Raw genomic sequence first — 115,343 nt, 5'->3', positions numbered from 1 at the left:
GCTGTAATTGTTCAGCAAATGGTTATGGGTAATCAATCGGTTAATTCTGGTACAGGTGTAGTTTTTACCAGCAGTCCCTTTTCCGATGAACCTGGTGTAAATTTATATGGTGATTTTTCGCTATGCTCTCAAGGAGAGGATGTTGTTTCAGGGCTGGTAAGTACATTACCAATTAGTGAAGCACAAAGAAACCATTATAAAGAAGGGACTTTTTCTCTTGAAAGTCGATTCCCCGAAATTTTCAAACAACTAGCAGAGTATGCAAACCGTTTAATTAATCAGTACGGTTATGTTCACCAGGAAATTGAATTTACTTTTGAATCTGAAAATCCCAAAGATTTATATATTCTACAAACAAGAAACCAGAAAATCAGAAAAAAAGAGTCCGTAAGCTACTTTATTCCATCACCGCAAGAAATGGAACTCGTAGGGCATGGGATTGGAATGAGTCACGAAGTACTTTCCGGATATCTGGCTTTTGATCTTGATGATATAAATAGAATCAGATCATTTAAAAGTAACAGGCCAGTAATATTGATCAGACCAGACACCGTTCCAGACGATATTCCGCTTATCTTTTCCTGTGATGGGTTAATTACAGCTAAAGGAGGGGTAACATCTCATGCAGCTGTAACAGCCGTTAGTATCGGCAAAGTATGTATTGTTCAATGTCGTGGACTTATCGTAGATGACCAAAATAATGTGTGTCGAATTAACGACTTTGTTTTCCGTTCCTGTGAACCTATTTCAATTGATGGAAATCTAGGTAATATTTATCGGGGTATCTATTCAATTGGAATTCGCGAAGAATAAAGTTTATCTATGAAAAAATCTATTCGTAAATATTAAATATATACAAATTTAAATTGACCATCGTTTTCATTCGTGTTAGACTATAAATGAAATAAATGCGCGCATATTCTAATTTCCAATACATGGAGGCTAAGATGTTATCAATTAGGCAGAACTTACTGGAAACAATTAATGGTGGTAATCCGGATAGATTTGTAAAACAGTACGAATTTCTGGATTTAATTATGGAAGCGCCGATTCTCGATTTTGGAATTGCAGGCCCCGGTTCAATAGGTAAAAATGGTTGGGGGGTTACTATACAATGGCTTGAGGGACAACCGGGTCCATTCCCAGTTCATGATGAAGAACACATTGTATTGAAAGATATTACAAAGTGGAAAGAACAGGTTAAGATGCCTTCACTAGAGAGACCGCAAGAGGCTTGGGAAGCAGCTATTCAACATGCTAACGCCATTGATCGCAGTGAAAAATTTGTCACTTCTTGCTATTTTACCGGGATATTTGAACAACTGCATTATCTGATGGGGATGGAAAATGCTTTAATGGCTTTCTACGAAGAACCTGAAGCGCTACATGAATTAATTGATTATTTAGTTGAATACGAAATTAATTTTGCTAAAGAGTCAATTAAATATTTACATCCAGATGCATTGTTTCACCATGATGATTGGGGAACACAAAAATCAACGTTTATTTCGCCTGAGATGTTTGCTGAATTTATTGAGCCCGCATATAAAAAAATTTATGGCTATTACAAAGAAAATGGAGTTGAAGTCATTGTTCATCATTGTGATAGTTATGCAGCAACTTTTGTACCTTCAATGATAGAGATGGGACTGGATATCTGGCAGGGCTGTATGTCTACTAATAATGTGCCAGATTTAGTAAAAGAATTTGGTGGAAAAATTTCATTTATGGGCGATATCGATAATGGCAAACTTGATAAACCCAACTGGACCCAAGAAGAAATAAAACTGAATGTAGATCGGGCTTGTAAAGAATGTGGAAAACTTTATTACATTCCCTGCCTGGTCATGGGGGGACCAGAATCCTTATTCCCAGGAGTATATGATGCAGTAAATAAAGAAATTGATCAAATGAGCAAGGAATTGTTTTAAAAGGACTGGTAAAAATAAGGCAAACATTTTAAACATAGGAAAACCTATTTTGAAATGTTTGCCTTTTCATTTAAATTCGTAGATTCTTTTAAATAATATATCTAGTTAATTCTTTGTGACAGACTCTTTCATCCGATTGAGTAGATTGAAACCAACAAAAGCCACAAGTGAAAGCACCAATAATCCGACTGAAGCAATCATATATTTTGCATTTAAACTGTTAGTTCCAAACTGGCTAGCGATTGGGTTTATAATAAGAGGGGAAAGAAACATACCAAGATTAACTGAAGCAGTGACAATTGCGATTGCTGTTGCACAAAGTTTTGGTGTAACTGCATTTGCCGCTATGAATGTCCCAGAAGGCATAATTGAAGCAATTGCAAAGCCGCCACATGCAGCTGCAACAAATAAAATTGGAAGGTTTCCACCGAAAGCAACTAATCCCATCCCAATTCCTATAACTAGTAGTGCAAAGGGAAGTGTTTGTTTTTTGAAAATTCTTTGTATTAAGCCAAAAAGAATACCTGTCAGCATCCCCGCGCCTGAGAAGACAGTATTAATCAATCCCACTGTAGACGCATTACCAAAGCTATTCTCAACGACGACAGAAGCTATATTAGCCTGAAACACAAACTGAAATACTCCGAAAAAAAAGAAAACAAATGCCGTAAAAAACACCGTCCCATTAAGTTTACCTGCACTCCCCATTTCATCGATATGGTGCGGATGAACAGGATCCTCCTTTGGAAGCGTTTTTATGATAATAATCATAACCGGAATAAAAAATAAATACACCAGATAAGAATAATTCCATTGAATACCGGCTAGCATTCCAGCAAGAAAAGCTAAGACCATACCACCACCATTAACAAATGCAGATTGTAGTCCCATCATGGCACCACTTTCATCACCCTTAAAATAATCAGCTATCAATGCCATAGACATAGTCGAATTAATTCCTTGAGCGATACCAATCAATAAACTGGAAAATAATAAAATATAAATGCTGAATCCGCCAAAAAGAAAAGCGAAAGCTCCACCAGTAAAGCCCGAAATAAGACCAAAAATGATTATCTTACGCTTTGGAATTTTCATCGATAGGGGGCCAGAAGCAAAGGCAAAAACGACCCCAAGTAATGGTGGAATAGTTAGAATCATCTGCACCAATGAAGGGGCAGTACCAGAAAAATGTGCTTGAATATCAGCTAAAACTGCAGAAGCTGTCATCGATATCATACAAAGTGCGGATATTGATAAGATTGCTAATTTAATACTATTTGTTTTCAAAATCTCCTCCTCGGTTTATAATGACTAAATTATACCATAAAGAGCAAATTTAATCTCATTTAATATTAGTATTTTATTAAAATTTCTGCTAATTTTATTACTATTACCTACTTTCATATTATATAACCTTTTATTTTTATATTGCTCGGGATAATTATAATAGATATAATATACTAAGATTATATCTCAACACAGGGGGTAGTGATGAAAGAAAAAAAGACGATTCAAAATAGATTAAATTACTTCATTCTTAGTATTATCCTTTGTGTTATTGTTTTTGGTTGTGCAATGGCAATTTATATATTCTTTTCAATCTATGAAAATGAGGTTGAAAAACAAATTCAAACAGGTGTTCATTATTTTGAAAAAATCGTGGTTTCTGAAAATAATGAAAAAATAAAAAATGCATCCGAGAACATTGGACAAATTTTAAACAGTAATTCTCCTGATGATGCATATAACGAAATATCAAGTTATACAAGCTATGAATATAATGATGACTTTGCTTTTTTTGAAATAAAGAAAGATAACTTGCTGTTTTATGAGAATGTGATGTGCCCACCTGATGTTCTGTTAATGACTTCTAATGATTTGACCAAACAGAATTATCAAATTGTCAGCTGGATAGACGGCAATTCAAAAGATGGACTATATCTTTTTAGTCAGCAACGCTTTGAAGGAATTGATGCTAGTTCGCAATATCTGGTTACAATTGGAATGCCAATAGACCAGGAAAAAATTGTGGATTATATTAAAAATACTTCGTCTTTAGATGCAACTATCTTTGCAGATAATATTAGAATGGTGACAACCATTACTCAGAATAACGTCAGTCTTAGCGGCACTGAGTTAGATCCAGATATTTATAATATTCTTTATCACAATGGAGAGGAATATTTTGGCAAAACAGAAATTTTAGATGACCCTTATCTGGTAGGTTATATTCCAATTAAAAACTATAATGCTCAAACAGTAGGAGCCTTATTTGTCGGAAAATCAATGGCTTCTATTTTTCACATTAGAAATCAGATTATGTTAGCGATTATTATTTTTGGACTTATTTTAATTTCGATTTTTTATTTGGTCTCACAAAAATGGTTAAAAAGGAATATTACAACCCCCATTAATGGAATTTCTGAAATGATGAAAACTGTCTCAGAGGGTAATTATAATTCTTTGGATTCTTTAACAAAGCCATCAAGTCGTGAAATTGAAGTTCTTCAAAATTCGATGAAATCCATGGTTCATCAAATAATCGATAACCAGGAAAATTTAAGAACTGCAGCTTATTATGACCCAATTACTAAACTCGCTAATAGATCTTATTTTTATCAGAAGTATCATGCATTGACAGAAGCTGATAGTACAAATTATCTTTCGGTTTTATATTATATTGATGTTGATAATCTGAAATATATCAATAATTTATTTGGTCATCGTATGGGAGATGCCCTGTTATTTCAAATTGCAAAAACCTTGGAATCCTTAATTGAAAATAAATTGGATTACTCCGTTTATCGTATTGGAGGGGATGAATTCGTAATCTGCAAAGAGAACAAATTTTTGAAAGAAGATGTTGATATATTTTCAAAATTTTTAATTGAAGCATTTAAAAAGCCATTTCAAATAAGTAATCAAAGTGTCATTGCCAGTGTTAGTATTGGAATTTCTTACACTGATTCTAACACTGATGAGCTTAGTGAGTTTAGTAACTCAGTAGTTGAAAATAACTTTGAAACGATGCTTGTTAAAGCAGAAGTAGCTATGAATCAAGTGAAGGCCAATGGAAAAAATAATTATATGGTCTTTGATCCATCGATGAATAAAGAAATGCAAAGAAAAGCAATTCTTGAGCAAGACTTAAAAGCTGCTCTTGCAAATAATGAATTAAGTCTCTATTTTCAACCTAAGTTCTCCATAACAGCCAAACGCTTTGAGGGCTTTGAAGCCTTGGCAAGATGGAAACACAAAGTTTGGGGATTCATATCTCCGATGGAATTTATTAAGATTGCAGAAGAGTCCAATTTAATTCTAGAACTGGGCAAATGGATTCTAATTGAATCCTGTCGATTCATCACCCGTTTTAATGACTTGAACAATACCGACTATTGTATTGCAGTAAACATCTCTGCAATACAATTACTGGATGAAAGTTTTGAAGCATTAATCATAGAAATGTTGGAAAATACCAAAGTTAAGCCTAATAACCTTGAACTGGAAATCACCGAATCAGTTTTGATGAATTCTCTTGAGATCGCTAATCAGAAACTATTATTTTTGCGTGAAAAACAAATCAGTATTGCTTTAGATGACTTTGGAACTGGTTTTTCTTCTCTTACTTATTTAAAAATATTACCAATAACTACCGTAAAACTGGACAAATCTTTTATTGACGACATTGCTTTTAATCCTGTATCATACCAGATTGTTGATAACGTAACGCAAATTGCCAAAAGCATTGGTTTGAAAATTGTTGTTGAAGGAGTGGAAACCAAAGAGCAACTTGAGATCTTAGAAAAACTTGAATGTGATTTTATTCAAGGTTATTATTTTTCCAAGCCAGTACCTGAAAATGAGCTTTTAGCTGTTCTGGAAAAAAAACGTTCTTAAAAATCTAATATTAATAAAATGGGGATTGAATGATCACACAACTATTATTTACGACTGGTGCTGAATTGGTCTGCTATTTTGGCCCAATTATATTCTTTGGATTATTACTGGGCATTCTAGAACATCAGACAAATAAAAATATTTTACACTCATTTGGCAAGAATGCGCTATTAGTAACTGGCATAATTGGTATACCTATACATGAATTAAGCCATGCTTTGACAGCAAAAATATTTTGCCATCAAATCAAGGAAGTTAAGTTCTTTCAAAAGCCTGATGCGCAAGGAATAATGGGCTATGTCAATCATTCTTACAATTCGAAAAATATCTATCAGCAATGTGGAAATTTCTTTATTGGTATTGCTCCAATATTCGGCGGTTCGTTGGCAATTAGTCTTTTAGTGTATTGCTTTATTCCAGATGGCTTTATAATATACATAAACGGTTTACAACAGCTTATAACAACATCAACGCCCTTTCAAATAATCATTTCCGAAATCATTAAACTCCAATTTGAGTTCTTAACGACAATTTTTACACTTGAACATTTCAAAATGCTTCCTTTTTATCTGTTTTTATTTATAGCTATCAGCATATCAAGACATATGTCATTGAGTTTTGCCGACATTAAAGGAGCCTTTCAAGGACTAGTAATTATTTTGGCAATTTTTTTTCTTTTAAATATTTTCGGACTGGGAGATTATATGCTTGATTTTAAAATAATCAAATACAACCTTTTAATAAGTCTTATATTGATGCTTTCTGTTTTATTTTCTTTGTTTTCATATCTCTTAAGCTTATTTTTTAAGATTATTAGCCGATAATATATATAAGCATAATTTACAGCAGGAAGATGAAAGGAGGTCTATCATGGATATTGCCGCATTATCAATGGGAATGAGTCAAATCGCAGTTTCTCAGCAAGCAAATCTTTCGGTAATGAAAATGGCTATGAGTAGCGGTGAAGCACAAATGACTGAAATGATCGATATGGTTGAAGAGAGTATGTCTTCGGCTGCATCAGTACCACCTGACCCAAATATTGGTCAGCTGCTGGATATTTCAGTATAATGTAAAATTAAAAAACGCAATCATCCTGTAAATGGGTGATTGCGTTTTTATTTATTGTACAGAACTATCTGGAGAAACTAGCTGATAGTCACTTGATGATTTTGCAACTAGCACAGGCAAATTCATCTCCTCATTAATTTCATCGACTATTTTGCGAATCGAAGCATCATCACTGTTATAAATGATACAATTTAAAGTTGTTTCATCTACCAGTAACGCACCAACATAATAACTGCCATTAGAAACAGTCATAGTCAAGCCGTCAGCGTGATTGAGTATATTTTTTTTAACAGCATCAATAGCATCTTCTGTTTCAATAATTTGCGTTCCAGTTGTCGAATCATTTAGTCCAATCATTAATTCATAGCGAATAGTCGATTCTAAATCAAAATAATCTGAATCACTTTCAGTACTACAACCGACTAGATTTACAACTAAAATCATTAGAAAAATGGATATCAAAATCTTTTGTTTCATGAATTCACCTCTTTCAAATCATTTTTTATACAGCAGATTCTTTTGGCAGGTCCCATTTATCTTCTAAAACAGGTGGGACATAATTAATCATCTCCTGTAATAGGATTTCCGGATCGTCAGAAATAGTTAAAAGTTTTTTACTAGAAGCCTTCATAAAACCTTCTTCAGTTATTGAATTAATCAAATCAATAAAAGGACCAAAAAAATTAGCTATATTCAAAATACCGATGGGTTTATGATGGATACCTAATTGTGCCCAGCTAAAAACCTCGAATAATTCTTCAAAAGTTCCAATTCCTCCAGGTATGGCTATAAATCCATCTGAAAGATCTGACATTGTTTTCTTCCGTTCATGCATATCTTTTACTTCTATTAATCGCGTCAGTTTTGTACTGATTACTTTATCCGGAAAAAGACTGACAGGAACGACGCCAGTGACCTTGCCGTTGTTCTCAAGTATTGTGTCTGCAATTTCCCCCATTAACCCAATACTTGATCCACCATAAACAAGTTCAAGATTATGTTGAATAAAAATGTCACCGAGTTGGTTGGTGACTTTTTTGTATTCAGGCCGAAGTCCCAGATTTGAACCTGAATAAACACATATTCTTTTCATCTAACACCTCCTAAACTAAAATTTTGCAAATAAAAGAAAGTATACCAAATGAATCGGCATTTGTCGAGAGATCCAGTGATATAGAGACTATAAATGTGTAATTATTGAAAATTTGGGTATATAGTCAATAACAATAAGTAAAGGAGGATAGCTGTTTTAAACAGTTATGCGGAAGAATGAAGAAAATAGTCATTTTTACTTTTAATGGTAATCCGATGTGTATGCAGCATGTCTTGCTAAATACACTAGATATGAACACAAAAGGAATTCATACAGAAATTGTAGTTGAAGGTGAAGCAGTTAAACTTATTGAAACACTAGAAAATTCCAACAATAAGCTTTATTTGGAAGTAAAAGAAAAAAATTATATTGCTGGTATCTGTAAAGCCTGTTCGACAAACTTCAAAGTATTATCAGTTAATGAGAAAACGGGAATCCCAATTCTAGGAGATATGAAAGGGCACCCTTCATTTACATCATTTTTAAAAAATGGATATGAAATTATGACGCTTTAAGGGCAAGATAATCATGACCAGTCCTTAGCAACGTCAATCCACTCAATATAATTCGAAGTATTTTCAAGCTCCAAAATACTTAATTCAATCGCGGAATTAGAGCTTCCGCAGGCGGGGAAGACACTTTCAAAACGTTTAAGAGATTTATCAAGAAAAATCCTAATATTTTCATTTACTGCAAAAGGACATACACCACCAACTTTATGCCCAACAAAACTTTCAGTCTGTTCATGACTCAACATCTTTGGTTTACTGGAAAAACATAACTTGAATTTCTTATTGTCAATCCGAGCATCTCCAGCGACAACAACTAAAATAGGATCTCCATCAACCATGAAAGCTAACGTTTTTGCAATCCGTTCAGGTTCACACTTTAATGCTTGTGCTGCCAGTAAAACAGTTGCACTCGAGCTTTCAAATTCTCGAACACGATGATCCAGATTCCATTCTTTTAAATAATTTCTGACTTTCTCAGTAGACATTTTTAACTCCTAATATTTTGATCATATTTTATCACATACATAAAATTTTATGCAATCTAATCTTTACAAGATAACTTAAAGACCGGTAATAAACTTGTATCAATAAGTATTTCAGTGTATAATTTCTATTGTGATATTGGCGTGTAAATAAAGGAGTAACTAATGATTAAAAATTATATGGAAGATGTTGTTGATGAACTGCTGCCTGAAATGTTAACCGCTTATGAGAATATTTGCAAATGTAATCGTTGTACCGAAGACATGAAAGCGTATGCTTTAAATCACCTCAAGCCCGCTTATTTTGTAATGCATAAAGGTTTTTTATATGGGAAGGTAGATGAAGCAAAAATGAAAGCAAAGGCGGATGTAATATCCGCCATTGAAACAGCCATAAAAATTGTCTCAAAGAATCCCGGCCACTAAAAATATCAGTTTCTTTAATAAATACAAATTTTTTATAAACACCTTTCAGGTGTTTATTTTTTTATATCAATTAACATATTTCGGTGTTGAAAATCTGGAATAATCGTATTGCTTTCTCCAATTTTTTCTTTAAATTGTTTTATAATCGAAAAATCATCTCTGAAATGCATCGGAATTAAAACCTTTGGCTTAAAATGATCATTAAAGTATTTACCGGCTTTATAAAATGAATCTTCAAGTCGAGGATCAACTGGTATAAAAGCTATTTCCATTGGTAAATCTTTTAAGCGATTAATTTCCCTTTTAAAGTCTGCTTCCTCCTGAACAAGATCCAAGTGATGTTTTTTCTGCGGATTCCAGTCCCACCAGTTCAAATCTCCTGCGTGGAAAATGTGATGACTATTTGTTGATACATAAAATGAGACGCCACGATCTGTTGAACCAAATGTTCTAATATCCATACCACCTAAAGAGAGGTGTTGATATGGGCTGATCATATGACTGCCCGGCACGGGCGAAATATCATCACTTAGGATAAAAACTGGTTTATAAACACGATCTGTCATATGTATTTCTTGAGTATAATGATCGCTGTGTTGATGGGAAACAAAAAAATAATGAGGAATTCCCTTTCTCAACAACTGTTGCGGAATATGTGTGAATGCATCAAAAATGAGTGTTTTATCTTCAAATTGAATCAAAAAGCCGCTGTGGTGTAGATGATATATTTTCATTGTTTCAACCCTCGTTTTTATTCTTATCATAACTAATTTTACTTTAAAATGCAAAGAAAAGGAAAATTTAAACAAACAAAACTTATTCATTAAATACTTTTATTGATGATTTAATAAAATAATCCGAACGTTTTAAAAACTATTGAAATAAACGTTCGGAAATAGTAAAATAGATTTATCAAATTTAAAGGTGGAAAAGTTTTGATCAAACGAATTTTTGTAGAAAAAAAAGATAATTTTGACGTTGAAGCAGGTGCACTGACAAATACTGTTCAGAATCTGCTTAATATTAAATCATTACAGTCTTCAAGAATCCTATATCGTTATGATGTGGAAGGTTTAACTGAAGATCAGATGAATGAAGTTGTCAATAAGATCCTCTCAGAGGCGAATGTTGATTCAGTATTTGAAGATCAGATTAAAACCGAAGAATCATCTCAAATCTTCGGTATTTCTTATCTTCCTGGTCAATACGACCAGCATGCAGATTCAGCGATTCAATGTATTCAAATTGTAGCTGGAGTACAGGTTCTGGTAAAAGTTGCAAAAATCGTTATACTAATAGGTGATCTCTCTCAAGAAGAATTTAATAGCATTAAAGCGTATTTCATCAATCCGGTTGATTCTCAAGAAGCCGCCCTGGAACCATACATAACTTTAAATGAGAACGTTCGTTTACCAGAAAGAATTGGTGTAATTTCCGGATTTGTTGATTTTAATGAAGCTGACCTTGAAAAATACAGACTTGAAGAAGGTTATGCAATGACAAAAGATGATATTGCTTTTGTCCAGAATTATTTTCGTGATGAGGAAAAACGCAATCCGACAATTACTGAATTAAAAGTAATTGATACTTACTGGTCTGACCATTGTCGCCACACAACTTTCAATACTCAAATTGAGAGTGTTGTTTTTCAGGGAGAAGACAAAATCTCGCAGGAAATGAAAAGAGCATATACCGCTTATCTCAATGATCGAGAAGACCTTTATGGGACTGAAAAACAAAAACCTATGTGTTTAATGGATCTCGCTGTAATGGGTACAAAAGTGCTTAAAAAACGTGGAGTACTCCAGGATCTTGACGAATCAGAAGAGATTAATGCCTGTAGTATCAATATAGAAGTTGATCATGATGGCGTCAACGAAGATTGGCTTCTGATGTTTAAAAATGAAACGCATAATCATCCAACAGAAATCGAACCTTTCGGCGGTGCAGCAACCTGTTTAGGTGGCGCCATTCGAGATCCATTATCAGGGAGAAGCTATGTTTATCAGGCGATGCGAGTTACAGGAGCCTGGGACCCCCGTGTTTCAGTAAAAGACACCATGCCCGGCAAACTTCCACAATTGAAAATCTGCAAAGAAGCGGCAGCCGGTTACAGTTCTTATGGTAACCAGATAGGTCTGGCAACTGGACAGGTTACTGAAATTTATGATCCAGGATTTTTAGCTAAACGAATGGAAGTTGGTGCTGTAATTGCCGCTGCACCAAAAGAAAATGTAATTCGTGAAAAACCTTTACCTGGTGATGTAATTTTGCTTGTTGGCGGACGAACCGGACGAGACGGCTGTGGTGGAGCTACTGGATCCTCAAAAGCTCACACGGAAGAATCTATCTTAGATAGTGGCGCTGAGGTACAAAAAGGTAATCCAGTTGAAGAACGAAAGATCCAACGATTGTTCAGGAATAAAAATCTTGCTGCAATGATCAAGCGCTGTAATGATTTTGGTGCCGGTGGGGTATCTGTAGCTATTGGTGAACTCGCTGATAGTTTGCTCATTGACTTAGACAAAGTACCCAAAAAATACGATGGTCTGGATGGAACGGAGCTGGCAATTTCAGAATCTCAAGAACGAATGGCAGTAGTAGTCGATAAAATCAACGTCGAAAAATTTATTGAACTTGGAAATCTGGAAAATCTTGAAGTGACTCCTGTAGCTAACGTTACAGATACCGGTCGTTTAATCATGAACTGGCAAGGACAGGAGATTCTAAATATTTCAAGAAATTTTCTGGAAACAAACGGTGCTGATCAATTTATAGATATATCTGTTGAAGCAATTGGTCCGATGGGCACTACCCCGTCTAACGAGAAAAATTTTACAATTCAATTTGAAGGACTACTAAGCGACTTAAATATTACAAGTCAGAAGGGTATGGTTGAGATGTTTGATTCAACTATAGGAGCTGGTACAGTTGTCATGCCTTTTGGTGGAAAAAATCAACTCTCCCCAATGGATGGAATGGTTGCTAAAATTCCTGTCGAACATGGAGACACCACAACCTGCAGTATCATGAGTTTCGGCTATAATCCGGAAATTGCCAAGAAAAGCCCTTATCTTGGTGGAATGATGGCAGTGATCGAATCACTTTCAAAAATAGTCGCCATGGGTGGAGAATATAAGAAAGCTCGCTTGAGTTTTCAGGAGTATTTTGAACGATTGGGAAACGAACCTGTGAAATGGGGACGACCTTTCGCCGCTCTACTTGGCGCTCATGAAGCTCAAAAAGCATTCGAAACACCAGCAATTGGCGGTAAAGATAGTATGTCTGGAAGCTTTGGCGAACTATCTGTTCCACCAACACTGATTTCTTTTGCAGTAGTCCCATCAAATGTAAGTCAAATCATCAGCAGCGAATTTAAAAAACCCAACACAATTGTACAGCTCTTTAAATGCCCAACTGACACTGATTTAATTCCAGATCTCAATAAGCTTAAATTAATGTATGAAATCATTGAGGATGAAATCAAGTCTGCTTCTATTATTAGTGCAAAGGTCATTGGCGGGGGAGGGCTGGCTGAAGCCATCTTTAAAATGAGTGCAGGAAATAGCATTGGTGTCGAAATTTCACCAGAATTATCTTTAAACGAAATATTCGAAAAGTCTTACGGAAGTATTCTGATTGAATCAGAAAAACAGATAAAAGGCGCTCAATTAATTGGAAAAACAACTGAATCTGCTGAAATTCGCTTTAATAAAGAAACAATTAAAATTGCTGACCTGATTAAAACATGGGAAGCTCCATTAAGTGAAGTATACCCTGAAAAAATTGATCTTGACCAGAAAGTTGAAACCCTTTCTTATAAAAAGGGAGTCACAATTTCTTCAAAAATTAAAACTGGTCAGCCGCAGGTCTTTATACCTGTTTTTCCGGGAACAAATTGCGAGTATGACACAGTAAAGGCATTTGAAAGAGCTGGGGCCAAACCAGTAACTGCGATCTTTAAAAATCAGACCATTGAACAAATAAAAAGCTCCATCGATGAAATGTCAGAACTTATTAAAACATCACAGATAATTATGATCCCTGGGGGCTTTAGTGCTGGTGATCAGCCAAATGGTTCGGGTAAATTTATTGCGTCGGTATTCCGAAATCCGCAGATGATGGACGAAGTCATGAATCTTATTAAAAATCGTGATGGTCTAATGCTGGGTATCTGTAACGGCTTCCAGGCTTTAATTAAACTCGGCTTGGTTCCGTACGGCGAAATTTGTGAACTTAAGGAAAATATGCCTACTCTAACTTATAATACAATTAATCGTCATGTATCTACTATTCCTATGACGCGGATTGCTTCTAATCTCTCACCATGGCTGGCAAATACCCAGGTAGGCGATATTTACCGAATACCTATGTCTCATGGAGAAGGCCGTTTCGTGGCCAGTGATGAAGTTCTAAAAGAATTAATTCAAAATGGACAAATTGCGACACAATATGTTGATCAAGACGGCAATGCAACCATGCAAGGAGCTTTCAATCCAAATGGTTCTGCTTTTGCTGTGGAAGGAATTACCAGTATTGATGGTCGAATTTTAGGTAAGATGGGCCATTCTGAGCGAGTTGGGATTGGACTTTATAAAAATATCCCTGGCTTAACTGATCAGAAAATATTTGAAGCAGGCGTTTCATATTTTAAATAATTAGTTTATAAGAGTAATTTGTATTCAATTGGCAAGACACTATACTATCATCAAGTATAGGTAGAAATTAGAATTAAGAGGAGTAAAAATGAAAACACCAAAAGTAGCTGTTATTATGGGTAGCGACTCAGATTTTGATGTCGTAAAAAAATGTCTAATTGCTTTAGAACGATTTGGAGTAGAGTTTGATGTCCAGGTAATTTCAGCACATCGAAATCCTAAAAAGATTTTTAATTACGCTGAGACTGCAGAGGAAAATGGAATTGAACTGTTTATTGCCGCTGCCGGAAAAGCCGCACACCTGCCCGGCGTCATTGCAGGTATCACACCACTCCCAGTCATCGGAATACCAATTCAGACATCATTTCAGGGTGGATTAGATTCCTTGCTGTCCATTGTTCAAATGCCTTCTGGCGTACCAGTTGCAACGGTTGCTGTCAATGGAGCTGAAAATGCTGGAATACTGGCAGCTCAAATGCTATCTATTAAATATCCAGAAATTCGCGAAAAAATGAAAGCATATAAAATTCTTCTAAATGATGAAGTAATCGCTAAAAACGAGAAAATCCAGGGAATCCTGTAAAAGAAAGAGAGAACAGAATGGAAAAATTAGAACAACTTTATGAAGGAAAAGCTAAAAAAGTATTTAAAACCGATCATCCTGACGAATTCATTATAGAATATAAAGATGACGCAACAGCATTTAATGGTGAAAAAAAGGGAAGTATCGGCGGTAAAGGAATTATTAATAATAAAATGACTGCTGTAATTTTCACAATGCTCGAAGAAGAAGGCATCAAAACACATTTTATTAAACTTTTATCAGATAAAGAGCAAGTAGTTAAAGCTGTAACCATTTTCCCCCTGGAAGTAATTATCCGAAACACTGCAGCGGGGTCGATCTGCAAAAGACTTGGACTGACAGAAGGTCAAAAACTTGAATCTCCAATTTTTGAATTCTGTTATAAAAATGATGATTATGGTGATCCTGTTATCAACGATTATCATGCTATTGCAATGAAGTTAGCAACTAAAGAGGAAATAGAAGTAATTCGTGAAATGACTTTTAAGATTAATGATATTTTAATTGCATATTTCCTCGAAAAAGGCATTAACCTCATTGATTTTAAAATTGAATTTGGAAAAACAAACGATGGCGAAATTGTTTTAGCTGATGAAATTTCTCCAGACACTTGTCGATTTTGGGACGTTAAGACTGGTGAAAAACTGGATAAGGATAGATTCCGACGAGACCTTGGTAACATTGAAGAAGCTTATGAAGAAATGCTCAAACGTATAGAGCGCTAAAGGAAAAAAAACTAATGATAAATGATAAATTTCATGATGAATGCGGAATCATGGGGGCTTACCTGAGTTCAAACAAACATAATTGTTCATCTTACCTGTATTATGGCTTGTATGCACTTCAGCACCGTGGTCAGGAAAGTGCTGGAATTTCTGTTAATAAAGAAGGAAAAATCCAGTCTCATAAAGATGTGGGACTGGTTTCTGATGTGTTTAAAGGAGATGTCCTTAAACAATTAAAAGGAAATATCGGTATTGGTCATGTACGTTACTCTACATCTGGTGAAGACGGCGTCACTAATGCTCAACCATTGACCGTAAATCATAGCAGCGGACAGATTGCTCTTGCACATAATGGTAATCTGATAAATGATGGTGCTTTAAGAAATATGCTGGAAGATTCCGGCGTTGTTTTTCAAACGACAATTGACACTGAAGTAATGGTCAATATCCTGGCTAGAGGTCTTAGACATGGTATGATTGAAGCTATTCAGCGAATGGTGGAAATCCTTAAAGGGGCCTATGCAGTTGTTATTACTGTTGGCGATAAGCTCGTTGGAATTAGAGATCCATTTGGTTTAAGACCTTTATGTCTTGGTAAAAAAGACGATGACTATTTTCTGGCATCTGAAAGTTGTGCCTTAGATGCTATCGGTGCTGAGCTGGTTCGTGATATTGAACCAGGAGAAATCATTGTGATTGACGATAATGGCTTAACAAGTTATGGACAAAACAATTGGGTTAAGAAAAAAGCATGTATTTTTGAACAGATTTATTTTGCCCGACCGGACTCAATCATGGATGAAACCAGCGTTTATGCTGCTCGACATAAAGCTGGGGAAATACTTGCCAAAGAAAGTCCTGTCGAAGCTGATATTGTGATTGGTGTCCCAGATTCAGGAGTTCCTGCTGCGATTGGTTACGCGGAAGCGTCTGGAATACCCTATGGTGTCGGCCTGATAAAAAACAAATACATAGGTCGAACCTTCATCCAACCTAATCAACAACTTCGTGAAGAAGGTGTGCGTATTAAACTCAATCCATTGCGAGATACAATTGAAGGTAAACGAGTTGTTATCATTGACGATTCTATTGTTCGTGGAACAACTTCAAAAAGGCTTGTCGCCATTCTTAGACAAGCTGGTGCCAAAGAAGTTCATTTTAGAGTGACTAGTCCTCCAGTTTCTCATACATGTCATTTTGGAATTGATACCCCAAGACGAAAGTACCTGATCGGCGCTAAAAAATCAGTTGAAGAAATTAGACAAATTCTGGAAGCCGATACATTAGCTTATATCTCACTTGAAGGACTTACAGAATCCGTAGGTGGACGAACTACTTTCTGTCGGGCATGCTTTGATGGCGAGTATCCAATGGAAGTTCCAGTGCTAAAGTCAAATGAATAGGAATGGAGAGATTATGGATAAAACTCAAGCTTACCGCTCAGCTGGTGTAGATGTTGAAGCTGGTTATGAATCAGTAAAATTGATGAAAGATGATGTACAGAGAACCTTTAATAAACAGGTTCTCTCCCATTTAGGTGGTTTTGGTGGTTTATTTGAACTGCCTGAAGGCTATCAGAAGCCAGTACTGGTATCTGGAACAGATGGAGTTGGAACAAAACTTAAACTAGCTTTCATGATGGATAAACACGACACAATAGGAATTGATTGTGTTGCCATGTGTGTAAATGATATATTGTGCCAGGGAGCAGCCCCACTTTTTTTTCTTGATTACATTGCATGTGGAAAAAATTATCCTGAAAAAATAGCTGCTATTGTTAAAGGTATCAGTGAAGGTTGTATTCAGGGAGATATGGCATTAATTGGTGGAGAAACTGCAGAAATGCCAGGTATGTACGATGAAGATGAATATGATCTCGCTGGCTTTGCTGTTGGCGTTGTTGAAAAAGAAAAAATAATAACTGGTCAAAAGATAAAAGAGACAGATATTCTTATTGGCCTTCCTTCTTCTGGAGTTCATAGTAATGGGTTTTCACTGGTTCGAAAAGTTCTCCTTAATGATTTAAAACTCGATGTTCACTCATATGTAGATGAGCTGGGAATGAAATTGGGCGAAGCCTTATTAACACCAACTCGGATTTATGTTAAGTCAGTCAAAAATCTATTGGACACTGGAGCAATAAGTGGGATGTGTCATGTTACAGGTGGTGGTTTTTATGAAAACATTCCACGAATGATCCCAGACGGTTTATGTGCAAAAATTAATGTCCAGGCAATTAAGCCATTGCCAATTTTTGATTATATCCAAAAATCTGGTGAAATTACAGATGAGTCCATGTATGCTACTTTTAATATGGGAATTGGTCTCGTTCTTGCAGCAGCGTCTGACAAAGCAGATACTATTATTGAAACACTCAAAGCAAACGGCGAAAAACCTGTAGTTTTAGGTGAAATCATATCTGGGGAACAAAAAATATGTCTTTAAAAAAAATTGCCGTTTTAGTTTCCGGAGGTGGAACAAATTTTCAGGCAATAATTGATAAAATTCATCAGAAATCTGGAGAAATTGTTCTTGTAATTTCCAACAAAAAAGATGCCTTTGGGCTTGAGCGCGGAAAAAAAGCTGGAATCGAGGCCATTTTTTTAGATCCCTCAAACTTTTCTGACCAGGAAAGCTATGATAAGGAACTGGTAAAAATACTTCAAAATCATGGTGTAGAACTAGTTGTTCTTGCTGGTTACATGAAAATTATTACACCATACTTTGTAAAAGCCTTTGAGAATGCAATCATTAATGTCCATCCTGCACTTATACCATCTTTTTGCGGAAAAGGATATTATGGCATGAATGTCCATAATGCGGTAATCGAATATGGAGTTAAGCTTACGGGAGCAACAGTACATTTTGTAAATGAAGTGCCTGATGGTGGTCCTATTATTGCTCAAAAATCAGTGGTTATAGATGAAAAAGATAACCCGGAGTCAATTCAAAAAAAAGTATTAATGCTCGAACATGAACTACTACCGGAAGCAGTAAGAAACTTTTGTGAAAATCGTTTGACGATTTCAGGCCGAACCGTTAAACTCAAAGAAAAGATTTAAAGAATCAGCTAACTAAAAATAAGTGGAAGATCAGGAGGAAAAATGAGAGCATTAATAAGTGTATCGGATAAGACGGGTATCGTCGAGTTTGCCAAAAAACTGGAAGCAATGGGTTTTGATATTCTTTCCACGGGTGGAACTTTAAAAGTTTTGTCTGAAGCCGGCTTAAAAGTTATAGCAGTGTCAGATGTTACAGGATTTCCAGAATGTCTGGATGGCCGGGTAAAAACTTTACATCCGAAAATACATGGCGGTATCTTAGGTATTCGTGATAATAAAGAACATCAGAGACAGATGTTGGAACTTGAAATCACCCCCATTGATTTACTTATCATTAACCTTTATCCTTTTAAAAACACCATTTTAAAAGAAAGTGTAGCTTTCGAAGAAGCCATTGAAAATATCGATATTGGTGGTCCTACTATGCTTCGATCTGCAGCGAAAAATTTTAATGATGTCACAGTAATTATTGACCCTAATGATTATCAGCTCGTTCTTGAAGAGCTCAAAAATCAAGGCAAAACGAGTTTAGCTACCCGATATCGTCTTGCGTTAAAAGTATTTGAAACAACTGCGAATTATGATACGATGATTTCAGATTATTTGCGCAAAAGATTGGACGAAGATAAGCTTTCTGATACAATCACAATGACATTTGAGAAGGTTCAGGATCTAAGATATGGAGAAAATCCCCATCAAAAAGCTGCTTTTTATAGAGAAATAGTTCCTGTAAAAGGCGCTCTTACAATGGCTAAACAAATACAGGGGAAAGAATTATCATATAATAACATTAATGATACTAATGGCGCACTTGAAATTTTAAAAGAATATGGAGAAATTCCAACCATTGTTGCAGTAAAACATGCAAATCCTTGCGGAATTGCCAGTGATGAAAGCATTTATACTGCTTATCGTAAAGCTCATGATGCTGATCCAGTCTCTATTTTTGGAGGAATTGTAGTATCAAATCGATCAATAGACGGTGAGACGGCTAAGGAAATGATCAAAACCTTTTTAGAAGTAATAGTTGCACCTTCTTATACCGATGAAGCATTGCAGGTCTTCACACAAAAAAATAATCTTCGTATTTTAGAACTCGCTGATATTACCAGCAACGAACCTGGATATGAAGTTAAAAAGGTATTGGGCGGACTTCTAGTTCAGGAACGAGATACCAAACTTGTTGATGAAATAACAGTTGTGACCTTGCGTGAACCGAGCCAGTCTGAGATGGATGACCTTATGTTTGCCTGGAAAGCTGTAAAAAACACCAAATCAAATGCCATCAGTCTTGCCAAGGACAAGTGCTTAATTGCCAATGGCCCAGGCCAGGTGAACCGGATTGGCGCACTTGAAAATGCTATCCGCCAGGCTGGCGAGCAAGTCAAAGGAGCTGTTATGGCTTCTGATGCTTTTTTTCCCTTTGACGATTGCGTAAAAGCTGCTGCCTCTGCTGGAATCACCGCTATTATTCAACCTGGTGGGGCAGGTCGTGACGAAGATTCCATTAAAGCTTGTAATGAGGCAGGAATTGCTATGGTGTTTACAGGAATGCGCCATTTCAAGCATTCTTAAGAGTTTCCAAAGGAGATAAAATGAAGGTATTAATTATTGGTTCTGGTGGTCGTGAACACGCAATCACCTGGAAATTGTCACAAAGTAAGCATGTAGATAAGATTTTTGCTGCACCTGGGAATGGTGGCATAGCCGAGTTGGCTGAATGTGTTAACCTTTCTGTTACTGATATAGATGGTTGCCTGAACTTTGCCTTAGAAAATAAGATTGATTTAACAGTAGTCGGGCCAGAAGTTCCGCTTGTAATGGGAATGGTCGATACTTTTGAAAAAGCCGGATTACGAGTCTTTGGACCAAATAAAATGTGTTCACAGTTTGAAGGCAGCAAAGCATTTACCAAAGAATTCCTAATGCGACATGAGATCCCGACAGCAGCTTATAAAGAATACACTGATTATGATACAATTATAAATGATTTGGGAATCTTTGGTTATCCTATGGTTATAAAGGCCGATGGTCTGGCAGCTGGAAAAGGCGTTTTAATCGTTGAAAATGAAAGTGCAGCAAGAGAAGGCATCGAGATGATGATGAAAGAACGGGTCTTTGGAGATGCAGCCAATAAAATAGTTATTGAAGAATTTTTAACCGGTCGTGAAGCATCGATGCTATGCTTTGTAGACGGGAAAACTATCATTCCAATGGAAAGCGCTCAGGATTATAAACGGGCATTTGATAATGATGAAGGTTTAAACACTGGAGGGATGGGCACATATTCTCCAAATATTTTATTTGATGATGAAACACTCAATTTACGCATCCAAGACGAAATTCTTAACCCCATTATTGAAGGTTTTATCAAAGATGAAATGGAATTCAAAGGAATTTTATTTATTGGATTAATGATAGAGAATGGTAAACCAAAAGTCCTTGAATTTAATGTCCGCTTTGGTGACCCGGAAACCCAATCCGTTTTAATGCGACTTGAATCCGACTTATATGAGATTATGGAAGCTGTAATTGATGGTAAACTGTCAGATTTCCCAATTTGTTGGAAAAAGGATTCAGCAGTTTGTGTAGTGCTAGCATCCGGAGGTTACCCTGGAGATTATGACACAGGGAAGCTCATCACAGGAATAGAAGCGGTTGAAGACTGTATTGTTTTTCATGCCGGAACAAGTCTAGTGGATGGCAAACTTCTGACTAATGGAGGGCGCGTTCTCTGTATTACAGCACTCGGAGAAACGATTGAAGCAGCCCGACAAACGGTTTATAATAACATTACTAAAATTTCCTTTGATGGCGTGCAATATCGTCATGATATTGCAAAAATATGAGGTGATTTTCTGATCCTCTTATCATTTCTCTTGAAATGTATAAGAGGATTTTTAGTCTACATTTTTAGTTAAGAAAATTGGCGTAAAATAATAATAACTGGAAACGAAAGAAGAGGATAAGATGAATATAGGATTTATTGGTTGTGGTAATATGGCAACAGCAATGGTAGGCGGGATTATTGCTTCGGGACTCTATCAGAAAGAAAACATTTTATGTTATGATCCCAGTGAGTCTGCAAGAGCAGCTATAGAAGATAAATGTGGCATTAAAACGGTTTCTTCAAATCAGGAAGTTGCTAAGTCTTCAGATTATCTTGTACTGGCTGTAAAGCCTTACTTATACGCAAAAGTAATGGAAGAAATTAAAGCTGATATAAAAGATTCTGTTATTATTATTTCTATTGCGGTTGGGGTCAGTTTTTCAGATATAAAAGGAATGCTTGGCGAAAAAATAAAAGTTGTCAGAACTCAACCCAGCACGCCAGCTTTCGTTGGCGAATCAGATTCAACACTTTGCCCAGATGATAAAATTTCTAAAGAAGAACTAGAAGATGTAATTGAAATTTTTAGAAGTTTTGGCAAAGCTGAGGTCATTAGTGAGGCCCTAATGGATGTCGTACCAGCAATAGCCAGTTCCGCACCTGCTTATACAATGTTACTCATCGAAGCTATGGCAGATGGTGGAGTACTTCACGGCTTTCCCCGGGATCAGGCTTATCGACTATCTGCTCAAGCTGTTTTGGGGGCAGCAAAACTTGTTTTGGAATCTGGAGAGCATCCGGCCAAACTCAAAGATCAAATTTGCACACCTGGTGGAACGACCATTGAAGCTGTAATCAAACTTGAAGAAAAAGGGTTTCGTGATGCTGTCATTTCAGCAGTCGATGCTTGCGCCAAAAAATCGCTGTCAATGGGTAAAAAATAACAAGTATACTTCACCAGCGAGAATACCAATTAAATAGTTAATAGTTCTAGTGCGAATATCTATGGATTTTAGACCAGGAAGGATAATTGATATGGAGGATGGTTTAGTCAAAAAGATCAGAAGAGCGATGAATCTGGAAGAGATGGTTGCTTTGTGTTCCGGTAAAACAGAATGGGAAACAGAAAGTTTTCCCAAATACGGAATTGAAGCGGTTCAGATGGCTGATGGACCGCATGGTATGCGAGTTGAGATCATCTCACCAGAACTTGGAATACCTGAAGCCAAACCAGCAACTTGTTTTCCTCCTGCCGTTCTCTCTGCCTGCTCCTGGGATTTGCAATTATTGGAAAAAATAGGAGAGACAATCGGACTGGAAGCAAGGTCAATGGAAGTTGATTTGATTCTAGGTCCTGGAATAAATATTAAAAGATCTCCACTTTGTGGTCGAAACTTTGAGTACTTTTCGGAAGATCCTTTTTTATCTGGCAAACTAGGTTTAAGTTTTGTTAAGGGAGCTCAGTCCGTCGGAGTTGGTTCCACTATAAAACACTACCTTGCTAACAATCAGGAAACCCGGCGTATGACAGTTGATGAAAAAATTGATATCCGGGCTCTTAGAGAAATTTACCTTAAGCCTTTTGAACTGGTTTTAAAAGAATCAAAACCGATGGCAATAATGTGTTCTTACAATAGCATAAACGGTAAATTTGTATCCCAGTCCCATCGTTTTTTAACAAGAATTCTGCGGAATGAATGGGGATTTAAAGGCATTGTCATGTCTGACTGGGGAGCAGTATACGATCGAGTTAGCGGAGTTGTTGCCGGGATGGATCTTGAAATGCCTGGAAATGGCGGGATTAACGATCAGAAGATTTTTAATCGAATAAAAGATGGTAAGCTTCGGATTACTATTCTGAATGAAATGGTAGAGAGATTAATTCGGTTCTCCTTTGAAGCTCGTGAAAATCGTAAAAGTTATCCTTACGTTTCCTCTATTGATTTTAGAAATCATCATGAGTTAGCAAAAGAAGCAGCAGTTGAAAGTATAGTCCTATTAAAAAATCAGGACTCCATTTTACCCATTAAGAAAGATAAGGTAAGGAAAATAGGTGTAATTGGCAGCCAGGCTTTTGATCCTCGTTTTCAGGGAGCCGGCAGTTCAAGAGTAAATGCAACTCATATCGATTCTCCTTACGAACGGATTAAACATATTGCTGGTGAGGATTTCTCTGTTTTTCCAAGTCAAGGCTATATTAACAACAATGTGACTGAACAGATTTTTTTGCAGGAACAAGCTGTAGAACTTGCCAAAAATATGGATCTCGTACTATTGTTTGTTGGACTACCAGACGAGGAGGAATCAGAAGGATTTGATCGAACAGATCTTAAATTGCCTCAAAAGCAGTACAATCTTTTAAAAGCTGTTACGGAAATTCAGAAAAATACTGTAGTAATCCTCTCTAACGGTGGAATTATTGATTGTTCCTGGGAAAACCGAGTAAAAGGAATTGTCGAAACATTTTTAGCCGGCCAGGCTGGTGGTTCTGCATTAGCTGAACTTCTTTTTGGACATACAAATTTTTCCGGAAAACTAGCTGAGACAATACCAATGAAATTACAGGATACCCCTGCCTATATTAATTTCCCTGGGCTTCAGAATGAAGTAATATACGGAGAAAGTATTTTTGTTGGTTACCGATATTATGATTATAAGAAAATAAATGTACGATTTCCGTTTGGATTTGGTTTAAGTTATACAAACTTTTCAATTGAAAAAAATAAAATACCTCAACTATCTATAAAGAAAGATGACACACTTCAAGTAACTTGTACAGTTAAAAATTTCGGTGAATCAGACGGAAAAGAAACCATACAATTGTATGTTGGTAAATCAGATACGACCATTATTCGACCAGTTAGGGAATTAAAAGCATTTAAAAAGGTATTTCTTAAATCTGGTTCAACTATGGAAGTTAACTTTGATCTAAATATAAGTGACTTCTCATATTATAGTGCGACAAATCAGCAGTGGGAATTTGAGTCTGGGAAACACGAAATCTATATTGGCAACTCCAGCCGCAACCTTCCAGTAGTATATGCTATCGAAATTCAAGAGGAAATGATTCCATATATTAATCAATATTCCTATTTAAGTGATTTCGAGAAAACTGAGCGAGGACAAAGGATTCTTGATGTTCTAATGCTTGGTTTCAATGAATACCTGGGAGATAGTTTAAATAAAAATGACCAGTTTTTTATGACTATGTTAAAAGGCACACCACTTCGAAAACTGATCGAATTTTCAAAAGGTTTGTTCACTGAAAAAAGTATCGAAAAGATTATCAATCTGGCAAATTCTGACAGCTCACTCGAAAACCTCAGTTTTGACGCACTAATTGAAAATGAAAATGATAAAAAGGGATTTTTCAGTCAGCTTTTCGGCGGAAAAGATAAGGAACTCACCATCTATTCAAAAGTCAAAGACATTGTTGCTGATGATGACGCAATGGAAATCATCAGACGGCACTTTGATGAGGTTGTTTTAAACAGCGAATATCTCCAAATGGCTATAAATTTGGGTATTACCTTTGATAAAGCACAAAAACTTGTTCCTGACGAATTTTTTTCTGATGAAAAATTATATGAAATTGAAAAAGAATTTAAATCACTGAAGAAAAAATAAATCCTGATTCTAAAATTTATTTTGGCATAGTAAAGGAAGAATAATGAATATATTAGCAATTGATACATCGACCATTGTGGCATCGGTAGCCATTATTAATGAAGAAAAACTTGTCGGAGAAATGATAATCAATCATCAGAAGAAACACTCTGAAAAATTGATGTCGTCCATTGATCATCTTTTATCTGATAGCGGACTTGAACTTGCCGATATTGACGTTTTCGGGATTGTTCACGGTCCAGGTTCTTTTACCGGGCTCCGTATCGGGATGGCTACTGCAAAAGGTTTTGCACAGGCATTAGATAAACCCTTAGTTGGTGTATCAACACTAGAAAGCCTGGCAATGAATATTCCAACAACAGCTGGTTATATCTGTCCAATTTTGGATGCTCAAAGAGATCAGGTTTATACTGGTATATATTATTTTGAAGCTGGTGAGTTAAAGACTTATTTAACGGATTCTGTTTTGGATGTCGAAGAATTAATCGAGAAGATTAATGAACTTGAGCGCTCTGTTTATTTTCTTGGAGATGGATTGCCCCGGTTTTATGAACGCCTGAAAGATTCCTGTAAGCAAATAATTCGCGTCGAGAATCATATCAATATGAACCGCGCTTCTTCAGCCGCTCAGCTCGTTCTAAAAAAAGCAATAAACGAAAAATTTGAAGACTATCGACACCTTGAACCCGTCTACATAAGGCCATCTTATGCCGAGGAAAAGCGATGCTAGTAAGAAAAATGGTAGCCAATGATATAGGCGGAGTTTTTGATGTTGATAAAGACTGTTTTAATCATAACTGGACTCGAGAATCCTATCAAAACGAACTACATAATATTCTTGCAACATATATAGTGGCTGAAAATGAAGGAAAAATTATTGGTTTTGGCGGTTACTGGCGGGTTATCGATGAGGCCCAGATTACCAACATCGGTATTTTAAAACCTTATCGAAGATGTGGAATTGGCGAAATGATCTTAAATAAACTCTGTTCTATGGCAGTTCAGGAAGGGTGCAACAAAATGACATTAGAAGTTAGAGAAGATAATTTATCTGCTATTTCTTTTTATAAGAAAAATCTTTTTCTTCAGGAAGGTATCCGCTATCATTACTATGGGCAAAATCAACACGGCTTGATCATGTGGAGGTATAAACTTGATAACTAAAAAGAAGCTGGCATCAATTATTTTGGGAATAATATTCCCGTTTTTTATTTTTGTTTCAATGATCGAAATGCTGGTATCTGATAAGTACTTCTATATGGATCAAATGGTTAAAAACGATGTGATCGAAAACACTGGAATATATCCACCTGATATTGATTATGTTATAACAGAAATTATTGCCTACTTGAACAATGAACGGGAAGATTTCGATATAATAGCTAGACTTGCTCTCCCAGATGCGAAAAATGTAACTGAAAAAAATCATCTTTTCAATGAAAAAGAAATTACCCACATGGATGATGTTAGACACCTTTATCAGACGGTATTGGCGATTCGTGATTTTTCGATAATTCTGATGTTGCTGTGTTTGTTTTATCTTATGAAAATAGAGCCAAAACAAATTATCTTTAGCATATTTGGCGGTTCCATATTTTATATTGTCTTATTTGGTCTAATTGGTATTTTCTTTATGTTAGATTTTCAAAGCAGTTTTATAAAATTCCATCAGCTGTTCTTTTCTAATGAACTGTGGGTAATGGATCCCTCAAAAGATTTACTCATTAGTATCGTACCAGAGCCATTTTTTATTGCTTTAATAAGACGAATAATAATAAATATCAGTGTTTTTATGATTGGAACACTGTCCCTAACCGGCCTTTTCATATATCAAAATCAAAAAAGAGGTAAAAATGAAAATACTTAGTATTGAAACATCCTGTGATGAAACATCAGCAGCCATTGTAGAAAATGGGCGAACAATACTTTCTAACAGAATCTACTCACAAATCGATATTCATCAAAAATATGGTGGCGTCGTTCCTGAAATAGCTTCACGCAATCACATCAAAAAGTTACCGATAATTATCGAAGAAGCTTTGAAAGAGAGTAATTTAAAATTTAATCAGATTGATGCTGTTGCCGTAACAAACGGTCCTGGACTGATAGGTGCCTTACTTATCGGCCTGTCAACAGCAAAAGCCATAGCTTACAGTTTAAAACTTCCATTAATCGGAGTTCACCATATTGAAGGTCATATTGCAGCCAATTTTCTTGAATTTCCAGAACTGGAACCACCATTTCTTACTTTAGTTGTATCCGGTGGACACTCTCACCTAGTCATGGTGAGAGACTATCAAACCTTTGATGTGCTTGGTAAAACACGTGATGATGCCGCTGGCGAAGCCTTTGACAAGGTAGCTCGAGTACTGGGGCTTGGCTATCCGGGAGGCCCAGCCATCGACCTGGCTGCAAAAGAAGGGGATCAAACTGCTGTTGCATTTCCGCGTGTTATGCTAGAGAAAAATTCTCTTGATTTTAGTTTTAGCGGTTTGAAATCAGCTGTCTTAAATTACTTGAATCAATGTAAAATGAAAAATATTACTTATTCAATTAATGATGTAGCCGCAAGTTTTCAAGCGGCAGTTGTTGAGGTCTTAGTTGAAAAAACAATAATGGCAGCCAAAAATGAAGGTATCAAAAAGATTGCTTTAGCTGGAGGTGTATCATGTAATACACAACTTCGTGAAAAAATGACTGCTGCGGTTTCTAACAATGGTTTTCAGCTATATTATCCCAAACCAATTTTATGTACTGATAATGCTGCCATGATAGGATCTATGGCATATTATAATTACATTAATGGCGCTATCAGTGATATAAATCTAAATGGTATCCCTGGTCTGAAAATTGGAACACGTTAATCATAAAAAGTTTGTACTATTATTTAAAGTGTTTATCATTTATTAAACTTTAAAACAATCTTAAATATTGATAGCTCCCCGAAAAAGCAAAAAAATCTCTTGCAATCATTTTACAAATCATTTAAAATACTATTAGCACTCATAGATAATGAGTGCTAATAAAATATATAAAAGGTACTAGTACCTGAAATATTTTAATGGAGGAAAAAATGAGTTTAAGACCATTAGGTGACAAAGTAGTCGTAAAGGTAAAAGAAGAAGAAGTTAAAACATCAAGTGGAATCGTATTACCGGGTTCTGCTCAGGAAAAACCCCAGCAGGGTACTGTAATTGCAGTTGGATCAGGTGAAATTGTCGATGGAAAAAAAGTTCCACTGGACGTTAAAGTTGATGACGAAATAATTTATTCAAAATATTCAGGTAATGAAGTTAAAATTGGTAATGAAGAATTTTTGATTATTCGTCAATCAGATATCTTAGCAATCGTAGAATAATAAATATCAGGAGGAATTATAATGGCTAAAGAGATTAAATTTAGAGAAGAAGCCAGAACAGCACTGATCACAGGTGTTGACAAATTGGCAGATACAGTAAAAGTGACTCTGGGACCAAAAGGAAGAAACGTTATTTTAAGTCGTTCTTATGGATCTCCAACTATAACAAATGATGGGGTTACTATTGCCAAAGAAATCGAACTAGAAGATGCCTTTGAAAATATGGGTGCTCAACTCGTTAAAGAAGTTGCAACAAAAACTAATGATGTAGCAGGCGATGGTACTACAACTGCCACTTTACTTGCTCAGGCAATTGTTCGTGAAGGTAATCGAAATGTTGTCGCAGGTGCAAATCCAATGGTTCTGAAAAAGGGAATTGAACAAGCAGTTACAGTTGTTGTTGACGAACTGAAAAAGAATAGCAAACCAGTTGAAAATAAAGAATCAATTGCTCAGGTTGCTTCAATCTCTGCTGCAGATGCTACAATTGGACAACTAATTGCTGATGCCATGGATAAGGTTGGCGATGATGGCGTCATTACTGTCGAAGAAGGCAAGGGAATGGGAACAGAACTTGAATTTACCGAAGGTATGCAATTCGATCGTGGTTACTTATCAGCGTATATGGCTACAGATACTGAAAAAATGGTAGCTGACCTGGATAATCCATTTATCCTTATCACTGATAAAAAAATATCAAATATTCAGGAAATTCTCCCTGTTCTTGAGCAAATCGTACAAACTGGCGGAAAATTACTAATCATTGCTGAGGATGTAGAAGGAGAAGCACTTGCAACCTTAGTAGTAAATAAATTAAGAGGAACCTTTAATTGTGTGGCTGTCAAAGCGCCAGGATTTGGTGATCGACGTAAAGCCATGTTAGCGGATATTGCTGCATTAACTGGTGGAGAAGTAATTTCAGACGAACTGGGTCTGGAACTTAAATCTGTAACCATCGAACAGCTTGGCCGAGCACGTCAGGTAAAAATCGACAAGGAAAACACAATAATTGTTGAAGGTCAGGGAAATAAAACGGCTGTTGAAGAGCGAATTAATCAGATTAAAGCTCAGATCCCTGAAACATCTTCGGAATATGACAAAGAAAAACTTCAGGAACGTCTTGCTAAATTAGCTGGTGGTGTTGCGGTGATTCAGGTCGGTGCTGCAACAGAAACTGAGTTAAAAGAACGTAAATATAGAATCGAAGATGCATTAAACGCTACTCGTGCAGCAGTTGAAGAAGGTGTTGTCTCAGGTGGGGGAACAGCATATATTAATACGATTGCCAAAGTTGATGTCCTTATTGATACCCTGGAAGGGGATGAAAAAACTGGCGCTCTTATTATTCGACGTGCGATTGAAGAACCAATGCGTCAAATTGCTGAAAATGCCGGTCTTGAAGGATCAGTTATAGTTTCTCAGATGAAAGATAAAGAAGTCGGTGTTGGATATGATGCTGCTAAAGGTGAATTTGTCAATATGTTTGAAGCTGGAATCATTGATCCGACAAAGGTAACACGATCAGCTATTCAAAATGCTGCCAGTGTATCAGCAATGTTCTTAACAACAGAAGTTGCTGTCGCTGATCTTCCAGAAGAAAATCCTCCAGCAATGCCAGGTGGAATGGGCGGCGGAATGCCAATGATGTAATTAAAAAACCCCTAACGGGGTTTTTTAATTTTTTTCAAGATTGTTAATTTATTTGTAAGCGTCAATTACAGACCACATACCAACCAAATAAAAAAACTGATACAATTCTTTCAAACTATTAAAGGAAGGATTGTATTTTTTATGGAGAAAAGTGAAAATCGGATACTCTGGGAAGAGCGGATCAAAGCACAATTGGCAAGTGGACTGACGCAGCGGCAGTGGTGCGAAAAGAATAATCTTGCTTTGAGTGCATTCCGATACTGGAAACTGAGAATCAGCAAAGCAAACCGGGATCTAAATGATCTGGAACCCCAGGAGTTTGCCGAAGAAACAGTCAACTTTGCCGGAATTGTTATTGCGCCGGAAATATCATTTAAAAAACCTTTATCTGGAACCCCAAAAGTAATAGAAATCCGGATTTCAGATGTGGTTGTTATGATACCGCCTGAATTTTCAGAGAATCATCTTACAAATATAATTAGCGCAATCAGAAAGGCCTGATCCATGTTGACAGGCCTCAACTCCGGAAATGTGCATATAGCTCTGGGAGCCACCGATCTCAGAAAAAGTATCGATGGACTGTCCCTGATTGTCAGGGAAGTTCTGAAAGAAGATCCCTTTTCCATGCACCTGTTTGCATTCTGCAATAAACGCAGGAATCTGATTAAAATCCTGGTATGGGATCAGACCGGCTTCTGGATTCATTATAAACGTCTGGAAAACGGCTGTTTCCAGTGGCCGGAAAAAAGTGGCGCCCCTTCCATTGTTGTGACTGAAAGAAGTTTCCGGTGGTTGCTGGATGGACTGACCCTTGATGAAAAACAGGCGCATCCGCCAGTGAAACAGCGGATTTTAATCTGAAAAATAAGGTTGAAAAAGCTTTTTTTGTCAGCTGATCTATGGTATAATAGCATCATAAAACGGCGATATTATGCCAATCATAAGTAATTGGAGTGGATAATGACAGGAAAGCGGTATAAGCATCAGATGGGTAAAGAAAACAGTTTAACAGAAACAGAAACACAAGATCCGGCACTGGATTTTTTATCTGTCATCACTGAACTTCAGAGTGAAAACACTCGGCTGAATTCAGAACTTGAAGAAGCGCAGGCAAAAATTAAATGGTACGAAGAACAGTTGCGTCTGAATGCCCAGAAGCGCTTCGGCAAATCCGCTGACACTGTCATAATTGAAAACCAGATCTCTTTTTTTAATGAGCCGGAGGTGACGAAACGCCCTGAGCAGGAAGAACCATCCATCGAAGTGGCTACCCACCGCCGTAAAAAGCGGGGACTGAACCGGGATTCTTTTGATGATCTGCCGGTTGAACGCATTGTTTATGATCTTAATGAAGATGAGAAAGTATGCCCTGTGTGTGACCATTCACTGCATCAGATGAAGGAGGAAGTGCGCCAGGAGCTCAAAGTGATTCCCGCCAAAGTGGTGCGGGTGGAACATGTCAGAAAAGTGTATGCCTGCCGACACTGTCAGGATCATGAGATCAAAACGCCGATTATTACAGCTAAAGCGCCCAATCCGGTTATTTCGGGCAGCTTTGTTTCGCCAAGTCTGCTTGCTTATATTCTATACCAGAAATTTGCGGCAGCCCTGCCTCTTTACCGGCAGGAGCAGACCTTTAAACACTTTGGCATTGAACTGTCCCGCGCGACGATGTCCAACTGGATCATCAAAGGCAGTGAGCGTTACCTTGAACCCCTCTACCGGCTGATGAAAAAACATCTGGAAAAAGAAAGCTTTCTGATGGCTGATGAGACATCACTGAAAGTTCTGACTAAAGATGGGGAAGCCTGTACCAGCAAGGCCTATATGTGGCTGTATCGTCCCGGGAAATACGGAAAACCCATGGCGTTGTTTGAATATCAGCCGTCCCGGAGTGGCAAACACCCCAAAAATTTCCTTGAAAATTTCAAAGGAATCCTTCAAACGGACGGTTATGACGGCTATAACAGCGTAACCGATATTACCCGGGTCTGCTGCTTTGCCCATGCCAGACGTCAATACACTGATGCGCTAAAAGCATTGCCAAAAGGGACTATAAAAACCGAAACCGAAGCCTGGCAGGCCGTTCAGATGATAGGTGAAATGTTTGTCTTTGAGAAAGCGCTGTTAAAAGAAGACCTGACCCCGAAAGAGCGTAAGGAGCGACGGGAAAAAGAGCTTAAACCGCTGATGACAGCTTATTTCGCATGGGTAAAATTAATGTCGCAGAATACCCTTCCCAAAAGCGCCTTTGGAAAAGCGCTCAACTACAGTCTCAAACACCAGACTGTACTGGAAAACATTTTGCTTGACGGCCAATGTGAACTTTCCACCAACATTGCCGAACAACAGATCAAGCCTTTTGTTGTGGCCAGAAAAAACTTTCTTTTCTGTAAAACAGCCAATGGTGCCAAAGCTTCCGCCACTGCCTTCAGCCTGATCCAGAGTGCCAAACTTAATGAGCTCAACCCTTATGAATATCTCAAATTTCTCTTTGAACGTCTGCCGGATATAAACTGCGATGACGAGGTCGCACTGGAACCTTTTCTTCCCTGGTCCGATCAGCTGCCCGAGATCTGCCGCCAGTCCTTGGCCCAAACTAATCAGCATCAATAAACCAATAAAGAAGTTCGACTTGCGAGATGATTTTTATCATTATCTCATATGTCGAGCTTCTTTTCTATGTGGTTTGTATTTGACGCTTACATTTATTTTACAATAACTAAGCATTTTTTTAGCTATCAAAAGCAATAACGAAAAATCACCTCTTCCTACTACAATTGAGCGGCTTTCACTCTACTAAAGTAAGAAAAGGTGATTTATTAATTATAAGAATAAAAATCTGAGTTATCAAACATATTTTTTTCTGTTCAAACAAAAGCTAAGTAATTAAATCAATTCCTGAAATGCGTCTAATCATTCAAAAATTACCAGTCTACATTTGTTAGGTGACTAAGCGCTTTATAAAGATGCTTTTTTTATTTTACATCATAAGGAATGCCAGCAAAAAGTTCTTCCATTTCAGGCTGTTCTAATTCCGACATCTTAATAATCAAGCCATTAATCAGATTAATGATAGCCTGTGCATCCACAGAACCATCATCTGCTGGTTTTGCGGCGTAAAGAGCCATCAGCATTGTATTTCTAGTAGTACTTTTAACTCCATCAAATACGCTGTTTAAGACATTTTTTTCATCATTTGTTAATTCCATCATTACCTCCATAATTTATGATTCAAGGGTCTCCAAATGCAATAGAGCATTTTCCCATTCATCCGTTAGATTTTCCAATTCTTTTTTCTTTAATTCGTATAATTGGCTGGTTGCATTAACATTCTGCTGATCATCGTAAAATGATGGATCGCACATTACTAACTCAATTGACTTAATTTCTTCTTCAAGATTTATCAGTTTATCTTCAATTGCCCGAATATTTTTTTTGAGTTGCCGAAGTCTAGTTTCTTCTTCTTTCAGTTTCCTGCGATCATTTTTTAACTGAGTTTTAGTCGGCGTTATTATTTGTTCCTGCTCTTCTAATGCCAACCTTTCAGCAGCTTCCGTCTGATGCTTTACATAATCATCATAATTTCCTAAATAAACCTCAATTCCATTCTCGGTAAATAAAAAAACTTTATTGGCTATCCGATTAATAAAATAGCGATCATGCGAAATAAATAAGAGTGTACCTTCATACTGAATGAGTGCATTTTCGAGTATTTCCTTTGTATCCATATCAATATGGTTGGTAGGTTCATCCATTAATAGAAAATTTGCCTGAGAAATCATCAGACGTGCTAATAAGACTCTTGCTTTTTCTCCTCCGGATAATGTACTAATTGTTTTAAAAACATCTTCTCCCTGAAAAAGAAAAGCAGCTAAAATATTTCTTATTTCGCCTTCTGTCAGTTTGGAATCAACATCCCAGATTGCATCTAATAAGCTATCGTTTTGAAACGCATTTAGCATGTTATGCTCCTGGTCAAAATAGCCGGAGTAAACCTTATGACCAAATTTAATCGTTCCAGAATCCGCTGATGTCTGATTCAGTAACATTTTTAAAAGCGTTGTTTTTCCAATCCCATTAGGACCTATTATGCCAATTTTATCCCCAGCGTGAATTTCAAAATCAATATTTTGAAATAAGAGTTTCTGAGCAAAAGATTTTTTTATATTCTCAACTTTTAAGACATCATTGCCGCTTTTTATTCTAGGCTTAAAGTTAAAATGGCTTACTTTTGCTGTTTCAACTTTATCCAATAATTCAATCTTTTGCAACGCCTTCTCTCTACTAGAAGCTCTTTTCGAGCTTTTAATAGAATTGTATTGTCGAAAACGGTCAATAATCGCTTGTTGCTGTTTGATTTCTTTTAATTGTTGGGTATATTGGTGATCCTGCTCAATTAGCTGTTGTCTTTTTTTTACGGCATAATCAGTGTAATTGCCTTGAAAAACCTGGATTCCATTTTTTGATACTTCAAAAATGCTATGACATACCTTGTCGAGAAAATAGCGATCATGAGAAATAATAATAAAAGTGCCATTATATGCATTTAAATACTGTTCCAGCCATTGAAGTGTATCTATATCTAGATAGTTTGTTGGCTCATCAAGAAGTAATAGCTCCGGCTCCTGCAACAATAGTTTGCCAAGACAGGCACGTGTTTTCTGGCCCCCACTTAGTTGAGCAAATGTCTTCATTAGATCATCTTCAGAGAAGTTCAACCCATTTGCAACACCCCTGATTCGACTTGGGTATTCATATCCCTTTTGCTCTGAAAACTGATCCTGGAGTTCACCAAATTCCTGTATTAATTTTTCCTGCTTTTCACCCGTTGAATTTGCAATTGCTTCTCCTAATTGAGTAATTCTTTGCTCCATTTCCTGAAGGGGCTTAAAAACAGAATAAAAAACCTCATATAAAGTTAACCCTTCAATTATATCAGGTTCTTGAGCAAGATAGCCTATATTCAGAAGCTTTTTCTTGGAGATGCTTCCTGAATCGGGAACTAATGTTCCAGTTAGTAATTTTAAAAAAGTAGATTTTCCAGTTCCATTCTGACCGATTAAACCTATTTGTTCATTTTCGTTAATTGTTAAGTTGAGTGTACTAAAGATTTCTGAGATGCCATAACTAAAATGTAAATTCTCTATATTTATGATCATAAATTCACCTGATTTCAAATTTAAAAGTGTCTTCTTTTCTATTTTATCAAAAATAGTCAAAAAATGAAATCTATATTTGACGTAATTTCAACGGATTGATATAATAGATTAGCTATCTAAATGAAAGGGAAAGTTAACTTATGCATCGTTTCTCGAAAAAAGTATCAATGACTGTTGTAAAACGGCTACCTAAATATTATCAATATTTAACCGATCTACAGTTAAATGAAATAGAAAAAATATCATCACGGGAACTTGCTAGTCTAATGGGGCTCACAGCTTCACAAATTCGGCAGGATTTAAATTCTTTCGGTGGTTACGGTCAACAAGGTTATGGGTATAATGTATGCGAACTCCGAAATGCAATAAAAGACATTTTAGGCTTAGATTTTGAATACAATTGTATTATCATCGGTGCTGGTAACATGGGCCACGCCATTGCAAATTATGAACGCTTTCGACGTGAAGGGATTATTTTAAAAGGTGTCTTTGATGTCGATCCACTGCGAATTGGAACTGTTGTTGGCAGTGTTGTTGTCAAGCATATGGATGAACTTGAGGACTTTGTCACCCAAAACATAATTGATATCTGCATTCTCTGTGTCCCAAGAGAAGTGGGGCAACAAATCGCAAATCAAATTACCAGTTATGGCATTCAGGGGATTTTAAATTTCAGTCCTATGGATTTAGAAGTACCAAAAGGAGTAGAGGTAGAAAATGTAAATATTACTGATAGCCTTTTTACCCTGACATATCGACTAAAAGATTACAAATTTTCAAATGATGATTTAAATTCAGACTAAAAAAGAACCTTCTCGGTTCTTCTTTTTATGCTTTCAAGTCTTATTATTTGTACTTTTAAAACTGATAAAATCGAGCACTTCCTGTTTAAATGTCTCCGGAAATGAAAAATATGAAGTGAATGCATCTTTTTCTTCTTCTGAAAAGATGTAAGTTTCCAAAAACTCTTCACAAGTTGGTGGTTTAGGATTGCTTGGAAGAAGCTTAGGTTGATCAGTTCGGCAAAGCAAATAATCTACGGAAACTTCAAAATAATCAGCAATTTTAACTAAAAGCAAATTCTCAGGTAGATTTTTATCTTTTTCATATTTTGAAATAGAGCTTTTGTTGAGATAAAAGAGATTTGCGAAACTTTCCTGAGTTAAACGCTTTGAAATCCTTAAAGCTTTCAACCGAGTACCAAATGTGTTATTTTCCATGACTGTTTATTCACCTTCTTTAACACTAAAATAATTGTAATTCAGTATAACATTTATCATTGATTTGTCAAGGCTGTGTTGAAATAAAATAATTTAAATTATATTTATGGTGCAATAAAATTAACTCGGATTAACTGAAGCTGGTTTAAACATTCCTCATATTTTTTTTCAGATCCTCCTATATTTTCACCATTAAAAATGCTATTTAGATTCTGATTTTCTAAGGTAATTTCTGTAAATGAACGAAATAGAAGTGAATAATCCATATTCGGATTTATATCATTTGACTGTGACTTTAATTCACCTGTAACTGTACTAATTTCATCATAATATAAACTTGATAAAGTTTCCCCTGAATAAGTTGCTGTCATCACTCCCTGAAAATTCTCAGCATCATTTGAGCTGTAAACAACATAAGTATTTGTGGTGTCAAGATAAGTTGTCTCGGTGTTTCCAGCAATTGATTGATTCAGTGCAAATTGAGCTAATAATATAAAAGTCCTGCTGGTTTGAGTCGCTCCCGATATAGCATTGACCTGGGATGACCGCTGATTTAACAGTAGGTCACTGTATAATTTAAAATACAAAGAATCCAGATTTAAAGGTGTGAGTTCATCCCATGTGGTTTCAGGTCCTTCAATCCATAATCGATTTTCACCATCCAAATTGATTTCATTGAATTTAACAACCGTAATGATTCCGTCTCGGATAGACAATGTAATCACTTGCCCATAACCTCTCTCATCAAAATGTCTGGTTGCTGCCTGATATTCACCATCCTGAAAATCAGAGGATTCATCAGTTGTTATTTCTCCTGTTTCCGGATCATTGATAATCTCATTCTCCTGACATCCCGTCAAACAAATAGAACTGATTACTACGACCACTAATATAAGTCGAAAGATTTTCACATGATCCTCCTTATATAGCGGATGCATTCATTAAAGGGGGAACAATCTGTTTTTTCCTGGAGAACACGCCATTAAAAAACTTACTGTATTCATTTGGAGAAAAATCAAAAGCTAATTGTGCAAGTCTCTTTTCTTGACCGGCAATGATCAGTTCAGTCCCGCCCAAAATAATATCAGTAACCATTAAGAGACAAAGATCCATGTTTTCTCGGTTGCCTAAATCATTCATTTCACCAAGAACAGCATCAAGTTTTTTATAAATCCCCCTAAAATCACCTGTGTTGATCTGTGAAATTGAAATTTTATAAGAACCCATAGTAAATATTTTCTGGTCTGTACTAAGAATTTCACTAGGCGACATTGTATCCAGATTACTTCCCGCAATCAGCATTTTTTTTCCATATTCGTTTAAATCAAGTTTTAGCTGTTTTGCCAGTTGAATAGCTGCTTCTTTATCTTGGTTGGTACAAGTAGGGGAATTAAAGAGCAGCGTATCAGAAATTATTGCGCTAAGCATCAAACCTGCAATTTTATCCGGAATAGAAACTTCATTTTCCTGATAAACCTTATAAACGATCGTACTAGTACATCCAACTGGTTCAATTCGCAAATAGAGTGGGGAAGCAGTTTGAATATCAGCAATACGGTGATGATCAATCACTTCGATGATTTCTGCTTCGTTTATCCCAATTATAGACTGACTTCTTTCATTATGGTCTACAAGTATAACTTTTTTTCGGTTAAAATCAACTAAATGACTTTTGGAAATAATCGCAACGACTTCACCTTCTTCATTAGCGACAGGGAATCGTTCATGAACAGAAGTTAACATATTCTTTTTTACATCATCTATCGTCTCATATGTCATAAAGTATTCCAGCTGTTTCTTCTGGTAATAATTTTTTATGGGAATCCCTTGGGATAATAACCTAATGACTTCAAAAGGTCCCAGGTCAACAAAAAATATAACACCTTTCGGATAGTCCGGCAATGGATCCAAAATCTTTTTATCGGTACTTGAACAAATAATAACGCCAGCTTCAGTTTTAAAGGCCTTATCAAGATATTCTTTTGCTCCTACAGTAACTATAATATCCTGACGATTAAGTTTTTGATTATTTTCTATTTCAGTTATTGTATAAACTGAACCAGAAACTATCTGGTCAGGCAGTTCTCCAATTACATCTGCATTTAATAGTTTAATAAGATTAACATAAGGCGTTTTATTGTCTCGTAAGACAGTTTTTGAAAATGCACTAGTAAACGTGTGGATGATATCGGACAACGAAAGCATACCAATCAGTTTTTTGTGTTCATCAACTACGGGCACCGAGCGCCCAGGTTGTTCTAAAATAACCGAAATGGCTTCAGATATTGAATCATTCTCGGAGACCATTGAAAAATCACTCAAAATCAGATCTGAAACCTGTGGTTTAACATCATTAATCAGCTCCGGTGCGTCTACCTTAAAATAATCAAGAACAAACTGTGTTTCTTTATTAACTGGCCCCAAGCGCGCAGGAAAAACATTATCAAATCCCATCAAATTTTTTAAATTAGCATAGGCAATAGCTGAACAGAGCGAATCAGTATCCGGATTACGGTGTCCAAACACATGAATTTTTTGAGTCATCATAACCTCCTGACTTACAAATTTTAATCATTATATCAAAAAACGATTAAAAAATCTGTATGATCATCAATTTTTCAGTGTATAATAGAAATAGTTTATTTTGAAAAGAGGTCGAATGATGAAATTAACCGTACTCGGAAATACCGGTCCTTTTCCTGGCCCGGGTGGAGCATGTTCCGGATATTTGCTGACAATAAATGATTATCGAATCATTTTAGACTTTGGAAATGGAACACTCGCCAATTTACAAAAGTATATTTCAGTTGATAAAATTGATATGATTATCCTTTCACATCTTCATCCTGATCATTTTTCAGACCTATATGTTTTAAGATACGCACTACAAAACAAGGGTCTTAAATTGCCAATTTATGCTCCTTCTGAACCTCCGCTCGAAGCAGCTTCATTATATTATAAGAATATATTTCAAATTAAACATTTATCTGAAACTCTAATGATTGAAATAGATGACATAACCATCCGGTTCAAAGAGATGAAACATCCGGTTTTGGATTACGCCATTAAAATTCAGACTCCTGAAAAGAGCTTTGTTTATACTGGTGATACTGCATATACGGAATCATTGATTGATTTTTCCAAAGGTGCTGATGCTTTATTGATTGATTCTGCATTTCTGAAAGATACAGAATCACTAATCCACTGCTGTGTTAAACAAGCTTGCGAACTTGGCAACAAAGCTGAGGTTAACAAACTTATTCTAACCCATTTCGATCCCTATAGCGATCCTTGGGATTACCAAAAAAAAGGTGAAACTCTTTTTAACGGACCACTTAAAACAGCAGAAATCGGCAAAACAATTCTTATCTGAAAAGCCAGGTGACTCATGAAAAGACCTTTGTTTTGGGGCTTTTTATTTCTTAGCCTTTCAATAATTTTAACTTACCAGCAATTTTCGATTCTAATAATCGTATTGTTGTTGCTACCATTAATTATTGCTCCTTTTTTTATCCCATCTGTCACGCCCAAGCAAGTAGTTTTTGTTCTGATTATCTATCTGACAGGAATTATGATCTCAACCTCAGCCTTTACTTCTAATAATAAGTTGGATCACATTTTTGATCAGAAAAGCAGTTTTTCAGGTAAAATTATTACTGTACCTGAAATTGAAGAAAATCAAGTAAGCTTCGTGTTCAAAGTTAATAGTATTAACAGTAACTCATCAGACATGATTTTCCTTGTCAATAGTTATGACAACAATCTAGCTGCATTAAAAGACCTGCTACCCGGAGATCTAATTTCCTTTGATGGTGAACTTCAGAAAATAGACGCTGTCAGAAATCCTGGTGGGTTTGATTATTCACTTTACCTTAAATCAAAACGAATTGACGGGCTGGTTTATTATCAGGACAATCTTACTATTTTCGGTAGTGAAATCACTTTCCAAGAAAAAATTGCTATTTTTCGCAAGGCTTTAGAAACGCGAATTAATGCCTATTTTAATCCCTCTGTTGCAGAGTTACTAAAAGGAATTTTGCTTGGAGATAAAAGCATCGACGAAACTATCAAGACCAGTTTCCAAAATATTGGGATATCTCACATTTTAGCGGTATCAGGACTACATATCGGATTTCTGGCACTACTTGTTACTGGTGTACTTAAAATACTTAAAATCAGAGAAAATTTATGGTTTGTTATACTATCTCCATTTTTGCTGGTTTATTGCATCCTGACAGGTTTTTCAGCCTCAGTCATTAGAGCATCTCTAATGCTGATGATTCTTTTGATTGGAAAAGGCTTATTTATTGAAAAAGATCTGTTAAATAATTTGTATCTTTCAGGCATCATTATACTCCTAATCTGGCCAGCGCAGTTATTTCAGGCTGGCTTTCAATTGTCAATGAGTGCTGTTCTTGGAATTATACTTTTTAATGAACCATTAAATTATCAGGCAAAACGCTTTAGCAATAAAATACGTCTTCGGGAAAAACCTATAAACAGTCCAATTTTAGAAAGTTTTATTCTAAGTATTTCGGTATTTATAATAACAGTTCCAATTATAATAGCTCATTTTGGTACTTTTAATGGCATCTCATTTCTTGCTAACCTAATAATCATCCCTCTAGTCGGTCTATTCGTAATCTGCGGTTTCATATTTCTTTTCACTAGCTTTATCTGTCCACCGTTGATTCCTTTTATTGTGATACCAACTTCCTTTTTGGGCGATTCACTGATTATCTCAACAGAAGCAATTAATGCCATGTCTGATAAGTTATCATTCTTAGCTGTTAAAAATGCTAGTTTTGATTTAATTTTAGTTTTATTGCTGATTATCACCGGTTTCTTAGCTGCTGGTTATTTTAACGGATATTTTTTTAGAAAATTTATGCCGCTGTGTTATTGCTTATTTCTTACGATATACGCCGTAAAATTTTTTATTCCCGGCAATTTAGAAGTTATTGTTCTAGATGTAGGGCAGGGGGACAGCATTCTAATAACCACTCCACATCATTATCACTATCTTATTGACGGGGGTGGTTACCTATTCGAACGGGAAAACCGGATTTCTGATCGTGTCCTTTATCCAGCTTTTCGAACTCTCGGTATTTCTTCCTTAAATTTTGCACTGATTTCTCACAATCATGCCGACCATCAGCAAGGAATAGAAGAGTTGATTACAGATGATTTTTCTATTGAACAGTTAATGCTAAGTATAAATGCTAATAATCAGGAACTATTTAATCAAAAAACAGTTTCTGTGTCTCAGTTAAAAAAGGGATCGATCATTGAAAGTGACGATGGTGTACGTATTGAAGTCTTATGGCCTGAAGGGAAAACCCAACCTTTAGACGATGCTGAACAAAATAATGCTTCGCTCGTTTTCATGTTGTCATATAAAAATGTAAACTATCTATTTTGTGGTGATATCGAAAAAGAATCTGAAGTAGCGATCATGAAAGATTTAAAAGAACGTTTTAATGATTTAGATATTCAAGTCCTGAAGGTCCCACATCACGGTAGTGAAACATCCTCAAGCCGAGAATTCATTGAAACAATTGCTCCTGAGCTAGCGGTCATTTCTGTTGGCGAAAACAATATGTACGGTCATCCGGATCAGTCAGTTCTTAGCCTTTACCTGCAAGAAGAAATAACAATTCTACGAACTGATTTAAACGGAGCAATTATAATTAACAGCAATGGTAAATGGATTCGTACAAAAACTTTTCTTAATTAGGAGATACCCATGAACTATAAAAATATATTGCAGAATATAAAAACAAATAAATTAGATCCAGTATACCTTTTTACAGGTACTGAAAAATATCTTTCCGAAATCATCGAACAAAAAATTATTAAGTCCGCTATTTCTGTCGGTATGGAAGGAGTCAATATTACTGTTTACTCAGAAAAGACTATCGATTTTTCTGAGGTTATTGCAAATTGTGAAACTCTGCCGCTTTTAAGTGATAGGCGGGTAATTATCCTTCAAAATTCTTTGGATATTAGTAAAATTTCTTCTAAAAATAGCGAATTATTGTTAAACTATATTGAAAAACCATTAGACTCAACAATATTGATTATTCATTGGGAAAAACCTGATAAACGTAAAAAAATTTTTAAATCCTTTGAAAAATATGCAACAATTGCCGATTTTTCAAAATTAAATCAAACTGAGTTAAATGATTGGATTAGTGATAAACTAAAAAGTAAAAAGAAAAAAATGGAAAAAAATATTATGGAAAGTTTTATTGATCGTTCCATGTATTTAACAAATGAAGCAGCAACACTCGAGAGTATTGATCACTTTATTGATCAATTATGTGATTTCATAGGTGAAAAAGACCTTTTCACTCAAGATGATCTGTTACAGGTTCTACCAGAATCAATTGAAGAAGGTATTTTTCGACTAATTGACTATGCAATGTCAGGAGATAAAGGAAACGCTTTATTAATGCTGGGGCAATTCTATCTTGAAGGAGAATCACCTTTTGGTGTTTTTAGCCTTTTACTTCGACAAATTAGACAGCTTATCCAAGTCAAGGCATACGGTCAAAAATTAAAAAAACCTAATCTCATTGCAAAGGAAATGAAAATCTCGGTTTATGTTGTTAATAAAATTCTAAAAAATGCCCGAAAATATTCTGTTAATCAGCTGCTCGAATTGCTTTCAACTGGCGCAGATTATGATTATCAAATGAAAACAGGGGAGATTGAACAAAATATGGCTTTGGAATTATTTATTTTGAAGATGTGAAGTTGTCGAAAGCTTTGCTAGGTATAGAAATAGCATTAAATTTAAATGTTTAAGCTAGTTTAGTATGTTATGGTAATTTATTGAATTTATAGTGGAGAAAAATGTTGCCGCACACTCGTTTCGCTACGCTACACTCGTCGCGGGCTTCATTTTTCACAAAAAAAATGCACCTGAGTGAGTGCATTTTAATAACCACGAGACACGGGTTTGGGAATATATAAATGAGGACTAAGCATTCATTGTGTTTAATTTTTTTGCCAAAGCACTTTTTTTGCGTGCTGCTGCGTTTTTATGGATTACGCCTTTAGCAACGGCTTTATCCAACTTTTTAGCAGCTAAACGATATGCTTCCTGCGCATCTTCAACAGATCCTTCTGTTACTGCAGTTTCAAAACCTTTGACAGTCGTTTTTAAGTTTGTCTTAACCATTTTGTTTCGCAGACGACTGATTTCGTTAGTTTTAGCTCTCTTCATCGCTGATTTAATATTAGCCATGGGTTCACCCCCCTCATTTATTTATAACATCACAATACTAACATATTTAAATAGATTTATCAAGAAAAAACGTGACAAATTTTTTTTTTATTGATAAAATACAAGTCTAATGATGTGTCTATTCATATCATACTATAAAATTTTTTATAAACAAGGAGTTTAAGTTGTCAGATAAGCAATTACATACACGAAATTTCTCCATTATCGCACATATTGATCACGGAAAATCCACCCTAGCTGATCGCCTGATCGAAGATACAGGATTGCTCAGCAAACGTGATATGTCAGAACAATTTCTTGATAATATGGATATTGAACGAGAACGGGGCATTACTATTAAACTACAGGCCGTCCGTTTAATTTATCATGCCGATGATGGTGAAGAATATATTTTAAATTTAATTGATACGCCTGGACACGTTGATTTTACTTATGAAGTCTCCCGTAGTCTGGCTGCCTGTGAAGGAGCACTACTTGTAGTCGATGGATCACAGGGGATTGAAGCCCAAACCATTGCCAATGTTTATTTAGCACTGGATAACGATCTGGAAATCGTTCCGGTGATCAATAAAATCGACCTACAGAGTGCTGATCCTGAACGTGTTAAAGATGAAATTGAACATGTGATCGGAATTGAAGCTCAGGATGCACCACTTATTTCTGCTAAAGCCGGCTTGAATATTCATGACGTCCTTGAGGCAATTGTCAAGCATATTCCACCACCAACAGGCGATCCAAACGGTGTTCTTCAGGCATTAATCTTTGACTCATATTATGATCAGTATCGAGGCGTTATTGCTTCCATAAGGGTTGTTTCCGGAACCATTAAAAAGGGTATGAAAATCCGTATGATGGCAGTTGGTAAGGACTTTGAAGTTGATGAAGTCGGTGTTTTTGCCAAAGGTCTTTTGCCCACAGATGAGTTAATCGCCGGGGACGTAGGTTATGTCAATGCAAGTATTAAAAATGTCAGAGACACTCGTGTTGGTGATACCATCACAGATGCGCAAAATCCTGCTACTACTGCACTACCTGGCTATAAGAAAGTTACATCTATGGTATTTTGCGGGATTTATCCGGCAGACGGATCTAGATATGAAGATTTAAAAGAAGCACTGGCTAAACTTCAATTAAATGATGCTTCTCTGCTATACGAAGCAGAAACATCAATTGCCCTCGGTTTTGGTTTTCGTTGCGGATTTCTAGGTCTGCTCCACATGGAAATTATCCAGGAAAGACTTGAAAGAGAGTTCTCACTTGATCTTGTAACCACAGCGCCTAGTGTAATTTACAAAGTCATCAAAACAGATGGTACTGAAATGTGGGTTGACAACCCTACAAATTTACCCGACCCTGTGGAAATTAAAGCGATGGAAGAACCAATTGTAAATGCTAGTATCATGGTCCCATCCGACTATCTCGGCGCCGTTATGGAACTCTGCCAGGAACGACGTGGCGTCTATATTACTATGGATTATGTTGAGGAAAGCCGAGTAATGCTTAAATATGAACTGCCACTCAACGAAATAATTTACGATTTTTTTGATGCTTTAAAATCACGAACACGCGGGTATGCTTCCTTTGATTATGAAATCAAGGAATATCGGCCTTCAGATCTGGTTAAACTCGATATTTTATTAAATGGTGAACTGGTAGATGCCCTATCATTTATTGTGCATCGCGAAAAAGCAGCTATTCGTGGTCGGGGTATTGCCAAGAAACTGAAAGAAGAAATTCCGCGGCAAATGTTTGAAATTCCCGTTCAGGCGGCTATTGGAACAAAAGTCATTGCTCGTGAAACTATTCGAGCTATGCGAAAAGATGTATTAGCCAAATGCTATGGTGGGGATATCTCGAGAAAACGAAAACTTTTGGAAAAACAGAAGGAAGGGAAGAAGCGAATGCGCCAGGTAGGGAATGTTGAAGTCCCTCAGGAAGCTTTTATGGCTGTTCTAAAGCTGGATTCTTAATTATTAAAAGGTCAGATTTTTTTCTGACCTTTTTTTAGTTTGAACCTGATAAAAAAACAGGTCTTCATATTTACTTTTCTATGATTAAAACTCTTCTGCGGATTATGATTGTTTGACATCATTCCACATAATCTTACATTTTAAAAAACTGTTCTATTATAAATTCGGGAGTGTTGGCCTTACCAGCTTCCGCCACCGCCACCACCGCCTCCGCCTCCGGAGAAACCACCGCCTCCAGAAAAACCACCGCCTCCGAATCCGCCATCTCCGGATTTAGGGGTAACGATCATGTCTGAAGAAATATGATTCATACTGTGCATTAGTGCTGTAGTAAAATAGATTGACGAAAATGTACTATAAGTAGTATTTCCATAATACCAGCTTGGTTCTTTTATCTCAATAGACTCGAATTTCTTTGCCCATTTATCAGTAACTCCCATAACATAAGCATAGGGAAGAATATTAAAATAATATTCCGGATTTTCATCAACAAGTTTTAAAATACGGTCTTTTTCAGCTTTGTCAAGGAAATTCTTAAATCCTAAAACTTCACCAAACCAGAGACGACCATTTTCAGTTCGTTTATGCATGAAAATATTAAAATAAGCAATCAGATACGTCGTCAAAAGGGCTACTAGCGGTAATACTAGCGAATCAACCTCAAATAAACCATAATTTACAATAATCACAATTAATGAAAAAAAGCCTGCCATAACAGCTCCACCGATAATTTTTGCTGTCGTTTTTGGTGCTGAAGAGCTCTTTCTCTTTCTGACAGCCGAGATCACAATTCGTAAACCAACAATTAAAGGAACCACCGTAAAAGCGGCACAAATACCCCAAAAGAACATCCCTTCCCAAAATGCTATAAAATAACTATTTTTGAGTAGTCCATTGAGAAGCAGTGCCATAATCGGGAAAAACATCAGGACTGAGGTGAGCAACCATCCAGCTTGCGAACCAGTGGTAAAGATCCTCGTTTCATCAGTATTAAAATAATCAGTAATCTGACGTAATGTAGCCTGATAAGTCTCGTAGAAATCTGAAGGAACTTTAGCAGTTGAAAAAGTAGTTTTATGATCAAACATACCATCAAAAAAAGTTCTTTCAAAATCAAGTGCGTCAGCTGGAAGATCTTTTATCTTATGAAATGTAAATCGCTTTTTACTGACTTGCTCGATCTTTAAATAGCCCTTATCCGCCCAATACATAATTAAAGCAAGCACGTCTTTTTTATCAACAGCGTCGTCAATAATATACCCAATCTGAGATGGAGTAAAATTTCTTGGTGGATAAAACGACACTGGCTCAACCGGTTTAAGATCACGGCCGTAAATAAACCAGAAAATAATTGTCGCAAGCAACGATAGTAATGTAACAATATAAAATATCGGCTGATATTCGCTCCCAGTAAACGCCCCGACAAAATAGCCCTCAGGTAATCGGATATTTAAAGTAACACCTTCATTGGGTGCAAGTGGACGATTAAGTTTTGCATAAATCGTATTACCATCAACCGTAAAATCTACTGATGAGGTGTCAATAGATCCATAAGTTCCTGTAATAAATTCTATCTGATTGCTGTCAAAATCTTTTGGCATGGTGATTGTAAAACTGGCATTATCAATATTGGTATCCCATTGCATACCAATAATATTGTAGTAAACATCATCCATAGAATCAATCCCGTCATCTCCCGGATCCCAGGTAAAGTGAATCGGAAATATCTGAGTCCCGTCAATGTACTTATCTCCATCGCCTATCTGAAAAACAAAATTGTCGTTTTCTGTATAAGTTTCGTATTTCCAACCTGGTACATCTGTATCAGAAATTTTAGCGGTATAACGGGTCTCCACATTCTGTCCATTGATATTGCGATAGAAACTTCCGGTATAGGGAATATACCTATAGATACCATGACGTGGTTCAGAATATTCTACAGTTAATGTCTCTACAATTTCGTAGGCATGGTCTTCGGAAACATTCATCACCACATCATAACTGGAAATATCAAAATATTCAGCAGCATTAACGCTTCCAGGAAAAACAATCAGAAGGACGAACCCGATGAAAATTAGAAAGCTCTTCTTTTTCATAAGCTTCTCTCTTTCGTTAATTAAATTTTACTTGAACATTTTCTCTTTCTGTTTCGCTGCCAACTTCAAAGAAAGGCTGTTTTTTGAAATTAAACATCCCGGCAACTATATTACTGGGGAACATCTCAACCTTTGTATTCATTTCCCGAACATTAGCATTGTAATATTTACGAGAATTGGCAATTTCTCCTTCGAGCGTCTGCAATTGATTCTGCAAATCTAAAAAATTAGTATTTGCCTGTAGTTGAGGATAGGCTTCTGCTACTGCAAATAAACTCTTTAGAGTACCACTCAACATATTTTCATTTGCAATCTTTTCATCAATGGTTCCGGCATTCATAGCAGCATTTCGAGCAGCAGTAACTTTCTGAAAAGTTTCTGATTCATGGGTTGCATACCCTTTAACAGTTTCTACCAGATTGGGAATTAGGTCATATCTTTTTTTCAGGTAAACATCCATAGTGGAAAAAGCTTCTTCAACCTGGTTTTTAATTTTGACAAAACTATTTCGTGTTGAAACAAGCCAAATAAGAAAAATTACAATAATTCCCAGGACAATAAACAATCCGATCAACATAGTAAACCTCCATTTTTTATTTCCAAAATTTGGAAAACATTTTTTTCATTATATCATGGAAGGGGAGTAGCAACAATCAAATTGTCTTTATTAAGAGAAGTTACAATTTTTCTACTTGAATCAAGAATAATATATTAGCGAATAAAGTCTGATAAAATATATACACCGGATAATATTTTAACTTGTTGCCTAAACACATCTCGTTTATAATGAATATAAGTCTATAAAAAATCACATTTGGGAGGATTCATGAAGTATAAAACAATACTATTTGATTTAGACGGAACTTTAATCAATTCGAAAACCAGTGTCATCCGTTCTTTTGAATATGCCATCAGAAAAATGGGATTTCCCAAAGATCCAATCTTCAATCCTGATGATCTCATTGGTCCTCCAATTCTAGAAAGCTTCCAGAAAGTTTTCGGCTATAGCCTTGATGAATCTAAACAGGCTTATGCATATTATCGTGAAGAATATAATGAAAATGGTCAGATGTATACATCAATTCTTTATCCCGGAGTAGCTGAAACTATCTTCAAATTAAACGAATTTGGACTTCAAGTTGGTGTTGCTACCACAAAAAATGAGAACTTAGCACGAAAAATTCTCGGACATCTTAAGGTGGATATTCCTATTGAAAAAATCTATGGAACTCGTAATGATGGAAGCCGCAGTGATAAAAAATCACTGATTAATGATTTTCTCGCGGATTATCAAATCACTGATGAATCGGAAGTATTAATGGTTGGTGATACGCTTTTTGATATTAGCGGCGCTTTAGCTGCAAAAGTTGATTCGGTTTGGGTATCATACGGTTTTGGCGCTGCTGATGAAACAACAGAAAGAGCAACTTACACGATTGACCAAATTTCTGAATTAATTGATATTGTTAATTTATAAAACAAAAATAATTTTGAGAGAGGTGGCATATGAAATCCTATAATACGAATTTGGAAAGAACCGCTCTGATTAAAGGGGATTTGCATTTTACCCGATTTGGACAAATTATTAAATCGACACTTTTCAGAAATCTTATGAAAACATTTATCGACGAACTAGAAGTAAAGAAATCTTCTCTTGTTCTCGCCATTGAACCTTTTTATACTGATGAAGGTGAGTTTCTTGAAGATGCTTTTTTTGACTTTATTTATCTCCTGAACATTAATGGCCTGGAAGAAATTATGAAATCCGGATATTTTGACATAAAAGTATCCTATGATGAATATTCTGCTCTCTTTGTAGGCTTTCTGGAAAGCTTTTATAATTATTGGCGATCTGTCCAGAGATTTATGGTCAAAACTGATTCTTACAGTTCAGACGAAAAAGTCAAACGCTCCAAAGCACATTCGCTAGCCTCAAATAATGATACATTTAAAAAAATGATTCTCGACTTGTACAGAAATATTCATTTTAACGTCACCGGTAAAAGTTTTAATATTTACCGTCAACTTCCTAGTGGAGCTCAAGTCGCATTTTTAGCTGATAAATTTGAATTTAGCCGCGAAATTAAAACCAAAAACGAATCTTTATATCGGGTCAATTTTGTATGGGAAGCTATTTTTGAACCTCCGGTTATTTTTTATACTCAGGCAAGTAAACGAGTTGGAATATTTCCTGTTAAAGAAAAAAAAATTCTCAAAAACTTTTATCTTGATCCTGATGAATGGTTTGCAATTCCTGTTAAAGTTGGACGCCTTTTGTCCTTAGTATATGTTCAAAAGGAATTCCTTGCATTGGGAACAGGTCTTTTTAATCTCTTTGAACTGGCCACCCCTGAAGAATTTACACGGCAAAAACCTGATTCTGTAGTTTTTTTCGGTCTTCCTAAAACACTCTTTGAGAAAGACGAAATGAAGGGTTTTGTTGTTAAAGAGGATGATATATACTATGGTTTATTGCCGCATGATGCTGATGTGGATTATTTTGGGTATATGAAAAAAATGATGCTAACACTTCATAATCTAATCCAGATTGAAAAAGGTAATCTCCCAGTTCATGGAGCATTTGCCAAGATTCGAGTGGGAGGTAAAAAATCGATTAATATTATGCTAATAGGCGATAGTGGCGCCGGCAAATCTGAAACTTTGGAAGCAATAAACAAATTACCCAAAGAACTTGCCTGTGAAGTTGATATCTTAATTGATGATATGGGCTCTCTCCATTTTGATGAATCAGGACGATTAAACGCCGTCGGAACCGAAATTGGTGCATTTGTTCGACTTGACGATTTACAACCAGGCTATGCTTACAGTACAATGGATCGCAGTATTTTCATGAACCCAAATATTGTTAATGCCAGGGTAATTGTTCCACAAATGACCTATGAAGAAATTTCTAAATCTACACGTGTCGACTATGTTTTCTATATTAATAATTATGAAAAGATCGACGACGATATCCCAGTGATCGAATTATTTGATGATTTAGAAAATGCTTATTCTGTATTCTCTGAGGGTAAAAGAATGGCTAAAGGAACGACCGGCGAAGTAGGACTAACAACGACATATTTTGCCAATCCTTTTGGCGCTGTTCAGAAAAAAACAGAGCATGAAAAAATAGCTAAACAAACCTTTGAAAAAATGGCCCAACAGGGAATTCAAATCGGGATGCTCCGAACTCAATTAGGCATTCAGGGCTATGAGCAGGATGGCCCTTTTGAAGCAGCCAAAGCACTGGTTTCGTTTATTCAACAAATATATGTTAAATAACCATTTAAATTATGCCACAAATCAGGTATAATTAAAGTGTTTATAATCATTATAAAGGAGATAAGGAGTAAAAATGGGTAAATTAGAAGGAACACAAACCTTGAAAAACTTGATGGAATCTTTTGTCGGAGAATGTCAGGCTAGAATGCGTTACACGTATTTTGCCTCAATCGCGAAAAAAGAAGGTTATGTACAGATCAGCAATATTTTTACAGAAACTGCCGATAATGAAAAAGAACATGGGGAGTTATTCTACAAACACATTGCAGCAAATGAATACAAAATGGGTGAAGCGGTAGAAATACCTGTATCATCTACATTCCCGGTAGCATTTGGTGACACCAAAAACAATTTATTGCATTCTGCTTCAGGCGAAAACGAAGAATGGAATGTACTTTATCCGAAATTTGCAGAAGTTGCTAAGGAAGAAGGTTTCCCGGAAATTGCAGAAACATGGTTACAGGTAGTCGTTGCTGAAAAAGCTCATGAAACCCGTTATTTAAAGCTAGCTGCTAACTTTGAACTGAACCGTGTGTTTAAACGTTTTGGTGACGTTAAATGGAAGTGTGGCAACTGTGGATATATTTATGACGGTTCTGAAGCACCTGACGAATGTCCGGCCTGTAAACATGCAAAAGCCTACTTTGAACTGTTTGTTGAAACATACTAAAATCAATATTCCTGATTCCTGCAAAAAAATAATTGCATTTAGCAGTGTCTTACTAAGTTAATCCTATAAAACAACCCGAACCAATTGTAATCTTGTAAGTATTGGTTCGGGCTGTTTTTTTTAACTGTTTAGTTCTTGCTCTATTATTTCTTATAAATGTTTTAAGTCCAGAAAGATATTAATTTTTAAATTATGGTTGAAAATAAATATATGATTCTAAAATAACAATATTAAATATTTAACCTGAATTATTCATCCAGCAATGAGCAATCTTAAAATCGAGAAACAACATCTTTTTCAAGGATTAAATACACAGACGGTTGAATTTCAACCCAAAAAGGGTAGACGAATCCCGTAGATGTTATTTTCAAGATTTTAAGTTGCCAAAGATCATCAGTTACTGTTATTCCAGCTGCGGAAGTTGTCTGATATTTTCTAAAGTTTTATAAAATTCATCTTTGTAGGGACAACTGCTACATAGCTTGAAATAAATATAGCTTGCTGCTTTTACGATTTTCGAAGCAATTTTTAGCAGCTTTAAACGAATGGTATCGATCTGCATCTTTTTCATGCTCTTCGGCAGAACCAATCGTCTGAAACAATTAAACAGATTATAAGCCAACACATGCAGTTGCAGTCGGTTGGCATTGACTACTTTGGATTTACTTCCGGTAGAAGCGAAGCCAAATCCGGACTTGCTTTCTTTGATGAAATTCTCCATAGTGCCTCGGTTACGATAGTATCTTAGGATTTCTTCAGGTTTCAAGTCCATATTGGTTACAATGAAGGAATGCTGAATGGTGAACTGATTGCAAGGTTTCTCCACTTTAACAACTACCCTGCGCGGGTACTCCCACTTGCCTGCTTTGTAATAAAACTCATCATAGCGGACAATATACTGGGACATATCTTCTTTCATCGCTTCAAATATTTCATGATCAAGATGTTTCGCTTTGTCATTTAAAACACTGTTCGCTTTTAAACGGATCGCATAAGACACACCATTGGTTTCGCATTGCTTGTACAAATCAGGCGTTGCAAACCCGCTGTCACCACGTAAATACAGCTCTATGTCGGGATACTCCGTGAAATATTCATCAAGTAGAGGTTGCATAAAATCAACAACCCCAGTGGAACTGTAGTCCGTTCCATCACGGAGATCTGCTTTCAGCAGATCACCGGTTAATCCGTCGTAACAAAGTAATGGATGATAACCATGTACCCTGTAATGATAGTTGAAACCTTCACCTTCCTGTTTTCCATAGGTATTCAATAGGGTGGAGTCCAAATCCAGCAATACCTGTTTTGGACGTTTTATTTTATAAGCAGATGTCCGCATTGCTTTAATGATGGCATCAAATTTTGGCAGCGTTTTATCATCCATCCGGTTCCAGAATCTTGACAGAGTCGGTTGAGAAGCCAGTGCTTTTTTACCCAGAATGTTTGTAAAGACAGGTTCATTTGTCAATTCATCAGCATCGTCATCTTCAAAGTAACCAGCAATGATCTGATATACCATTTGGCACAGGTTTTGATCATCCTTATGCTGACGACTGGTCTTCTCATCAGTTTTGAAGTTGCTGACATGTTTATGGAAACTGAATTTATGAGCAAATTCTTTGATCAGAATCAGTCCGGAATCAGAGGATAAATCACCGCCATCGAAATTTATTTTGATTTTTTTATTGCTTTCTAACTGAAGTGCATCTAAACTAGACATATGAAGAGTTTCTCCTTTGTTTGGTTTTGGTTTGGTCACTTAAATTTTAACAAAGTTGGAGCTCTTTTTCTATTGTCTTAGCTTCACTTATTTAGTGAAAAGCAAAAATAATCAAAAACACTGTATCTATGCGGCACAATGTGCCGTTAATTGTATCTGGATGAATAATTCAGGTTTAATATTGTTATTTTTCAAAAGGGAACTGATAATTACTAAGACCCAATTCTGCTTTAATATCAAGAATATCCTTAATTAGAGCATCATTAACTGGGGCTCCTTTATCTTTTCTTTCACACCAGGCATCATATTCTTTTTCACCGGCAGTATAAATCCGCTCCTGACCCGGCATTTTAGCAGAATTTCTAAGATCTCGAAGAATATTACCAGAAATCTTTTTAAACTCTTCCGGCTTAATAAAGTTTTCAATATTAATAGCAATAAAGAAATGGCCCAAATGATAGGGTTGCGCATTCCCATTAGCATCAAATCCAAGCAAGCCTTTTAAAAATGAACCACCCTGAAGAGCTGCTGATAAAATCTCAACAAAGGTAGCATAACCATAACCCTTATATCCACCAGTTTCTTCACCGATTCCACCAAGGGGGGTAAGCGCTGCATTGCCCTCTACTAAATCAATTAAAATCTGCTTGGTATCAGTACGGCTATTTCCATCCCGATCAATTACCCAACCCTCAGGTAATGGCTTGTTTTCGCGTTCATAAACTTCAATTTTTCCTCGTTGCGAAACAGAAGTAGCGCAATCCAGAACAAAAGGAAAAGCTTCATCAGTGGGAACACCAACGGTTATCGGATTAGTACCAAGCATGTTTTCCACTCCAAAAGTAGGTGCAATTGAAGGTCGAGCATTGGTTCCCGTCATTCCAATCATATTATTTTCAATAGCCATTAAGGGATAGTAGCCGGCAAAACCGTAATGTGTAGAATTTCTAACTACGGTCATCCCCATACCATAAACTTTAGCTTTATCAATAGCCATTTGCATAGCTTTTTTAGCAATAACGTGTCCCATCCCGTCATGTCCATCGATGACAGCGGTCGCACAGACATCTTTAACAATTTCAAACTCAGTCACCGGATTTTGAATACCTTTTTTAATCCGGTCATAATAAATAGGTTTTAATCTCCCAATCCCGTGAGAATCAATCCCCCGCTTGTCAGAGGTAATCAGAATATCTGCACATATTTTGGCATCCTCCTCAGGAACGCCAATTCCTTTTAGAGCATCAGTCATAAACGCCTCAAGTATATCAAATGGGATGTAATATTTTGTTTCCATATTTTTCTCCTTTTTTATTATCTACTAAAATACATCTTTCTAAATCAGAACTTTATTAATATATTCAGTGGTAGCTGCGTGCAAAGCCCCCGAATAATCACAACGAAAGCTTAAAACATCGCCAATATCATAAGCATATTTTGAATCAGTTATATCAAGTACAAGATGATCCGAACTTGATCCTTCTACCAGAATTTTATCATCTAACGGAAAAATATGATCAGTATCCGTGTCCTGACGACCAAGTGCACAAATAGCCCTCCTTCTGATACCTTTGTCAACAAATACTGGCTTCTCTCCAAAAGCATTTACGCCAATTTCACCCAAAGGATAAGTAGGCTTTTCCTGAATTTCAATAATTTCTGCTTCCAAAGTGAAAACATCCTGATTAAGATCTGAAAAAATTTCTCCAAAAGCTGTTTCACGCCCTAAAAGAATGAGTTCTCCTAGCCGAAGATTATTGATGTAACCTGGGAGCGTTTTCTGGTTGACTAGATGCCAAGCACTCGAGTTACCTCCAGAAATAATTTCCACTGGTAACTTGTGAGTTTCTTTTAATTTATCAGCAGCCAGTTTTAATGCACCAAAAGTTTGAGGGTTAGGAATTGTAGCGCCAACACAAGTAGCGTTTGTAGCCAACCCCTTTATTTCTATGTTAGTCATTTTTTTAATGGTTTCTATATCCCGAGAAAGCTTTTCAAAATTTTTGGCAATCAACTTTTTATTTTCTGGTGAGGTTTGGCGGCCATCACCAAGAAATAAACCTTCCCTTAAATCACCGAGATCGACCATATATAGAATACTATGTTTTTTATTCTGACGAACAGCTGCTTCATTAAGAAGGCTAATGGTTTTTATCTCACTGTTTAAAGAGACATCCGAAAAGCTGACAACCTCATTAACTTCGCCTGGTGCCGGCAAACGTATAAGCCATTTTTCGCATGATAAAGAAGACATCTTTTGTAAGTTTAAAATTCTAGAGTCTCCGATAGCTGAAACACCTGCATCAAGATACGTTTGAGCAACTCTTGGCTCACCACCTGTCAATTTAGTTATCGCTGTTACTGATATGCCCTGAGTTTTAGCCTTGGCAACAATCAATTTGGCATTTTCATAAATTTTTTTAAGATTTATCTTTAATTGTGGAACCATAACTCTCCTTTCATAAATTGATTCATTAAAAAAATCCAAGCTTCTTCATTTCTTGAATTTTTTGTTCTGATATAGTATATCACAAGAACGCATAAAAGTGATATGATGATTGTTTTTTCATTCGTGAAACCTCCTTAACATGATATGAAAAAAAAGCTAAATCATTGACATCAATGCGCCCCTTCTTTATAATAATGATGAAGAACATTAGGAGACAGAAAGATTCGTCCCGTGGGGTCGGATTTTTTTGTTGTCAAATATAACCATAATCTTTGGAGGAAATATGTCGCATTATGATCATGATAAGATAGAAAAACACTGGCAAAAACACTGGGAAGAGAACGAAACTTTTCGAATGGAAGAAAATTCGCAGAAAGAAAAATTCTACGGACTAGTAGAGTTTCCATATCCATCGGGTGTAGGACTGCATGTTGGGCATGTTCGGGCTTACACATCCCTTGAAGTGATCGCCAGAAAACGACGCATGGAAGGATTTAATGTGCTGTTTCCAATTGGCTGGGACGCCTTTGGACTTCCTACAGAAAACTATGCTATCCAAACTGGACGTCATCCCCGTGAGGTAACTGATGAGAATATTGCAGTTTTTACCCAACAACTAAAACGAATCGGTTATGCTTTTGACTGGGACAAGGAAATTGACACCACTGATCCCAATTATTATAAATGGACACAATGGATCTTTTTACAACTGTTCAAACACGGACTAGCTTTCAGAGACCGAACCTATGTTAACTTCTGCAATGGCTGTAAAGTCGTTCTGGCAAATGAGGATTTTCGAGATGGCCATTGTGACCGCTGCGGCAGTGAAGTCGTTCAGCTGGAAAAAGATGTCTGGTTTTTAAAAATCCGTAATTATGCTGAAAAACTACTGAGTGGCCTGGATGATGTTGATTATCTTCCGCGAATCCGCCTGGAGCAGGAAAACTGGATTGGTAAATCAGTAGGGGCTGAAGTTGATTTTAATATAGCCGGCCATAATCAGACGTTACGGGTTTTTACTACTCGACCTGATACTTTGTTTGGCGCTACATTTATGGTCATTGCACCTGAACATCCTTTAATCCAGTCACTTTCAGCTGAGATTGCAAATATGTCAGCCATCACCGATTATCAGGAAGCGGCTAAAAGAAAAACTGAATTTGAGCGGGTACAACTTGCTAAGGAGAAAACTGGGGTTTGTATCGAAGGAATCCGTGCCATCAACCCATTAACACTTCACGAAATCCCAATTTTCATTGCCGATTACGTCATGATGGGCTATGGAACCGGAGCAATCATGGCTGTTCCTGGGCATGATACCCGGGACTGGGAATTTGCTTCTAAGTTCAACCTTCCCATCGTCGAAGTCATCAAAGGTGGAGATGTAACAGAAGCAGCTTATACCGATACCGATTCCGGAGAAATGGTTAATTCCGGTTTTTTAAATGGCTTACAGGTAAAAGACGCAATTTCCAAAACCATTGAACACCTGGTGAAAGAGGGTCTTGGTCAAAAAACCATTAATTATAAAATGAAGGATTGGGCGTTTAACCGTCAACGTTATTGGGGTGAACCAATTCCCATTGTCCACTGTCCGGTTTGTGGGATGGTTCCTGTTCCAGAAAATGAATTGCCTTTAGAACTACCAAAAGTTGAGAGTTATGAACCTACTGATACTGGTGAATCGCCACTGGCAAACATTCCTGAATGGTATCAAACCACCTGTCCTCAATGCGGTCATGCCGCTAAACGCGAGACTGATACCATGCCTCAATGGGCGGGTTCAAGCTGGTATTTCCTGAGATATTTTGATAATAAAAATAATGAAGCCTTTGCTTCAGAAGAAAAGCTTAAATACTGGCTGCCGGTTGACTGGTATAATGGAGGAATGGAACATGTTACAAGACATCTTCTTTATTCTCGTTTCTGGCATCAATTTCTATATGATATTGGCTGTGTTCCAACAAAAGAACCTTATGCCAAGCGAACAGCGCAGGGTTTGATTCTTGGTAATGACGGCGAAAAAATGTCTAAATCTAAAGGTAATGTTGTTAACCCTAATGACATTATTGCCGAATATGGTGCTGATACCTTAAGAACTTATATCATGTTTATTGGCGATTATGAGAAATCTGCCCCTTGGTCTGACAATGGAGCAAAAGGATGCCGTCGTTTTATGGATCGAATATGGAAGCTGCAAGATATGCTAATTGATGGTGATGCTTATTCCAAAAATCTGGAAACTGCCATTCATAAAACCATTAAAAAGGTCAGCAGTGACTATGAAGAAATGAAATACAATACTGCAATTGCAGCTCTAATGACCTTAATTAATGATTTTTATAAAGAAAATCAGATCAATCACGCTGATTTAAAAACCTTTTTAAAATTACTTTATCCGGTCGCTCCCCATATCACTTCAGAAATCTGGGTTAATATCGGAGCTGACGGTCATCTGGACAATGCCCCATGGCCAACTTACGATGAAAGTAAAACCATCGATAATGTGATTGAAATGGCCGTCCAAATTAATGGTAAAGTCCGAGGTACCATAGAGATTCCTGTTGATGCCGATAAGGATGCTGCAAAAGCAATTGCTATGGAACAAAATAATATCCGCACTCATATCGATGGAAAAACTGTTGTTAAAGAGATTTATGTTCCTGGTAGAATATTTAATATTGTGGTAAAGTAGGAGTTTCATGAAAGTTATTCATCTTTATACAGATGGTGGTTGTCGTGGTAACGGAAAAGAAGGGGATAATCTGGGCGCCATCGGAGGTGTCCTGATTTATCCTGAAAAGAAAGCCAAGAAAGAATACAAAAAAGCTTATACCAATACAACTAATAATCAGATGGAGTTACTGGCTGTTATTGAAGGCTTGAAAATGCTTAAAGAATCATGCCAGGTTCACATCTATAGTGATTCTGCCTATGTTGTTAATGCCTATTTGCAAAACTGGGTGGGGAGCTGGAAAGCCAAAAACTGGAGCCGAGGAAAGTCCGGCGATTTAAAAAACCGAGAACTGTGGATGACTCTAGATGACTTGGTAAACCAGCATAATGTAGAATTTCACAAAGTAAAAGGACATTCTGACAACCCCTATAATAACCGTGCCGATGAGTTGGTCAATGAAGCAATGGACGAATTTTTAGGCTAGTCTGAGCTTATTTGAAAATTTTATACTTCGTCTACAGAACAAAAAGCGTGAACAGTTAAGAAAATAGCTGTTCACGCTTTTCAAATTCCTATATTTATCATTACATTTAAATTTTTAATAAGCCATAATTAAGCCCTTATCATTGGCGTAATAGGTGGTCAGGCCATGCATCGGAAAAATATAAATCTCATGAAGTCCAAATCGTTCTTCCAACAATTCCTTGAGTGTCTGAGCATGTTCAAGATTATTGCAATGGGTTATCACAACTGGAAATGATGATTCCTTCTGTAATTTTTCTTCAACCATTCCTGCCATTTTAAAAAGAGCCTTTTTAATGCCACGCACTTTTTCAGATAATTGAATTTCACCATGCTCATCTGCCTGGCATATAGGTTTAATTGATAAAGCTGAAGCTACTACGCCTGCAACCTTAGACATCCGTCCAGTTTTAACAAGATTTGATAAATCCTGCAAAAGAAATCGAAGTTCCAGAGTTTTCTGATACTCATCAATCTTTTTTGCGATGGTTTCAAAATCCATAGTACCGCTCTTAATCAAATCTCTTAATTTCATGACAATTAGAATCATAGCAGGAGAAGTGGAAAGCGTATCATATAAGGCAATTTTTATATCTTTATTCTTTTCCAGTACCATATCTTTGGCTATCCGGGCACTATTATAGGTTCCGCTTAAAGCTGATGTCATGGTTATGACATAATTTTCCATGTTTTTTCGAAGCTCATTGGCAAAATTCTCTGGCGAAGGACAAGCTGAAGATGTCGCTGTCTTAGAATGTTTCATCGCTTTAAGAAATTCCAGAGTATCCAGATTTTCATCGTCAATATATTCCTTACCATCTACATTGAAGGTAAGAGGTACTATTGAAAAATCGATTTCATCATTTTTTAGAAAATCTTTAGGTAAATCACATGAGCTGTCACAAATAATTCGAGGTTTCAAAATAAATCCTTTCTGTTCACAAATATTTTTCAGTATAACAGATAAATCTTAATTTTTAAAGCCTTTTATTCGACGACTTCCAAACCTAGTAAACATATATCATCAGAAGATGGCTGTTCTCCACGAAACTTCTGGCATTCATTTATAATATTACCACCAATCTGACTAATAGGGTGGTCAAAAGCGTTTTTAACTATGTTACTGATACGGTCCATTCCAAATTCCTCTCGGTTTGCGTTTTTCGAGTCAACCAGTCCATCTGTAAATAGAAGTAGCTTATCACCTTTAGTAAACTTAACCTGCAGGTCATTGTAATTCATGCTGTTAAGAAACTGATGAAGCCCCAGCATCGGCAAATTTGGACGCAGCAACTGAACATGATGATTCGTTTTAATAAGAATTGCAGCCGGATGTCCGGCATTTGCATAAAAGATTGTCCTGCTTTTGGGGTCTAGTAGAATACTGATAGCAGTAAAAAAAGTATTATCCAGCTGCTGATTAATATCATTTTCAATCTGTTTGAGAACCAGGCTGGGGGAATTGTTTATTTTCGTATCTTTCATTGTATATGAATAACTAAGTTTTATCATGCTTGTGATCATTGCGGCATCAATTCCGTGACCGGCCGCATCAGCCATGATCAGACTAATTTTTCCGTCATCCAGAAAGTGAAAATCGTAAAAATCTCCACCAACCTTTCGAAAAGGTCTTAAATAACTGTAAAAATGATATTCGTCAGAAATAAACGAGCCAGGAACAGGGATAATCTTTTTTTGAAGATTCTGTGCAAACTCCAGCTGTTTATCAAATAATTTGACAAGTTCCTGATATGAATCGTTAGTTTTCAATTAAAAACCTCCTCAGTAGATTAGAAGTATTATAACATAAAAGACCGATAAGATTGAGGTATTTCTTTAAAAATGATTGAAATTATTCAGTGTTCCCTTTATAATAAACTTATCAAAATGAAATGAGGTGTCTAAAATGATTGAATTTGTATACGGTGCTAAAGGTAGCGGCAAAACAAAAAAAATGATTGACATGGCAAATGATGCGTTGGAGACCTGTAATGGGGATATCATTTTTATTAATGACAGAGACAAATACCGAGTAAAAGTAGATACGAAAATCAGATTTATCAACCTTGAAGAATTTGAAGTACATGGAACCGATCAGCTTTTCGGATTTATCAGTGGCCTCATCGCTGAAAATTACGATGTTAAGCTGATTGTATTGGACAATTTGTTACGAATTATTGACGCCAAGACACCTGACGATGTTTGTAACGTGATTGAGCGAATTAATAAGCTGCAGGAAAAACTCAATATTAAATTTATTTTAAGTTTAAGTATGGATGAGAGCGATTTACCGGCTTGTGTTACTAACCTGATAAACTAATGAAAAAAGACGAATCACCACTAGATGGCGATTCGTCTATTTATACGAATAGGATAAGAATGTATTCAAAAAAACCATATCATATTTATTCAAAGTGGTTAAAAGAAAAATATGGCGAAAAAGTATATAAGATACCCATTAATATTCCAGTAACCTGTCCTAACCGAGATGGAACAAAAGGGACCGGCGGTTGTATTTATTGTGGGGCAAAAGGCGGCGGCAACGAGACCTTATCTGATAGTCTTCCCGTGACCCAGCAATTAGAGCAAAATATTGCATACATGGGTAAACGTTATCACGCTAATAAATTTATAGCTTATTTCCAGAGTTTTACAAATACCCACTGCAATTTGACAGACTTTAAGGGATGGATAGAAGAAAGTATTATTGATTCTGTTGTTGAAATTGCGATTTCAACCCGTCCAGATTCTATCATCACAGAACAATTAGAATTTCTATCTGATATCGGGAAAAAATATAACATTGAAATTACTTTAGAACTGGGTCTACAGACAGTTAACGAAAAAACGCTGACTATACTTAATCGGCGCCATACACTCAATGACTATATTGATGCAGTTGAAAGAATCAGTTCGAGGGGACTTAAGACCTGTACTCACCTGATTCTTGATTTACCATGGGATTCTGAATCCGATGTGATTAAAGCGGCAGGCATACTATCAGAGCTTAAAACTGATTTTGTTAAATGTCATAGTTTGTATATAGAACGTAATACGGTACTAAATAATTGGTATCAAGCTGGCAAAGTCAAGTTATTGTCACAAGATGAGTATATTCACAGGGCAATCCTTTTTCTGGAATACTTAGACCAGGAAATTGTCATTCAACGTTTAATCGGGCGAGCACCAGCAGCTGATTCAGTGATAACAAACTGGAACACCAGCTGGTGGAAAATCAAAGAAGAACTGGAAAAAGAAATGATCAGTGAAAACCGATATCAGGGACGCTTGTATAAAAAAACTGATTAGCATAAAGAGGGTGGTCTTTTGGGAACAAAGTATTGGCAGGAATTTTTAATTCCTTATCAGCAGGCAGTCGACGAGATTGTTCTAAAATTCACAAGTTTAAAAGCACAATACGCAAAAATAGGGGAGTATTCACCTATCGAATCCGTTTATGGGCGGGTTAAAAGCGTTTCGAGTATCCTTGAAAAAATTCATCATTATGGTATTGAATTTGATGACCTTGAAGAAAATATTCAGGATATTGCTGGCATTCGTATTATGTGTCAGTTTCAGGAAGATATCCATGAAGTTGTCGACCATATTAAAAGTCGAAAAACTTGCGATATGGAAATTGTCAAGTTCAAGGATTACCTGACAGAAAGTAAACCAAGTGGTTATAAAAGTTTTCACCTAATCATTCGCTATCCTGTCTACTCAGTTTCAGGTTACAAGGATGTATTGGTTGAAATACAGATTAGAACTCTGGCTATGAATTTCTGGTCTATTATTGAGCATTCCTTAAACTACAAATATAAACAAAATATTCCCGATGAAGTTCAAAAAAGACTTCAAAACGCTGCTAAAGCTGTCAATGAGGTAGACCGGGAAATGTCATCGATCCGTGGGGAAATTCAAAATGCCCAACGTCTATTTGGCCTGAAATCGAGTTCTGTTTCTAGTATTCTGGAGAATATCGGTTATCTCTACAAACTTAACCAGGGAGAAAAAGCAGCTCGATATGAAGCAATCTTTGAAGAACTTTTCAAACACGAAGATATCATTCAACTTATCCTTTTACGAAAAGAACTCGAATCACAGGTCAGTATCCTCGAATCAGAAGTTGAAAAATAACTTGTTATTAAGGACCATTGTGGTATAATGGTGCATCGTAGACAAATATTTTAATCAAATAGGAGGTTGTCGATGTCAGGACATTCAAAATGGTCGACTATAAAACATAAAAAAGGAAAAGCTGACGCAAAACGTGGTCAGATATTTACTAAGCTTGCTAAATATATTGCGGTAGCTGCCCGTGAAGGTGGCGGTGATCCCGATATGAATGCAAAACTTAAAGAGGCGGTAGCAAAAGCAAAGGCCGCCAATATGCCAAATGATAATATTGAGCGGGCAATAAAAAAAGGTGCCGGTGAACTGCAGGGTGACACTTATGAAGAAATTATTTACGAAGGTTATGGTCCAGGCGGAGTTGCTGTCATTGTGGAAGCTTTAACTGATAATAAAAATAGAACAGCTGGTGACGTGCGTCATGCCTTTGATAAAAATGGCGGAAATCTTGGAACCAGTGGTTGTGTTTCATTTCTGTTTACAAAAAAAGGTCAGATTTTAATCGAAAAAGCCGATACAGTTGACGAAGAGGCATTAATGATGGAATCTTTGGATGCTGGGGCGGAAGATTTTGAAACTTCTGATGAAGGTTATGAAATCTCAACTGATCCTGCGGATTTCGGTCAGGTTTGCGATGCTTTAAAAGCATCAGGTTATGAATTGATTTCGGCAGAGATTGCTATGATCGCTACTACTGATGTAAGCCTTGAAACTGCAGATGAAATCAAGAAAATGAATCGAATGATTGATATGTTTGATGACAATGAAGATGTCCAGGCTGTATGGCATAACTGGACAGGAGAAGAAGATGAATAAATCCCCATTTCAAAAACTAAAAAACGTGTTATTGTACACCGTTTTTGCGGTTGCTTTTATCTTTTTAACCTCCTCTTTTATCATTGAGGATGTTTATTCAGCAGCAGATCATTTAACCATGGACGTCGCCGGCATTTCTGAAGTATACGCAATCAGCATTGGAATTCCCGATGCCGGACTAAACATCGCGGCAGAAGATGAAGAAAGTGATGATCAAACTGCAGAGGTTGAAACGGATAGTGGAGATACAATTGTCATTAATGAGTATGTGCTTGGCGATACCAGCTCAGAAATCCTTGAATATCAACAGATTCTTTATAATCTTGGGTTTATGACTGTGGAACCCAGCAGTACCTTTACTGAAGAAGTCCAAACCGCTGTTAAAACCTATCAGGCTATGAAAGGCCTTGATCAGTCAGGAGAATTTGATCGTTCAACCATCATTTCGTTATTGGCAGAAGAAATTAAATTTGAACGTGGTGATTCCAGTCAGGTTCTACAAACCTACCAGGAAATTTTAGTTGAACAAAACTATCTTGATGAAGCAGACGCTAATGGGATCTTTGGCGAATCAACAGAAACTGCTGTGATGACATTCCAAAAAGATAATGGTCTGGAAGAAACCGGAAAAATCGATTCAAAGACTATGGAAGCACTCGATGCCCTCCGCTAGATCGTAAAGCACTGGTAACAGTGCTTTTTTTTATTATGTAATGGTTATCTTCAATTTGCCGGTTTACAAAAACTTGATATCTGTTATAATTCAGGTAACTTGTCAAACTTGACAGGAATGGAGAGAGAAATATGAAAGTGGTCACACCTAAAGAAATGGTCATAATGGATCGCCATACCATCCAAAATGGCATATCAAGCATAGACCTGATGGAGAGAGCCGGTGCCGCCTGTACCAGAATTATCAAAAACTCACTGGATCTGGATTCAACGGTCATTATTTTATGCGGGCCAGGCAACAATGGCGGTGATGGATTGGTGATTGGTCGATTGCTTAGCGATGCCGGCTATAAAGTCCATATTTTTATGACTGAAAAAGAAGAGAAAATTTCTGAAAATAGTAAAATCAATTTACTTCGACTCAAAGATAAAAAAATTGATATTAAGTTAATTGATAATGACATTCAATTTGAAGATTTCAATATCATTCTCAATCGAGGCACCCACCTGATCGACGCTATTTTTGGTACTGGACTGGATAAGCGCGCAATCGAAGAAAAATATGACCGTATTTTTAAACAGGTAAATGATTTTTCGGGTATTAAAATATCCATTGATATCCCTTCGGGATTACGCGGAGATGTTGGATTAACAATCGGAAATGCAATTTTTGCTGATCAAACCATCGTCATTCAGAATTATAAAACTGGATGTCTACTCAATGATGGCCCAGATTATGTTGGAGAGATGCATCTGATTGATATCGGCATTGACGAAGGATCAATTCCGAACAATAAATATTATATAGAACTATCTGATCTTAAATTCCCTTATCAACGAAAGAAAAACACTCACAAATTTGATTATGGTTCTGTTGTTGTAATCGCTGGTTCGAAAAATATGAGCGGGGCTGGTATCATGGCTATGGAAGGTGCTTTAAAAAGCGGTAGTGGTCTTGTTACCTGCTATGTACCTCAGGAAATATATTTACCGGTTGTAACACGTGCCCCAATTGAAGCTCTAATAAAAACCTACGATTGTAATATCACTGCCGATGATATAAAACAGGACCAGAAAAAAGTTGTACTAATTGGTCCTGGTATAGGGCGAGCTAAAAATTATAGCGTCGTTATGGAAAACATACTTGAAGGAAGTCTTCCTGTAGTTATTGATGCTGACGGTATTCATCATTTAAAAATGGTATTAGACACCCTAAAAAAATCAACAACGCCGGTTGTTATCACTCCTCATTTTGGTGAATTCTCGAGATTAATTGACGTCCCAAAGGAAGATATTATATGTGATCCTATTGGTCATGCTCAAAAATTTGCCTTAGAATACCAGGTCATCGTAGTCTTAAAAGGTTATCGAACGATGATCTTTGGCACAAACGGTGAAATTTGGTTTAACTCTACTGGTAATCCTGGAATGGCTACTGGTGGCAGTGGTGATGTACTTGCCGGAATGATTGCGGGCATTGCCGGACAAAACGTAGATCTTTTTGAAGCTAGCAAGGCAGGGGTATTTTTCCATGGCGCAGCGGGGGATTATTATGCAAATAAATATGGTCAAAGTACTTTGACAGCAACATCCATTATTGAGTCCCTAAAATATGTTCTAAAATGATAATATATATTTTTACGTGAATCTTTAGAAAAATTGAAACTCTCTTAATCTTTTCTAAGAATAAAGGCAATTTTAAGCCGGATTAAGTATTATTTAGACCACGAGGGAGATTGGACACCTTCCTCACTTTAAATGTAGCAGCGGATCCTCACTATCCGCTGCCCTTTCTTTTTTTGAAATACTTTTTTCTATAAAGAACATTTTACACTAATTCAAATTGCGAACCTCATATTGGTTTTCTTATCCCAAGAATCTGCCTCACGCTTTTTATTTTAAAATAACATTTCCATCCTTCTTTTAACTAATGTTATGGATGAGTTTATTTCTTAATAACCGGTTACTAAATAAAGATTACGGTTTTTTATTTAAACTGTTTAGTGTATAATGAATTAAACAAGACTACTACATACGGAGAATTAATATATATGCGGAAAAACACTGGAAATTTGACATACTGTATTAAAACTTACGGATGTCAGATGAATGAAAATGATTCTGAAAAAATGGCTGGAATCCTTAGAAGCCTAGGTTATCAGGAAGAAACTGACGAAAATAAAGCTGGACTTGTCATTTTAAATACCTGCTCTGTACGGGAAAATGCCGATCAGCGCGTTCTTGGAATTATTGGCTCATATAAAACTGTTAAGAAAAATAATCCCAACCTGATACTTGCCGTTTGCGGCTGTATGATGCAACAACCTGAGATTGTAGATTCAATCACATCGAAATATCCCCAAGTCGATCTGATTTTCGGGACCCACAACATACACAAACTTCCTGAAATCTTGAATAATTTTACTCTAAACGGAAATCGCATGATTGAAATCTGGGAAGATTCCGATACAATTGTTGAAGACTTGCCCGTTCAGCATAAATACCCATTCAAAGCTTTTGTTACAATTATGAACGGCTGTAATAATTTTTGCACTTACTGCATCGTGCCTTATACACGCGGGCGCGAAGTTAGTCGACGTCCTGAAAAAATCATTGAAGAAGTTCAGGCATTAGCTGATTCAGGATGTATAGAGGTAACATTGCTGGGGCAAAATGTTAATTCATACGGTAACGATTTAGACGAAGTAATTACTTTTGCCGGTCTGCTTAAAGCAATCAGCGAAATTGATGGGCTTAAACGAATCCGATTTATGACATCTCATCCTAAAGATTTAACGGATGAAGTCATTGAGACAATTGCCAAATACGATAATATTTGTAACTATATTCATTTGCCTATTCAATCGGGAAGTAGCCGAATTCTTAAAAAAATGAACCGAAAATATACCAGAGAAGATATCATTGATCGGGTCAATAAGGTAAGAGAACTGATCCCCAATGTAGCTATTACTACCGATATTATAGTTGGATTTCCTGGTGAAACTGATGAAGATCATCAGGATACTCTGGATATTATTACGACCTGTCGCTTTGATTCAGCATTCACCTTCATGTATTCAATCAGAACTGGAACCCCGGCTGCGACCATGGATGAACAGATTCCTGATGATATCAAGCACCAGCGCCTAAACGACTGCCTGGAAATCTTGAGAAATATAAGTAATGAGTGTAATGCACCATATCAGGATCAGATTGTAGAAGTCTTGGCTGAAGAGCCCAGTAAAAACAATCCTGACCGCCTAAGTGGTCGAACGGAGACAGGTAAGCTAGTCAACTTTGCTGGCCCAACAGAAAAACTTGGACAAATTGTCAAAGTTAAAATTACCACCGCCAAATCCTTTAGTCTCGATGGTGAAATGATAGAAGGAGAATAAAATGGCCCAATTGACTCCAATGATGCTACAATATCTGGAAATCCATGAAGAAGTGCCCGATGCGCTTCTTTTCTTTCGATTGGGTGATTTTTATGAAATGTTCTTTGATGATGCTATCAAAGCTTCTCGAGAACTGGAAATCGCTTTGACTGGCAGAGACTGCGGATTAGAAGAACGGGCACCTATGTGCGGAGTTCCTTATCATGCTGCCAATAACTATATCACGAGACTAGTTGAAAAAGGCTACAAAGTTGCAATTTGTGAACAGGTAGAAGACCCCAAAGAGGCTAAGGGGATTGTCAGGCGAGAGATTGTCAGGGTACTATCTCCGGGTACCGTCTCTGAAGGAGCACTTTTAGATGCCGGGAAAAATAACTACCTGATGGCACTTACCCTAAAGGATCTCAAACTGGGAATCGCCAGTCTGGATATTTCTACAGGTGATTTCTTTGTTACTGAAATGGTCGAAAAAACTCCGGAAATTCTTTTTGAAAAGCTTGCTGACGAAATAGGACGTTTAAAACCGTCTGAAATTTTATTAAACGGACCTTTATTTAAAAATCCTCATGCAATGTCCATCATTGAAAAACGTTTTGGAATTATGTCAAATCTTTTACCCGAGCAGGCATTTCGAAATTCTCCTAAAAGAATTACCAGTCAATTTCGGGTTTTTTCCCTTGCCGCCTTGGGAATTGAAAACCATGAGCAGGCAATTCAGGCATCAGGAGCTCTGCTGCATTACATTGACAATACCCAAAAACGGGTATTAACCCATATAAAAACTCTTAAATATTACGCCAGTGATGATTTTATGCTACTTGACCTTTCAACCAGACGTAATCTGGAATTGACACAAACTTTAAGAACCCTGGAAAAAAAAGGCAGCCTTTTAGGTGTTCTCGACCATACTGTAACTGCCATGGGGGGAAGGACTTTAAGACGTTGGGTAGAGACCCCACTTTTAAAAAAGGACGCAATTTTAAGCCGTCAGCAATCTGTTTATGCATTTTATAAGCATCCTGAAAAATTAAAGCATTTTAAAAATACGCTGTCTCAAGTTTATGATTTCGAAAGACTCTGCAGTAAAATATCCTTCGGTTCTGCAACACCAAAGGATTTATTATCCCTTAAATCATCACTTAAGAGTCTGCCAGAAATTAATGCCTTTCTTAATGATCTGAATTGTCCTGAATTATTTTCCGTTTTTGAAAGTTCCGATCTGCTGGTCGATGTTTTTTCGCTATTAGAAAAATCTATTTCCGAAGATGCGCCTCTATTGCTAAAAGAGGGACACGTCATAAAAAGTGGGTACAATGCCGAAATTGACAGCTTTCGAGAAGCCACCGAAAAAGGCCAGGATTGGATTCTTGACCTAGAAACCACTGAACGTGAAAAAACTGGGATTAAAAATCTAAAAGTAAAGTACAACCGCATTTTCGGGTATTTTCTGGAAGTAACAAAAAGCAATCTTGACTCAATACCTGACACCTATATCAGAAAACAGACATTGGCTAATTCCGAGCGTTTTTTCACTCCTGAGCTAAAAGAGATGGAGAATAAAATCCTTGGCGCACAAGAGGGACTCCTGCGGTGTGAAACTGAAGTCTTTCAGGAGATCAGAGAAGCCGTCTTACAAGAAATCGGGCGAATTCAGACAAAAGCCTCACAAGTAGCAGACCTTGATGCTCTGTATGCATTGGCAATAGCCGCTTTGGAAAATAACTATGTCTGCCCTGAAATCACCGATGATCAAGAAATATCTATTACAAACGGACGTCATCCAGTTGTTGAAGAGATGATTGGCACCGCACATTTTATTAGTAACGACTGCTTTCTTGATCACAATGAGCAGAAAATGATGATCATCACCGGACCCAATATGGCCGGAAAGTCAACCTTTATCAGACAGGTCGCAATCATCACATTAATGGCACAGATTGGATCCTTTGTCCCTGCAGATAAAGCACAAATCGGGATTGTTGACAGAATTTTTACTCGAGTCGGCGCAAGTGACGATTTGGCAAGCGGACAAAGTACGTTTATGGTCGAAATGACAGAAGTTGCCAATATCTTAAAAAATGCCACTGCTCGCAGTCTTATTATCCTTGATGAAATTGGCAGAGGAACTTCAACCTTTGATGGAATCAGCATCGCGTGGGCAGTAGTTGAGCATCTTTACGATAATAGTGTAATTGGTGCAAAAACTTTGTTCGCAACCCATTACCACGAACTCACAGAACTGGAAAACCTCAAATCAGGCATAAAAAACTTCTCGATTAAATTAAAAGACACCCCGGAAGGAGTTATCTTCCTTCGCAAGATTATGCCCGGAGCAGCTGACCAGAGCTACGGAATAGAAGTCGCCCGACTGGCAGGATTCCCCGAATCTGTTCTGAACAAAGCACAGAGTATTTTATCCCATCTGGAATCCGGCGAAGAAACGGTCAGAAAAGAACTACTAATTCAGGAGCCACCACATTTTGAAGAAAGATCGGCCAGTCAACTAAGCTTTTTTGAATTACCTAAACCACTTTCACCTGCAGAAGAAAAAGCACTGGGAACCCTAAGAGACTTAAAACTTGATGAAATGAGCCCCAGAGAAGTCATGAATGTAATATACGATCTACGAACTAAAATAGGCAATGCCGATGAAATCTAAAATTGCTTGCTTCTAGGCATATACAGTAGACAGGAGATAAATAAATGAAAACCAAAGAGCTTAAACGTATCGTCAGACGACTGATGAATGATGCTAAATTTCGAGAAATGAATTTCGAAGAATTGTCATCATTTATTGGCCTGCGCAAGAAAAAAGATCGTCAAATGCTAACCAATATATTAAAAGAAATGGAATTTAAGCAAAAGGTTAAAAGAAATGACAAAGGGAGTTATCAAAAACATGAACAACACCAAATCATTGGTACTTTACAGGGACATCAGAAGGGTTTTGCCTTTTTAATTCCTGAGGATGCTTTATTTTCCGATGATGTTTTCATTTCTGCATCCCATCTTAATGGTGCTTTGGATAAGGATCGGGTACGGATTCGTCTGATTCGAAATACCAGCAAAAAAAATGAAGGGGAAGTGGTAGAAATCCTCGAACGCGGTCATCAGCAGATCATCGGGCGTTTTGAAAAAAGCCGCGACTTTGGTTTTGTTACGCCTGACAATGATCGAATCTGCAAGGACATCTATATTCCAGCCCAGAAAAAATGCAAGGCGCAATCCGGTGATAAAGTAGTTGTAGAAATTACCCAATGGCCTGACCACCACAAAAGCCCTGAAGGTCGAATTATTGAAATCTTGGGCAATGAAAAAGAAAAAGGAATTGATATTCTCTCTATTATCAGAGGATATGGTATTCCAATGGAATTTAGTCTTGGCGTTACAGATGAAACAAAATGTATTTCTAACAAAATAAATGACACCGAGCTTGATAAACGACATGATCTACGTAAGGAAGAGATTTTTACCATTGACGGACGAGATGCCAAAGATTTTGATGATGCCGTTTCAATTAAACAATTAGATAATGGACACTTCTTGCTAGGAGTACATATTGCTGATGTCAGTCATTATGTTAAACCACATACACAGTTAGATGAATCTGCACAGGAACGAGGCAACAGTGTTTACGTTGTGGATAGGGTGGTTCCAATGCTTCCCTTTAAACTATCAAATGGAATCTGCAGTCTGGTCCCTGATGAAGACCGTCTGACTTTTTCCTGCGAAATGGAAATTGATACCCTAGGACAAGTCGTTCAGTACGATATTTTTAAATCTGTGATCCGATCCAAAGCCCGGATGAATTATGATCAGGTCGGCACTTTACTGGCCGGTGAAGAAAACGAAGAAACAGCTGCAATAAAATCATTTGAACCAACACTCAAGGTCATGGAAGAGCTTTTTTACATACTCAAAGATAAAAGACGCTATGCCCGTGGTGCTATAAATTTTGACTTCCCTGAAGCAAAAGTAATCCTTGATGAGACCGGTTTTCCCGCCGATATCAAGGTGGAAGAACGTTTGGTTTCCCACCGGATTATTGAAGAGTTTATGCTTGTCTGTAATGAAACAGTAGCCGAACACATAGAGAAACTTGATGTACCTTTTATCTTTAGAAACCATCCCAATCCCCATGTTGAAAAACTTCAGGCTTTTCGAGTTTTTATTGGACGTTTTGGCTATAAACTGGGTGATGGCCGCGATGAAATCCCCAGTGGGAAGGACTTTCAAAATCTGTTAAAACAAATTGAAGGAACCGATGAAGAGCGGGTCATTACTCTGTTAATGCTTAGAACCATGCAGCAGGCTGTTTATCAGGGGCATAACCTAGGTCACTATGCGCTGGCTGCACCATTCTATACCCATTTCACCTCACCAATCAGACGATATCCAGATCTTGTAGTCCATCGTTATTTAGCTCTTTTCTTAAAAGATGGAGGAATCAGCAGTAAAACAAAAGACTACCTGATGAACCACCTTGAAGATATTGCCAAACATACTTCGGAAGCAGAGAGACGGGCGGAAACTATTGAACGCGAAATTACAAAACTAAAAATGACCGAATTCATGACCAGACATATAGGTGATATTTTTGAAGGACGCATCAGCGGTGTAACTTCATTCGGCCTCTTTGTTGAGTTACCCAACACCATAGAAGGATTGGTTCGCTTGCAGGATCTGAGTGATGATTATTATGTGCTGGACCAGGATCTCCATCAGTATGTAGGAGAGCGAAACCGAAAAATTTATCGGCTTGGTGAACCTGTAAGTGTCCGGGTAATGAAAGCTGATGTCTTAAATAAGGAAATCGATTTTGAAATTCTTGATTAATTAAGAAAACTGTGGTATTATGATAATCCAGCCTGAAATAAGGAGAATCCCATGGCAGAGAATATTAAAATTGTCGCTCAAAATAAAAAAGCCCGACATGATTTTTTCATTGAAGACACCTATGAAGTTGGCCTGGTGCTGTCCGGTACTGAAGTCAAATCAATCCGCCAGGGAAAAGTCAGTCTTAAGGAAAGCTATGCCGACATCCGAAATGGCGAAGTGTTTATTTTACAGATGCATATCAATCCTTATGAACAGGGCAATATTTACAATAAGGATCCACTTCGGACCAGAAAATTATTGCTTCACAAGCGGGAAATCAGAAAATTGATTGGTCTGACACAAAGGGAAGGGTATGCACTGATACCTTTAAAACTTTATTTCAAGGATGGCAAGGTTAAGATGGAACTAGCCCTGGCAAAGGGCAAGAAAAATTATGACAAACGCCATTCCATCGCTGAACGAGATGCCAATCGACGGATGCAAAAAAGTATTCGTCGTGACATATAATCTGGGGGTGTACTGGTTTCGACGGGGGTTTTGAAGCCTGAGTAGCGAGCCGATGTGCCAATCATCGATAAAAGTGGCACTTAAATATAAACGCAAAAACAAACGATAGCTACGGAATGGCTTTAGCTGCGTAATCGCAGTTATTAGCTTTCTATGCTAACAGCGGCACAAAACTGCCGCACGTCTCCCGATTCAACCTGTGGTTTCGGGTTCAGACGTTCATTGAAGCAGGGAACCGTTTTGGGTAGTGTCTCGCACCCTTAACGACTAAGAGGCTGGTTTCTTTCTCACTTTGTCATTGGAGGGGGAGTGAAATGAGAAAATAAGCAATGAATGCGCTCGGAGAAGCTTTTGTGAATGGACTTTCGGACAGGGGTTCGACTCCCCTCACCTCCACCAAAATCGTACGTAAAAATTAATACAATAGAAGGCCACCTTGTGATGAGGTGGCTTTTTGTATTGTTGTAAAAATGGCTTTGTAATGCGGTTTGTAAACTGATATGATTTTGATGAAAATAAAATGGTTTGTTGTCAGGATTTTGATTAGAAACCAATGTGTAGAAAATATTTTTTACAGAGTAGGGGTGTGCAAAAGGGTGCATTTTTTAATAGGGGGTGTGCATTTTGGGAATTAAAAAAAGATTGATGTTTCTAAAAAAATCATGTTTAGGCTACTCTTTTACAAATAAATTGAAAAGCACAAATAAAAATTATTTTGCTGATTTAATTATTGTTTGTTATCATAAATTTCAAAAGAATGAAATAAACAAAAATATTTGATAATCATTGTTATTGAGAGTATCGCGATAGTATAATATCTTGCTGATCAGAGAGGAGTTATAATTGTGAAAACATTTTCTGCCAAAAATTTAGCTGATACTGTAACCAGGCTTAGAGAAGAAAAAGGACTAACTAAAGAAGAGTTGGGATCATTGACAGGTATAAATAGAATAATGATTGGAAGAATAGAACGTGAAGAATTTATTCCGTCAATTATTCAATTAGAAACGCTGGGAAAAGTTTTAGATTTTGACATCGCCCAGATGTTTATCGAAAAGGATGAGACAAATTCTTTTATTGCACTTAGAAATGAGGCAGTAAACGATACTGAAAAAGACGGCATAGATATCCTCTTCAAAATGATGATAGCACTTAGACAACAAGTGAATTTAAGGAGAAAATTCGAAAATGAGCAGATTCAAAGTGCTTAATGAAATTCCGCTGGTTCTCATCTAGCCGATTAGGAAGTATTTCTTTATAGATTTATCGTACAGTTACTAAAACAGTAATTTTTTTCAATGTAAAAATGAAGTGGAAAAATACCATGGACAACAGAATGGTGCCACAAAGTCTGGCACCATTGGCACTATTGTCACCATTGGCACCAATCAAAAGGCTGAGACTGAGGAACAGCATATTCTAAAATTTCAAAATCAAAGCCCAAAATATCAAGATTCGATGAAAATAACGTTCCATTTAGTAAACCCAAACTGGTAGATATTCTATAGCACTAATAACCTATAAATAAATTATTTTTATAATGGACACCTTATGACGAGGTGTTTTTTTTTGATTTATAAAAACGTAATTATAATAAATTACATATTTATGTTGTAATTTTATTTTATTTCTGATACAATCGGAATCATAGAAAAGTAATTTGCGAAAGGCACGAATATGAAAAAACTAAACAAGCTTGTTGAATTTGTCAGTGGCACCCCTCAATTTAGAATTACTGAGAGCTTCAACAACCAGTCGCCAATCTATACCTTTTATAGTCAAACCGATTTATGGGAGGATTTGGTTGGCGTTCCGGCCGAAGATAATGAGAAAAAGAGTATTCAAACAAAAGATAAGGTTAATACACTTTCTACAGGTGATGTTATTTTCAGTCTGATTTCGGGAAGTGCCACAGTCGTCAGGGAAGAACATCAAGGCTATCTATTTACACAAAACTATGTTAAATTTGTCCCAAAAGAAAAAATCGACCGACAATTTCTGGTTTATTTATTTAATGAAAATCGCGCCATCAAAAAACAATTGATGATTGGTCTGCAAGGCTCAACGGTTTTAAAATACACGCTTAAGCAAATAAAGGATCTTGAAGTCCCAATATTGCCCTCAACTGAAAAGCAAAAGGTAATCGGGGAAATATATTTTAAACAATTGCGGTTACAAGCTTTAAAAACACGGGCCGCCAGGCAAGAAACGATGATACGCTTACACCAACTGGAGGAGGTTATGAAACATGACTGAGAATCAATTCGAAACAGAATTAATCGAGTATATCACTAGCGGAACGATTACCAATTCTGGAAGAAACGACAGTAACACGACTAATCATGTTATCGAAAATCCGGCTCACTATGTCGTGAAAACGAAACTGTGGAAATACGAACCGGATATCAAAACGACCGACACATTGTGGGATAACTTCAAAACAATTCTTGAACAGCATAATCAGAAAACGCTAAACCTGCCCCTTAGTGCGGTGGAATTTGGTCAGGTCAAAAAAATTATCTCAGATCTCCGAACTCCCTACGAAGCCGGTCAATTTTTATACGGATTAAATGGGGTCTCACAAATTGAAATTGATCTGGATGATGGCCGTCATGTTTTCTTAACGGTTTTTGACCAAAAACAGATCGGTGCTGGCGATACGGTCTATCAGGTGGTCAATCAGATCGAACGTCCTGCTGTGATCACCGGGAAGCAAAAGCGGCGGTTTGATACAACCCTGCTGATTAATGGGCTGCCAATTATTCAAATTGAAGAAAAATGTGATACCCATGATGTCAATGAAGCCTTAAACCAGATGCATCAATATGCGGACGAAAACCAGTATCGCGATATCTTTTCCACATTGCAGATCCTGGTGGCGATTACACCCAACAACGTCAAGTATATGGCCAATACAACAGCTGAGAAGTTTAACAAGGATTTTGCCTTCAACTGGCAGCGAAGAGAGGATAATACCATTGTCCGCAACTGGAAAGAATTCGCCGATTCCATGCTTAGTATCCCAATGGCGCATCAGATGGCCACCAACTTTATGATTTTAGATGGCACCAAGAATAAACAGACGCTGAAAGTCATGCGTCCTTATCAGGTCTATGCCACCCAAAAAGTTATCGAAGGCATTAAACAAATTGATTTTGAGGCCGGTAATAAAAAGGTGGGTTACATTTGGCATACCACCGGGTCTGGAAAAACAATCACCAGTTTCAAGACGGCCTGGCTGGCTTCCCGGATGCCAAAGGTTGATAAGGTCGTCTTTGTCGTGGACCGCATAGCCCTGACCAAACAGACTGACGAAAATTATCGGGCCTATGATCCGGATGGGGATGTTGGTGATGCCCTCCGTTCGGGAACGGTACAGGCAACAGAAAACACTAGTGATCTCAGCCGCAAATTAAAGCGCAAAGACAATCATATTATTGTCACCTCTGTTCAAAAACTGGGTACACTGGTTAATCGCAAAAACTTTAAGGCACCGGATAAAAACATTGTCTTTATTGTTGATGAAGCGCACCGCAGCACCGCTGGCGATAATTTTGCGACGATTCAGAAAGCTTTTAATCGATCTGCCTGGGTCGGCTATACCGGCACACCGATGTTTGATGAAACCACAACTGGGCTAAGATCTGAGGATATCTTTGGACCTCTGCTTCATGCCTATACGATTAGGGAAGCGATTGCTGATCGCAACGTGCTGGGTTTTAAAGTCGACTTTGAGACGACCATCGATGAAGAACAAATGAAGACGGAGTATTTACCGGCGTTTTATAAAAATCGCTATCCCCAATGGACTGATGCGCAGATTGAGTTGAAAATTAATAATCTGACCGACCAAGATATAGATGATACCATCGAACCCAGCTTTTATGATGAAAACCCTGACCACATCCGTTTAGTGGTTGAAGATGTTTTTAAAAACTGGCGCAACCGCTCCAATGAAGGTAAATATAACGCCATCTTTACCACCCACGTTGGCGGCGGAAAAGCCAGCACGCCAATGGCTATGAAGTATTTCCATGAGTTCCAGCGGGTTAATGGCATAAATAAGGAAAGCGGCAAACAGACCCTTAAAGTGGCGGTGACTTTTAGTCAAAACACGACCAATAATGACTCCCAACTGGCCACCAATCAAGGATTGTGTGAAGCTATAAGCGTCTATAATCAGGAATTTGACACCAGCTTCGGGATGGATGATGTTTCCGGATATACTCAGGATGTTACCAGCCGTTTAAATCGCACCGCCACCGACAAGAAGTTTCTCGATCTGGTGATTGTTGTTGATCAGCTGCTAACCGGTTTTGATGCCCCGGAATTAAATACCCTTTATGTTGACCGGACCCTCAAAGGGGCCGCCCTGATTCAAGCTTATTCACGCACCAACCGAATCGCTGATATGCAGGAAAAACCCTGGGGTCGAATTGTCAATTACCGCTGGCCGGCTCATAACGAACAACTGATGAACAAGGCATTGGCCATTTATGCCAATAAGGATTCCGCCAATTTGTCTCCAGATGAACATAAAAAAAACATCGAAAAAGACGGCATCATTGCTAAACCCTTTGAAACGGAGTTTGCCGAAGTAAAAGCAGTGGTGGAACAATTAAAAGATCTGACTAATACCTTTCAGGCAGTGCCCCCCAGTGAAAAACAGAAGGAGCAAATGCTTTCGCTGTTGCGGCAATATAATGTGGGAATGTCTAAATTAAAACAATACGATCCACAAACAGTGGACGGGAAAAAGATCGGTTTTAATTATGATGCGCCTGATGATTTAATCGAAGGCCTGGGCATGACCCCGGCTCAAGAAAAGATACTGACGACAGTGCTTAGCAATGAGTTGCGGCAACAAATCGCCAAAGAGAAAAAAGTGCCTTTCTATCAGATCGAACTGCGAATGACCCACGTCAAAGATATCAAAATTGACTATGATTATCTGACTGAATTATTGGAAAAATTACTCAATCAGGTCCATGACAAAGAACACCAGGCGGCCCTTGAAACCAAAGCAAAAATTGATCTCTTTGCCAATGGTCTGGATGACCGAAATTATGCCGGCAAGATTAAAAATGCCGCTAATACAATTTTTAACGGCCATTACACCCATGATACATATCCGGCCAGATTAAGCGAGAGTGACCCTGTGATTCAGGCCGCCAATGCCATCAGTCTTGATCGGCAGTTTCAGAACTTCCGAATAAAATGGGGAATCATTGATGTGATTTCCAGTGCCCAGATGCGGGAACTGTTCAGTCGCCATCGTTATGGCCAGCAGGATCTCGACGATAATGGTCAGATTCGGGATATTATTGCCAAAGCCAGTAGCGATTATCAGACTTTAGCTCATGATGAAAAAGTTCAGGGCTTATCCAAGATTAAGTACCGTAATGGCCTTAGAGAAGCGCTCTATGCATTGGCCGATGAACTGGTAGAGAACTAAGAAAAGGGGATCTTTGGTTCGTGCGAAAAATGCACTGACCGAAAAATCGGATGCCTGGATAAATTCGACCGGTCGAAAGCGGTCGAAAAAAGTCAAAATGCTTGTTTTATTCGAAACTGCCACCGAAAAACCGGAATATTCTGCTGAAAAGCATTATTATTGGCTGATTTTGCAAATAATGATACAATAAACCGATCGAAAAAATGGTATAAAATTAATCGACCGGTCAAAAGCGGTCGAAAGGAGAAAATATGGATGCGCTAATTTTACTGGGTGAGAACAAGTATATTGAATACAAAGCCGTTTATTCAAAAACCCTTTTGAAGACAGTCAGCGCCTTTGCCAATTATCATGATGGCGTGATTATCATTGGTATAGATGACAACAAACAAATCGTGGGGATTGAAGATCCCGACAGGCTGCGACTTAATCTTGAAAATACCATCAACGATGCCATTGAACCTCGTCCTTATTATGAAATTGAAATCGAAACTTATGAAGGCCTGGAAATACTGTTAATACGCGTTTATAAGGGCGATAACACGCCCTACCTCTATGATAAAAAAGCTTATAAACGGTTGGATACCGCTAGTGTGCCGGTTGATCGCAGCGCTCTGGATGAACTGATTCTTTACGGAAAAAATATGACCTTTGATATGATGCGGGCACCTCAACAGAATCTGTCGTTTGTGGTTCTAAACAGTCACTTGAAAAGTCGACTCAACTTGCATCATGTTAGCGATGATCTGCTGATAACCCTGGAGCTGAAGGTCAAAGATCAATACAATATGGCGGCGGCCTTACTGTCAGATGATAATCCTCTTCAGCAGGCAAATCTCCAGCTGATTGCTTATGATGGTAACGGAGTTGCGGCGATAAAAGACCGGCTGACCGTGATGCATCAATCGCTACTGAAGCATTTTGAAGATGGCATGGCATTTTATTATAAACACATCAATCAATCTGAGAAAATAACCACTGCTTATCGGGAAAGCATTGCCGAAGTGCCACTGGTCGCCTACCGTGAGGCTCTGGCAAATCTGATCGTCCACCGAGATTATTCTCGACCGGTCGATGGAAGGATTGAAATTTTTGATGATCGCATCGAAATTTTATCGCCCGGTGGTTTGCCACTGGGTATAAATGAGAGCGAGTATCTGTCAGGGCGGATCTCAGTGCCCCGCAACCGGATCATTGCCGATATTTTTTTCAGATTGCATATCATTGAAAAACTGGCGACCGGAATCCGCCGCATAAAAGAATATTATCAGGATTATCGTGTTGAACCGAGCTTTATTATTGAAGAAAACTCGATTACGATTGTCCTGCCAAAAGTTACTCAGAATAGCCCCAGCCAGCCCTTTGAAACAACTTATCCGATTGATCTGACACCTAATGAAAGACGGATTCTTGAAATACTAAAGACTCATAAAAGTATGACCAGACAGCAGCTGGAAACTGCCCTTGATTTGAAAAAAACCCAGACCAACACGCTGATCCAGCGGTTAAAAGCAAATCGCTTGCTGATTCAGGTGGGTAGTGGCCGGTCAACGGTGTACCAGATTGCACCCGGTGAAACAACACATAATTGATGATCCTTGTTTTTAAGCTTAGACATGAAGCAATTTTATAAAACCGATCGGCAGAAAAAGTGGTAGTTTCCATTTTGGAAAAAACCACGAAAATTTAAAACCAATAGGCGCTGATGATCAGGAAGGCTTGAATATCAACAGTTTTAGATAAAATCAGCATAAATATTAACAAATTTGTATATGAAAGCATAAATAATAGCCCAAAAGGACAGGTAGCATAATGAGTGAAGAAAAGAAGATGGTGCCGCAGTTACGGTTTCCGGGGTTTACTGACCCTTGGGAGTCGCGTAAATTAGAAAACTTGATGGATTTTTCAAATGGGATTAATGCCCCAAAAGAAAATTATGGTAAAGGACGTAAGATGATAAGTGTCATGGATGTATTATCATTTGGTGAATTAAGTTATGAAAATATTCGTAATTCTGTTGAAGTCGATTCTACTGTAGAAGAAAGATATAAAGTTGAAAATGGTGATATTGTATTCGCTCGTTCTTCTGAAATTCCCGAAGAAGTAGGATGGGCTAAGGCTTATACTGACAATAAGTATGCACTATATAGTGGATTCGCTATTCGTGGAAAGAAGAAAAGTGAGTATGATTCAATATTTATTGAACGATCTTTAAATGGTGTTGGAAGAAAACAAATTGAGCGAAAAGCTGGTGGAAGTACTCGATTTAATGTTAGTCAGGGTATTTTGAATTCGATTGATATTATTATGCCAAATTATAAAGAGCAGACCCAAATTGGCTCTTTTCTAAAACAACTGGACAACCTCATTATCCTTCACCAACGTAAGCTTGGACATTTGCAAACCCGCAAAAAAGGGTTGCTGCAAAAAATGTTTCCTAAAGCTGGTAACTCGGTTCCTGAATTGCGATTTCCCGGCTTTACGGACGCTTGGGAACAGCGTAAGCTTAATGAAATCTCTGAAATTATAGGAGGCGGAACACCTAGTACAAACAGTCCTGAATATTGGGATGGAGATATTGATTGGTATTCTCCAGCTGAGATAAATGATCAGATATATGTGGGTGGAAGTGAAAGAAAAATAACAAAATTAGGTCTAGAAAAAAGTTCTGCAAAGATTTTACCAGCAAATAAAACTGTGTTATTTACAAGTAGAGCTGGAATAGGAAAAACCGCAATATTACGCCATCCTGGCACAACCAATCAAGGCTTTCAATCTATGGTTTTGAATGATGTTATTAATACATATTTTGTATATTCGATGAGCGATATGATTAAGATGAAAGCGGCGAAAGTGGCATCAGGTTCAACCTTTGCTGAAATATCTGGAAAGATGTTAGGAAACCTAGATTTTATGTTTCCGTCAAAGAATGAACAAGACAAAATTGGAGATTATTTTTCTAAACTAGATAACCTTATCACCCTTCAGCAGCGTAAGCTTGAACACTTGCAAGCCCGCAAAAAAGCCCTCCTACAACAAATGTTTGTTTAATTTCAAAACGAAAGGATCAACTTATGTCAAGTAATAACTTACAATCTATCACCAGTAAACTCTGGGCCATGGCCAATGAACTCCGGGGCAATATGGACGCCGGTGAATTTAAAAACTATATTCTGGCCTTTATGTTCTACCGGTATTTATCCGAACATCAGGAAGACTATCTGATTACCAATCATGTCATTGATGTCGCTGACGGACAAACGGTTAATCAGGCTTTTCAGGAACAGGCCAGTGGGGATGATCTGGCTGATTATCTCGATGACATCTCGGCAAGCCTGGGTTATGCCATTGCCCCAAAGGACACATGGGTCTCCTTGACTGAAAAAATCGCCAGTAGCCAGGTAATTCCCAGTGATTATCAGACGATTTTTGACAACTTTAATCATAATGTCGAATTAAATAAAGAAGCCGCTCAGGATTTTTCCGGTGTCTTTAATGATATCAACCTGGGTGATTCCCGGTTGGGGGCATCTACAACCGCCCGGGCTAAATCGCTTAATAACATCGTCAAGCTGGTTGATGAGATTGATTATCATGGTGCTGACGGTAAAGATGTGCTGGGCGAAATCTACGAATACTTAATCGGTCAATTTGCTGCCTCAGCCGGAAAAAAAGGGGGCGAATTCTACACCCCTCATCAGGTCAGTCAGGTTCTGGCCAAGCTGGTGACGGCTGATGTGACGCTATCCGATACGGCCTTCACTCTGTATGACCCGACTATGGGGTCGGGGTCACTGCTCTTAACGGTTCGAAGTGAATTGCCAGGAGGCGATCAAACAGGGGCCATTAAATTTTACGGTCAAGAGCTGAACACCACCACCTACAACCTGGCCCGGATGAATCTGATGATGCACGGAGTTTCCTTTAACAACATGACTCTGCACAATGCTGATACCTTAGAAAGCGACTGGCCCGACGGACCGGATGCCAAGGGCATTGATCAGCCGCGCAGTTTTGATGCGGTGGTGGCCAACCCGCCATACTCGGCTAAATGGGATAATCCAGAAAGTAAATTAAAGGATCCGCGTTTTAGTGAATATGGGAAATTAGCACCAGCCTCCAAAGCCGACTACGCCTTTATTCTCCACAGCCTCTATCATCTCAACAATACCGGTACTATGGCTATTGTCCTGCCCCACGGGGTCTTGTTCCGGGGTGCGGCTGAGGGTAAAATCCGCCAGACTCTGATTGAAAAAAATGTACTTGATGCAGTAATCGGTCTGCCGGCTAATCTTTTCTACGGCACCAGCATCCCGACGACAATTCTGGTCTTTAAGAAGAACCGCCAAACTAAGGATATTTTCTTCATTGACGCCAGCAATGATTTTGAAAAAGGCAAAAATCAGAATAATCTGACTGATGACCATATCAAAAAGATCATTGTAGCCTATAAAGCCCGTCAGGATCTTGAAAAATATGCCCATGTAGCGTCAATAGAAGAAATTCAGACCAATGATTATAATTTGAATATTCCCCGGTACGTCGATACTTTTGAAGAAGAAGAGCCGATTGATCTGGATGAGGTGAACCGCCTTCTTCAGCAGGATAATTTAGAAATTGCCCAAATGGAAAAAGAAATCAATGAGCAGCTTAAACTTCTAGGGGTTCAAATATAGGATGAAAAGCAGGAATGGATGAATAACTTGGCCGAAAACCAAATTAAATACGAGCTATATAGAGAATTTATAAGACAAGAGTTAATTACGATCGACTCTATGTTTGAATTATTCATTTATTTGAAAAATCAGCATTCGAAAAGGCTAGAAGTTTTAAACTTATCTCCTGCGTTTTTTTCTCTTACCGAGAATGCTCTATATGAAGGTGCATTAATTAGATTATGCAGACTTTATGATTACGATGATAAAACCATCACTTTTAGAAAATATTTAAACTATATTGAGCAAAATACGAAAATGCTATTTAATACAGAAGATCGTGAAAAAGTAAAAATTGCTTTAAACGCTGATAAAAATCAATTAGATTTGTTTGATTGCAAGTTGATTGAATTCAAAAAGATAAGAGATAAATTGCTTGCTCATAATGATATGGGCAAGCTAAAAGAAGATGACATCTTTAAAGGAACAGGTTTAGTTATCAATGATGTTAGAAATTTAATTCAATTTGGTATGGATTGTGTAAATCATTATTCAAATTACTATGATGGTCAGTTTTTTTCGATAAAAGCGACTAATAACTTTGATGTTGATGTGATCTTGAGTATTTTAAAAAAATCAAAACAAAATCATTAATTGTTTGAAACTAATAAATAAATTAGTCAATAAGGGGGAAGAAATGGAAAAACTGATTCTTTTTTTTAAAAGCGAATTTCCGAAAGATGCATTAGAGATACAGGAATGCATCGAACTACTCAGCCAATGTATTAGTGGCAGTGTTGACAGCATTAAGAACGCCTTCAACCAAGCTGTTGATGATCGTGATTATAATAAATTGTCAACATTACAGGAGTTGCTTCAATCGGTTGATGAAATCCAAATTAAGTTGGAAGATTTTACAAATCAACTCCAGCTGGATGAGGAAATTGAGGAAGAAATCATCAGTACTGAAAATTGCGATGATGACACAAAAGAGCTTCCTGACTATGAATCACTAAGAGTTGATCAAAATATTCCTTATACCTTATATGATGATTACACGCACAAAAGACCGGCTGCTTTTGAAATTTTTGGAAAGCGCCATGATGCTAAAGACTGGAAAGAGGTATTTGTTAGCACCTGCCAAGAATTAGCCCAGAAAGACAAAATTAAGTTTGAATCATTCATTATGGATAAAACGATGCAGGGGAGAAAAGTTGCTTACTTTTGTAAGGATAGTAAGGGGATTCGTGCACCTAGGAAAGTCGAGGGTACAGATATTTACGTAATGACAAATATGAGTGCAAACCAGGTTAGAAATGTGATCGGACGAATGCTTAGAAAATATGGAATTAAAATTAATGAGTATAAGCTGTTTTTAAAGGCTGATTATACGGCAAGGCATGAATGAATGCAAAATTTAAATACAGAGCTATTAAATTAATAAAAATTCTTTGGCTAAACTTAAACTTATTTACACACCCTTGAAAAATATATGAAGGGGTGTGTAATAATTGTAAGTCGTAAGGTTAACACCTTAACCATTAATTGACTCACCGAATAGATTAAGACCTGTTAAACAATGATTAATAAAGTGAAAATGAAAATGGATAGAGCAGGCAGTATAGAAAAAAGGTGAATAAAATGAAAAAAAATCATGAAAATTTTGGACAATTTCTCTCAGAGAAACGCGAAGAAAAAGACTTCACTTTAAGGGAACTAGCGCGCCAATTAGGTGTATCAGCACCTTATCTAAGTGACGTCGAAAAAAACAGAAGTGCCCCGCTAACAGCGGAACGGTTGGAAACTCTCGCCGGTATTTTAAATTTGAGCGAAAAGGAGAAAGCTGATATGTATGACTTAATTGGGAAGCAGCGAGATTCAGTTGCACCTGATTTGCCCGAATACATAAAAGGTCGAGACTATATAAGCGTGGCTCTACGAACTGCACGTGATCTCGATGTCGGTGAGGAAGAGTGGTTAAAGTTCGTAGAAGAGTTAAAAAAGCGGAAGGAGTAATTCTTGCCTATGTTTAAACCCGCGTTTCGAACTACTATAAACAATGTCCCGGTTGTCAATAAGGACCAACTTGACAGTTTTGGGGAACAATTCGTCGCAGATTTTTGCTCAGAAGCAATGCGGGTTCCATCAGAAATTGATATTGATCGATTTTTTGTACGTTATCTCGGTATGGAACAAGATTTTCAACACCTCTCTCATTGTGGGTGTTATCTTGGAATGACCGTTTTTAATGACACCGATGAAGTTCCAATCTATAACCCTGATATGAATCGAGCTGAATTTATCAGCGCAAAAGCCGGAACATTAATTATCGATAATCATCTTTTGGAACCAAATAAAGAGCATCGCTATCGATTCACTGTTGGTCATGAAGGCAGTCATCATATTTTACACACTGCCTATTTTGGCTATGAGCCTGATCAACTTTCTTTTTTCAATAGTCGAGCACCAATGGTTCAGTGCCGCATCGACAATAAAAATTTTAAACAAAAACCCTTTGAACTTTGGACTGAAGAAGAATGGATGGAGTGGCAAGCCAATTATTTATCGGCAGCGATTCTGATGCCTAAGAGTATGGTAAAAAAAGCTATTGAAAATTCTAATCGCCAAACAATTGCTTCAAAGGTTGATTTGGTAAGTGAAACATTTAATGTTTCGAATTCGTCGGCATTAATTCGTCTAAAAGGATTGGCGTTGATTGAAAGGAATCCACCGGCTTCAAAGCTGCTTGAATTTTCGACAATACGAGAAGCTCGTGTTATAAACAATCTGTTTTTCTAACAGCAATAATTCGGCGGGAAAAACCCGCTGATTATTTTTACAACAAGTGTTAGCCATAAGCCTAACACTTAACTAATTTTAAAATACAGGAGGTTCTATGCAAAAGAAACCAGTATCGTGTCCTCAATGTGGCCGTAGAATTTTTGATTCTGAAAAAAATGTGAAAACGCAAACTATGGTGATTAATCCTCATAAGCAGAATCACCGAAAAGATATCTGGAATCCAGATTATTATATAAAATGCTGGAAGTGCCAATCAATCGTTGGTTATCGAAAAATAAATAATTAAGACTCGTAATTTGTACTGAGCACCCACCAATAAACTGAGTGAGGAGCCTGACAAGTAGCTTAAAAGCTATATGTCAGGCTCTTTTTTTTGTTTTCTAGCTACTTGAACGGGCTCTTTTAAAAATTTAAAAGGAGCCAAAAATGAAAAAAACAAAGAATAGTGAATCTCAGAAACGAAGATCTAGGTACAACCCCCAGCGGAATTCTTACATGACAAGAGATGGTCGTTATGCTTATGTCACTTGGGACGATCAAAAAAAACATACAGTTACACATTATTTAGAAATCGGAATAGAAGGAGTGACAGAGGAATTACTTGTAATGTTGGATGAAGATGATCATCAGATAGATTTACAAGAACGCTATGATGCTGAAAATACTGATTTCAGCTTTCTTAATCAACAACGACTTCATAATCAGTCTAGCGAAGATTGCAAGATTGATCCTATTGACGCAATCAGGGATAAGAAATCCGATCCCTTTGATCTAATATTCCCGCAAGATGATAAAACAAGCGAATTAATGCCTCAATTGCTTGAAGCGATGAATAAGTTGACTGATGCTCAGCGCGACCTTATTTATAACCACTTAGGATCTATGAAACAGTTAGAAGAAATCCTCAAGGATGAGATCGCTGTTACAGGCAAAGTAATTTCCCAGCAAGCCATGAGTAACCGTTGGAAGAAGATAATTACCCGTTTGTGTAAGGAATTTGATGTTCAAGTTCCGCGAAAACGAAAGGGAAAAAATGACAAGTAAATAGATTAAGCTCCCGGGGGTTGTTGTTTTCGTCTAGAAGTAGAGGAAGATAACAACCTCAAAAAATGATTGGAGGAAATTAAATGAAGCTGCAACACAAAGTAAAAATTAATGTATCCGACCGAAATGGTAACAAGCAAAACGTTCTGAATGGCACAGTCAAAAAATTGCCTCAAAGGCTGATCACTTTTCTATTTGGAGAATTCAACGAGATTCTAGTACTCGCGCCAGGGCAATCAGTAGAAATCGTTGAGATCCACGAGCTAAAAAGAGGAGTATCGGATGCACAATAATACAGATCTAAAGAATGAAATCACAAGAGGTACCGTTGTATTTGTGAAAAACAGGCAAGCTAACGGCCATGTCATGATGGGCAATCATCCGGCAGTTATTATTCAGAATAATAAAGGCAATATGTTTAGTCCTCTAATCATCGTCTGCTACCTTTCATCACAGATTAAGAGGCTTGAAATGAAGACACACGTGCTTCTTCAACATTATGACAACTTGAAAACAACAGTTGTTCAAGCAGAACAAATAGCAACAATTAACAAAACCGATATTCTGAGCATTGTTACAAAACTCAGACCCGAAGATATGATTCGGGTGGATACCGCTATTAAAGTATCTCTTGGATTGGAGGCTTCGTAATGACTGGTGAGAATTTGCCAATGCCTCTAAGTGCCAAACCATATCGGCATCAACAACAGGCATTTGATTTTGCCTGTGAGAAGTTTGGACTTATTCCATCACAAGAAAGTCAGAGTCAGGGAGTTGCTTTACTCATGGAGATGGGCTGTGGGAAGACGATTGTTTCTATAGCCATCTCCGGAATTCTCTATGAGATGGGACTAATCAAGCGTGTTCTAGTCATCGCTCCTTTGTCAATTCTCGGAGTATGGGACGATGAATATCATAAATTCGCACAGTTTCCATTCTCACTGACCATCTTAAAGGGAAGTAGTGCAAGAAAAAAGGATCAACTTAAAAATCTCAACGACGATGGATTAGAAATTGTGGTGGTTAATTATGAATCCGCCTGGCGGATTGAAAAACAGTTGATGGCCTTTAACGCCGATTTGATTATTGCGGATGAAGCTCACAAATTAAAAGAAGCTAGAACCGCCCAATCGAAAGCCATGCATCATCTGGGTGATCGAGCAGCCTACAAGCTACTTTTGACCGGAACCGTTATCACAAATAAAGAGCTTGATGTGTTTAGTCAATATCGATTTTTGAATCGTCAGATATTTGGTGATAGTTTCTATGCTTTTCGAAACCGTTATTTTGATATGGTGGGCTACGGCAACCACACACCACGATTCAGAAAGCACATGACCGAAGATTTTCTCAGTCGATTGCACTCTGTTGCTTTTCGAGTGACAAAGGCTGAATGTCTGGACCTGCCTGAGATCATTGAAGAGGTCCGTATCGTCGAATTAGAGCCAAAGGCGAGAAGGATTTATGACGAGTTGGAAAAAGAGTCTTTTACCGAATTAAAAGATTCAGAAGTTTCAGCCGTAAATGTGCTCACTAAACTTTTAAGAATGTCCCAGATTTCTGGTGGTCATTTGACCGATGATGAGGGTTCCACCAAAGCACTAAGCACAGCAAAGATCAATGCGCTTTCTGACATTATCGATTCGGTATTGGAAGAAGATAAGAAAATTGTGATCATGGCCCGTTTTGTTCCCGAACTGAATGCGATTCAAGCTTTAATTGAGAAAAAGAAAATCAACTATGCCGTGGTCCGCGGTGGCGTAAAAAACAGGGATGATGAGATTAATAAATTCCAAAACGACCCGGATTGTCGTGTGTTTGTAGGGCAAATAGCGGCTGCAGGTCTTGGTATTACCTTGACTAGCGCATCAACAATGGTATTTTTTTCAATGGATTATTCGATGGCAAATTTTGAACAGGCTAAAGCTCGAATCCATCGCGTATCTCAAAAAAATGCCTGCCAATATATTTATCTGATAGCCAAAGACACTGTCGATATTAAAGTCCTGAATGCTCTACGAAATAAAGTGGACTTGGCAAAAACACTCGTAGATGATTACCGGAAGGGCCGAAACCCGTTTAAAACCTAAGAGGTATTTCAAATCTCTGAGGGTTGTTATTTTCGGCTTAGTAGTATAAGGAGGTAATAGATAATGAAAAATACCCAAATATTTTTACTGGCAGATCAACTGAAAGCGGCAAAGGACAAGAAAAAAGACCTGGATAAACAATCTAAGGAACTCAGTTCTGAAATTGAGAAATTAGACCTGGCTCTTTCCGATGCAATGGCAGAGGAAGAGTGTGCGCGCTTTTCACGTAATGGCAGCACATTTTATTTAAACAGCCGACTATTTGCATCACCTGCAGCCGGGTGTAAAAATGAGATGATCTCTGCACTGAAACAAAATGGTTATGCGGATATCGTAACCGAAACGGTCAACGCCAATACTCTGGCATCATTTCTAAAAGAACAGATGGCTTTGAACAACGACGTAATCCCCAAATGGATTGTGAATGTGGTCAACACATTTGAAAAAACATCGGTCGGGATCCGGAAAGGTTAATGGATGCAATGAGCACTAAACAAATTTTATATTTTGGAGGACACAAAGATGTCAGATAAAAAGACAAATGAATTGAAAGAACTAACTACTATAAGCGGATTTGCCGCCCTTTCCAATATGGAAATGCTGAATGAATTCGATGATGACCTGGCGGGTCTGGAACTTACCTTTGATCGTATCAAAATTCCGGCAGGAGGATCAACCGCCTTTGAAATTCCTGTCGGAGATGGTGAGGATACCCAGATGGTAAAAGATGTGACAGGTGTTATTCTTCTCCATCATCCCGCCTACGCTTTTTATAATGAAAAATATGCAGGTGGCAGCAATCCTCCTGACTGTGGATCCTTTGATGGCATAACAGGGAACGGTTCTCCTGGGGGGCAATGCGCTACTTGTCCAAATAATCAATACGGTAGTGGTGAGGGCCAGGGAAAAGCCTGTAAGAATCGCCGAATGATTTATATTCTCATGGAGTGTGAAATGTTTCCGATGGTACTTTCTTTGCCAACTGGGAGTCTTAAGGAATTCACCAAATATGTCAAACGACAGCTTTCCAAAGGTAGACGACTCAGTCAGATTGTAACAAAGGTTTCACTCAAGAAAGCAACTAGCAGTTCAGGAATCGCATTTTCCCAGGCGGTATTTACCTTTGATCGTGCGCTGGATCCGGATGAGAAAAACGCAATAAGTTCGATTGTAACACAAGTCAAAGAATACGCGGCCAATCTGTCCATGTCAGCACTGATGCCAGATGATGAAATTCCGTTTGCAGATCCGGAAACTGGAGAAATCATTGAGCCATTGCGGTAGTTCTTTGTAAATTGGCAAAATTTAGTCGGGAGGGGAGAGCCCTCCCGTTTTTATACGAGGTAATAATTAATGGAAAAAATTTATAAGTGCGTCACCACTGTAACAGGGATTCTGGAGTACATTGGCGATGCAATTGATGTGGCATTTGACTTTGAAACGGCCCCAGACGATGTCTTTCGTCAAGAAGAAAAGGCGGCCCTTGATCCTGCTAAAAGTCATATTGTTGGCTGTAGTTTTAGTGTAAAAGAGCATACAGGCATTTATGTTCCTCTTGCTCACAAAATTGGTACAAATATTAATCAGTCAGAATTTATGGCATTTCTGAATGAATTTCTCTCAGATACAAATAGACGAAAGATTGCCCATAACCTGGGCTTCGAATCGATGGTCTCTTATCATGCGGGAATTGTTATCCTGACGCCAGTCTATGACACTATTGCCGCATCGCAGATGTCCTTAAAGAGCAATACGGAATTTCGCGGTCTTTCAGATAGCGGCCTGAAGCGGCTGGCCGATGAACTCTGCCATGAATCCCTGCCATCGTTTAACCAAGTAACAGGCGGCAAGCATTTTGATGAACTGGATCCACAGGATGAAGAAACCATCCGCTATGGAGCAGCGGATTCTGATTATTCACTTCGATTGATGAACCTTTTTAATGACTGGTTTGACCGTTTTCTCCCGAATCATAGATGGCTCGTCGAAAATGTGGAATCACCGACATCTGTTTATCTCGGCATCATGAAAAACAATGGGGTACCGGTCGACCTGAAGCTCATGCTTGAGCGCAAGGAAGAAGCCGAACAGGAAATGGCGCGGATTCGTAGCGATATAGGATTTATCATTGGTGATGTAAAAATTGGTGCCAACTGCAGTACTAAAGCTTTCAAGATATACCTATATGAAACGCAAGGGCTACCGGTCTTAAAAACAACAGAGTCAAACAAGGAAGCAGCAGATGATGCGACCATGACACTGCTTAAAGAGTGGTGCGACGAAAACAGACCCGAACTCTCCATATTGTTCACTTTGGTACAGGAATACCGGAAGTGGGGAAAAATTAAATCCACCTATATTGACGGTTATTTAAAACACATTAATTCAGTAACCGGAAATATCCATCCGAATATGTATTCTCTTTCCACCGAAACTGGGCGTTTCAACTGTAGTCGGCCAAATTGCCAAAATATGCCCCGTCAAACCAATGACCCTGTGGGTGTTCGAAATTTCATCAAGGCCCCTGAAAACCATCTAATTTTAAGCTGTGATTACTCTCAGATCGAGCTTAGGGTCGGAGCCCACTATTGCCAGGATCCGGTTATGATGGAAACTTACCTGACGGGCGGAGATATTCATAGTGCCACAACATCTGTTATTTTTGCCTGCTCCTACGAGGAAGCGCAAAACAAACATCGGCCCGATTACAAAGAGCAACGCACGATTGCCAAGAATGTTAACTTCGGTACGTTCTATGGGCTATTTCCACGTGGTTTACAGAAAACCCTGAAGTTCAAAGCTGGAGTTGTTAAATCTGTCACCGAGTGTGAAGCCATCATCAACAATCTAAAAGCCGGCTATCCTGGGCTTACCACTTGGCAAGAAGAAACAAAATATATCGCTTCCAGAAGAATGTACTCAGAGACAAAACTCGGGAGACGACGCTACTTGCCAAATATCAACAGTAGTGATTGGGGTAAGAAGTCATTCGCTGAACGTTGCAGTCTGAATACACCCATTCAGGGAACGGCAGCAGATATCCTGAAAATTGCAATCAGTAGAATTCTTAAAGGCCTTCCCGAAAGGCCCTGGCTGCAGCCAATTCTGCAAATTCACGATGAATTAACCTTTATTATTCCCCAAGAACGTTTGGCCGAAGCAGTCGTCTACATCAAAGCTTGTATGGAGCAAAAACCCTTCGATGAATTTGACCTTCCTCTTATCGCAGAAGCATCGGTAGGGGAGACCTTTGGGACGATGAAGGAATTGGATGAAGGAGGTGTCTGATGGATGTATCAGCCCAGGAAATCTTACAGAGTTTGTTAAACCCGGAGGATAGCGTCTGTTTTCGGATCTTTGATGACCGAAAAGAGGGCACGTTTACTGGACAAAAGCTTTCTGTCGAGTGCGGCAAATATCAGTCCATTGAAGCTATCCTAAAACAGCACAATAAGATGAATCGCGGTATTTTCTTTGTCGTTAATACTGGCGGTCATGATGATGGCAGTATCACCCGGATCAATGCCCAGTTCGTCGAATGTGATGAGTTATCCTTTGAAGAACAGCAAAAACAGATAGAGGAATTTTCGCTTCCACCTTCAATGATTATCAAGACAAAAAAATCATTGCATACCTATTGGTTCATCAAGGATTCAAATGTATCGGTATTTCGAGGAATTCAAAAGCAGCTGGTAAAGCAGTTTAGGGGTGACCCCATGTGCATCAATGAAAGTCGTGTCATGCGCCTTCCGGGTTTTTATCATTGCAAAGGGGATCCGGTAATGGTTACGTGCGTCGCCTTTCACCCTGAGCGCCGATACACTCAAGCACAACTATCGGCTGCTTTGCCAGCCATCAAAGAAGAAAAGATCGAAACAAAAAACGGGTCGGAAAAGGGGCTTAACATTGTCCTTAAAGAATGTAATTTTATCAAGCATTGTCGTGAAAATGCTACAACCCTATCAGAGCATGACTGGTATGCCATGGTGACAAACCTTGCCGTCTTTAAAGATGGAACAAGTCAGATTCATAAAATGTCTAAGCCGCATCCTGATTATTCAGTGCAGAATACGCAGAAGAAAATTAATCATTTTCTCGAATCTGGTACCCGACCAATCACGTGTCAGACAATTGCCGATAAAGGGTTTAAATGTCCCCGGATGTTAAACGGAGATTGTCAGTGTAAAGCCCCAGCAGCCCTCTGTTATCTCCCAATGAGCCTGGATGGACTCAGGTCCAGTATCGCCAATCTTCCTGTAAAAAATGCTGTCGTGGATGATATTCAGACCGCCAGAATCTTTGTGGAAGACTACCTTTATAACCAGGATTCAGTGACCGCTGAGACGATCATCAATTACGAAATAAAGGCCCATTTTGGACTTAAGAATACGGATCTTAAACCGCTGATCATCTTGTATAAAAATTTAAATAAAGAATATACAGGGGGACTGAAGGCAAGGAAAAATCGGGTCGAAATGGAATTCCCAAGCTGGTACGAACCAACGGAACGTGGCTTGAAATTTCTACCAGGCGTACTGGCTGAGCATATGTCAATCACGGAAAAAGTCTTTTATGCGGCTGAGCAATATTATCTTTATCAAAATGGCGTCTATCGTGAGATGCCAGAGCTTGAAGCACAAAAGATGGTCCGGGAAAAAATGATATCCCGGGAAGTCAAAATGAATCAGATTACCGATGCCGAACGTCAATGGCGGCTTTTGGTCCAGAAGGATATTCGTGAACTCAATGCCAATCCTTTTATCATCAATGTCAAAAACGGATTGTATAACGTTATTGATGATACTTTAACCGATCATGCACCGGATTATTATTCAACAGTGCAGCTAAATGTCTCCTATGATCCGAAGGCAACCTGCCCTCGATTTGTAAAGTATCTTCATGAAGTATTGGACAAAAACCAGATTCCGTTAATTCAGGAGATGATTGGTTATTTTCTTGTGCCAATCACTCGTGCTCAGAAATGTTTTGTGATTGTGGGTACCGGTGGATCGGGTAAATCCCAGCTCCTATTAGTTTTAAACGAAATCTTGCTGGGCAGCCACAATGTATCCAACGTGGCATGGCAGGCCTTGAATGAGCGTTTTAAGACCGCCGAATTATTTGGAAAACTGGCAAATATCTTTGCTGACCTGCCAACTAAGAATATTGATGATAACGGAATTTTTAAAGCGCTGGTTGGAGAAGATTATCTGACGGTTGAGAAAAAGAATAAAAATCCATTCTCGTTTCAATCCACTGCGAGGTTGCTATTCTCCTGCAATTCGATTCCCAGAAATTATGGAGACAAGTCTGAAGGTTTCTATCGTCGATTAATTATTGTGCGTTTTGATCATGCTGTACCGGAAAACAGTAAGGATCCGGAACTTTTGGATAAGCTGCAATTGGAAGCAGATGGTATTTTTTTATTTGCTTTAGAAGGATTGAAACGTCTAATCAACAACCATTATCGATTCTCTGAAACAAATGTAAACAAGGAAGAACTGCAGCAATATCGGGAAGAGAGTAACAGTGTTTTATCTTTTGTGAAGGAATGCTGCCTGGTAGAAGTTTCGCGTGAAGTTGGTTCCACTGAACTTTTTAACGCTTATAAGGGTTATTGTGAGGAGTGCGGACTTAAACCATTTTCACAGAAAGCATTTGTGCGCCAACTGTTAGATACTATCCCAGGAACGGAACGTGGTGTCGATTCGCTTGGTAAGCGTAGAATTATCAAGGGTATTATTCTTGGCGAAATATTAGGGTAATTATGCTCAGATAACGTATATTTAACCATTGTTTATGCATTGACACTATGACACGTCTTTACACCAAAATCCTATTACTTTTTATTATTACAAATATATATAGATACTTATATTTTAATAACAATTTTTATAAAAATAGGAATTTACGTGTCATATGTGTCTGAAGGCTGGATTTAACAGGAGGTCATTTGACAGATGAAAGAGGCAGATATTGTAAAAGCGATTTTGAAGTATTTAAAAACTGTAGAGGGTTGTTTTTTCTGGAAAGAACATGGAGGGATGTATGGAACAGCTGGTATACCGGATATTATCTGTTGTTATTGTGGCAGATTTTTAGGTTTTGAAGTAAAGACGGACAAAGGACAGCCAACTAAATTGCAGCTGGCTACAATACGAAAAATTAATGCGGCTGGAGGCATGGCAGTGGTGGTTCGTTCAGTAGACGAAGTCAAGGCCACAATTGATGTTGAAAAGGTAAAAATGTAATTAAATATTGGAGGAAGAATTTCTATGAATAATACTCAGAAGAATGCGGCACGATTTGTCGATCATGGCGAAAACTACCTAGAACTTGGCAATGGCATTATTCTACAAGCGGTTAGAGATTATCGCAGAGCATTGAAAAAACTGGTAAGATTACCAGAAGATGAAGTCTCAAAGTATACCAAGCGAGAGGTGGAGAGATTTTTTAGGAGTAGCTTATATTCAGCTATTACAGATATTCCACCTGAGATGCTGATTAAAAAACTCAATGAGGAGGTCAACGATTATGAATGAGGTAATGACGGCAAAAGAATACTTGGGACAGTCTTATCGCTTAGATGAGCGTATCAATAGTAAAATTGAACAGGTTAATACACTCCACTCACTTGCCTGCAAAGCGACCAGTACGATCAGCGATATGCCTGGCAGTCCTTCGAGAAAAACACATCGGATGGAGGATATTGTTATTAAGATCATTGATCTGGAAAATGAAATCAACGCCGATATTGATTTACTTGTGGCATACAAAAAAGAAGTTTCACAGGTGATTGAGAGCGTCAGCAATATGGACGAACGGATGGTTTTGCATTATCGTTATGTTCACAACTTCACCTGGGCTAAAATTGGGGAAGTCATGAGTGTTAATGAGCGTACCATCCGTCGATGGCATGATTTGGCAATAGATCATATAAAAATCCCAAAAAAATTTACAAAAATTTGAAATGTGCCGTGGATATCAGTGGATGTCCACGGGGGTAGTGTGTTATTATTATGCTAGAGAAAATATATCAAAAGATATGAGTCTTGTTGGAAGAATCCAGCAGGACTTTTTTATTGCAAAAAATGAGGTGATGATCATACCAAGAAAACCAAAGCGCCCTTGCAGCCATCCTGGTTGCGGTGAATTAACGGACGGACGATTTTGTGAGAAGCATCAAAAATTACATGACCAACAATACAATAAGTACGCGCGCGATCCGGAAACACGAAAACACTATGGCTGGGCCTGGAAGAAAATCAGAAACAAATACATTAAGAACAATCCACTTTGTGAACAGTGTTTAAAAGAAGGACGGCTAACCCCGGCTCAGGAGGTTCATCACATCAAACCCTTGTCAAAAGGTGGTACCCATGATGAAAAAAATCTTATGGCTTTGTGTAGCAGCTGTCATTCAACCATAACCGCCAAAGAAGGTGGCCGATGGGACAGACACTGATGCTTATAAAAGGCGAAGCCAATCACGACGGGCGTAGAGAATTCTTTCTACATTGACCACTTTTAATAGTTCATCAATGGTATAGAAAGCAATATAATTCTTAATCAAAAGTTTTCGATATCCCATTGAAGATAGGCTTTCATCTCTTACAAGTGGATATTTCTCCGGCATCTCGGCTAAACTAAGGAGTGCTTCTTCAATTGTGTCCATCATTTTTGTAGCAGTCATTGGTGCTGATAATTGTGACGAAATGTACAGAATAATATCGCGGAGATCATTTTCCGCTGGTTTAGAAATATCAATTCTATAAGTTGCCATCGATTATCTCTTTGCGTAGGTCATTCATTACATTGGCCAGTGGACGTTTTTCTCCGGCTTTGATAGCGGAGCGTCCTTCATCAAGAGCACGATAGAGTTCAAGCTTACCATTTAATAATTCGTAAGCTTCAATGCTCATTACCGCCAAGTCCCCCTGACCATTTTTGGTGATAAAGACTGGCTCTTCATTTTCATGGCAGAATTTAGATATCTCATTGTAATTGTTTCTAAGATCCGTACTGGATTTAATGTTTGGCATTTAATTGTCCTCCTTGATTAATCTAAAGATATTATACAATTATTTCTTTAGATTAGCCATAATTTTGCGGGGTGGGGGTGCAATAATCGCTAAAACGTGTTGCAAATGCAACGGGCAGGGGGGCACGCGCGAAAAAAACGGAAATCAAAGGGGGTATTAACCCCCTGCAGGAAAAAGGCAGGTGAAAAACATGGCAAAGGACGGGACAAACCGCGGCGGAGCTCGAATTGGGGCCGGGCGGAAATCAAAGGCTCTTACAGAAAAAATAAGTGATGGCAGGCTGGATGGTGCAATGGTGCTACCCGAGCCTGCCTCTTTTATTGGAGCCGATGTTCCGCCGGTGAAAGAGTACTTGAAAGCGACTCAGAAAAATGGTAAAAATCTATGCGCCGAAGAAATTTTCAATGAAATCTATCTATGGCTGAAGGAACGGGAATGTGATCAACTGGTCAGCAGGCATCTGATTGAGCAGTACGCCATGAGCGTTTCCCGTTGGATCCAGTGCGAAGAATGTATTTCTGAATATGGTTTTTTAGCTAAGCATCCTACAACCGGTAATGCCATTGCCAGCCCTTACGTTTCCATGTCGCAACAATATTTAAAGCAGTCCAATCAGATCTGGTATCAGATACACCAGGTCGTAAAAGAAAATTGCTCCGTTGCCTACAGCGGTGGAACTCCTCACGATGATATGATGGAGCGTCTGCTGTCAGGACGGAAATAAAGAGGTGGTGATCCAATGAAAAAAACAATAACAGAAATGCAAATGGTCAAAACCAATAAACTGGTCCCTTATATCAATAATGCCCGGACACATTCAAATGAACAAATTAATAAGCTGAGATCTTCTCTGCGGGAGTTCGGATTTATTAATCCAGTTATCATCGACAGCAATCACGGGATAATTGCCGGACACGGCAGGGTCATGGCAGCCCAGGAAGAAGGCATCACCGAAGTCCCATGCGTACTCGTTGATCATCTTACAGAAGCTCAGAAGAAGGCATACATTATTGCCGACAATCGGTTTGCTCAGGACGCTGGCTGGGATGGAGAACTTTTGAGAATTGAAATTGAATCCTTGCAGGGGGCCGATTTCGATGTATCCCTTACCGGTTTTGAGGAAGATGAGATTGCGGATTTGTTCAAAAGTGAAAATGATGAAGAAATCCAGGAGGATGATTTTGATGTCGATGAAGCGCTGGATGGACAAAGTTTTGTAGAACCCGGCGATGTCTGGTTGTTGGGTCGTCACCGCCTTTTATGTGGAGATTCAACAAAGTATGATGATGTTACTACACTGATGGACGGCAAAAAAGCAAATCTTTGTATTACCGATCCACCCTACAACTGCAGTTACCAGGGTGGGACTGGAATGAAGATTATGAATGACAGTTGGACCGATAGTGAAAAGTTTTATCAATTTCTTTTAGACGCGCTTACAAATGCATATCAACATCTTGCTGATGGGTCTCCGATTTATATTTTTCACTCGGATGCTGAAAAAGTGAACTTCTTTAATGCTACGGTGAATGCAGGATTTCATTATTCGACAACCTGTATCTGGGTCAAGAATGCGCTGGTGATTGGGCGGATGGATTTTCAGATGCGGCATGAACCGGTAATATATGCATTCAAGGATACCTCAAAACACAAATTCTATGGTGACCGTAAACAAACGACCGTATGGGAATTTGACAAGCCGACTAAATCAAAACTACACCCAACGACGAAACCGCTTCCTCTGATTGGTTATCCAATGGGACTTTCATCCCAGGAAAACGGAATCGTGTTGGACTTATTTGGTGGAAGCGGATCAACTCTAATAGCTGCCGAGCAAATGAATCGAACGGGCTATCTGATGGAAATGGACCCCAAATATGCATCAGTAATTGTCAAACGATATGTAGCACTAAAAGGGACTACCGATGATATCAAAGTAATCAGAAATGGTACGACCCTGGATTGTTCTGCGCTTTATAATCCTGATTCAGTAGAACTTTCTTTTCAAGAAGGCAACGTTAATGACCTTCAGAAAGGCAGGAAAGAAAAGGATTAATGTGAAAAACAACTTGCTATTATAGGCCTTTTCAGTGATATATAGACACAACAAAAACTACACTAAGGAGAAGGATCATGAAAAAAGGTACATTATTAATGACTGGAGATGGAAAGAAAGCTTATCAGATTGTTGGATTCTGGGGTAAAGATTTAGTTTTAGCCGAAACAAGTGGAGCCAGTGACCAGGTATTAATTTACGGACCTGACGAACTGCAAGACCTCATCGAAGAAAAAAGATTTCAAATTCTTTCAAAAGCCCCTCAAAACGGTGAAGAGTCATGACCGGAAGATTCCAATTAATCGATAATGATCGTAAAGCTCTGATCGCAGCCATTGGTGAAATCCTTGAGACTAAACCTATTTATCAGGGGACACCAAGCTTTTCGTACACCATTGGCGATTTTGAAGTTGACAAACAGGGAGGATTAATTATTTCTGAAAGTATTGAAAAGTCTGCAAGTGAGAGTTTACTAGAAAGCTTACAATCAAAGGGATTTACTTTTGAAACTCCAGAAACTCCGGATGAAGAAGATGACGAACTCATCATTGAAATTCCAAAAGAAGGATTTACGGATGAAGCGATTCATAACCTTGAAAACCTGATTATTAGCAAATGCCATTTGATTAAAAAAGCCCTTGGTGCTGATTCATTACACCTCGAAAAAACGCGGGATTCACTGCGCTTCCCATGGTTCTCAGCAAATGCTGAACCAGATGCTATCAAAGCTTACACACAATTTATTGCAGCCATTTGTGACATGGCTAAGAATCAAAAGCGCATTTCAGCAACCGTCAAGATAGTTGAAAATGAAAAATATACTTTTCGTTGTTTCCTGCTGCGGCTTGGCTTTATTGGGGATGAGTATAAAACAACCCGGAAGATTTTACTTTCAAACTTATCTGGCAGTTCTGCTTTTAAACACGGTACTAAAAAAGACGACATCTGATTCTACGCTATTTTGTGTATATAACTTGCTATTAGTGTGACATAGAGCTAATATGTACACAATAAAAAAAGGGGGCCAACGCCATGCAGGAACAAAAAATTAGCAAGAAAGATTACGAAGCGCTTTTGGAAATTGCCAAGGAAGCATTCTACAGCATTGAACAAAGAGGAGACCTTGAAACGAGGCACAGCGATCATGAAGATTTCCTGGACATTTCAGTTTGGGGCCTTAAAGAAGTTTTGATTCAGGCTTTTGAATACGGTAAGAAAACGCATTAAAAGTTTTTGAAAAGGGCTGATAAAAAGCCTTTTTCTCGTACAGATTTATAAAAAGAATATAAAAATTTTACTGCAGCTCATGATGAGGTGCTTTTTTGTTGCGCATTTTTTGTGGGCAACAAGGAAAGGAAAGAACGATGTTTTTAGAAATTGGAAGTATGGGCAGTGAAGTTGCCCAATTACAAAGGGATTTTAACTTCTGTGCCTATGATGCCGGAGAAGTTGATGGCGACTTTGGGAGTCAAACTCAGAAGGCAGTGCTGGCCCTTCAGTCCTATCATGGTCTGGAACAGGATGGTATCTATGGCGATCAGTCTGATGCTGCTCTGATGAGTGAAATCAAATCGATTCAGGAAGCGCTGAATAAAAATGGTTATCCAGTGTCGGTTGATGGCGCAGTTGGCAATGAAACATTAGCTGCGATGACAGCATTTCAAAAGGCCAAAGGTTTGACGGTTGATTGTATTGTCGGCAATGAAACCCTTAAAGCATTGGGGCTAAACGGCATCGCGTATCAAAACCAAACACCTGCTGCCACTCCTGTATCAAACCCTAATACAACCGTTAATGGGAACGGCAAAATTGTGTGTATCAATCCGGGGTATGGCGGATCTGATCCGGGAGCCTGTGGAGATCTGCAGGAAAAGGATATGAACCTGGTAGTTAGCTTGCGCTTGGGTCAACTCCTTCAAGAGCACGGTTTCAATGTTGTTTATACCCGAACCGATGATCGGCATCTGGCTTTAAGCGATCGACCGGTTATTGCCAATCAAAACAATGCCGATATTTTTGTCAGTGTTCATCACAATGGCGCATCTGATTCCAATGCCAGCGGAACACTGGTCATTTGTTATCCCGGTAGCACTGAAGGTTTGAAACTTTCTCAGCTGGTGTTGAATGGAATGTGTAACCAGATGGGACTATCTAATCGAGGAATTGTTCAAAGGGATGATTCCGATGTCACGTATTCCGATATGCCAGCCGTTATTACTGAAGCTATGTTTGCCACTTCACCGAGTGACTGCCATTTCTTTAATAATGGCGGTTCAGAACTGGAAGCCCAGGGCATACTGGAGGGAATTTTAGCTTATTTTAACTAACCATTTCGTAGAAAGGAGCCGACTATTATGCGCCATCTGGATATCTATCAGGAAAGCCCATTCAAAAAATCAACATCGATCTATGATCAGAGCCGTGCAGATTTAGCGGTTTCATTCATTAACTGTTTGAAGCACACCAAGGGCCAATGGCATGGTCAGCCCTTTGAACTAATTGATTGGCAGGAACAGATTATCCGGGATGTCTTTGGCATCATTAAACCCAACCAGGCCAGACAGTTTAATACTGCTTATATTGAGATAGCTAAGAAGCAGGGGAAACAGCTGGCTCTTGATACAATTATTCCAACACCCAAGGGTTATACCACAATGGGTGAAATTTCTGTTGGGGATAGAGTTTTTGACGAGAAGGGTTCACCTTGCCATGTTGTTGCTAAAAGTAAGATTGATTTTTCTGAACAAGCCTATTGCATTACCTTTAAAGATGGTGAAGTGATTGAAGCCGGAGAAAACCATCAATGGGTAGGAGAGTCTACTTGCGGTAAATACAAGCAGTGTATCATGACAACCGGTGAAATTTTTCGCCTGCCCAACAATCATAAGCGAATTCATTTTAGAATACCGGTTGCTGATTGCATCAAAAACGACACGGCTGACTTGCCGATCGAACCCTATTTAATGGGTTACTGGCTTGGTAATGGCAATTCCGTTAAACCTGAAATCACCATTAAAACGGATGACGTCACAAAGGTGTTGAAAAATATAAGGCCCTTCTATGAAATTGCCAGTTCATGGAAAAATGTCGGGGATAGCCGAGTTTTTAGGATACCTGCACTCCGGTCAATCTTATTAAAGAGTTATCATGACAAAGTTATTCCGATTGATTATTTACGTGCTTCGAGAGAGCAAAGAATCCGACTGCTTTGTGGCCTGATGGATTCCGATGGGTCGATCAGTATCATCAAAGGCCAGGCAATTTATACTTCAACCGAAAAAGCTTTGTCAGAAAGCGTTAGCGAGCTGTTATGGAGTTTGGGTATTAAAAATGCGATTACTCTTGCACCTTCAACCCAAAGAAAAGACTGGAACCAAAAAAGCAAAAAATGTGGCCGGGTTGCTACCGGTGAAACCCTTTATTATGTAAAATTCACAGCTTTTAGCGATATGACAATCAGCGGATTGGATAGGAAACAAATCAATCGTGTCAATAGAAATCCCAGAACACGAAGTCACTTTAGATATATTGACAAAATTGAGCCGATTGCCAATACCGGCATGCAGTGCATACAAGTAGATAGCCCGTCTCATCAATATTTGGTGGGGCGTTCTTTTTTGCCAACACATAATAGTGAGCTGGCTGCTGCTGTTGCGCTTTTATTAACCTGCGGTGATTTCGAACATGGTGGTGAAATTTATGGTTGTGCTTCTGACAGGCAACAGGCATCAATTGTTTTTGATGTAGCCGTTGATATGGTGGAACAATGTCCAGCGCTTAAATCACGGATCAAGCCAGTACTTTCACAAAAGCGACTCATTTATAAACCGCTTGGAAACTTCTATCAGGTATTGTCAGCCGAGGCTTACACTAAGCATGGTTTGAATGTTCACGGGGTAGTCTTTGATGAGTTGCATGCACAACCCAATCGAAACCTTTATGATGTTATGCTTCACGGATCCGGCGATGCCAGGAAACAACCCCTATATTTTTTAATTACTACGGCTGGAACAGATCGCCATTCCATTTGTTGGGAGGTCCATCAGAAGGCTGAAGATATTCTGGCTGGAAGAAAGATTGACCCAACCTTTTATCCGGTTATCTACGGTGCTGGTGAAAACGAGGACTGGACGGATCCAAAAGTCTGGGAAAAAGCCAATCCATCAATGGGGATTACGGTTGATATTGAAAAAATCCAAATTGCCTGTGAAAATGCTAAAGCTAATCCGGCTGAAGAAAATCTTTTCAGGCAGCTTCGTCTTAACCAATGGGTTAAGCAGTCCGTTAGATGGATGCCGATGGAGAAATGGGACTTGTGCGATGAAGAAATTGATCCAGATGAGCTACTGGGCAGAGAATGCTATGGCGGTCTGGACCTGTCCAGCTCCATTGATATCACTGCATTTGTGTTAGTCTTTCCGCCAAAATATGATGGTGAAAAGTATGTGATACTGCCTTTCTTTTGGATCCCAGAAGAAAACATCGAACAACGAGTACGGCGAGATCATGTCCCTTATGATGTATGGGAAAAGCAGGGTTACATGCAAACCACCGAAGGCAATGTGGTTCATTACGGGTATATTGAAAACTTCATTGAAGAGCTGGGAACCAAGTATAACATTAGAGAAATAGCTTTTGACCGATGGGGAGCCGTTCAGATGGTTCAAAACCTTGAGGGACTAGGATTTACCGTTGTTCCTTTCGGACAGGGTTTTAAAGATATGTCGCCATCAACCAAAGAGCTAATGAAACTGACACTGGAGGGGAACCTCTCCCATGGCGGTCAACCCATTCTCAGGTGGATGATGGACAATATTTTTGTAAGAACTGATCCAGCTGGAAATATCAAACCAGATAAAGAAAAATCGACCGAGCGTATTGATGGGGCCGTGGCTACGATTATGGCACTGGATCGGGCGATTCGCTGTGGTGGTAATATTGGTGGCAGTGTTTATGATGAGAGGGGGATTTTCATTCTGTAGTTTGAAAATGTTGTCCTGAGATAAAGCATAAATGACGATCAATATTCTGCCTATAATCATTGACTTCTGCACAATTAGTTGGTAATATTGTGCAGAAAGAGAATTGATTGGGCAGAAAGGACTAGAAAATGAGAAAGTTTGATTACACAAAACTTCCAGATGAATTAATGCATTATGAGTTAATGAATTTAGTCTCAGCCATTCATGAATATAAAGGAAAGCAAGAATTGTTTATTGAAGCCAAACCTGATATTCTTGAGTCCATGCTGGAAATTGCAAAAATTCAAAGTACCGGTGCATCAAATCGAATAGAAGGTATTTATACTTCCGATGAACGTTTGGATGCTCTGGTTAAATTTAAGGCAGAACCACAAAATCGGTCGGAGCGAGAAATCGCTGGTTATCGAGAAGTGCTAAGTTTGATTCACGAAAATTATGATCACATTGTTCCAAATACAAACGTCATCTTACAGTTACACCGAGATTTGTATCATTTCAGTCCATCTTCAAGTGGCGGTAAATTCAAAAATTCAGATAATATTATTGCTGAGACTAATGCAATCGGCGAACGGAGAGTTCGATTTCAACCACTTTCTGCTTTTGAAACGCCGAATGCAATCGATCGTTTAACCGCGACTTTTATTGAAGCAATGAACACAGAAAAATATGATCCATTGCTTCTAATTCCAATGTTCGTGCTGGATTTTCTTTGCATCCACCCATTTAATGATGGAAATGGCCGATTAAGTCGATTACTAACCTTGCTTAATTTATATCGCTCAGGATACATTATCGGGAAATACTTAAGCATCGAAATGATTATTGAGAATACAAAAGAAACCTATTACGAGGCGCTCTATGACAGCTCAATTGGATGGCAGGAAGAAAATAACCGTTATTTTTCTTTTGTTAAGTACTATCTTGAAGTTATCTTGAGGGCTTATAAAGAGTTTTCAACCCGTGTTGAATTGATTCAAGATCGAAGCCTGACTAAACCGGAGCGAATCAGAAAACTATTTGATAATACCCTGCAAAAGCTGTCAAAGCGAATGATTTTAGAAAAATGTCCTGACATTAGCAAATCGACAGTTGAAACTGCGTTGGCATCCTTATTAAAAGAAGGATATATTATTAAAATTGGAGCTGGGAGGAATACGGCTTACATCCGTAATACCAATAAATAAAAATCGATACATCAGAATTATTAAACAAGTGCATCTCACATGAGGTGCTTTTTTAATGCCTATTTTTAAGGAGGAACTAATTGAGCCGATTAAGAGACCTATTCCATTCAAGAGATAAACCAAAGAATTATCTGGATAATAACCCCTTTAGTTTTTTCTTCGGCGGTACCACCGCTGGAAAAACAGTCAATGAACGAACTGCCATGCAGACGACCGCAGTATACTCGTGTGTACGAATCCTGGCTGAAACCATTGCCAGTCTGCCGCTTCACATTTTTGAGTATACGGATGATGGCAAAATAAAAGCCCCGAAACATCCCTTATACCGATTATTATATCAAGAACCAAACAATGAGATGACTTCTTTCGTGTTTCGAGAAACACTGATGAGTCATCTTTTATTATGGGGAAATGCCTATGCCCAGATCATTCGTGATGGCCGTGGACAGGTTGTGGGGCTGTATCCCTTATTACCGAGTAAAATGACGGTCGATCGAGCGGTCAATGGAGAGCTTTTCTACAAATATCAGAGTGACAAGGGAGATGTGGTGCTTAGAAAAGAAATGGTACTTCATATTCCGGGTCTTGGTTTCGATGGTCTCATTGGCTATTCACCGATTGCTATGGCCAAAAATGCTATCGGTATGGCCATTGCCACTGAAGAGTATGGGTCATCCTTCTTTGCCAACGGGGCCAATCCCGGAGGCGTGCTTGAACACCCGGGAGTGGTCAAAGATCCTAAGCGTGTAAGAGAAAGCTGGAACACTGTCTATCAAGGCAGCGGTAATGCCCACCGGATTGCTGTTTTAGAAGAAGGCATGCGCTTTACTTCGATCGGCATCCCACCGGAGCAAGCCCAGTTTCTGGAAACCCGGAAGTTTCAGATTAATGAAATCGCCCGGATTTTTAGAATCCCTCCGCATATGATTGGAGATCTGGAGAAGTCCAGTTTCTCAAATATTGAGCAGCAATCTCTTGAATTCGTGAAGTACACACTAGATCCCTGGGTGATCCGTTGGGAACAGTCCATGCAGAAAGCGCTACTCAGTGAAACGGATAAGCAGAAATACTTTATTCGTTTTTCTGTAGATGGGCTTTTACGTGGTGATTATGAATCCCGAATGGCTGGCTATGCGACAGGCCGACAAAACGGCTGGCTCTCGGCAAATGATATTAGAGAACTGGAAAACCTAAACCGTATCCCTGAAGATCTGGGCGGGGACTTATACCTGATTAACGGTGCCATGACAAAACTTCAAGATGCTGGTGCCTTTGCAAATATTGAAAGTGAGGAAACAAATGAAGAAATTCTGGAATTGGATTAAAAATGAAGATGAACAAAGAACCTTATATTTAAATGGGGCAATTGCGGAAGAAAGCTGGTTTGATGACGACGTGACCCCGCAGCAGTTTAAGAATGATCTGATGGCTGGCCAAAGTGATATTGATATCTGGATCAATAGTCCGGGTGGTGATTGCATAGCCGCCAGTCAGATCTACAACATGCTGATGGATTATAAGGGCAACGTCACGGTCAAAATTGATGGGATTGCAGCCAGCGCAGCATCAGTGATCGCCATGGCTGGGACAACAGTAAAAGTATCTCCAACCAGCCTGATGATGATCCACAATCCCTTAACAGTTGCGATTGGTGATAGCGCAGAAATGAAAAAAGCCATTCAGATGCTTGATGAAGTGAAGGAAAGTATCATCAATGCCTATGAATTAAAAACCGGCCAATCACGAGCGAAGCTCTCAAAGTTGATGGATGGTGAAACCTGGCTCAATGCCAATAAAGCACTGGAGCTTGGATTTGCTGATGAAATGCTCTTTGATGAGCGTGAGGTATACGAAAATGTCGAGAATTACAGCTTTTCAAGACAGGCAGTGACCAATTCCCTGATCGAAAAGCTGATCCCAAAACCACAAAAAGAAGTAGGAATACCGGTTGATATCTTTGAAAAAAGACTAAATTTAATCAAATAAATGGAGGAAACCATGAATAAAATTTTAGAATTACGTGAGAATCGAGCCAAAATCTGGGAAGCTGCAAAAATATTCCTGGATGATAAAAGAAATCAGGACGGCTTATTAGCTGCTGCTGATATTGAGGTCTATGAAAAAATGGAAACGGATGTGGTGAATCTGGGAAAAGAAATTGACCGCCTTGAGCGTCAACAGGCCATGGATCTTGAGTTTGCCAAGCCGATTAATACCCCAATTACCGAAAAACCTGCGGGACTGCCAGAGGCCAAAACTGGACGAGGTAGTGATGAGTATTCACAGTCATTTTGGAATGCCATGCGTAATAAAAGCCTGAGCTTTGAAATCTCTAACGCATTGCAAATTGGGAGCGACAGCGAAGGGGGATACTTGGTCCCTGATGAATTTGAGCGCACTCTGGTGGAAGGCTTGGAAGAAGAAAATATCTTTAGAACCCTAGCCAAGGTGATTACCACTGCCAGTGGTGATCGTAAAATTCCGGTCGTTGCTTCAAAAGGATCCGCATCGTGGATTGAAGAAGAAGGGGCAACTCCAGAGAGTGATGATTCTTTTGGACAGGTTTCCATCAGTGCTTATAAACTGGGAACATTGCTTAAAGTGTCTGAAGAGCTCCTGAATGATTCCATCTTTAACCTGGAATCCTACATCGCCAAGGAGTTTTCACGACGAATTGGGGCAAAGGAAGAAGAAGCTTTCTTTATTGGCGACGGCCTTGGTAAACCAACCGGGATTTTTAATGCGACAGGTGGCGCAGAGGAAGGGGTAACCGCTGCCAGCGCAACAGCCATCACCGTTGATGAGATCATGGATCTCTATTATTCGCTTAAATCCCCGTACCGAAAAAACGCAAACTTCATTTTAAATGATGCTACCATCAAAGCCATTCGAAAACTGAAAGACGGGAATGGCAATTATATCTGGCAACCATCAATCACCGCGGGTACACCGGATACCATTCTTAATAGCCCAGTTAAAACATCGTCTTATGTACCAACCATTGCAGCTGGCGCAAAGACTATCGCTTTCGGGGACTTTAGCTATTACTGGGTAGCCGATCGTCAGGGTCGTTCATTCAAACGACTTAATGAACTTTACGCAACTACTGGACAGGTTGGCTTTATGGCTACCCAGCGAGTGGACGGGAAACTGATTCTTCCTGAAGCCATTAAAGTCCTGAAACAGAAGGCGTAAGAAAATGAGCTATACAACTAAAAACTATACTGAACAGGGCGGCGAAAAGACCGTCATTGGCGGCACCCTTGAAATAAAAGAGGGTGCTCTTTTATTGGGAATGCCCCAGGCTGATTTTCAGGCAGACAGCAGCGCTACAACTGTCACTGAGCTGGTAACTGATTTTAATGCCCTACTTGCAAAACTAAAATCAGCCGGACTACTGAAAACGGAATAAGAATTGAGGTGGATGGATGCTGTTAGAAAAAGTTAAAGCCAATCTGATACTTGAACATGATGAAGATGATGCCCTGCTGGAAGAACTGATTCTGACAGCTGTTTCGTATGCAGAAAGCTATCAGAAAAAAGAAGATGGTTATTATTCACAAAACGATATGCATCCCACCACTGAGCGGGCGGTGATTATGTTGTCATCTCACTTTTATGAGAGTCGAGATGGCAGCACCGCCGGATTTTTTTCGGATAATGTGCAGGCCAGTAATCAAGTATGGATGGTTGTAAATCGGCTTTTGGATCTGAATAAAGACTGGAAGGTATAAGATGAGCTTTGGAAAAATGAATACCCGGATGGATCTGGTTACCCTTGAACCCATTAAAGATGAACAGGGCTTTGCAACAACGGCTGAAACTATCGTTGCTTCGGTTAGAGCTTACAAAGAAGATCGACATGGCAATGAAAGCTGGAAAAATCGGGCAATATTCTCGAAAGCCTCAGCGCTTTTTCGTTTCAGAGCTATTCCGAGTCTTACAGTGACAACCAGTATGATGATTACCTGTGAAAACAATCGATACAATATTATTTCAGTAGAAAATGTGAAAGGACGCGGGATGTATCTGGAAGTTCTTTGTGAAAAGGTGGAAGTAAGTGGCTAAGATTGAACTTAAAATGCCGGAAGATTTTTTATTAAAGGTTTCCAAACTAGCAGAAAGGACAGATGAAATTCTACCTAAAGTTTTAGAAGCAGGTTGTGAGGTCGTGCTTGAAAAAGTCAAACAAAACCTCAGTGCGGTTGTAGGCGATGAAGTCAAACAAAAAAGTCGAGCAACGGGGGAACTGGAAAAAGCACTGGGGATGTCTCCGGTCAAGAAAGATCATCAAGGGGATTACAACTTAAAAATCGGTTTTTCAGAACCTCGAACCGATGGCGAAAGCAATGCTAAGATCGCTAATATTTTGGAGTTCGGAAAAAGTGGGCAGACGCCTAAACCCTTTTTAAAACCAGCCAAATCCAAATCTCGTAAAGCCTGTATTGAAGCCATGAAGGCTAAACTTGAAAGCGAGGTGTCAAAACCGTGAATGCTCTGATAGAACTTAACCGAATTTTTAGTGACCTTAACATCTCGGCTGAAACCGGGAAATTTTCAAAGGAAGCCCCTTATGAATATCTGGTCGTTACGCCACTTACAGATGATTTCGCACTTTTCGGAGATGATAAGCCGCTTCGAACCATCGAGGAGGTGCGCATTTCTATCTTTAGTAAGGAGAATTACAATGCCCTTAAAAATCGGCTCATAAAAAGCTTGCTTGAAGCAGACTTTGTCATCACCAGTCGGCATTATGTCGGCCATGAAGATGACACCAACTATTATCATTATGCCATTGATGTGGCAAAAGACTATGAATTGGAGGAAAACTAATGGCACAAATTGGACTAAAATATCTCATTTGTTCTAAGCTAACAGAAACCGAATCTGCTGCTACCTATTCCGATGGCCGGGTAATGGCTTATGCCATTAAAGCTGAAATGAACATCGAGATTAATGAAGGGGTGCTGCGTGGTGATGATCGCATTATTGAAAATATCAAAGAATTCAAGTCCGGGAAACTGACCCTAAACGGCGATCATCTGGACTATGAAACAAGGGCTTTGATTCTTGGGCACACCCTGTCAACCATTGATTCAACGACCAATAAGCAATTGACCTCAAAAGGATCAGATGATGGATCTTTTGTCGGAGTTGGTTTTTATGCTACTAGTATTAAAAATAATGTTCGTGGCTTTCGAGCCATCTGGCTGACTAAAGTGAAGTTTGGTGTGCCTTCAGAAAGTATGGAAACCCGTGGAGAATCCATTAACTTTCAGACACCGACTATTGAAGGTACCATCTCAACCAATGTTTTGGATGTCTGGAAAGAAGAAGCAACCTTTCCAACGGAAGCTGAAGCCAAAACCTGGCTGGATACTATGGCGAGTATTGGAGGAACTGAAGGATGATAAATGATGATCGAAGCGCAGTAGTTAGAATTGGCGGTGTTGACTATCCGTTGACGTTTACCACTAAGGCAACCAAGGAAATCGCTAAACGCTATGGTGGTCTTGCAAATCTCGGTGAGACCCTGATGAAATCAGAAAACTTTGAGATGGCATTGGATGAAGTGATTTGGCTCATCACCTTGCTGGCCAATCAGAGTATCCTGATTCACAATCTTCAAAATGAAGAAAAGAAATCCTTGCTGATCGAAGAAACGGTTGAACTACTAACGACACCGCTGGAACTTTCTGATTATAAAAATGCAATTACACAAGCCATGGTTAAAGGCACCACACGAAATATCGAAAGCGAAACACCGATAGCGGATGGTGGACAATTAAAAAACGCCAAAGTCGAGTAGATGATGAAGTTTTATTTACTCGACTTTTATATTATGGGACGGTGCATCTCAATCGGACTGAATATGAAGTCTGGCTCATGCCTTTGGGGGAGCTTCTGGATTTGTGGACCTGTCATAAACAGTTTCTGGGGATTGAAAAGCCACAACGAGAATGGACCATTGATGAGATTATTCCAGAAATTTGATGCACTGACCGTTTAAAAGATGGTTTCATGTAGCAGTTTTTATGTCTGAAATCAGGAGAAGGGAGGTTAACTTTTCTTATGGGTAATGAAAAATTTGGCCTGCGTATAGGCATTGAAGGGGAACGTGAGTTTAAAAATTCTTTACAGGATATCAATCGAACCTTCAAAGTTTTAGGCAGCGAAATGAAACTGGTGGAGTCCCAATTTGACAAACAAGATCAGAGCCTTGAAGCAGTAACTGCCAGAAATGAGCAGTTAAACAAAGCGATTGATGCCCAGAAGGACAAGATCAAAACCCTTGAAAAGGCACTTGATAATGCCGCCACCTCCTTTGGTGAAAATGATCGCCGGACACAAAACTGGGTGATTCAGCTTAACAATGCCAAGGCCCATCTCAATAAGCTTGAAAATGAAGTCAACAAAAATGAAAAAGCCCTGGATGGACTTGAAGATGGGTTTAATGATGCCGAACGCCAAGCTGGTCAATTTGAAAAGGCCATTGACCGGGCAGGCGATCAGGCCGATAATTCTTCAAATAAATTTAGCTCTCTTAGCGGAATCCTAAAAGGGGTTGGCATTGCCATGGGATCCGCCTTTGTCGCCGTTGGTGCAGCGGCTGTTTCTTCTGCCAAATCCCTGACGGATATGACTGTCGGTGCTGCTGCTTATGCCGATGAAATGATCACTACTTCTACTGTTGCCGGGGTATCGGTTGAGAGCCTTCAGGCTTATCAGTATGCGGCCGAACTGGTAGATGTTTCCATGGAAACTTTGACCGGATCCATGGCCAAACAAATCAGGTCCATGGCATCTGCTCGTGATGGTTCTGTCGATATGATTGCCGCTTACGAACGTTTGGGTGTTTCTGTATCAAACGCCGATGGGACGCTTCGAAACGGTGAGGATGTCTATTGGGAAACCATCGATGCGCTTGGCCGAATGGAAGAAGGCGCTGAGCGTGATGCTCTGGCTATGGAGATTTTTGGACGATCCGCCCAGGAATTAAATCCCCTGATTGCACAAGGCTCAGCAGGCATTGCTGAACTAACCGATGAAGCCAAACAGATGGGGGCCGTGATGAGTGATGAAACCATTGCTCAACTTGGTAAATTTGATGACACTCTGCAGCGCCTGAACGCTGGTAGTTCAGCTGCCAAAAATGCGCTGGGGACAGTTCTACTTCCACAGCTACAACTGCTTGCTGATGATGGCGTAACCTTACTGGGAGAATTTACCAAAGGCCTCCAGGAGGCAGGCGGCGATTTTGATAAAATTTCTGAAGTCATTGGTGAAACAGTCGGCGGGCTGGCAAACATGGTTCTTCAAAATATGCCGCAAGTCATTCAGGTTGGTATGGAGATTGTGGGTTCAATTGGTGGGGCAATGCTTGAGAACCTGCCAATGCTTATTGATACCGCCAATCAACTTATTTTTACATTACTCGAAGGTTTATTGTCAGCTCTTCCACAGCTAACGGATGGGGCTCTTCAACTGGTGCTTGCACTGGTTCAGGGAATTCTTGATAACCTGCCAGCTATTCTAGAAAGTGCTATGGTGATGGTAGCAACACTGATTGAAGGGATTGCTCAGGCCCTTCCGGAGCTGGTACCTGAGATTGTTGAGTGTGTGATGCTGATGGCCCAAACCCTGATTGATAATGCTGGCTTACTGCTTGATGCCGCCTTAGCACTCATCACTGGTTTGGCGCAAGGACTGATTAATGCCTTGCCGGTTTTAATTGAAGCCCTGCCGCAACTGATAGAATCCTTCATCAACTATTTTGTCTCCAATCTTCCACTGGTCATTGAAACCGGAATTAACCTGATCATCGCCTTAATTACAGGCCTGATTGCGGCCATTCCTAAACTGATCGAAGCCCTGCCGCAGATCATCATTGCTCTGGTGAGAGGGTTTGGTCAGGCAGCTGAAGCCATTTATGATGTAGGAATTAACCTGGTTAAAGGTTTATGGAACGGGATTGTTTCAATGGGACAGTGGATTAAAGAAAAAGTAAAAGGTTTCTTTGGTGGTGTGGTTGACAATGTCAAAGATCTTTTAGGGATTCATTCTCCGTCAACCGTCTTTGAGGACATTGGTGAAAACATGGGAGCGGGTGTAGGAGTCGGTTTTGTCAATGCTATGGATAAAGTTGCAACTGATATGCTTCAGGCCGTTCCGACGACATTGGATGTCAATATGCAAACTGGATCAAGCAGGTCAAGCAGTCAGGCAATTGGAGCGACCGGCGAAGGGAGTGTTCCACCCATCTATATTTACACAACAGTCGAACTGGATAAAAAAGCCGTAGGTCATTCTTTGACCCCAATTGTTTCTAAAGATCTGGCTTTTAGTTTACGGGGAGGTAAAATCTGATGGCTGTTTGTGAAATTGAAAATAGTAGTGGTGCTGTTTTATTGGAAAGTTTCAACGCGTCCTACGCCAGTTCCCAATATTCACCGGGTGATTACAAACCTTCATACTTCTGGCCAGAAAATGCAGACCTTCCAATCTACTTTGATTCAAAAGAAGATTTCAGTCAGCTGACATTGGTCTGTTATTTTAAAAATGCCAAACTCACGGACATCGAATTGCTTAAAAAGGCCCTTAAGAAATGTGTGATCACCATTAATAATCATTTGCTTGATGGCAGGCAGTTTGATTGTATGTTAATTGGAACGTAGATATCAGCCATCTCCGCATTTCATTACAGTGTGATTTTTACATTTGATTGCCTAATACTGTCAGTGACCTAAAGGAGCAATTAATGAATCTATATAATCAAAGCGGTCTCTTAATTGGAGAATTAAGCCAATATAGAGAATTGTATCTCACTGAACTTCTGGAAACCGGGCAAGATACCTTGTCTTTTGAAATTTATGTCAGACACCCGTTTTATAAATATCTGGTTGAAGAAAATCTGATTCTGACTGACGATAACCGTTATGTAATCAAAAGTATTGATGAACGCGGCCAAACCACCATTATCGGTTGTCAGCTGGATTTATCCGATCTTTCGGTTGATGGTTATTATCAGTTTCTGATTGAAGATGCGACTTTATCAATGGTCTTAAGCCAAGTTTTGGGAAGTCTGGGTTGGAGTTTTACCGGGGCATCCAGTATTACGACTGTTTTAAATTTTTCATTTGAATCCGGAACAACCCTGGAACTGCTTGAGCAGGTAGAAAAGTCCTATGGAGTTATTTTTAGATATAACTGTATAACGAGAAACATTCAGGTTACTACCATTTCGGGATACAGCAACAAAGGCGTTTATTTCTCCGATGAATTAAACGTCAAGGAATGTGAGCTGAGAGGGGATAGCTGTGATCTGGTAACCCGCTTGTATGCTTTTGGCAAAGAAGGGCTCACCTTTGAAGAGATTAACTCCGGCCGCGCTTATGTCGACAATTTCCAGTACACCTCTAAAGTAATCACACAGGTCTGGGTCGATACGCGTTATGAAATAGCGGAGGAACTCTTGGTTGCGGCTACTAAAAAGATAGAAGCTTTATCAATTCCTAACCGCGTTTATACCGCATCAGTTGTAGATTTGGCCAGTCTCTTGCCAGATCAATATGGAGATTTATCTATCTCCATTGGCGATAAGGTAACGCTGATTGACCGGATTCGAGAAATAGAAATCGAACACCAGATTGTAAAGCTAATCACTTATCCGGATTCCCCCGAAAAGAATGTAGCGGAGTTAGGCCGGATTGCCACTGATTTTGAATCGACTATCACTAAGCTCAAA

Annotated in this window: 112 protein-coding genes and 1 other RNA gene (2 of these 113 cut by a window edge); 93 read left to right on the top strand and 20 right to left on the bottom strand. The window is 38.4% G+C overall.

Annotation, left to right across the window (positions count from 1 at the left end):
- Both Q5O24_07605 and Q5O24_07600 read left to right on the top strand, forming a co-directional pair.
- Window positions 1–813 carry the 3' portion of a PEP/pyruvate-binding domain-containing protein gene (locus Q5O24_07605; protein ID WKY49166.1) on the top strand. 3,267 nt of this gene lie to the left of the window's left edge, so 813 of the gene's 4,080 nt are visible here — the last part of the coding sequence; its start codon lies beyond the left edge, outside the window; its stop codon occupies window positions 811–813.
- Window positions 814–947: 134 nt separating this feature from the next.
- Entirely contained in the window at window positions 948–1,931 is a 984-nt protein-coding gene (locus Q5O24_07600) for a uroporphyrinogen decarboxylase family protein (protein WKY49165.1), read from the top strand.
- A 105-nt stretch (window positions 1,932–2,036) separates the two neighbouring features.
- Here Q5O24_07600 and Q5O24_07595 read toward each other — a convergent pair whose 3' ends face one another.
- On the bottom strand, window positions 2,037–3,218 hold the full coding sequence (locus Q5O24_07595; GenBank protein ID WKY49164.1) for an MFS transporter: 1,182 nt from the start codon (window positions 3,216–3,218) through the stop codon (window positions 2,037–2,039).
- Between the two features lie 204 nt (window positions 3,219–3,422).
- On the opposite strand from Q5O24_07595, the gene Q5O24_07590 reads away from it, so the two are divergent.
- From Q5O24_07590 to Q5O24_07580, 3 genes are read left to right on the top strand one after another with little or no spacing between them, the layout of a single operon-like run.
- Window positions 3,423–5,828, top strand: coding sequence for an EAL domain-containing protein (locus Q5O24_07590; GenBank protein WKY49163.1), 2,406 nt, complete (start codon window positions 3,423–3,425; stop codon window positions 5,826–5,828).
- Between the two features lie 29 nt (window positions 5,829–5,857).
- Window positions 5,858–6,652 (top strand): hypothetical protein, encoded by a 795-nt coding sequence (locus Q5O24_07585; protein WKY49162.1) that lies wholly within the window; start codon window positions 5,858–5,860, stop codon window positions 6,650–6,652.
- Between the two features lie 46 nt (window positions 6,653–6,698).
- Complete coding sequence (locus Q5O24_07580; protein WKY49161.1) at window positions 6,699–6,899, top strand: YjfB family protein; 201 nt, start codon at window positions 6,699–6,701, stop codon at window positions 6,897–6,899.
- Window positions 6,900–6,950: 51 nt separating this feature from the next.
- On the opposite strand, the gene Q5O24_07575 is transcribed toward Q5O24_07580, so the two are convergent.
- Both Q5O24_07575 and Q5O24_07570 read right to left on the bottom strand, forming a co-directional pair.
- Window positions 6,951–7,376: a hypothetical protein gene (locus tag Q5O24_07575; protein WKY49160.1), complete on the bottom strand. Its 426-nt coding sequence runs from the start codon at window positions 7,374–7,376 to the stop codon at window positions 6,951–6,953.
- A gap of 25 nt (window positions 7,377–7,401) precedes the next feature.
- Window positions 7,402–7,992 carry a TIGR00730 family Rossman fold protein gene (locus Q5O24_07570; protein ID WKY49159.1) on the bottom strand — a complete coding sequence of 197 codons (591 nt, stop codon included), beginning with the start codon at window positions 7,990–7,992 and terminating at the stop codon, window positions 7,402–7,404.
- Between the two features lie 176 nt (window positions 7,993–8,168).
- On the opposite strand from Q5O24_07570, the gene Q5O24_07565 reads away from it, so the two are divergent.
- Window positions 8,169–8,507, top strand: a complete 339-nt coding sequence (locus Q5O24_07565) for a hypothetical protein (protein ID WKY49158.1) — start codon at window positions 8,169–8,171, stop codon at window positions 8,505–8,507.
- Between the two features lie 11 nt (window positions 8,508–8,518).
- Here Q5O24_07565 and Q5O24_07560 read toward each other — a convergent pair whose 3' ends face one another.
- Window positions 8,519–8,989 carry a YbaK/EbsC family protein gene (locus Q5O24_07560; GenBank protein WKY49157.1) on the bottom strand — a complete coding sequence of 157 codons (471 nt, stop codon included), beginning with the start codon at window positions 8,987–8,989 and terminating at the stop codon, window positions 8,519–8,521.
- A 162-nt stretch (window positions 8,990–9,151) separates the two neighbouring features.
- On the opposite strand from Q5O24_07560, the gene Q5O24_07555 reads away from it, so the two are divergent.
- A complete protein-coding gene (locus Q5O24_07555) occupies window positions 9,152–9,412 on the top strand; it encodes a late competence development ComFB family protein (protein WKY49156.1) in 261 nt (86 codons plus the stop codon).
- 53 nt (window positions 9,413–9,465) lie between these two features.
- On the opposite strand, the gene Q5O24_07550 is transcribed toward Q5O24_07555, so the two are convergent.
- Complete coding sequence (locus tag Q5O24_07550) at window positions 9,466–10,146, bottom strand: MBL fold metallo-hydrolase (protein WKY49155.1); 681 nt, start codon at window positions 10,144–10,146, stop codon at window positions 9,466–9,468.
- A 201-nt stretch (window positions 10,147–10,347) separates the two neighbouring features.
- Here Q5O24_07550 and Q5O24_07545 point away from each other — a divergent pair, with 201 nt between their 5' ends.
- The 19 genes from Q5O24_07545 (at window position 10,348) to Q5O24_07455 (ending at window position 32,521) form a co-directional block, all read left to right on the top strand.
- A complete protein-coding gene (locus tag Q5O24_07545) occupies window positions 10,348–14,070 on the top strand; it encodes a phosphoribosylformylglycinamidine synthase (GenBank protein WKY49154.1) in 3,723 nt (1,240 codons plus the stop codon).
- A gap of 88 nt (window positions 14,071–14,158) precedes the next feature.
- A complete protein-coding gene (gene purE, locus Q5O24_07540; GenBank protein ID WKY49153.1) occupies window positions 14,159–14,653 on the top strand; it encodes a 5-(carboxyamino)imidazole ribonucleotide mutase in 495 nt (164 codons plus the stop codon).
- Between the two features lie 17 nt (window positions 14,654–14,670).
- Window positions 14,671–15,378 carry a phosphoribosylaminoimidazolesuccinocarboxamide synthase gene (locus Q5O24_07535; GenBank protein WKY49152.1) on the top strand — a complete coding sequence of 236 codons (708 nt, stop codon included), beginning with the start codon at window positions 14,671–14,673 and terminating at the stop codon, window positions 15,376–15,378.
- A gap of 14 nt (window positions 15,379–15,392) precedes the next feature.
- Entirely contained in the window at window positions 15,393–16,781 is a 1,389-nt protein-coding gene (gene purF, locus Q5O24_07530; protein ID WKY49151.1) for an amidophosphoribosyltransferase, read from the top strand.
- 13 nt (window positions 16,782–16,794) lie between these two features.
- Window positions 16,795–17,823: a phosphoribosylformylglycinamidine cyclo-ligase gene (gene purM, locus Q5O24_07525; protein WKY49150.1), complete on the top strand. Its 1,029-nt coding sequence runs from the start codon at window positions 16,795–16,797 to the stop codon at window positions 17,821–17,823.
- Entirely contained in the window at window positions 17,814–18,440 is a 627-nt protein-coding gene (gene purN / locus Q5O24_07520) for a phosphoribosylglycinamide formyltransferase (protein ID WKY49149.1), read from the top strand. Before purM ends, purN begins: the two co-directional genes overlap by 10 nt.
- 42 nt (window positions 18,441–18,482) lie before the next feature.
- Complete coding sequence (gene purH, locus Q5O24_07515) at window positions 18,483–20,015, top strand: bifunctional phosphoribosylaminoimidazolecarboxamide formyltransferase/IMP cyclohydrolase (protein ID WKY49148.1); 1,533 nt, start codon at window positions 18,483–18,485, stop codon at window positions 20,013–20,015.
- Window positions 20,016–20,035: 20 nt separating this feature from the next.
- Window positions 20,036–21,289, top strand: coding sequence for a phosphoribosylamine--glycine ligase (gene purD / locus Q5O24_07510; GenBank protein ID WKY49147.1), 1,254 nt, complete (start codon window positions 20,036–20,038; stop codon window positions 21,287–21,289).
- 121 nt (window positions 21,290–21,410) lie between these two features.
- Window positions 21,411–22,214: a pyrroline-5-carboxylate reductase gene (gene proC, locus Q5O24_07505; GenBank protein WKY49146.1), complete on the top strand. Its 804-nt coding sequence runs from the start codon at window positions 21,411–21,413 to the stop codon at window positions 22,212–22,214.
- Between the two features lie 91 nt (window positions 22,215–22,305).
- On the top strand, window positions 22,306–24,897 hold the full coding sequence (locus Q5O24_07500; GenBank protein WKY49145.1) for a glycoside hydrolase family 3 C-terminal domain-containing protein: 2,592 nt from the start codon (window positions 22,306–22,308) through the stop codon (window positions 24,895–24,897).
- A 43-nt stretch (window positions 24,898–24,940) separates the two neighbouring features.
- On the top strand, window positions 24,941–25,627 hold the full coding sequence (tsaB, locus tag Q5O24_07495; protein ID WKY49144.1) for a tRNA (adenosine(37)-N6)-threonylcarbamoyltransferase complex dimerization subunit type 1 TsaB: 687 nt from the start codon (window positions 24,941–24,943) through the stop codon (window positions 25,625–25,627).
- On the top strand, window positions 25,621–26,061 hold the full coding sequence (gene rimI, locus Q5O24_07490; GenBank protein ID WKY49143.1) for a ribosomal protein S18-alanine N-acetyltransferase: 441 nt from the start codon (window positions 25,621–25,623) through the stop codon (window positions 26,059–26,061). Before tsaB ends, rimI begins: the two co-directional genes overlap by 7 nt.
- A gap of 22 nt (window positions 26,062–26,083) precedes the next feature.
- Complete coding sequence (locus tag Q5O24_07485; protein ID WKY49227.1) at window positions 26,084–26,764, top strand: TIGR01906 family membrane protein; 681 nt, start codon at window positions 26,084–26,086, stop codon at window positions 26,762–26,764.
- Window positions 26,751–27,761 carry a tRNA (adenosine(37)-N6)-threonylcarbamoyltransferase complex transferase subunit TsaD gene (gene tsaD, locus Q5O24_07480; GenBank protein WKY49142.1) on the top strand — a complete coding sequence of 337 codons (1,011 nt, stop codon included), beginning with the start codon at window positions 26,751–26,753 and terminating at the stop codon, window positions 27,759–27,761. The genes Q5O24_07485 and tsaD overlap by 14 nt, the downstream gene beginning before the upstream one ends.
- A gap of 209 nt (window positions 27,762–27,970) precedes the next feature.
- On the top strand, window positions 27,971–28,255 hold the full coding sequence (gene groES / locus Q5O24_07475; GenBank protein WKY49141.1) for a co-chaperone GroES: 285 nt from the start codon (window positions 27,971–27,973) through the stop codon (window positions 28,253–28,255).
- Between the two features lie 21 nt (window positions 28,256–28,276).
- Entirely contained in the window at window positions 28,277–29,905 is a 1,629-nt protein-coding gene (groL, locus tag Q5O24_07470; protein WKY49140.1) for a chaperonin GroEL, read from the top strand.
- Between the two features lie 141 nt (window positions 29,906–30,046).
- Window positions 30,047–30,406, top strand: coding sequence for a hypothetical protein (locus Q5O24_07465; GenBank protein ID WKY49139.1), 360 nt, complete (start codon window positions 30,047–30,049; stop codon window positions 30,404–30,406).
- Between the two features lie 3 nt (window positions 30,407–30,409).
- Window positions 30,410–30,766 carry an IS66 family insertion sequence element accessory protein TnpB gene (tnpB, locus tag Q5O24_07460; protein ID WKY49138.1) on the top strand — a complete coding sequence of 119 codons (357 nt, stop codon included), beginning with the start codon at window positions 30,410–30,412 and terminating at the stop codon, window positions 30,764–30,766.
- Window positions 30,767–30,865: 99 nt separating this feature from the next.
- Window positions 30,866–32,521, top strand: a complete 1,656-nt coding sequence (locus Q5O24_07455) for an IS66 family transposase (protein WKY49137.1) — start codon at window positions 30,866–30,868, stop codon at window positions 32,519–32,521.
- 362 nt (window positions 32,522–32,883) lie between these two features.
- Here Q5O24_07455 and Q5O24_07450 read toward each other — a convergent pair whose 3' ends face one another.
- Entirely contained in the window at window positions 32,884–33,117 is a 234-nt protein-coding gene (locus Q5O24_07450) for a hypothetical protein (protein ID WKY49136.1), read from the bottom strand.
- 15 nt (window positions 33,118–33,132) lie between these two features.
- Window positions 33,133–35,127: an ABC-F family ATP-binding cassette domain-containing protein gene (locus tag Q5O24_07445; GenBank protein ID WKY49135.1), complete on the bottom strand. Its 1,995-nt coding sequence runs from the start codon at window positions 35,125–35,127 to the stop codon at window positions 33,133–33,135.
- A gap of 80 nt (window positions 35,128–35,207) precedes the next feature.
- Between Q5O24_07445 and Q5O24_07440 the strand changes: the two genes are divergently transcribed.
- Complete coding sequence (locus Q5O24_07440) at window positions 35,208–35,870, top strand: redox-sensing transcriptional repressor Rex (protein ID WKY49134.1); 663 nt, start codon at window positions 35,208–35,210, stop codon at window positions 35,868–35,870.
- Between the two features lie 33 nt (window positions 35,871–35,903).
- Here Q5O24_07440 and Q5O24_07435 read toward each other — a convergent pair whose 3' ends face one another.
- The 3 genes from Q5O24_07435 to Q5O24_07425 all read right to left on the bottom strand — a co-directional run bounded on the left by Q5O24_07435 (window position 35,904) and on the right by Q5O24_07425 (window position 38,831).
- Window positions 35,904–36,287 (bottom strand): helix-turn-helix domain-containing protein, encoded by a 384-nt coding sequence (locus tag Q5O24_07435; GenBank protein WKY49133.1) that lies wholly within the window; start codon window positions 36,285–36,287, stop codon window positions 35,904–35,906.
- A 104-nt stretch (window positions 36,288–36,391) separates the two neighbouring features.
- Window positions 36,392–37,198, bottom strand: a complete 807-nt coding sequence (locus Q5O24_07430) for a hypothetical protein (protein ID WKY49132.1) — start codon at window positions 37,196–37,198, stop codon at window positions 36,392–36,394.
- Window positions 37,199–37,208: 10 nt separating this feature from the next.
- Window positions 37,209–38,831 (bottom strand): putative manganese-dependent inorganic diphosphatase, encoded by a 1,623-nt coding sequence (locus Q5O24_07425; GenBank protein WKY49131.1) that lies wholly within the window; start codon window positions 38,829–38,831, stop codon window positions 37,209–37,211.
- Between the two features lie 115 nt (window positions 38,832–38,946).
- Here Q5O24_07425 and Q5O24_07420 point away from each other — a divergent pair, with 115 nt between their 5' ends.
- From Q5O24_07420 to holA, 3 genes are read left to right on the top strand one after another with little or no spacing between them, the layout of a single operon-like run.
- Complete coding sequence (locus Q5O24_07420) at window positions 38,947–39,660, top strand: MBL fold metallo-hydrolase (GenBank protein WKY49130.1); 714 nt, start codon at window positions 38,947–38,949, stop codon at window positions 39,658–39,660.
- 15 nt (window positions 39,661–39,675) lie between these two features.
- Window positions 39,676–42,024, top strand: coding sequence for a DNA internalization-related competence protein ComEC/Rec2 (locus Q5O24_07415; GenBank protein ID WKY49129.1), 2,349 nt, complete (start codon window positions 39,676–39,678; stop codon window positions 42,022–42,024).
- A gap of 9 nt (window positions 42,025–42,033) precedes the next feature.
- The gene (holA, locus tag Q5O24_07410) at window positions 42,034–43,044 is read left to right on the top strand and encodes a DNA polymerase III subunit delta (GenBank protein ID WKY49128.1); all 1,011 of its coding nucleotides are present in this window, start codon (window positions 42,034–42,036) and stop codon (window positions 43,042–43,044) included.
- 228 nt (window positions 43,045–43,272) lie between these two features.
- On the opposite strand, the gene rpsT is transcribed toward holA, so the two are convergent.
- On the bottom strand, window positions 43,273–43,539 hold the full coding sequence (gene rpsT, locus Q5O24_07405) for a 30S ribosomal protein S20 (GenBank protein ID WKY49127.1): 267 nt from the start codon (window positions 43,537–43,539) through the stop codon (window positions 43,273–43,275).
- Window positions 43,540–43,703: 164 nt separating this feature from the next.
- On the opposite strand from rpsT, the gene lepA reads away from it, so the two are divergent.
- Entirely contained in the window at window positions 43,704–45,509 is a 1,806-nt protein-coding gene (gene lepA / locus Q5O24_07400) for a translation elongation factor 4 (protein ID WKY49126.1), read from the top strand.
- Window positions 45,510–45,688: 179 nt separating this feature from the next.
- Here the strand turns inward: lepA and Q5O24_07395 are convergent, their stop codons facing one another.
- Both Q5O24_07395 and Q5O24_07390 read right to left on the bottom strand, forming a co-directional pair.
- The gene (locus Q5O24_07395) at window positions 45,689–47,605 is read right to left on the bottom strand and encodes a DUF2207 domain-containing protein (GenBank protein ID WKY49125.1); all 1,917 of its coding nucleotides are present in this window, start codon (window positions 47,603–47,605) and stop codon (window positions 45,689–45,691) included.
- A gap of 16 nt (window positions 47,606–47,621) precedes the next feature.
- A complete protein-coding gene (locus Q5O24_07390; GenBank protein ID WKY49124.1) occupies window positions 47,622–48,182 on the bottom strand; it encodes a LemA family protein in 561 nt (186 codons plus the stop codon).
- A 249-nt stretch (window positions 48,183–48,431) separates the two neighbouring features.
- On the opposite strand from Q5O24_07390, the gene Q5O24_07385 reads away from it, so the two are divergent.
- From Q5O24_07385 to Q5O24_07375, 3 genes are all read left to right on the top strand, one after another.
- Window positions 48,432–49,082: an HAD hydrolase-like protein gene (locus tag Q5O24_07385; GenBank protein ID WKY49123.1), complete on the top strand. Its 651-nt coding sequence runs from the start codon at window positions 48,432–48,434 to the stop codon at window positions 49,080–49,082.
- A 29-nt stretch (window positions 49,083–49,111) separates the two neighbouring features.
- A complete protein-coding gene (locus Q5O24_07380) occupies window positions 49,112–50,890 on the top strand; it encodes a hypothetical protein (protein ID WKY49122.1) in 1,779 nt (592 codons plus the stop codon).
- Between the two features lie 73 nt (window positions 50,891–50,963).
- A complete protein-coding gene (locus tag Q5O24_07375) occupies window positions 50,964–51,560 on the top strand; it encodes a rubrerythrin family protein (protein ID WKY49121.1) in 597 nt (198 codons plus the stop codon).
- 403 nt (window positions 51,561–51,963) lie between these two features.
- Here Q5O24_07375 and Q5O24_07370 read toward each other — a convergent pair whose 3' ends face one another.
- From Q5O24_07370 to Q5O24_07360, 3 genes are all read right to left on the bottom strand, one after another.
- The gene (locus Q5O24_07370; protein WKY49120.1) at window positions 51,964–53,280 is read right to left on the bottom strand and encodes an IS1380 family transposase; all 1,317 of its coding nucleotides are present in this window, start codon (window positions 53,278–53,280) and stop codon (window positions 51,964–51,966) included.
- A 184-nt stretch (window positions 53,281–53,464) separates the two neighbouring features.
- On the bottom strand, window positions 53,465–54,577 hold the full coding sequence (locus tag Q5O24_07365; protein WKY49119.1) for an Ldh family oxidoreductase: 1,113 nt from the start codon (window positions 54,575–54,577) through the stop codon (window positions 53,465–53,467).
- A 39-nt stretch (window positions 54,578–54,616) separates the two neighbouring features.
- A complete protein-coding gene (locus Q5O24_07360; GenBank protein WKY49118.1) occupies window positions 54,617–55,729 on the bottom strand; it encodes an alanine/ornithine racemase family PLP-dependent enzyme in 1,113 nt (370 codons plus the stop codon).
- Between the two features lie 283 nt (window positions 55,730–56,012).
- On the opposite strand from Q5O24_07360, the gene leuS reads away from it, so the two are divergent.
- Window positions 56,013–58,424 (top strand): leucine--tRNA ligase, encoded by a 2,412-nt coding sequence (leuS, locus tag Q5O24_07355; protein WKY49117.1) that lies wholly within the window; start codon window positions 56,013–56,015, stop codon window positions 58,422–58,424.
- A 7-nt stretch (window positions 58,425–58,431) separates the two neighbouring features.
- A complete protein-coding gene (locus Q5O24_07350) occupies window positions 58,432–58,890 on the top strand; it encodes a ribonuclease H (protein WKY49116.1) in 459 nt (152 codons plus the stop codon).
- Between the two features lie 114 nt (window positions 58,891–59,004).
- On the opposite strand, the gene Q5O24_07345 is transcribed toward Q5O24_07350, so the two are convergent.
- Both Q5O24_07345 and Q5O24_07340 read right to left on the bottom strand, forming a co-directional pair.
- Window positions 59,005–59,850, bottom strand: coding sequence for a DegV family protein (locus tag Q5O24_07345; GenBank protein ID WKY49115.1), 846 nt, complete (start codon window positions 59,848–59,850; stop codon window positions 59,005–59,007).
- 65 nt (window positions 59,851–59,915) lie between these two features.
- A complete protein-coding gene (locus tag Q5O24_07340; protein WKY49114.1) occupies window positions 59,916–60,698 on the bottom strand; it encodes a PP2C family protein-serine/threonine phosphatase in 783 nt (260 codons plus the stop codon).
- A gap of 136 nt (window positions 60,699–60,834) precedes the next feature.
- Here Q5O24_07340 and Q5O24_07335 point away from each other — a divergent pair, with 136 nt between their 5' ends.
- The 35 genes from Q5O24_07335 (at window position 60,835) to Q5O24_07165 (ending at window position 96,799) form a co-directional block, all read left to right on the top strand.
- On the top strand, window positions 60,835–61,248 hold the full coding sequence (locus Q5O24_07335; protein ID WKY49113.1) for a hypothetical protein: 414 nt from the start codon (window positions 60,835–60,837) through the stop codon (window positions 61,246–61,248).
- A 59-nt stretch (window positions 61,249–61,307) separates the two neighbouring features.
- Complete coding sequence (locus Q5O24_07330; protein ID WKY49112.1) at window positions 61,308–62,237, top strand: TIGR01212 family radical SAM protein; 930 nt, start codon at window positions 61,308–61,310, stop codon at window positions 62,235–62,237.
- 18 nt (window positions 62,238–62,255) lie between these two features.
- Window positions 62,256–63,065 carry a GTP pyrophosphokinase family protein gene (locus Q5O24_07325; protein ID WKY49111.1) on the top strand — a complete coding sequence of 270 codons (810 nt, stop codon included), beginning with the start codon at window positions 62,256–62,258 and terminating at the stop codon, window positions 63,063–63,065.
- Window positions 63,066–63,137: 72 nt separating this feature from the next.
- Window positions 63,138–63,875 carry a YebC/PmpR family DNA-binding transcriptional regulator gene (locus Q5O24_07320; GenBank protein ID WKY49110.1) on the top strand — a complete coding sequence of 246 codons (738 nt, stop codon included), beginning with the start codon at window positions 63,138–63,140 and terminating at the stop codon, window positions 63,873–63,875.
- Window positions 63,868–64,548 (top strand): peptidoglycan-binding domain-containing protein, encoded by a 681-nt coding sequence (locus tag Q5O24_07315; protein WKY49109.1) that lies wholly within the window; start codon window positions 63,868–63,870, stop codon window positions 64,546–64,548. Before Q5O24_07320 ends, Q5O24_07315 begins: the two co-directional genes overlap by 8 nt.
- A gap of 131 nt (window positions 64,549–64,679) precedes the next feature.
- Entirely contained in the window at window positions 64,680–66,173 is a 1,494-nt protein-coding gene (locus Q5O24_07310; GenBank protein WKY49108.1) for an NAD(P)H-hydrate dehydratase, read from the top strand.
- A gap of 425 nt (window positions 66,174–66,598) precedes the next feature.
- The gene (gene miaB, locus Q5O24_07305; protein WKY49107.1) at window positions 66,599–67,942 is read left to right on the top strand and encodes a tRNA (N6-isopentenyl adenosine(37)-C2)-methylthiotransferase MiaB; all 1,344 of its coding nucleotides are present in this window, start codon (window positions 66,599–66,601) and stop codon (window positions 67,940–67,942) included.
- Between the two features lies 1 nt (window position 67,943).
- Entirely contained in the window at window positions 67,944–70,601 is a 2,658-nt protein-coding gene (gene mutS, locus Q5O24_07300) for a DNA mismatch repair protein MutS (GenBank protein WKY49106.1), read from the top strand.
- A gap of 44 nt (window positions 70,602–70,645) precedes the next feature.
- Entirely contained in the window at window positions 70,646–72,778 is a 2,133-nt protein-coding gene (rnr, locus tag Q5O24_07295; GenBank protein WKY49105.1) for a ribonuclease R, read from the top strand.
- Between the two features lie 51 nt (window positions 72,779–72,829).
- On the top strand, window positions 72,830–73,288 hold the full coding sequence (gene smpB / locus Q5O24_07290) for an SsrA-binding protein SmpB (GenBank protein WKY49104.1): 459 nt from the start codon (window positions 72,830–72,832) through the stop codon (window positions 73,286–73,288).
- Window positions 73,289–73,291: 3 nt separating this feature from the next.
- Window positions 73,292–73,687: a transfer-messenger RNA gene (gene ssrA / locus Q5O24_07285) on the top strand.
- Window positions 73,688–74,133: 446 nt separating this feature from the next.
- Window positions 74,134–74,499 carry a helix-turn-helix transcriptional regulator gene (locus Q5O24_07280; GenBank protein WKY49103.1) on the top strand — a complete coding sequence of 122 codons (366 nt, stop codon included), beginning with the start codon at window positions 74,134–74,136 and terminating at the stop codon, window positions 74,497–74,499.
- A 466-nt stretch (window positions 74,500–74,965) separates the two neighbouring features.
- Window positions 74,966–75,544, top strand: coding sequence for a restriction endonuclease subunit S (locus Q5O24_07275; GenBank protein ID WKY49102.1), 579 nt, complete (start codon window positions 74,966–74,968; stop codon window positions 75,542–75,544).
- Entirely contained in the window at window positions 75,537–78,743 is a 3,207-nt protein-coding gene (locus Q5O24_07270) for an HsdR family type I site-specific deoxyribonuclease (GenBank protein ID WKY49101.1), read from the top strand. Before Q5O24_07275 ends, Q5O24_07270 begins: the two co-directional genes overlap by 8 nt.
- 13 nt (window positions 78,744–78,756) lie before the next feature.
- On the top strand, window positions 78,757–78,933 hold the full coding sequence (locus Q5O24_07265; GenBank protein WKY49100.1) for a hypothetical protein: 177 nt from the start codon (window positions 78,757–78,759) through the stop codon (window positions 78,931–78,933).
- Between the two features lie 61 nt (window positions 78,934–78,994).
- Window positions 78,995–80,335, top strand: coding sequence for a putative DNA binding domain-containing protein (locus tag Q5O24_07260; GenBank protein ID WKY49099.1), 1,341 nt, complete (start codon window positions 78,995–78,997; stop codon window positions 80,333–80,335).
- Between the two features lie 220 nt (window positions 80,336–80,555).
- The gene (locus Q5O24_07255) at window positions 80,556–81,794 is read left to right on the top strand and encodes a restriction endonuclease subunit S (GenBank protein WKY49098.1); all 1,239 of its coding nucleotides are present in this window, start codon (window positions 80,556–80,558) and stop codon (window positions 81,792–81,794) included.
- Between the two features lie 23 nt (window positions 81,795–81,817).
- Window positions 81,818–83,419, top strand: a complete 1,602-nt coding sequence (locus Q5O24_07250; protein WKY49097.1) for a type I restriction-modification system subunit M — start codon at window positions 81,818–81,820, stop codon at window positions 83,417–83,419.
- Window positions 83,420–83,437: 18 nt separating this feature from the next.
- Window positions 83,438–84,052: a hypothetical protein gene (locus tag Q5O24_07245; GenBank protein WKY49096.1), complete on the top strand. Its 615-nt coding sequence runs from the start codon at window positions 83,438–83,440 to the stop codon at window positions 84,050–84,052.
- 43 nt (window positions 84,053–84,095) lie between these two features.
- Window positions 84,096–84,806, top strand: coding sequence for a hypothetical protein (locus Q5O24_07240; protein WKY49095.1), 711 nt, complete (start codon window positions 84,096–84,098; stop codon window positions 84,804–84,806).
- 233 nt (window positions 84,807–85,039) lie between these two features.
- Window positions 85,040–85,414 carry a helix-turn-helix transcriptional regulator gene (locus Q5O24_07235; GenBank protein ID WKY49094.1) on the top strand — a complete coding sequence of 125 codons (375 nt, stop codon included), beginning with the start codon at window positions 85,040–85,042 and terminating at the stop codon, window positions 85,412–85,414.
- Between the two features lie 9 nt (window positions 85,415–85,423).
- Complete coding sequence (locus Q5O24_07230; GenBank protein ID WKY49093.1) at window positions 85,424–86,197, top strand: ImmA/IrrE family metallo-endopeptidase; 774 nt, start codon at window positions 85,424–85,426, stop codon at window positions 86,195–86,197.
- Between the two features lie 97 nt (window positions 86,198–86,294).
- On the top strand, window positions 86,295–86,486 hold the full coding sequence (locus tag Q5O24_07225; GenBank protein ID WKY49092.1) for a hypothetical protein: 192 nt from the start codon (window positions 86,295–86,297) through the stop codon (window positions 86,484–86,486).
- Between the two features lie 140 nt (window positions 86,487–86,626).
- Window positions 86,627–87,244, top strand: coding sequence for a hypothetical protein (locus tag Q5O24_07220; GenBank protein ID WKY49091.1), 618 nt, complete (start codon window positions 86,627–86,629; stop codon window positions 87,242–87,244).
- An 83-nt stretch (window positions 87,245–87,327) separates the two neighbouring features.
- Window positions 87,328–87,537, top strand: a complete 210-nt coding sequence (locus Q5O24_07215; protein WKY49090.1) for a hypothetical protein — start codon at window positions 87,328–87,330, stop codon at window positions 87,535–87,537.
- Window positions 87,527–87,895: a type II toxin-antitoxin system PemK/MazF family toxin gene (locus Q5O24_07210; GenBank protein WKY49089.1), complete on the top strand. Its 369-nt coding sequence runs from the start codon at window positions 87,527–87,529 to the stop codon at window positions 87,893–87,895. Before Q5O24_07215 ends, Q5O24_07210 begins: the two co-directional genes overlap by 11 nt.
- The gene (locus Q5O24_07205) at window positions 87,895–89,334 is read left to right on the top strand and encodes a DEAD/DEAH box helicase (protein ID WKY49088.1); all 1,440 of its coding nucleotides are present in this window, start codon (window positions 87,895–87,897) and stop codon (window positions 89,332–89,334) included. Before Q5O24_07210 ends, Q5O24_07205 begins: the two co-directional genes overlap by 1 nt.
- Before the next feature lie 63 nt (window positions 89,335–89,397).
- Complete coding sequence (locus Q5O24_07200; GenBank protein ID WKY49087.1) at window positions 89,398–89,808, top strand: hypothetical protein; 411 nt, start codon at window positions 89,398–89,400, stop codon at window positions 89,806–89,808.
- 48 nt (window positions 89,809–89,856) lie between these two features.
- Window positions 89,857–90,618 (top strand): hypothetical protein, encoded by a 762-nt coding sequence (locus Q5O24_07195; protein WKY49086.1) that lies wholly within the window; start codon window positions 89,857–89,859, stop codon window positions 90,616–90,618.
- 69 nt (window positions 90,619–90,687) lie between these two features.
- The gene (locus Q5O24_07190; GenBank protein WKY49085.1) at window positions 90,688–92,622 is read left to right on the top strand and encodes a bifunctional 3'-5' exonuclease/DNA polymerase; all 1,935 of its coding nucleotides are present in this window, start codon (window positions 90,688–90,690) and stop codon (window positions 92,620–92,622) included.
- The gene (locus Q5O24_07185; protein WKY49084.1) at window positions 92,622–95,099 is read left to right on the top strand and encodes a phage/plasmid primase, P4 family; all 2,478 of its coding nucleotides are present in this window, start codon (window positions 92,622–92,624) and stop codon (window positions 95,097–95,099) included. The genes Q5O24_07190 and Q5O24_07185 overlap by 1 nt, the downstream gene beginning before the upstream one ends.
- A 195-nt stretch (window positions 95,100–95,294) precedes the next feature.
- Entirely contained in the window at window positions 95,295–95,585 is a 291-nt protein-coding gene (locus Q5O24_07180) for a VRR-NUC domain-containing protein (GenBank protein ID WKY49083.1), read from the top strand.
- A 24-nt stretch (window positions 95,586–95,609) separates the two neighbouring features.
- Window positions 95,610–95,876, top strand: a complete 267-nt coding sequence (locus tag Q5O24_07175; protein WKY49082.1) for a hypothetical protein — start codon at window positions 95,610–95,612, stop codon at window positions 95,874–95,876.
- On the top strand, window positions 95,869–96,303 hold the full coding sequence (locus Q5O24_07170) for a DUF1492 domain-containing protein (protein ID WKY49081.1): 435 nt from the start codon (window positions 95,869–95,871) through the stop codon (window positions 96,301–96,303). The genes Q5O24_07175 and Q5O24_07170 overlap by 8 nt, the downstream gene beginning before the upstream one ends.
- 136 nt (window positions 96,304–96,439) lie before the next feature.
- Window positions 96,440–96,799 carry an HNH endonuclease signature motif containing protein gene (locus tag Q5O24_07165; protein ID WKY49226.1) on the top strand — a complete coding sequence of 120 codons (360 nt, stop codon included), beginning with the start codon at window positions 96,440–96,442 and terminating at the stop codon, window positions 96,797–96,799.
- Window positions 96,800–96,802: 3 nt separating this feature from the next.
- Here Q5O24_07165 and Q5O24_07160 read toward each other — a convergent pair whose 3' ends face one another.
- Both Q5O24_07160 and Q5O24_07155 read right to left on the bottom strand, forming a co-directional pair.
- Window positions 96,803–97,117: a type II toxin-antitoxin system RelE/ParE family toxin gene (locus Q5O24_07160; GenBank protein WKY49080.1), complete on the bottom strand. Its 315-nt coding sequence runs from the start codon at window positions 97,115–97,117 to the stop codon at window positions 96,803–96,805.
- Entirely contained in the window at window positions 97,104–97,376 is a 273-nt protein-coding gene (locus Q5O24_07155; protein ID WKY49079.1) for a type II toxin-antitoxin system Phd/YefM family antitoxin, read from the bottom strand. The genes Q5O24_07160 and Q5O24_07155 overlap by 14 nt, the downstream gene beginning before the upstream one ends.
- A gap of 190 nt (window positions 97,377–97,566) precedes the next feature.
- Here Q5O24_07155 and Q5O24_07150 point away from each other — a divergent pair, with 190 nt between their 5' ends.
- The 22 genes from Q5O24_07150 to Q5O24_07045 all read left to right on the top strand — a co-directional run.
- On the top strand, window positions 97,567–98,100 hold the full coding sequence (locus Q5O24_07150) for a P27 family phage terminase small subunit (GenBank protein ID WKY49225.1): 534 nt from the start codon (window positions 97,567–97,569) through the stop codon (window positions 98,098–98,100).
- A 15-nt stretch (window positions 98,101–98,115) separates the two neighbouring features.
- Window positions 98,116–99,432, top strand: a complete 1,317-nt coding sequence (locus Q5O24_07145; protein WKY49078.1) for a site-specific DNA-methyltransferase — start codon at window positions 98,116–98,118, stop codon at window positions 99,430–99,432.
- Window positions 99,433–99,509: 77 nt separating this feature from the next.
- Window positions 99,510–99,716, top strand: a complete 207-nt coding sequence (locus Q5O24_07140; GenBank protein WKY49077.1) for a hypothetical protein — start codon at window positions 99,510–99,512, stop codon at window positions 99,714–99,716.
- Complete coding sequence (locus tag Q5O24_07135) at window positions 99,713–100,381, top strand: virulence protein (protein WKY49076.1); 669 nt, start codon at window positions 99,713–99,715, stop codon at window positions 100,379–100,381. Before Q5O24_07140 ends, Q5O24_07135 begins: the two co-directional genes overlap by 4 nt.
- An 83-nt stretch (window positions 100,382–100,464) precedes the next feature.
- Window positions 100,465–100,659, top strand: a complete 195-nt coding sequence (locus Q5O24_07130) for a hypothetical protein (GenBank protein ID WKY49075.1) — start codon at window positions 100,465–100,467, stop codon at window positions 100,657–100,659.
- A gap of 137 nt (window positions 100,660–100,796) precedes the next feature.
- Window positions 100,797–101,759, top strand: a complete 963-nt coding sequence (locus Q5O24_07125; GenBank protein WKY49074.1) for an N-acetylmuramoyl-L-alanine amidase — start codon at window positions 100,797–100,799, stop codon at window positions 101,757–101,759.
- Window positions 101,760–101,786: 27 nt separating this feature from the next.
- Window positions 101,787–104,414, top strand: coding sequence for a terminase large subunit (locus Q5O24_07120; protein WKY49073.1), 2,628 nt, complete (start codon window positions 101,787–101,789; stop codon window positions 104,412–104,414).
- A 128-nt stretch (window positions 104,415–104,542) separates the two neighbouring features.
- A complete protein-coding gene (locus Q5O24_07115) occupies window positions 104,543–105,598 on the top strand; it encodes a Fic family protein (GenBank protein ID WKY49072.1) in 1,056 nt (351 codons plus the stop codon).
- A gap of 80 nt (window positions 105,599–105,678) precedes the next feature.
- Window positions 105,679–106,923: a phage portal protein gene (locus Q5O24_07110; GenBank protein WKY49071.1), complete on the top strand. Its 1,245-nt coding sequence runs from the start codon at window positions 105,679–105,681 to the stop codon at window positions 106,921–106,923.
- Window positions 106,898–107,584, top strand: a complete 687-nt coding sequence (locus Q5O24_07105) for a Clp protease ClpP (GenBank protein ID WKY49070.1) — start codon at window positions 106,898–106,900, stop codon at window positions 107,582–107,584. The genes Q5O24_07110 and Q5O24_07105 overlap by 26 nt, the downstream gene beginning before the upstream one ends.
- Window positions 107,585–107,596: 12 nt before the next feature.
- The gene (locus Q5O24_07100) at window positions 107,597–108,793 is read left to right on the top strand and encodes a phage major capsid protein (protein ID WKY49069.1); all 1,197 of its coding nucleotides are present in this window, start codon (window positions 107,597–107,599) and stop codon (window positions 108,791–108,793) included.
- Window positions 108,794–108,797: 4 nt separating this feature from the next.
- Window positions 108,798–109,010, top strand: coding sequence for a head fiber protein (locus tag Q5O24_07095; protein WKY49068.1), 213 nt, complete (start codon window positions 108,798–108,800; stop codon window positions 109,008–109,010).
- A 16-nt stretch (window positions 109,011–109,026) separates the two neighbouring features.
- Window positions 109,027–109,332, top strand: coding sequence for a head-tail connector protein (locus tag Q5O24_07090; protein ID WKY49067.1), 306 nt, complete (start codon window positions 109,027–109,029; stop codon window positions 109,330–109,332).
- A 1-nt stretch (window position 109,333) separates the two neighbouring features.
- On the top strand, window positions 109,334–109,666 hold the full coding sequence (locus Q5O24_07085; protein WKY49066.1) for a head-tail adaptor protein: 333 nt from the start codon (window positions 109,334–109,336) through the stop codon (window positions 109,664–109,666).
- Window positions 109,659–110,090, top strand: coding sequence for an HK97 gp10 family phage protein (locus tag Q5O24_07080; GenBank protein ID WKY49065.1), 432 nt, complete (start codon window positions 109,659–109,661; stop codon window positions 110,088–110,090). The genes Q5O24_07085 and Q5O24_07080 overlap by 8 nt, the downstream gene beginning before the upstream one ends.
- A complete protein-coding gene (locus tag Q5O24_07075) occupies window positions 110,087–110,431 on the top strand; it encodes a hypothetical protein (protein ID WKY49064.1) in 345 nt (114 codons plus the stop codon). Before Q5O24_07080 ends, Q5O24_07075 begins: the two co-directional genes overlap by 4 nt.
- A complete protein-coding gene (locus tag Q5O24_07070) occupies window positions 110,431–111,009 on the top strand; it encodes a phage tail protein (protein ID WKY49063.1) in 579 nt (192 codons plus the stop codon). Before Q5O24_07075 ends, Q5O24_07070 begins: the two co-directional genes overlap by 1 nt.
- Window positions 111,006–111,407: a hypothetical protein gene (locus Q5O24_07065; protein WKY49062.1), complete on the top strand. Its 402-nt coding sequence runs from the start codon at window positions 111,006–111,008 to the stop codon at window positions 111,405–111,407. Before Q5O24_07070 ends, Q5O24_07065 begins: the two co-directional genes overlap by 4 nt.
- A 41-nt stretch (window positions 111,408–111,448) precedes the next feature.
- A complete protein-coding gene (locus tag Q5O24_07060; protein ID WKY49061.1) occupies window positions 111,449–111,592 on the top strand; it encodes a hypothetical protein in 144 nt (47 codons plus the stop codon).
- Between the two features lie 78 nt (window positions 111,593–111,670).
- Complete coding sequence (locus Q5O24_07055; protein ID WKY49060.1) at window positions 111,671–113,965, top strand: phage tail protein; 2,295 nt, start codon at window positions 111,671–111,673, stop codon at window positions 113,963–113,965.
- Entirely contained in the window at window positions 113,965–114,273 is a 309-nt protein-coding gene (locus Q5O24_07050; protein WKY49059.1) for a hypothetical protein, read from the top strand. The genes Q5O24_07055 and Q5O24_07050 overlap by 1 nt, the downstream gene beginning before the upstream one ends.
- 83 nt (window positions 114,274–114,356) lie before the next feature.
- Window positions 114,357–115,343, top strand: the 5' portion of a protein-coding gene (locus tag Q5O24_07045) for a phage tail spike protein (GenBank protein ID WKY49058.1). 150 nt of this gene lie beyond the right edge of the window; only the first 987 of its 1,137 coding nucleotides appear in the window; it begins with the start codon at window positions 114,357–114,359; its stop codon lies beyond the right edge, outside the window.

It is taken from the genome of Eubacteriaceae bacterium ES3, from assembly GCA_030586155.1.
Lineage (GTDB): Bacteria > Bacillota > Clostridia > Eubacteriales > Eubacteriaceae > Acetobacterium.
This window is presented reverse-complemented; position numbering and strand designations above follow the sequence as displayed.

What these genes read in the sequence shown, in the direction of transcription:
- Q5O24_07600 (WKY49165.1), top strand. Translation starts at nt 948, where the DNA reads ATGTTATCAATTAGGCAGAACTTACTGGAAACAATTAATGGTGGTAAT.
- Q5O24_07250 (WKY49097.1), top strand. Translation starts at nt 81,818, where the DNA reads ATGTCAAGTAATAACTTACAATCTATCACCAGTAAACTCTGGGCCATG.
- Q5O24_07100 (WKY49069.1), top strand. Translation starts at nt 107,597, where the DNA reads ATGAATAAAATTTTAGAATTACGTGAGAATCGAGCCAAAATCTGGGAA.
- Q5O24_07500 (WKY49145.1), top strand. Translation starts at nt 22,306, where the DNA reads ATGGAGGATGGTTTAGTCAAAAAGATCAGAAGAGCGATGAATCTGGAA.
- Q5O24_07440 (WKY49134.1), top strand. Translation starts at nt 35,208, where the DNA reads ATGCATCGTTTCTCGAAAAAAGTATCAATGACTGTTGTAAAACGGCTA.
- miaB (WKY49107.1), top strand. Translation starts at nt 66,599, where the DNA reads ATGCGGAAAAACACTGGAAATTTGACATACTGTATTAAAACTTACGGA.
- proC (WKY49146.1), top strand. Translation starts at nt 21,411, where the DNA reads ATGAATATAGGATTTATTGGTTGTGGTAATATGGCAACAGCAATGGTA.
- Q5O24_07120 (WKY49073.1), top strand. Translation starts at nt 101,787, where the DNA reads ATGCGCCATCTGGATATCTATCAGGAAAGCCCATTCAAAAAATCAACA.
- Q5O24_07255 (WKY49098.1), top strand. Translation starts at nt 80,556, where the DNA reads ATGAGTGAAGAAAAGAAGATGGTGCCGCAGTTACGGTTTCCGGGGTTT.
- tsaD (WKY49142.1), top strand. Translation starts at nt 26,751, where the DNA reads ATGAAAATACTTAGTATTGAAACATCCTGTGATGAAACATCAGCAGCC.
- Q5O24_07055 (WKY49060.1), top strand. Translation starts at nt 111,671, where the DNA reads ATGGGTAATGAAAAATTTGGCCTGCGTATAGGCATTGAAGGGGAACGT.
- Q5O24_07085 (WKY49066.1), top strand. Translation starts at nt 109,334, where the DNA reads ATGAGCTTTGGAAAAATGAATACCCGGATGGATCTGGTTACCCTTGAA.
- tsaB (WKY49144.1), top strand. Translation starts at nt 24,941, where the DNA reads ATGAATATATTAGCAATTGATACATCGACCATTGTGGCATCGGTAGCC.
- Q5O24_07130 (WKY49075.1), top strand. Translation starts at nt 100,465, where the DNA reads ATGCAGGAACAAAAAATTAGCAAGAAAGATTACGAAGCGCTTTTGGAA.
- Q5O24_07350 (WKY49116.1), top strand. Translation starts at nt 58,432, where the DNA reads ATGAAAGTTATTCATCTTTATACAGATGGTGGTTGTCGTGGTAACGGA.
- Q5O24_07095 (WKY49068.1), top strand. Translation starts at nt 108,798, where the DNA reads ATGAGCTATACAACTAAAAACTATACTGAACAGGGCGGCGAAAAGACC.
- mutS (WKY49106.1), top strand. Translation starts at nt 67,944, where the DNA reads ATGGCCCAATTGACTCCAATGATGCTACAATATCTGGAAATCCATGAA.
- smpB (WKY49104.1), top strand. Translation starts at nt 72,830, where the DNA reads ATGGCAGAGAATATTAAAATTGTCGCTCAAAATAAAAAAGCCCGACAT.
- Q5O24_07385 (WKY49123.1), top strand. Translation starts at nt 48,432, where the DNA reads ATGAAGTATAAAACAATACTATTTGATTTAGACGGAACTTTAATCAAT.
- Q5O24_07200 (WKY49087.1), top strand. Translation starts at nt 89,398, where the DNA reads ATGAAAAATACCCAAATATTTTTACTGGCAGATCAACTGAAAGCGGCA.
- Q5O24_07310 (WKY49108.1), top strand. Translation starts at nt 64,680, where the DNA reads ATGAAAGTGGTCACACCTAAAGAAATGGTCATAATGGATCGCCATACC.
- Q5O24_07580 (WKY49161.1), top strand. Translation starts at nt 6,699, where the DNA reads ATGGATATTGCCGCATTATCAATGGGAATGAGTCAAATCGCAGTTTCT.
- purM (WKY49150.1), top strand. Translation starts at nt 16,795, where the DNA reads ATGGATAAAACTCAAGCTTACCGCTCAGCTGGTGTAGATGTTGAAGCT.
- purN (WKY49149.1), top strand. Translation starts at nt 17,814, where the DNA reads ATGTCTTTAAAAAAAATTGCCGTTTTAGTTTCCGGAGGTGGAACAAAT.
- purH (WKY49148.1), top strand. Translation starts at nt 18,483, where the DNA reads ATGAGAGCATTAATAAGTGTATCGGATAAGACGGGTATCGTCGAGTTT.
- purE (WKY49153.1), top strand. Translation starts at nt 14,159, where the DNA reads ATGAAAACACCAAAAGTAGCTGTTATTATGGGTAGCGACTCAGATTTT.
- Q5O24_07090 (WKY49067.1), top strand. Translation starts at nt 109,027, where the DNA reads ATGCTGTTAGAAAAAGTTAAAGCCAATCTGATACTTGAACATGATGAA.
- Q5O24_07275 (WKY49102.1), top strand. Translation starts at nt 74,966, where the DNA reads ATGAAAAAACTAAACAAGCTTGTTGAATTTGTCAGTGGCACCCCTCAA.
- Q5O24_07570 (WKY49159.1), bottom strand. Translation starts at nt 7,992, where the DNA reads ATGAAAAGAATATGTGTTTATTCAGGTTCAAATCTGGGACTTCGGCCT.
- Q5O24_07205 (WKY49088.1), top strand. Translation starts at nt 87,895, where the DNA reads ATGACTGGTGAGAATTTGCCAATGCCTCTAAGTGCCAAACCATATCGG.
- Q5O24_07565 (WKY49158.1), top strand. Translation starts at nt 8,169, where the DNA reads ATGAAGAAAATAGTCATTTTTACTTTTAATGGTAATCCGATGTGTATG.
- Q5O24_07175 (WKY49082.1), top strand. Translation starts at nt 95,610, where the DNA reads ATGAATAATACTCAGAAGAATGCGGCACGATTTGTCGATCATGGCGAA.
- Q5O24_07390 (WKY49124.1), bottom strand. Translation starts at nt 48,182, where the DNA reads ATGTTGATCGGATTGTTTATTGTCCTGGGAATTATTGTAATTTTTCTT.
- Q5O24_07160 (WKY49080.1), bottom strand. Translation starts at nt 97,117, where the DNA reads ATGGCAACTTATAGAATTGATATTTCTAAACCAGCGGAAAATGATCTC.
- Q5O24_07185 (WKY49084.1), top strand. Translation starts at nt 92,622, where the DNA reads ATGGATGTATCAGCCCAGGAAATCTTACAGAGTTTGTTAAACCCGGAG.
- Q5O24_07210 (WKY49089.1), top strand. Translation starts at nt 87,527, where the DNA reads ATGCACAATAATACAGATCTAAAGAATGAAATCACAAGAGGTACCGTT.
- groES (WKY49141.1), top strand. Translation starts at nt 27,971, where the DNA reads ATGAGTTTAAGACCATTAGGTGACAAAGTAGTCGTAAAGGTAAAAGAA.
- Q5O24_07465 (WKY49139.1), top strand. Translation starts at nt 30,047, where the DNA reads ATGGAGAAAAGTGAAAATCGGATACTCTGGGAAGAGCGGATCAAAGCA.
- Q5O24_07590 (WKY49163.1), top strand. Translation starts at nt 3,423, where the DNA reads ATGAAAGAAAAAAAGACGATTCAAAATAGATTAAATTACTTCATTCTT.
- Q5O24_07105 (WKY49070.1), top strand. Translation starts at nt 106,898, where the DNA reads ATGAAGAAATTCTGGAATTGGATTAAAAATGAAGATGAACAAAGAACC.
- rimI (WKY49143.1), top strand. Translation starts at nt 25,621, where the DNA reads ATGCTAGTAAGAAAAATGGTAGCCAATGATATAGGCGGAGTTTTTGAT.
- Q5O24_07585 (WKY49162.1), top strand. Translation starts at nt 5,858, where the DNA reads ATGATCACACAACTATTATTTACGACTGGTGCTGAATTGGTCTGCTAT.
- Q5O24_07135 (WKY49076.1), top strand. Translation starts at nt 99,713, where the DNA reads ATGACCGGAAGATTCCAATTAATCGATAATGATCGTAAAGCTCTGATC.
- Q5O24_07575 (WKY49160.1), bottom strand. Translation starts at nt 7,376, where the DNA reads ATGAAACAAAAGATTTTGATATCCATTTTTCTAATGATTTTAGTTGTA.
- Q5O24_07395 (WKY49125.1), bottom strand. Translation starts at nt 47,605, where the DNA reads ATGAAAAAGAAGAGCTTTCTAATTTTCATCGGGTTCGTCCTTCTGATT.
- Q5O24_07115 (WKY49072.1), top strand. Translation starts at nt 104,543, where the DNA reads ATGAGAAAGTTTGATTACACAAAACTTCCAGATGAATTAATGCATTAT.
- Q5O24_07230 (WKY49093.1), top strand. Translation starts at nt 85,424, where the DNA reads ATGTTTAAACCCGCGTTTCGAACTACTATAAACAATGTCCCGGTTGTC.
- purD (WKY49147.1), top strand. Translation starts at nt 20,036, where the DNA reads ATGAAGGTATTAATTATTGGTTCTGGTGGTCGTGAACACGCAATCACC.
- Q5O24_07415 (WKY49129.1), top strand. Translation starts at nt 39,676, where the DNA reads ATGAAAAGACCTTTGTTTTGGGGCTTTTTATTTCTTAGCCTTTCAATA.
- Q5O24_07560 (WKY49157.1), bottom strand. Translation starts at nt 8,989, where the DNA reads ATGTCTACTGAGAAAGTCAGAAATTATTTAAAAGAATGGAATCTGGAT.
- Q5O24_07360 (WKY49118.1), bottom strand. Translation starts at nt 55,729, where the DNA reads ATGGTTCCACAATTAAAGATAAATCTTAAAAAAATTTATGAAAATGCC.
- groL (WKY49140.1), top strand. Translation starts at nt 28,277, where the DNA reads ATGGCTAAAGAGATTAAATTTAGAGAAGAAGCCAGAACAGCACTGATC.
- rpsT (WKY49127.1), bottom strand. Translation starts at nt 43,539, where the DNA reads ATGGCTAATATTAAATCAGCGATGAAGAGAGCTAAAACTAACGAAATC.
- Q5O24_07435 (WKY49133.1), bottom strand. Translation starts at nt 36,287, where the DNA reads ATGGAAAATAACACATTTGGTACTCGGTTGAAAGCTTTAAGGATTTCA.
- Q5O24_07335 (WKY49113.1), top strand. Translation starts at nt 60,835, where the DNA reads ATGATTGAATTTGTATACGGTGCTAAAGGTAGCGGCAAAACAAAAAAA.
- Q5O24_07240 (WKY49095.1), top strand. Translation starts at nt 84,096, where the DNA reads ATGGAAAAACTGATTCTTTTTTTTAAAAGCGAATTTCCGAAAGATGCA.
- Q5O24_07245 (WKY49096.1), top strand. Translation starts at nt 83,438, where the DNA reads ATGAATAACTTGGCCGAAAACCAAATTAAATACGAGCTATATAGAGAA.
- holA (WKY49128.1), top strand. Translation starts at nt 42,034, where the DNA reads ATGAACTATAAAAATATATTGCAGAATATAAAAACAAATAAATTAGAT.
- purF (WKY49151.1), top strand. Translation starts at nt 15,393, where the DNA reads ATGATAAATGATAAATTTCATGATGAATGCGGAATCATGGGGGCTTAC.
- Q5O24_07365 (WKY49119.1), bottom strand. Translation starts at nt 54,577, where the DNA reads ATGGAAACAAAATATTACATCCCATTTGATATACTTGAGGCGTTTATG.
- Q5O24_07190 (WKY49085.1), top strand. Translation starts at nt 90,688, where the DNA reads ATGGAAAAAATTTATAAGTGCGTCACCACTGTAACAGGGATTCTGGAG.
- Q5O24_07180 (WKY49083.1), top strand. Translation starts at nt 95,295, where the DNA reads ATGAAAGAGGCAGATATTGTAAAAGCGATTTTGAAGTATTTAAAAACT.
- Q5O24_07555 (WKY49156.1), top strand. Translation starts at nt 9,152, where the DNA reads ATGATTAAAAATTATATGGAAGATGTTGTTGATGAACTGCTGCCTGAA.
- Q5O24_07260 (WKY49099.1), top strand. Translation starts at nt 78,995, where the DNA reads ATGGATGCGCTAATTTTACTGGGTGAGAACAAGTATATTGAATACAAA.
- Q5O24_07450 (WKY49136.1), bottom strand. Translation starts at nt 33,117, where the DNA reads ATGGAATTAACAAATGATGAAAAAAATGTCTTAAACAGCGTATTTGAT.
- Q5O24_07425 (WKY49131.1), bottom strand. Translation starts at nt 38,831, where the DNA reads ATGACTCAAAAAATTCATGTGTTTGGACACCGTAATCCGGATACTGAT.
- Q5O24_07315 (WKY49109.1), top strand. Translation starts at nt 63,868, where the DNA reads ATGAATAAATCCCCATTTCAAAAACTAAAAAACGTGTTATTGTACACC.
- tnpB (WKY49138.1), top strand. Translation starts at nt 30,410, where the DNA reads ATGTTGACAGGCCTCAACTCCGGAAATGTGCATATAGCTCTGGGAGCC.
- Q5O24_07140 (WKY49077.1), top strand. Translation starts at nt 99,510, where the DNA reads ATGAAAAAAGGTACATTATTAATGACTGGAGATGGAAAGAAAGCTTAT.
- Q5O24_07225 (WKY49092.1), top strand. Translation starts at nt 86,295, where the DNA reads ATGCAAAAGAAACCAGTATCGTGTCCTCAATGTGGCCGTAGAATTTTT.
- Q5O24_07215 (WKY49090.1), top strand. Translation starts at nt 87,328, where the DNA reads ATGAAGCTGCAACACAAAGTAAAAATTAATGTATCCGACCGAAATGGT.
- Q5O24_07170 (WKY49081.1), top strand. Translation starts at nt 95,869, where the DNA reads ATGAATGAGGTAATGACGGCAAAAGAATACTTGGGACAGTCTTATCGC.
- Q5O24_07235 (WKY49094.1), top strand. Translation starts at nt 85,040, where the DNA reads ATGAAAAAAAATCATGAAAATTTTGGACAATTTCTCTCAGAGAAACGC.
- Q5O24_07455 (WKY49137.1), top strand. Translation starts at nt 30,866, where the DNA reads ATGACAGGAAAGCGGTATAAGCATCAGATGGGTAAAGAAAACAGTTTA.
- Q5O24_07550 (WKY49155.1), bottom strand. Translation starts at nt 10,146, where the DNA reads ATGAAAATATATCATCTACACCACAGCGGCTTTTTGATTCAATTTGAA.
- Q5O24_07145 (WKY49078.1), top strand. Translation starts at nt 98,116, where the DNA reads ATGAAAAAAACAATAACAGAAATGCAAATGGTCAAAACCAATAAACTG.
- Q5O24_07125 (WKY49074.1), top strand. Translation starts at nt 100,797, where the DNA reads ATGTTTTTAGAAATTGGAAGTATGGGCAGTGAAGTTGCCCAATTACAA.
- Q5O24_07270 (WKY49101.1), top strand. Translation starts at nt 75,537, where the DNA reads ATGACTGAGAATCAATTCGAAACAGAATTAATCGAGTATATCACTAGC.
- Q5O24_07330 (WKY49112.1), top strand. Translation starts at nt 61,308, where the DNA reads ATGTATTCAAAAAAACCATATCATATTTATTCAAAGTGGTTAAAAGAA.
- Q5O24_07150 (WKY49225.1), top strand. Translation starts at nt 97,567, where the DNA reads ATGGCAAAGGACGGGACAAACCGCGGCGGAGCTCGAATTGGGGCCGGG.
- Q5O24_07065 (WKY49062.1), top strand. Translation starts at nt 111,006, where the DNA reads ATGATAAATGATGATCGAAGCGCAGTAGTTAGAATTGGCGGTGTTGAC.
- Q5O24_07050 (WKY49059.1), top strand. Translation starts at nt 113,965, where the DNA reads ATGGCTGTTTGTGAAATTGAAAATAGTAGTGGTGCTGTTTTATTGGAA.
- Q5O24_07070 (WKY49063.1), top strand. Translation starts at nt 110,431, where the DNA reads ATGGCACAAATTGGACTAAAATATCTCATTTGTTCTAAGCTAACAGAA.
- Q5O24_07220 (WKY49091.1), top strand. Translation starts at nt 86,627, where the DNA reads ATGAAAAAAACAAAGAATAGTGAATCTCAGAAACGAAGATCTAGGTAC.
- Q5O24_07380 (WKY49122.1), top strand. Translation starts at nt 49,112, where the DNA reads ATGAAATCCTATAATACGAATTTGGAAAGAACCGCTCTGATTAAAGGG.
- Q5O24_07420 (WKY49130.1), top strand. Translation starts at nt 38,947, where the DNA reads ATGATGAAATTAACCGTACTCGGAAATACCGGTCCTTTTCCTGGCCCG.
- Q5O24_07535 (WKY49152.1), top strand. Translation starts at nt 14,671, where the DNA reads ATGGAAAAATTAGAACAACTTTATGAAGGAAAAGCTAAAAAAGTATTT.
- Q5O24_07195 (WKY49086.1), top strand. Translation starts at nt 89,857, where the DNA reads ATGTCAGATAAAAAGACAAATGAATTGAAAGAACTAACTACTATAAGC.
- Q5O24_07370 (WKY49120.1), bottom strand. Translation starts at nt 53,280, where the DNA reads ATGTCTAGTTTAGATGCACTTCAGTTAGAAAGCAATAAAAAAATCAAA.
- Q5O24_07320 (WKY49110.1), top strand. Translation starts at nt 63,138, where the DNA reads ATGTCAGGACATTCAAAATGGTCGACTATAAAACATAAAAAAGGAAAA.
- Q5O24_07375 (WKY49121.1), top strand. Translation starts at nt 50,964, where the DNA reads ATGGGTAAATTAGAAGGAACACAAACCTTGAAAAACTTGATGGAATCT.
- leuS (WKY49117.1), top strand. Translation starts at nt 56,013, where the DNA reads ATGTCGCATTATGATCATGATAAGATAGAAAAACACTGGCAAAAACAC.
- Q5O24_07155 (WKY49079.1), bottom strand. Translation starts at nt 97,376, where the DNA reads ATGCCAAACATTAAATCCAGTACGGATCTTAGAAACAATTACAATGAG.
- rnr (WKY49105.1), top strand. Translation starts at nt 70,646, where the DNA reads ATGAAAACCAAAGAGCTTAAACGTATCGTCAGACGACTGATGAATGAT.